At 64.3% G+C, this 91,575-nt stretch carries 78 protein-coding genes and 3 pseudogenes; 28 read left to right on the top strand and 53 right to left on the bottom strand.

Annotated elements, in window-relative coordinates:
• Positions 1-362: 362 nt before the first annotated feature.
• Genes ACTHNZ_RS23875 through ACTHNZ_RS23890 form a run of 4 tightly spaced genes read right to left on the bottom strand, consistent with a single transcriptional unit; the run spans position 363 to position 1,913 of the window.
• Entirely contained in the window at positions 363-1,022 is a 660-nt protein-coding gene (locus ACTHNZ_RS23875) for a restriction endonuclease (RefSeq protein WP_440545065.1), read from the bottom strand.
• Positions 997-1,254, bottom strand: a complete 258-nt coding sequence (locus tag ACTHNZ_RS23880; RefSeq protein WP_440545066.1) for a hypothetical protein — start codon at positions 1,252-1,254, stop codon at positions 997-999. Before ACTHNZ_RS23880 ends, ACTHNZ_RS23875 begins: the two co-directional genes overlap by 26 nt.
• A 59-nt stretch (positions 1,255-1,313) precedes the next feature.
• Positions 1,314-1,625 carry a HigA family addiction module antitoxin gene (locus ACTHNZ_RS23885; RefSeq protein ID WP_440545067.1) on the bottom strand — a complete coding sequence of 104 codons (312 nt, stop codon included), beginning with the start codon at positions 1,623-1,625 and terminating at the stop codon, positions 1,314-1,316.
• 9 nt (positions 1,626-1,634) lie between these two features.
• Positions 1,635-1,913, bottom strand: a complete 279-nt coding sequence (locus tag ACTHNZ_RS23890; protein ID WP_440545068.1) for a type II toxin-antitoxin system RelE/ParE family toxin — start codon at positions 1,911-1,913, stop codon at positions 1,635-1,637.
• Between the two features lie 214 nt (positions 1,914-2,127).
• Between ACTHNZ_RS23890 and ACTHNZ_RS23895 the strand changes: the two are divergent.
• Positions 2,128-2,214, top strand: a pseudogene (locus tag ACTHNZ_RS23895) (Tn3 family transposase); the annotation flags it as partial.
• A 2-nt stretch (positions 2,215-2,216) separates the two neighbouring features.
• Here ACTHNZ_RS23895 and ACTHNZ_RS23900 read toward each other — a convergent pair.
• Positions 2,217-2,426: a hypothetical protein gene (locus ACTHNZ_RS23900; protein WP_440545069.1), complete on the bottom strand. Its 210-nt coding sequence runs from the start codon at positions 2,424-2,426 to the stop codon at positions 2,217-2,219.
• Positions 2,427-2,928: 502 nt separating this feature from the next.
• Here ACTHNZ_RS23900 and ACTHNZ_RS23905 point away from each other — a divergent pair.
• Entirely contained in the window at positions 2,929-3,531 is a 603-nt protein-coding gene (locus tag ACTHNZ_RS23905) for a TetR/AcrR family transcriptional regulator (RefSeq protein WP_440545070.1), read from the top strand.
• Here ACTHNZ_RS23905 and ACTHNZ_RS23910 read toward each other — a convergent pair.
• A complete protein-coding gene (locus ACTHNZ_RS23910; protein WP_440545071.1) occupies positions 3,488-4,468 on the bottom strand; it encodes an iron-containing redox enzyme family protein in 981 nt (326 codons plus the stop codon). The two genes, ACTHNZ_RS23905 and ACTHNZ_RS23910, sit on opposite strands and share 44 nt — an antisense overlap.
• 596 nt (positions 4,469-5,064) lie before the next feature.
• On the opposite strand from ACTHNZ_RS23910, the gene ACTHNZ_RS23915 reads away from it, so the two are divergent.
• Together ACTHNZ_RS23915 and ACTHNZ_RS23920 are read left to right on the top strand one after the other, a co-directional pair.
• The gene (locus tag ACTHNZ_RS23915; RefSeq protein ID WP_440545072.1) at positions 5,065-5,745 is read left to right on the top strand and encodes a 2OG-Fe(II) oxygenase; all 681 of its coding nucleotides are present in this window, start codon (positions 5,065-5,067) and stop codon (positions 5,743-5,745) included.
• A 113-nt stretch (positions 5,746-5,858) separates the two neighbouring features.
• Positions 5,859-6,521 carry a phosphoribosyltransferase gene (locus ACTHNZ_RS23920; protein WP_440545073.1) on the top strand — a complete coding sequence of 221 codons (663 nt, stop codon included), beginning with the start codon at positions 5,859-5,861 and terminating at the stop codon, positions 6,519-6,521.
• Positions 6,522-6,558: 37 nt separating this feature from the next.
• Here the strand turns inward: ACTHNZ_RS23920 and ACTHNZ_RS23925 are convergent, their stop codons facing one another.
• The 6 genes from ACTHNZ_RS23925 to ACTHNZ_RS23950 all read right to left on the bottom strand — a co-directional run bounded on the left by ACTHNZ_RS23925 (position 6,559) and on the right by ACTHNZ_RS23950 (position 15,537).
• Complete coding sequence (locus tag ACTHNZ_RS23925; protein WP_440545074.1) at positions 6,559-8,259, bottom strand: SpoVR family protein; 1,701 nt, start codon at positions 8,257-8,259, stop codon at positions 6,559-6,561.
• The gene (locus ACTHNZ_RS23930; protein ID WP_440545075.1) at positions 8,256-9,524 is read right to left on the bottom strand and encodes a YeaH/YhbH family protein; all 1,269 of its coding nucleotides are present in this window, start codon (positions 9,522-9,524) and stop codon (positions 8,256-8,258) included. The genes ACTHNZ_RS23925 and ACTHNZ_RS23930 overlap by 4 nt, the downstream gene beginning before the upstream one ends.
• Before the next feature lie 162 nt (positions 9,525-9,686).
• A complete protein-coding gene (locus tag ACTHNZ_RS23935; protein ID WP_440545076.1) occupies positions 9,687-11,609 on the bottom strand; it encodes a PrkA family serine protein kinase in 1,923 nt (640 codons plus the stop codon).
• A 932-nt stretch (positions 11,610-12,541) separates the two neighbouring features.
• Complete coding sequence (locus tag ACTHNZ_RS23940; RefSeq protein WP_440545077.1) at positions 12,542-13,570, bottom strand: LacI family DNA-binding transcriptional regulator; 1,029 nt, start codon at positions 13,568-13,570, stop codon at positions 12,542-12,544.
• A 466-nt stretch (positions 13,571-14,036) separates the two neighbouring features.
• A complete protein-coding gene (locus ACTHNZ_RS23945; protein WP_440545078.1) occupies positions 14,037-15,008 on the bottom strand; it encodes a sugar ABC transporter substrate-binding protein in 972 nt (323 codons plus the stop codon).
• Positions 15,009-15,255: 247 nt separating this feature from the next.
• On the bottom strand, positions 15,256-15,537 hold the full coding sequence (locus tag ACTHNZ_RS23950) for a hypothetical protein (RefSeq protein ID WP_440545079.1): 282 nt from the start codon (positions 15,535-15,537) through the stop codon (positions 15,256-15,258).
• 383 nt (positions 15,538-15,920) lie between these two features.
• On the opposite strand from ACTHNZ_RS23950, the gene ACTHNZ_RS23955 reads away from it, so the two are divergent.
• Both ACTHNZ_RS23955 and ACTHNZ_RS23960 read left to right on the top strand, forming a co-directional pair.
• Positions 15,921-16,364, top strand: coding sequence for a hypothetical protein (locus ACTHNZ_RS23955; protein ID WP_440545080.1), 444 nt, complete (start codon positions 15,921-15,923; stop codon positions 16,362-16,364).
• Between the two features lie 127 nt (positions 16,365-16,491).
• Entirely contained in the window at positions 16,492-17,091 is a 600-nt protein-coding gene (locus ACTHNZ_RS23960) for a BPSL1445 family SYLF domain-containing lipoprotein (protein WP_440545081.1), read from the top strand.
• Between the two features lie 118 nt (positions 17,092-17,209).
• Here the strand turns inward: ACTHNZ_RS23960 and ACTHNZ_RS23965 are convergent, their stop codons facing one another.
• The 9 genes from ACTHNZ_RS23965 to mltG all read right to left on the bottom strand — a co-directional run bounded on the left by ACTHNZ_RS23965 (position 17,210) and on the right by mltG (position 25,501).
• Positions 17,210-18,295, bottom strand: coding sequence for a glycosyltransferase family 4 protein (locus ACTHNZ_RS23965; RefSeq protein WP_440545082.1), 1,086 nt, complete (start codon positions 18,293-18,295; stop codon positions 17,210-17,212).
• 229 nt (positions 18,296-18,524) lie between these two features.
• Positions 18,525-19,901, bottom strand: coding sequence for an alpha,alpha-trehalose-phosphate synthase (UDP-forming) (otsA, locus tag ACTHNZ_RS23970; protein ID WP_440545083.1), 1,377 nt, complete (start codon positions 19,899-19,901; stop codon positions 18,525-18,527).
• Positions 19,902-19,985: 84 nt separating this feature from the next.
• Entirely contained in the window at positions 19,986-20,363 is a 378-nt protein-coding gene (locus tag ACTHNZ_RS23975; protein WP_440545084.1) for a Rap1a/Tai family immunity protein, read from the bottom strand.
• An 80-nt stretch (positions 20,364-20,443) separates the two neighbouring features.
• Positions 20,444-21,202, bottom strand: coding sequence for an ankyrin repeat domain-containing protein (locus tag ACTHNZ_RS23980; RefSeq protein ID WP_440545085.1), 759 nt, complete (start codon positions 21,200-21,202; stop codon positions 20,444-20,446).
• 50 nt (positions 21,203-21,252) lie between these two features.
• Positions 21,253-22,044: a TatD family hydrolase gene (locus ACTHNZ_RS23985; protein ID WP_440545086.1), complete on the bottom strand. Its 792-nt coding sequence runs from the start codon at positions 22,042-22,044 to the stop codon at positions 21,253-21,255.
• 108 nt (positions 22,045-22,152) lie between these two features.
• Complete coding sequence (locus ACTHNZ_RS23990; protein WP_440545087.1) at positions 22,153-22,680, bottom strand: N-acetyltransferase family protein; 528 nt, start codon at positions 22,678-22,680, stop codon at positions 22,153-22,155.
• An 84-nt stretch (positions 22,681-22,764) separates the two neighbouring features.
• Positions 22,765-23,796 carry a DNA polymerase III subunit delta' gene (locus tag ACTHNZ_RS23995; protein WP_440545088.1) on the bottom strand — a complete coding sequence of 344 codons (1,032 nt, stop codon included), beginning with the start codon at positions 23,794-23,796 and terminating at the stop codon, positions 22,765-22,767.
• A gap of 67 nt (positions 23,797-23,863) precedes the next feature.
• Positions 23,864-24,484, bottom strand: coding sequence for a dTMP kinase (gene tmk, locus ACTHNZ_RS24000; protein ID WP_440545089.1), 621 nt, complete (start codon positions 24,482-24,484; stop codon positions 23,864-23,866).
• Entirely contained in the window at positions 24,485-25,501 is a 1,017-nt protein-coding gene (gene mltG / locus ACTHNZ_RS24005; protein WP_440545090.1) for an endolytic transglycosylase MltG, read from the bottom strand. It lies immediately after the preceding gene.
• 78 nt (positions 25,502-25,579) lie between these two features.
• On the opposite strand from mltG, the gene ygfZ reads away from it, so the two are divergent.
• On the top strand, positions 25,580-26,644 hold the full coding sequence (gene ygfZ, locus ACTHNZ_RS24010) for a CAF17-like 4Fe-4S cluster assembly/insertion protein YgfZ (protein ID WP_440545091.1): 1,065 nt from the start codon (positions 25,580-25,582) through the stop codon (positions 26,642-26,644).
• An 89-nt stretch (positions 26,645-26,733) separates the two neighbouring features.
• On the opposite strand, the gene ACTHNZ_RS24015 is transcribed toward ygfZ, so the two are convergent.
• Positions 26,734-27,000, bottom strand: a complete 267-nt coding sequence (locus ACTHNZ_RS24015; protein ID WP_440545092.1) for a hypothetical protein — start codon at positions 26,998-27,000, stop codon at positions 26,734-26,736.
• A complete protein-coding gene (locus ACTHNZ_RS24020) occupies positions 26,997-27,479 on the bottom strand; it encodes a DUF2778 domain-containing protein (protein WP_440545093.1) in 483 nt (160 codons plus the stop codon). Before ACTHNZ_RS24020 ends, ACTHNZ_RS24015 begins: the two co-directional genes overlap by 4 nt.
• A 165-nt stretch (positions 27,480-27,644) precedes the next feature.
• On the opposite strand from ACTHNZ_RS24020, the gene ACTHNZ_RS24025 reads away from it, so the two are divergent.
• The gene (locus tag ACTHNZ_RS24025; RefSeq protein WP_440545094.1) at positions 27,645-28,460 is read left to right on the top strand and encodes an NRDE family protein; all 816 of its coding nucleotides are present in this window, start codon (positions 27,645-27,647) and stop codon (positions 28,458-28,460) included.
• Positions 28,461-28,513: 53 nt separating this feature from the next.
• Here the strand turns inward: ACTHNZ_RS24025 and ACTHNZ_RS24030 are convergent, their stop codons facing one another.
• From ACTHNZ_RS24030 to ACTHNZ_RS24075, 10 genes and pseudogenes are all read right to left on the bottom strand, one after another.
• On the bottom strand, positions 28,514-28,951 hold the full coding sequence (locus ACTHNZ_RS24030; RefSeq protein ID WP_440545095.1) for a GNAT family N-acetyltransferase: 438 nt from the start codon (positions 28,949-28,951) through the stop codon (positions 28,514-28,516).
• Positions 28,952-29,024: 73 nt separating this feature from the next.
• Positions 29,025-29,882: an SDR family oxidoreductase gene (locus ACTHNZ_RS24035; protein WP_440545096.1), complete on the bottom strand. Its 858-nt coding sequence runs from the start codon at positions 29,880-29,882 to the stop codon at positions 29,025-29,027.
• A 97-nt stretch (positions 29,883-29,979) separates the two neighbouring features.
• Positions 29,980-30,978, bottom strand: a complete 999-nt coding sequence (locus ACTHNZ_RS24040) for an NADP-dependent oxidoreductase (protein WP_440545097.1) — start codon at positions 30,976-30,978, stop codon at positions 29,980-29,982.
• Positions 30,979-31,080: 102 nt separating this feature from the next.
• A complete protein-coding gene (locus ACTHNZ_RS24045) occupies positions 31,081-31,593 on the bottom strand; it encodes a PaaI family thioesterase (protein ID WP_440545098.1) in 513 nt (170 codons plus the stop codon).
• A 32-nt stretch (positions 31,594-31,625) separates the two neighbouring features.
• Positions 31,626-31,928 (bottom strand): Dabb family protein, encoded by a 303-nt coding sequence (locus ACTHNZ_RS24050; RefSeq protein ID WP_440545099.1) that lies wholly within the window; start codon positions 31,926-31,928, stop codon positions 31,626-31,628.
• A 131-nt stretch (positions 31,929-32,059) separates the two neighbouring features.
• Positions 32,060-33,505, bottom strand: coding sequence for a TolC family protein (locus ACTHNZ_RS24055; RefSeq protein ID WP_440545100.1), 1,446 nt, complete (start codon positions 33,503-33,505; stop codon positions 32,060-32,062).
• A 13-nt stretch (positions 33,506-33,518) separates the two neighbouring features.
• Positions 33,519-35,495, bottom strand: a complete 1,977-nt coding sequence (locus tag ACTHNZ_RS24060; protein WP_440545101.1) for a MacB family efflux pump subunit — start codon at positions 35,493-35,495, stop codon at positions 33,519-33,521.
• Between the two features lie 3 nt (positions 35,496-35,498).
• Positions 35,499-36,713, bottom strand: a complete 1,215-nt coding sequence (locus ACTHNZ_RS24065; protein WP_440545102.1) for an efflux RND transporter periplasmic adaptor subunit — start codon at positions 36,711-36,713, stop codon at positions 35,499-35,501.
• Between the two features lie 223 nt (positions 36,714-36,936).
• A pseudogene (locus ACTHNZ_RS24070) lies at positions 36,937-38,238 on the bottom strand (3-hydroxyacyl-CoA dehydrogenase NAD-binding domain-containing protein); the annotation flags it as partial.
• 68 nt (positions 38,239-38,306) lie between these two features.
• A complete protein-coding gene (locus tag ACTHNZ_RS24075; protein ID WP_440545103.1) occupies positions 38,307-39,971 on the bottom strand; it encodes a 3-(methylthio)propionyl-CoA ligase in 1,665 nt (554 codons plus the stop codon).
• Positions 39,972-40,109: 138 nt separating this feature from the next.
• Here ACTHNZ_RS24075 and ACTHNZ_RS24080 point away from each other — a divergent pair, with 138 nt between their 5' ends.
• From ACTHNZ_RS24080 to ACTHNZ_RS24100, 5 genes are all read left to right on the top strand, one after another.
• The gene (locus ACTHNZ_RS24080) at positions 40,110-41,666 is read left to right on the top strand and encodes a protein adenylyltransferase SelO (RefSeq protein ID WP_440545104.1); all 1,557 of its coding nucleotides are present in this window, start codon (positions 40,110-40,112) and stop codon (positions 41,664-41,666) included.
• A gap of 243 nt (positions 41,667-41,909) precedes the next feature.
• Positions 41,910-42,353 carry a peptide-methionine (R)-S-oxide reductase MsrB gene (msrB, locus tag ACTHNZ_RS24085; protein ID WP_440545105.1) on the top strand — a complete coding sequence of 148 codons (444 nt, stop codon included), beginning with the start codon at positions 41,910-41,912 and terminating at the stop codon, positions 42,351-42,353.
• A 104-nt stretch (positions 42,354-42,457) separates the two neighbouring features.
• The gene (locus tag ACTHNZ_RS24090; protein WP_440545106.1) at positions 42,458-42,988 is read left to right on the top strand and encodes a septation protein A; all 531 of its coding nucleotides are present in this window, start codon (positions 42,458-42,460) and stop codon (positions 42,986-42,988) included.
• Positions 42,989-42,991: 3 nt separating this feature from the next.
• The gene (locus ACTHNZ_RS24095; protein ID WP_440545107.1) at positions 42,992-43,309 is read left to right on the top strand and encodes a BolA family protein; all 318 of its coding nucleotides are present in this window, start codon (positions 42,992-42,994) and stop codon (positions 43,307-43,309) included.
• A 141-nt stretch (positions 43,310-43,450) separates the two neighbouring features.
• Positions 43,451-44,230 (top strand): peptidylprolyl isomerase, encoded by a 780-nt coding sequence (locus tag ACTHNZ_RS24100; protein ID WP_440545108.1) that lies wholly within the window; start codon positions 43,451-43,453, stop codon positions 44,228-44,230.
• A 96-nt stretch (positions 44,231-44,326) separates the two neighbouring features.
• Here ACTHNZ_RS24100 and purL read toward each other — a convergent pair whose 3' ends face one another.
• On the bottom strand, positions 44,327-48,406 hold the full coding sequence (purL, locus tag ACTHNZ_RS24105; RefSeq protein ID WP_440545109.1) for a phosphoribosylformylglycinamidine synthase: 4,080 nt from the start codon (positions 48,404-48,406) through the stop codon (positions 44,327-44,329).
• A gap of 433 nt (positions 48,407-48,839) precedes the next feature.
• Here purL and ACTHNZ_RS24110 point away from each other — a divergent pair, with 433 nt between their 5' ends.
• Both ACTHNZ_RS24110 and ACTHNZ_RS24115 read left to right on the top strand, forming a co-directional pair.
• Positions 48,840-50,129: an FAD-dependent oxidoreductase gene (locus tag ACTHNZ_RS24110; RefSeq protein WP_440545110.1), complete on the top strand. Its 1,290-nt coding sequence runs from the start codon at positions 48,840-48,842 to the stop codon at positions 50,127-50,129.
• A 164-nt stretch (positions 50,130-50,293) separates the two neighbouring features.
• A complete protein-coding gene (locus ACTHNZ_RS24115; RefSeq protein WP_440545111.1) occupies positions 50,294-51,928 on the top strand; it encodes an NAD(P)H-hydrate dehydratase in 1,635 nt (544 codons plus the stop codon).
• Between the two features lie 30 nt (positions 51,929-51,958).
• On the opposite strand, the gene ACTHNZ_RS24120 is transcribed toward ACTHNZ_RS24115, so the two are convergent.
• Positions 51,959-52,579, bottom strand: a complete 621-nt coding sequence (locus ACTHNZ_RS24120; RefSeq protein ID WP_440545112.1) for a hypothetical protein — start codon at positions 52,577-52,579, stop codon at positions 51,959-51,961.
• 82 nt (positions 52,580-52,661) lie between these two features.
• Positions 52,662-53,459: a hypothetical protein gene (locus ACTHNZ_RS24125; protein ID WP_440545113.1), complete on the bottom strand. Its 798-nt coding sequence runs from the start codon at positions 53,457-53,459 to the stop codon at positions 52,662-52,664.
• Between the two features lie 269 nt (positions 53,460-53,728).
• On the opposite strand from ACTHNZ_RS24125, the gene pgi reads away from it, so the two are divergent.
• Positions 53,729-55,357 carry a glucose-6-phosphate isomerase gene (gene pgi / locus ACTHNZ_RS24130; RefSeq protein WP_440545114.1) on the top strand — a complete coding sequence of 543 codons (1,629 nt, stop codon included), beginning with the start codon at positions 53,729-53,731 and terminating at the stop codon, positions 55,355-55,357.
• On the opposite strand, the gene ACTHNZ_RS24135 is transcribed toward pgi, so the two are convergent.
• Positions 55,354-56,061, bottom strand: coding sequence for an ABC transporter ATP-binding protein (locus ACTHNZ_RS24135; RefSeq protein WP_440545115.1), 708 nt, complete (start codon positions 56,059-56,061; stop codon positions 55,354-55,356). The two genes, pgi and ACTHNZ_RS24135, sit on opposite strands and share 4 nt — an antisense overlap.
• On the opposite strand from ACTHNZ_RS24135, the gene ACTHNZ_RS24140 reads away from it, so the two are divergent.
• Entirely contained in the window at positions 56,060-56,728 is a 669-nt protein-coding gene (locus ACTHNZ_RS24140) for an arylesterase (protein ID WP_440545116.1), read from the top strand. The genes ACTHNZ_RS24135 and ACTHNZ_RS24140 overlap by 2 nt on opposite strands.
• A gap of 148 nt (positions 56,729-56,876) precedes the next feature.
• Here ACTHNZ_RS24140 and ACTHNZ_RS24145 read toward each other — a convergent pair whose 3' ends face one another.
• Complete coding sequence (locus ACTHNZ_RS24145; RefSeq protein WP_440545117.1) at positions 56,877-58,811, bottom strand: SurA N-terminal domain-containing protein; 1,935 nt, start codon at positions 58,809-58,811, stop codon at positions 56,877-56,879.
• A 283-nt stretch (positions 58,812-59,094) separates the two neighbouring features.
• On the opposite strand from ACTHNZ_RS24145, the gene phaZ reads away from it, so the two are divergent.
• Together phaZ and fnr are read left to right on the top strand one after the other, a co-directional pair.
• On the top strand, positions 59,095-60,471 hold the full coding sequence (gene phaZ, locus ACTHNZ_RS24150; RefSeq protein ID WP_440545118.1) for a polyhydroxyalkanoate depolymerase: 1,377 nt from the start codon (positions 59,095-59,097) through the stop codon (positions 60,469-60,471).
• Between the two features lie 294 nt (positions 60,472-60,765).
• Positions 60,766-61,539 carry a fumarate/nitrate reduction transcriptional regulator Fnr gene (gene fnr, locus ACTHNZ_RS24155; protein WP_440545119.1) on the top strand — a complete coding sequence of 258 codons (774 nt, stop codon included), beginning with the start codon at positions 60,766-60,768 and terminating at the stop codon, positions 61,537-61,539.
• 94 nt (positions 61,540-61,633) lie between these two features.
• Here the strand turns inward: fnr and ACTHNZ_RS24160 are convergent, their stop codons facing one another.
• From ACTHNZ_RS24160 to ACTHNZ_RS24200, 9 genes are all read right to left on the bottom strand, one after another.
• Positions 61,634-62,482 carry an ureidoglycolate lyase gene (locus ACTHNZ_RS24160; RefSeq protein ID WP_440545120.1) on the bottom strand — a complete coding sequence of 283 codons (849 nt, stop codon included), beginning with the start codon at positions 62,480-62,482 and terminating at the stop codon, positions 61,634-61,636.
• A gap of 124 nt (positions 62,483-62,606) precedes the next feature.
• On the bottom strand, positions 62,607-63,350 hold the full coding sequence (locus ACTHNZ_RS24165) for an SDR family oxidoreductase (RefSeq protein WP_440545141.1): 744 nt from the start codon (positions 63,348-63,350) through the stop codon (positions 62,607-62,609).
• 63 nt (positions 63,351-63,413) lie between these two features.
• Entirely contained in the window at positions 63,414-64,247 is an 834-nt protein-coding gene (locus ACTHNZ_RS24170; RefSeq protein WP_440545121.1) for an amidohydrolase family protein, read from the bottom strand.
• Between the two features lie 42 nt (positions 64,248-64,289).
• The gene (locus ACTHNZ_RS24175; RefSeq protein WP_440545122.1) at positions 64,290-65,363 is read right to left on the bottom strand and encodes an aldo/keto reductase; all 1,074 of its coding nucleotides are present in this window, start codon (positions 65,361-65,363) and stop codon (positions 64,290-64,292) included.
• Complete coding sequence (locus ACTHNZ_RS24180) at positions 65,360-66,655, bottom strand: UxaA family hydrolase (protein WP_440545123.1); 1,296 nt, start codon at positions 66,653-66,655, stop codon at positions 65,360-65,362. Before ACTHNZ_RS24180 ends, ACTHNZ_RS24175 begins: the two co-directional genes overlap by 4 nt.
• A gap of 19 nt (positions 66,656-66,674) precedes the next feature.
• Positions 66,675-66,995, bottom strand: a complete 321-nt coding sequence (locus tag ACTHNZ_RS24185; protein WP_440545124.1) for a UxaA family hydrolase — start codon at positions 66,993-66,995, stop codon at positions 66,675-66,677.
• 7 nt (positions 66,996-67,002) lie between these two features.
• The gene (locus ACTHNZ_RS24190) at positions 67,003-68,043 is read right to left on the bottom strand and encodes an ABC transporter permease (protein ID WP_440545125.1); all 1,041 of its coding nucleotides are present in this window, start codon (positions 68,041-68,043) and stop codon (positions 67,003-67,005) included.
• The gene (locus tag ACTHNZ_RS24195) at positions 68,033-69,610 is read right to left on the bottom strand and encodes a sugar ABC transporter ATP-binding protein (RefSeq protein WP_440545126.1); all 1,578 of its coding nucleotides are present in this window, start codon (positions 69,608-69,610) and stop codon (positions 68,033-68,035) included. The genes ACTHNZ_RS24190 and ACTHNZ_RS24195 overlap by 11 nt, the downstream gene beginning before the upstream one ends.
• A gap of 98 nt (positions 69,611-69,708) precedes the next feature.
• A complete protein-coding gene (locus ACTHNZ_RS24200; protein WP_440545142.1) occupies positions 69,709-70,671 on the bottom strand; it encodes a sugar ABC transporter substrate-binding protein in 963 nt (320 codons plus the stop codon).
• A gap of 328 nt (positions 70,672-70,999) precedes the next feature.
• Here ACTHNZ_RS24200 and ACTHNZ_RS24205 point away from each other — a divergent pair, with 328 nt between their 5' ends.
• From ACTHNZ_RS24205 to ACTHNZ_RS24215, 3 genes are all read left to right on the top strand, one after another.
• Complete coding sequence (locus ACTHNZ_RS24205; RefSeq protein WP_440545127.1) at positions 71,000-71,956, top strand: IclR family transcriptional regulator; 957 nt, start codon at positions 71,000-71,002, stop codon at positions 71,954-71,956.
• A 60-nt stretch (positions 71,957-72,016) separates the two neighbouring features.
• Entirely contained in the window at positions 72,017-72,583 is a 567-nt protein-coding gene (locus tag ACTHNZ_RS24210) for a TetR/AcrR family transcriptional regulator (RefSeq protein WP_440545128.1), read from the top strand.
• Positions 72,584-72,825: 242 nt separating this feature from the next.
• Positions 72,826-73,251, top strand: coding sequence for an organic hydroperoxide resistance protein (locus ACTHNZ_RS24215; RefSeq protein ID WP_440545129.1), 426 nt, complete (start codon positions 72,826-72,828; stop codon positions 73,249-73,251).
• A 190-nt stretch (positions 73,252-73,441) separates the two neighbouring features.
• Here ACTHNZ_RS24215 and ACTHNZ_RS24220 read toward each other — a convergent pair whose 3' ends face one another.
• Entirely contained in the window at positions 73,442-73,771 is a 330-nt protein-coding gene (locus ACTHNZ_RS24220) for a DUF4148 domain-containing protein (RefSeq protein WP_440545130.1), read from the bottom strand.
• Between the two features lie 307 nt (positions 73,772-74,078).
• Between ACTHNZ_RS24220 and ACTHNZ_RS24225 the strand changes: the two genes are divergently transcribed.
• From ACTHNZ_RS24225 to ACTHNZ_RS24240, 4 genes are all read left to right on the top strand, one after another.
• The gene (locus ACTHNZ_RS24225; protein ID WP_440545131.1) at positions 74,079-75,026 is read left to right on the top strand and encodes a LysR family transcriptional regulator; all 948 of its coding nucleotides are present in this window, start codon (positions 74,079-74,081) and stop codon (positions 75,024-75,026) included.
• Positions 75,027-75,118: 92 nt separating this feature from the next.
• Positions 75,119-78,571, top strand: coding sequence for an adenylate/guanylate cyclase domain-containing protein (locus ACTHNZ_RS24230; protein ID WP_440545132.1), 3,453 nt, complete (start codon positions 75,119-75,121; stop codon positions 78,569-78,571).
• Positions 78,572-78,604: 33 nt separating this feature from the next.
• Entirely contained in the window at positions 78,605-79,654 is a 1,050-nt protein-coding gene (locus ACTHNZ_RS24235; RefSeq protein WP_440545133.1) for a patatin-like phospholipase family protein, read from the top strand.
• A 2-nt stretch (positions 79,655-79,656) separates the two neighbouring features.
• Positions 79,657-80,271, top strand: a complete 615-nt coding sequence (locus ACTHNZ_RS24240) for an HD domain-containing protein (RefSeq protein WP_440545134.1) — start codon at positions 79,657-79,659, stop codon at positions 80,269-80,271.
• Positions 80,272-80,297: 26 nt separating this feature from the next.
• Here ACTHNZ_RS24240 and ACTHNZ_RS24245 read toward each other — a convergent pair whose 3' ends face one another.
• The 3 genes and pseudogenes from ACTHNZ_RS24245 to ACTHNZ_RS24255 all read right to left on the bottom strand — a co-directional run.
• The gene (locus ACTHNZ_RS24245) at positions 80,298-83,801 is read right to left on the bottom strand and encodes a pyruvate carboxylase (protein WP_440545135.1); all 3,504 of its coding nucleotides are present in this window, start codon (positions 83,799-83,801) and stop codon (positions 80,298-80,300) included.
• 7 nt (positions 83,802-83,808) lie between these two features.
• The gene (choW, locus tag ACTHNZ_RS24250) at positions 83,809-84,699 is read right to left on the bottom strand and encodes a choline ABC transporter permease subunit (RefSeq protein WP_440545136.1); all 891 of its coding nucleotides are present in this window, start codon (positions 84,697-84,699) and stop codon (positions 83,809-83,811) included.
• Positions 84,692-85,864, bottom strand: a pseudogene (locus ACTHNZ_RS24255) (quaternary amine ABC transporter ATP-binding protein); the annotation flags it as partial. The pseudogene ACTHNZ_RS24255 and the gene choW, both read right to left, overlap by 8 nt.
• Positions 85,865-86,312: 448 nt before the next feature.
• Between ACTHNZ_RS24255 and proP the strand changes: the two are divergent.
• Together proP and ACTHNZ_RS24265 are read left to right on the top strand one after the other, a co-directional pair.
• On the top strand, positions 86,313-87,791 hold the full coding sequence (gene proP / locus ACTHNZ_RS24260) for a glycine betaine/L-proline transporter ProP (protein WP_440545137.1): 1,479 nt from the start codon (positions 86,313-86,315) through the stop codon (positions 87,789-87,791).
• Between the two features lie 104 nt (positions 87,792-87,895).
• Positions 87,896-88,825, top strand: a complete 930-nt coding sequence (locus ACTHNZ_RS24265; RefSeq protein ID WP_440545138.1) for a LysR family transcriptional regulator — start codon at positions 87,896-87,898, stop codon at positions 88,823-88,825.
• A gap of 52 nt (positions 88,826-88,877) precedes the next feature.
• On the opposite strand, the gene ACTHNZ_RS24270 is transcribed toward ACTHNZ_RS24265, so the two are convergent.
• Positions 88,878-89,657, bottom strand: coding sequence for a substrate-binding domain-containing protein (locus ACTHNZ_RS24270; RefSeq protein WP_440545139.1), 780 nt, complete (start codon positions 89,655-89,657; stop codon positions 88,878-88,880).
• A gap of 44 nt (positions 89,658-89,701) precedes the next feature.
• Complete coding sequence (locus ACTHNZ_RS24275; RefSeq protein ID WP_440545140.1) at positions 89,702-91,000, bottom strand: MFS transporter; 1,299 nt, start codon at positions 90,998-91,000, stop codon at positions 89,702-89,704.
• Positions 91,001-91,575: the final 575 nt, after the last annotated feature.

A 91,575-nucleotide genomic window follows, 5' to 3' on the forward strand; every position in this document is an offset into this window, starting at 1 on the left:
ACTCGCGCATCGTCATCGTGATCCGTTCTGTCGCAGCCATCGCAACCTCCGGCGCCGAGATCGGCTGCCGGCCAGCGTACGCCACGCAAAAGAGGACATTTGAACTTAGCTAAAAACGGACATTACAACTTAGCCGCTACAACGATTTACCGGTGATAATTCATGTTATGTCAAATCGTGATCGCATGCTGCGCTGAGCGATGCGAGCAGCCAAGGCAGCATTTCCTCTTGGCATTTCTTGAGGATCGGCCGGGATTCGCTAAATTTTCGCCAAAATGGCCTCAAGCCGCTGATTTCAAATAGAAATCCATTGTCGGATCGAGCGGCTGCAACTTCCGCTGATGAGCTCGGGGTCTTTCCTTTCACGCTTGCGGGTTCCAGGGGGCACTCATGGCACGTTTGGTTTCCTCGACCAACGACCAGAGCGCTTCGCCGTTAACCAACTCGATCGGCTTACCCTTCGCGAACTCCACGGCCTGACGCGTAAATTTCCCGCTACAAACGATCTTTCCCGCGACCGCCCGCTGATCGAAGATGATGCCCATCATCTCGCGTACGATCGGCGCCCCCACCGTCGTGCTCTTCCAATGTTTGCACTGAACCAGCGTCAGGGCACCATCGAGCTCGAGCACGATGTCGATTCCACCGTCGGCGCCGCCTCGGGCTCGCGGAGTCACGTTGAAGCCGCGCTGTCGATACAGTTCCCCAACCAGCTCTTCGAATTCCGGCCACGACAGTTGGGCGATCGACGCAAGCCCATGTTGCCGGGCGATCAACTCACGCTTCGCGCGGGCTTTTGCCTCGCGTTCGAACCACCATACTCCCGCAATGCCTGCCGCAATGAAAAGGCCGATGACCACGAGGATAGCCAGCGTGCTCTCGTCGGCATGCGACGCGAACCAGACAAGGAAGCCGGTTCCTGCGATGCCGATTAACGCCTTGTCGCCACCTCGCCGAAGAAGCGAACGAGACGTCGGCAGTGTGATTAAAGACGGATTAGACTGCCTGCGGCGACGTGGCATGGAGTTCTGTATTCAGCTCGTCCTTGAATCCTTGTCGTTCTTCATCCGACAAGGCGCTGTTCTGTTCATACACTTCGAGATCACGGAAAAAGTACAGCTTCTTGAGGTTCATCTCATTCGTATTGCATTGAATTTCAAGCCGGCGATTTGCGGCCTCCAGCTTTTTGATGCGGTCGTACACCACCCAAAGGACGACCAGCAAGCCGGCCACATCGATCCAGTTGATATGCATTCGATTCCCCCGATCCCTTTCCTTGGTTGGACGCGAGCAGGCATCGCATTGCTTGCACGTCAATGACTGCGTTCCGCCGGGGCGTGCTTGACGTCCAACTTGCCGCTTTGCTGACGTGCCTGCCAGAGGTCATAGGAGGCCTGCCCGGCCAGCCAGACGTCGGCGCGGCCGCCGCGCTCGACGCCGAGCCACGCCTCGATGCGCAGCGCCATCTCGGGCGAGATCGCGGCGTGCTCGTTGAGCACGCGCGAGAGCGCGGAACGCGTGACCCCAAGCTGTTGCGCGGCTTGCGTGACCGTCAGGCCGAGCGCGGGCAGGACATCCTCGCGCAGCGTGGCGCCGGGATGCGGCGGATTGAACATACGACTCATGTACAGCTCCTAGTGATAATCCTGGTAATCGACCAACACGGCGTCGGCACCTTCGAAGCGAAACGTCATCCGCCAGTTGCCGCTGACCCACGCCGAAAAATGTCCCTCCAGGTCGCCGTGCAGCGGGTGCAGCTTCCAGCCCGGCACGTTCATGTCGTCGGGGCCGGCCGCATCGTGGAGTTGGCGTAGCTGGCGGGCGAGTCGCGCGGCGTGGTGCGGTTGGATGCCCGCTTTGCTGCCTTTCTCGAAGAAGTCGCGCAGGCCTTTGTGGATGAACGATTTGATCATGGCCTATTGTAGGCTGTAGCGTCACGCTACACAAGTGCCGTCGCGAGCCTCCCAACGGGAGGTCGACGTCACGCCGCGGATCGGCGGTCTGCGCGCGCCCGCACGTCGGCGGGCGTTGCGATCGGCAGGGCCATGAATTCGTGCTCCGGTATTTCGCCGAACGACCGCTGGAACGGCAGGTAAAGCCTCACGAGCCATTGCTCGCCGTCCTTGGTACATCGCGCTGTTCGGCCACTTCATCCCGTGCGGCGTGCACGAGGCCGTCTATATCTTCGACGGGCTGATCAAGAACACATCCAACAGCTAGTCGCCCGACAACCTCCTCTTGGAATCGATACCGTGCTCTTTGAAAAGGGTCCTAAGCCGCCGATTATCGCGATACAGCAACAGGACGCCTATCACCGTAGCGACCGGAAAAAACCACTGACCGGAATAATGGAGAATGGCCCATGCGCCGGCGGCGCACACGATACCTGTTGCGAGTAACGCGATTTTGTCAACAATCCAATTCATTTCGCGGCTCCGGCCTGTAAAGCACGCATTGCACTTGAAACGCTTTCGAAAACGAAACACAGTCCATGCAATAGCCCTCTCAGTAAATTATTATATGCCGTCAAGCGGCGCGCACGAATTTTAGCAGAGCCAGGACATGCGAAATTTCCCGTTACGCATAACGGAATCAGAACCAGCATCAAATCTTTTGCACTTGCAGCACGAGCAAAACGTCGGTGCGCCCTTCGATGCACCGTGCCCCGTCCAAAAACGAGGCAGCCAGCCCACGCTATTGGCCGTTACCGAATCGGTACCCTGCATCGGTACCCTGCACAAGCCCGCCGATCTCAACCAGAGCTTGTCCAGCCCAAGTGCGACAGCCACCGACACAACCTCACTCGACGCAGCGCACCCGATGAACCGCTGCGTCCGCGCGCCACGTGCCGGCACGGCGACTAAGTATTGACGGGATGATTAACGCGGACATAATGAAGCGTGCTCGTCATTCGTTGTGCATCCTTGCATGTCAGAAAAACGTAATAAAATCGTCAGCACGGCAACGCGCCTATTCGGCCGCTACGGATATCACAGCGTAGGCGTCGATTGGATCATCGCCGAGGCAGGCGTCACGAAAACGACGATGTACCGTCACTTTGCTCTGAAGACGGATCTGATCGTCGAAGTGCTTCAGGAGCGTGCGCGCGCCTGCGCGGCTTCGCTCGAAGAGGCGCTCGCGCAAGCCGGCTCGCCCCTCGCCCGCCTACAAAAGGTGTTCGAGTGGCATCAGGAATGGTTCGATGCCGACGATTTCAGCGGCTGCATGTTCGCGCATGCCGCATCGGAGTTTCCTTCGAAGGGCTACCCTGTTCACACCGCGGCCGCCGAGCAAAAAGTGGCGCTGACTCGGCGCATCGAGGCAATACTGAGCGAGATGATGAGCCGGGATGAAGCTTCGGCGTTGGCGCCAGTCCTCGTCATGCTGCTCGACGGCGCCACGCTATCGGCTCAAATCACAGGTCGTACGAAAGCGGCAACCGAGGCGTGGCCGGTTGCCCGCGAGATGATCCTCGCCCGTGCGCATGTCACGCCGGTGCCACCGATTCCGACTCCCGTTCCAGCAAACTGAGCAGATAGTCGTAGTACTGCGCGCACGAGGCGAGCCGCAATTGCGCGCCGAACACCACGTCGGCCGCCGCAGCCGGCGTGCGCTCGATCAACGGCACGATGACGTTGTTGAGCCAGCCGTCGCCATGCACGACGTCGATCTCGACGTGTTCCGAGTAATAGCGATACGCCTCGCGTGCCAACCCGAGCCGGCGGCAGCCGTGAACCACCTTCTCGTAAGACGCCGGGTCGATCAATTCCGTCACCGCCATGACGCCGAGCAGCTTCCAATAGTGCGCGCGGCTCAACGCCGTCATCATGAATAAATTGTGCCCTGCCCGTCCTTGCCATGAAAGCGCCCCGACATGATCGGCGCGTGCCTGTGTGAGCCCGCATACATCGAGCAGATCTCGGAATGTACGGACATGCGCTTCTTTCCGATTGCCGCGGCCCGATTCGTCCCAAAGGTTTTGCACGATCTCGGGGCGCGTGAACTCCTCGGAGCCGACCATGGCCAGCGCAAGCAGATCGAAGAAACGAATGTTGAGCGCACTGTCGCTGGCAAAGAAACGTTGCATGGCGATGCGATCGGCTTCCACGGCGAGGAAATCGAAAAGCCGATGCGAGCCCGCGCGATGCGCTTTGCACAACTGCTCGATCGTCTCCACCGTTTGCGCCGCGCTTCCCGTCTCGGGAGCGGCGAGCATACGGTGCTCGGCCGCCAGCCAGGTCCATTCCAGGCCATTGCGAATACGGTAAAGCAGCGGATCGTGCTGGTTGCTCGCGCCCTCGGCATCCGGCCGGCAAAGCTGCAATTCATAAAGAGCAAACAGCGCCCCATGCGCTTCCGCCTTTGCACTGTCGTCGTTTTCGGCGAAGGCTCGCGTCGCAACGCCGACCGCTTTCGAGAGGTAACGTGCCGCAAATCCCTCACATCCCTCGATCCGCTCTTGAAGCATCGGAGCACGAATCAATCGGTCGACACTCGCATCCAGTGGAAGGGATAGCAGGTGTTCGGCCCAAGCCGCAGTGGCATGAGCATCGAGAACTGCATCGAAAGGTCCGAGGTCGTGAGCACGTTGCATCATCGTATTTGCCGTCATTGGAATATAAGGGGCCAAGCCGTGCCTCGTCATTGAGGCCGAGTCATGGTTCGAAATACCAACATGTCGAGCTGGGGAATTTCTGACATTGCCCATTTCGCATAAGAAAGAATTGTAATGTTGTTATCGACGATATCCTCGCCGCACGCGCATTGGCTGCTATTGTCCAAACCATAAAATCCGCCGATCCTCAGTATCTGGGAAGTCGAGACAGATCACGGAGATCGTGATTCCCTCGCTCAGATACCGGGGCTGAGATGCGGCGAATGAAACAGCAAGATCCGGCGCTCGCGTCGCCGCGAACCGGCGCATCATCGGTACAACCACGACGACAACGCGAACCGTTTATTCGAGCCATGCCAGTCCATCCCCAACGCCTTCCGGCCGCCGACACCGTCGATGATCAAACCGCCCTCGATCCCGTCGGGACCCCTCTCGACACAGTGCGCGCGATGGATTGGTCAACCGTCGAGGCGGCGCTCGATGCGCATGGATATGCCGTCGTTCCCGCGCTTCTATCGACGGCGCAATGCGCCACGCTTGCGGCACGCTACGATTCGGAATCGCTCTATCGCAGCCGTGTCGTCATGAGTCGACACGGCTTCGGCCGAGGCGAGTACAAGTACTTCGCCTATCCTCTTCCCCAACTCGTCGCCTCGCTGCGCGCGGCTTTGTATCCGCATCTCGTCCCGATCGCGAATCGTTGGAATGCGGCGATGGGGATCGACGTCCGCTATCCGAAGACGCATGCGGCTTTCATCGAACGCTGCCATGCCGCTGGCCAGGAGCGCCCTACGCCGCTGATCCTTCAATACGGGCAAGATGACTACAACTGCCTGCACCAGGATCTCTACGGCGAGCATGTCTTCCCGATTCAGACGGCGATCTTGCTCTCACAGCCGGGCCGCGATTTCACGGGCGGCGAATTCGTCCTGACCGAGCAGCGGCCACGCATGCAATCGCGTGCGGAAGTCGTGTCGCTCGAGCAAGGCGATGCCGTCGTTTTCGCGGTCAGTCATCGTCCCGTGGAGGGCACCCGAGGCCCTTATCGCGTCAACCTTCGCCACGGCGTAAGCCGCGTGCGGTCGGGCCGACGCCATACCGTTGGCATCATCTTTCATGATGCGCTTTGACCATGGACGTTCTGATGCGCAACCTACAATGAAAGCGTTCGCGGCATTCGATGGCCGCCGCTGCGTCGGCCCTTCGATGGCCGCCGTGTTGCGCGTGTTCGTATGGGGTTCTCATGTACGCCCTCTTCAAAGACCGCGAAGAGGCGGGCCGTCTGCTCGCCGAGCGCTTGCGCAGCGAAGCGAGCGCGACCACGATCGTTCTCGCGCTGCCGCGCGGCGGCGTGCCCGTGGCGTTCGAAGTTGCGTCGATATTGGGGGCCGAACTCGACATATTGCCGGTGCGCAAGATCGGGGTACCCGGCCAGGAAGAATTGGCCATGGGCGCCGTTGCCTCGGGCGGCGCCCTGTACGTCGATCACGGCACGATCAGGGCCGCTCGCGTTTCGCTCCCGCGCTTCGAGCAAGTGCTCGCGCAAGAACGCTTGGAACTCGCTAGGCGCGAACGGGCGTATCGAGGCGAGCGCCCGCCGGCAAAGGTTGAGGGCCGTACCGTGTTGCTCGTCGATGATGGCGTCGCAACCGGCTCCACGATGCGCTCTGCCGTTTCCGCCGTGCGTGCGCGCGGCGCGGCCCGAATCGTCGCCGCCCTTCCTGTTGCCCCGCACGGAGCGGAGGTGGATTTCGCCGATATCGTCGATGCTTTCGTCTGCGTGGAGCAGCCGATTCCCTTCTTCAGCGTCGGCCAACACTATGACGATTTCGGGGAAACGACTGACGACGACGTGCGCGCGCTGCTGCAACGCGCGTGGAGCGGCGGGAAGCGACGGGAAACGTGAAGTGCGGTCAAACGCCGCGCTTCACGGGGCAACCGCGTCAGAGCCGGAGCTCCGGTGCGGTATACCGGCACTCGTAGCGCTTCCTGACGGTCCCGTTTTCGTCGACGCTTTCGAGGTAGACGTCGAACTGCCAGAGCCGCACCATGTGCTTCAGCACTTCTTCGCTGTCGGCAGCCAAGTGCCGGTTGTCGCTCATGAAGTGCCGCAGCGTGAGGCTGCGATCGCCGCGCGTATTGACCGACCACACTTGGATATTCGGCTCGCGATGGTGCATGTCGTATTGGCGCGACAACGATTGCCGCACGTGCTGATATCCGCTGTCGTCGTGAATGGCCGATACTTCCAGCGCATCGCGCGTATCGTCGTCGAGCACCGAGAACAAGCGCATGTCGCGGATCAACTGCGGCGAAAGATACTGTGCGATGAAGCTCTCGTCCTTGAAGTTGCGCATCGCATAGTGCAGCGTTTGCAGCCAGGGCGAGCCAGCAATATCGGGGAACCAGCGACGATCTTCCTCGGTGGGTGCTTCGCAAATGCGGCGGATGTCGCTCATCATCGAAAAGCCGAGCGCGTAAGGATTCATGCCGCTGTAATACGGCTTCGTAACGGGCGGCTGATAGATGACGTTGCTGTGCGAATGCAAGAACTCCATCATGAAGCCGTCTTCGAGCAAGCCTTGGTTATATAGCGTATTGAGCAGCGTGTAGTGCCAGAACGTGGCCCAGCCCTCGTTCATGACCTGGGTTTGGCGCTGCGGATAGAAGTACTGTCCGATCTTGCGCACGATGCGGATGACTTCCCGCTCCCATGGCTCGAGCAGCGGCGCGTTCTTTTCCGCGAAGTACAGCAAGTTCTCCTGCGGCTCCGGCGGGTAGCGCTCTTCTTCCTCTTCGGCAAGCGGTGTCTGGTGCGACGGCAGCGTGCGCCACAATTCGTTCACTTGAGATTGCAGGTAGGCTTCGCGCTCCCGGCGCAGGGCCGATTCCTTCGCTAGCGAAAGCTTTTGCGGCCGCTTGTAGCGATCGACTCCGTAGTTCATCAGCGCGTGGCAGGAATCGAGCAGCTCTTCCACTCTATCCATGCCGTAGCGCTCTTCGCATTCGGCGATGTAATTCTTGCCGTAGACGAGGTAGTCGATGATCGCGTGGGCGTCGGTCCAGAGGCGGAACAGGTAGTTGCCCTTGAAGAACGAGTTGTGCCCATACGCGGCATGCGCGATCACGAGCGCCTGCATCGTCATCGTGTTCTCTTCCATCAGATACGCGATGCAGGGGTTCGAGTTGATGACGATTTCGTAGGCGAGCCCCATTTGGCCGCGGCGGTAGCTCTTTTCCGTCGAAAGAAAGTGCTTGCCGAAGGACCAATGGCGATAGTTCACGGGCATGCCGACCGATGCATAGGCATCCATCATCTGCTCGGCGCTGATGAGCTCGAGCTGGATCGGGTAGACGTCGAGCTCGTATTGCTCGGCGACTTGGGCGATATGCGTGTCGTACTCTTCGATCAGCTCGAAGGTCCAATCGGACGGCCACGGCAACGGTCTGCGGTCGGCGATGTTCATACGGATTTCCCTTTGCGCCGCTACGGGGGCAGCGTCTTCGGTACGGCCTCGCGTTTCGGTGTCGGCTTGCTCGGGCTTCGCATGCTGCTTATGGCGCGAACCCGCCTGGTGCGTCGCCTTCCGTTGACGCTCCGGCTCGTAGCCGCGCGATTCGTTATGCAAATGTTTAGTGGTCATGAGGCCGCCACTTGCTTCTCGAACAGCTCGCGGAAAACGGGGTAGATATCGGCCGCGGCGTCGACCTTCTTCATCGCCAGATGAGGCTGCGTCATGGCGAGCTGGGCATACTCCAGCCACAAATTTTGCTCTTCGGGCGCGACTTGAATATAGGCGAAGTATCGTACCTTTGTCAGGATGTCGTCCTGGAGAATGCGCCGGCACTTCGGCGAGTCGTCCGTCCAGTTGTCCCCGTCCGACGCCTGGGCTCCGTAAATGTTCCATTCAGTGGGCGAATAGCGCTCGTTCTGGATCTTTCGCATGAGTTCCAGCGCACTCGAGACGACCGTGCCGCCGCTTTCCGTCGAATGAAAGAAGGTGTCTTCGTCTACTTCCTCCGCGCGCGTGTGGTGACGGATGAAGACGACTTCGATCTTTTCGTAGTTACGTTTCAGGAATAAATAGAGCAGGATGAAGAAGCGCTTGGCCAAATCCTTGCGCTGCTCATCCATCGAGCCCGAAACGTCCATCAGACAAAACATCACGGCTTGGCTCGACGGCTGCGGCTGTTTTACGCGGTTGACGTAGCGCAAGTCGAACGGGTCGATGAACGGAATCCGCCAAATGCGCCCGCGCAAATGGTGCAATTCTTCTTCCAGCTGCTTCAGCTCTTCGCCGTGGTCGCCGGGTTCGTTCGCGAGCAGTTCGTACTGCCGCTCGAGTTCGCGCAATTGATTGACGAGCGGCGCGCCGAGTGCGATGCGCCGGCCCAGCGCGCTGCGCAGGGACCGCACGACGTCGATGTTGTTCGGCGTTCCTTCCGCGGCCCAGCCCGCACGGATGTTTTTCCATGTCGGCACGGCCAGCAGATGGGTCTTCACGAGACGCGGCAGTTCGAGGTCGTCGAAGAAGTACTGCATGAATTCTTCGCGGCTCAACTCGAAGACGAAATCGTCCTGCCCCTCGCCTTCGTTGCTGGCCTGGCTCCCTCCCCCGCCGCTGCCGCCGTTCGGGCGCGGGATCTTGTCGCCGCGCACGTAATCCTCGTTGCCCGGATGCACGAGTTCGCGGCGCCCGCCGGGGCCGTGATGAAACTGCGGCTCGGCGATATCCTTGCGCGGAATCGTGATGCTGTGCGTATTTTGGATGTCCTTGATGCTGCGGTCACGCACCGCTTCGGAAACGGCACGCCGAATGTAGTTCTTTACGCGGCGCAAAAATCGCTCGCGATTCGCAATGCTCTTGTTCTTACCAGCCAGCCTGCGGTCGATGATTTGATGAAGCACATCCAGTCTCCCGCTCTTGATTGCCGAAAGCGACACGACGATCGAGCGCCGCAGGCGCCATGCCCGCGCAGCGCGTCCCGCGTGCGCCTGCCGCGCTGCTTCTGCGCTCGCGGGCGAACCCGCGAGCGCGTCATGCGCGACGACTTATCCCACTGCCGAACTTCATGATGACTTGCGCACGCGCAGATACCAGTCGCAAAGCAAGCGCACCTGCTTCGGCGTATACCCCTTGGCGACCATGCGATTGACGAAGTCTTCGTGCTTGCGCTGCTCCTCAGCCGAACCCTTGGCGTTGAACGAGATGACGGGCAGCAATTCCTCCGTGTTCGAGAACATCTTCTTTTCGATGACGACGCGCAGCTTTTCGTAGCTGATCCACGCCGGGTTCTTGCCGCCGTTCGCGGCTCGGGCGCGCAGCACGAAGTTCACGATTTCGTTGCGGAAATCCTTCGGGTTGCTGATGCCCGCCGGCTTCTCGATCTTTTCCAGCTCTGCGTTCAGCGCAGCGCGATCGAAGCTTTCGCCCGTATCGTGATCGCGGAACTCCTGGTCCTGGATCCAGAAATCGGCATACGTGACATAGCGATCGAAAATATTCTGGCCGTACTCCGAATACGATTCGAGGTACGCGGTTTGGATCTCCTTGCCGATGAACTCGGCGTACCGCGACGCGAGCAGGTCTTTCACGAACGAGAGGTATTTCTGCTCCGTTTCCGGCGGGAACTGCTCGCGTTCGATCTGCTGCTCGAGCACGTACATGAGGTGCACGGGGTTGGCCGCGACTTCGCTCGTATCGAAGTTGAACACGCGCGACAAGATCTTGAACGCGAACCGTGTCGACACCCCGGTCATGCCCTCGTCGACGCCTGCGTAGTCGCGATACTCCTGATACGACTTCGCTTTCGGATCGGTGTCCTTCAGGTTCTCACCGTCGTACACCTGCATCTTCGAGAATAGATTCGAGTTCTCGGGCTCCTGTAGGCGCGTGAGCACGGAGAACTGCGCCATCATCTTCAACGTGCCGGGCGCGCACACGGCCTGTGCGAGCGACGAGTTGCGAATGAGCTTGTCGTAGATCTTGATTTCCTCGGACACGCGCAGGCAGTACGGCACCTTGACGACGAAAATGCGGTCGAGCAGCGCTTCGTTGTTGCGGTTGTTGCGGAAGGCCTTCCATTCCGACTCGTTCGAGTGAGCGAGGATGATGCCGTCGAACGGAATCGCGCCGAACCCTTCCGTGCCCTTGAAGTTGCCTTCCTGCGTGGCGGTGAGCAGCGGGTGAAGCACCTTGATCGGGGCCTTGAACATCTCGACGAACTCGAGCAAGCCCTGATTCGCGAGGCACAAGCCGCCCGAATAGCTGTAGGCGTCCGCGTCGTCCTGCGCATACTGCTCGAGCTTGCGAATGTCGACCTTGCCGACGAGCGAGGAGATGTCCTGGTTGTTCTCGTCGCCCGGCTCGGTTTTGGCAATCCCGATCTGCCTGAGGATCGACGGGTAGCGGCGCACCACGCGAAACTTTCGGATGTCGCCGTTGTATTCGTGCAAGCGCTTGACCGCCCACGGACTCAAGATGCTCTTGAGGTAGCGGCGGGGAATGCCGTACTGCTCTTCGAGAATCGGACCGTCTTCGTCGTAATCGAAGAGGCCGAGCGGCGATTCGTTGACCGGCGAGCCCTTGATCGAATAGAACGGCACGCGTTCCATCAATTGCTTGAGCCGTTCGGCGATCGACGACTTGCCGCCGCCGACAGGACCGAGCAAATAGAGAATTTGCTTTTTCTCTTCGAGCCCTTGCGCGGCGTGACGGAAGTACGCGACGACCTGCTCGATCACGTCCTCCATCCCGTAGAACTCTCGGAATGCTGGGTAAACCTTGATGACCTTGTTCGCGAAGATCCGCGACAAGCGGGGGTCATGGCGCGTGTCGACCTGCTCTGGCTCCCCGATGGCCGTCAACATGCGTTCGCTGGCCGTCGCGTACGCGGCGGAGTCGTTTTTGCAGAGCGCGAGATACTCTTCGAGCGAGAACTCCTCCTCTCGGGTTTTCTCGAAGCGGTTCGCGAAGCTGCTGTAAATATCCATGCTACCTCCTCGCCGAAGTCTGCGGACGATGTCGCTTTCGGAAGCCTATACCGGAACGACCTCGCTCGATTTCATCCTAAACCCTTTTAAATTATTTTTCACGACCTACGTGGGCCTCCCTTGTACGCGTGTGCCCTAGCTTGGATATGCGGACACACTGGCCTACAATCTTCACCCTGCTCATGCTCGGCATCTCGCTTGCCCTCTTGCGCAATCGCTGCTCGATGCCACGTCCGAGCGACCTCTACGTACGCTGCTCACCTCCTGCTTCAACCGCGGGCCATGCGCGTGCATGCCCCTCATCTTGCTGGTCTTGCTGCTGTCGCTCGCGCCACGGTCACGATACGCACGTACTTGTGCGTACTCCTCAGATAACGGCATCCGTGCTCACGAAGTTCAGTGATGCCGATCTCGCGCACGTTTGCGCTCAGCCGCCGCGTGGCTGATGACGAAGGACGAAGCGCAAGCAGCAAAGCGCAAAGCACGAAAACTCGCTGGGCGAGACTGCAACGCGTGCACGACCCATCGCCCCATCGCACGTGCGATGCCCGCTCGGACAGCGCGCGTGCGATGGGGCGATCACCGCGTCGCGCTTAACGCACTGCTCTTGTTTCCGCTTATGTCCGTATACGCACGAGCCGGCGTTTCGACGACACGTGTACGCATCGGTTACAACTTTCTTGTTTTGAAGGATGGGGATGGCGTCTCGTCCGGCCGTGCCTTCGTCGGCCTCTCTCGGAAGAGCCATGCACCTGCATTCGAGGTGCGATTGATCTAATGAATTAAAGTCGATGACAGGATAGGTCTTATCAATGGAGAATGCGCGATAGGCGGTGGTCAATGGGGGAGACGGTTGCGCGCGCATCCATTGACTTGCTCATGCCCGCGAGCACGCATGCGCTGCATGCGCTCAATCGCTCAGGGTACTCAGGTCAGGCGCACAAGGCGGCGCCGACGGGCCCCGCGAAGACCGCCGTAGATTCGCGCAGCACGAGCCGCGGCGTGATCACGCGGCGCCGCGTCGGCCCGCTCATCTCGCCGCTGATGCGCTCGATCAACATCTGCGCGGCGGCCTCGCCGAGCGCTCGCACGGACTGGCCCACCGTCGACAGCGCCGGGTAGGTGTAGCTGCTGAGCTCGATGTCGTCGAAGCCGATGATGGAGCAGTGCTGCGGCACGCGGATGCCGCGTTCAGCGGCCACGCGCAGCGCACCGATGCCCATCATGTCGTTGCAGGCGAAAATGGCCGTGGGCCGCACCGTATCGAACAAGCGGCCAGCCGCTTCCTGGCCGCCCCCGCCCGTGAAATCGCTTTCGACGATCGCAGTCGGCTCGATATCGATGCCGCGCTCGGTCATGGCACGAATGAATCCGTGCACGCGCATGGCGCTTACTGCCGTCGCCACGGGCCCCGTGATGCACCCGATCCGGACGTGGCCGAGTTCGAGCAGGTGGCGCGTCGCCAAATAGGCGCCGCGCTCGTGATCGATCTGGACCAGATCTGCAGCCAAGCCCTCGATATTGCGGTCGACGATGACGAGCGGTTCGCGCGTGTCCGCCAAACTGCTCGCGAGAACGGCATCGTCGCCGGCCGACGCGATGATGAGGCCATCGATGCGCTTTTCCTGCAAGATTCGCAAATAGCTGCGTTGTTTCGCCGGGTCGTCGTCCGAGTTGCAAAAGAACATGCAATATCCCTCGCGCGCGCACCCGTCTTCGATTCCGCGCGCCAACTCGGCAAAATACGGGTTCGTGCTGTTGGGCACGACGAGTCCGATCGTCGCCGTCGAACGTGCCTTCAGCGATCGTGCGACCGCCGAAGGCACGTAGTTGAGCTGGGCGATCGCGCGCTCGACTTTCGCGCGCACGTCGGCCGAGACCGGGCGTGTGTTGTTGACCACGTGCGATACGGTGGTAAACGACACCCCGGCCATGGCCGCCACATCCTTGATCGTCGCCATTACCGATTCTCTCTCGCTTGTTTTTGTCTGCGGACCTTACCGGCCCCGCACTACGCCATCCATCCACTTTCACACGCTGGTTCGCCGCGTTTTCCCCGCGCGGCGAGCCGGCCCACCTGCTTCCTACTGCTTCAATTCCGTCCGCGCCGGCCTCCATGGATATCGCGCGCGACCGTGGCGACGATCATCGGGTTCCGTCCGCGTCAGCCCTAGCCGGCCAGCGGCAATCATGACGCCCCCGCCGGCGAAATGCCGATCGCGATCGGGTGGGAGAGAATGTCGGGCGGCCGGATCGGCGGCTGTCGCGCGCCGGCACGCCGCCATGACGCTCATGTCGGAGGATAACGGCAACGGCGGATGCTTTCTTGAGCACGCTCGTTCGGATGGCGCGCGACGCCAGGCGCAGCGCGGCTGCGACGTGCCGCGCTGCGCTGCGCTGCGCCTATCGCACGTATCGACGGTTACGCTACTTCTGGGCTTTCGTCACGAGATCGACGGGCGTCTCGACCACCTGCGACAGATCGGATTGCTTTTTGTGTTCCTGGATCGCCTTGAGCGCCGTATCGATACCGAACACGGCCTGTTTCGCGGCGTATTGGTTGGCCGTCGCGAGCACGCGGCCGTCCTTCAGCATCGGCTTGATGGCGTCGATGTCGTCGTAGCCGACCACGTAGACCTTGCCTTGCTTGCCGGCCGCGCGCACGGCCGACACGGCGCCGATCGCCATATTGTCGTTGCCGCACAACAGCGCTTTGATATTCGGGTATTGATTGAGCATGGCCGAAGCGATGGCGTTGCCCTTGTCGATCTCCCACTCGCCCGATTGAACGGAGTCGATTTTCGCGCCGACCTTCTGCATGGCGGCCTTGAATCCGGCCGTGCGCTGCTGCGCGTTCGTCGTCGTCGACACGCCTTCGATGATGCCGACCTCATCCCCCTTCTTCAGCTTCTTGGCGAGGTAATCGCCCACCTTCTCGGCGCCCTTTGCGTTGTCGGGACCCACGAACGGGACGTTCAAGTCCTTCGATTTGAGGACGTCCGGATCGAGCCGGTTATCGATATTCACGACGATGATGCCGGCGTCGACGGCCTTCTTCACGACGGGAACGAGCGCTTTCGAATCGGCGGGTGCGAGCACGATCGCATCGACGTGGCTGTTGATCATCTGCTCGACGATGTTGATCTGCGCCGCCGTGTCCGTCTCGTTCTTGATGCCGTTCGTGATGAGGTCGAACTTGCTGCTGTTGTGCTTTTGATAGTCCTTCGCACCGGTTTCCATCGTCAGGAAGAATTCGTTCGCCAGCGATTTCATGACGAGTGCTACCTTGGGTTTCTTGGTGCCTTGGGCGAGCGCGTCGGTCGCGGTGAGCGGTGCGAGGCTCACGCACGCCAATGCGGCGGCGGCAACGAGGATACGGCGGCGGGTGCGGTGCAGCATAAGGTTCTCCTTTCTTATTCGGCTCGTGAACAGCCGTGATTTTTGATTCGAACGCTTGGGCGAATGCCCGGCGCGTCGCCGCTCGATGCGACGAGAGGCGCACGCCTCGGCGCGGGCCGGGATCGCCTATGCTGGACCCTTCTGCGCTAGCACGCAAGGACAGCGCGCGCGAGTTCGGGTTTGTGCTGAACCGCTCCGGTGCGAAACCGGAGAAACGCCGCGTCGGCCAGGGCTCGAGCCGAGTGCGTCAGAGATGCTCGATCGAACTGCCGTCGACCTTGCCGTCGATGATGTCGCGCGCGTATTGGACGCCGATTCGGTGTGCTTCGAGTTGGTCTTCGAGCGGCGCGTGCTCGGGGACGCCGAACATTTCCGACTTGCCCCGATCGCCGCTCGCACGGCGCGAAATCGTCACGACGATGTCGAACCGGTGCGGTGCGTCGTCCGCCTGGTCAGGCTCTTTCGCGCGCCTGAGCGCCTGCACCCCGATCGCAAAACCCTTGTATTGCTCGGAAAACGGTACGGCCATGACTGACGCTCCGTCGAAATGAGTGGCTGCTCGTTCCCGCGCCCGACACGGCGGGGAGTCGCCCGGCACGAGCTGACCGCGATGGGCCGTGCCAAGGAACGCAAAACCCGTTCCGAGCGGCCCGGTTCGCCCGTCGGCCGGATCGCAAGGCCTGTGACGGCCGCCGCCCGCCGCGAAGCGCTGAAATGCCGAGACGTTTGAAGAAATTACCGGTCGCTGGCCGTTGTGCAGACGAAACTCGCGTCGCTGCCCGTTCGGAGCAGCGACGATTCGTCGCATTTCTTCTATGATGGCTGCCAGGACGGCCCACCAGAACCTCACGATTCGAAGCCATCGGGCCGCCGTCTCATCGTGGATGCGTGGGTGCATTGCGGAGGCATCAAATGGCATGGAGACACAACCGCTGGGTAAGACGCTGGCTCATCGTCATCGTCTTCTGGGCAGTCCCGGTGGCGATCGTTGCGGTGCGCGAGATCCAAGACGAAATGTCGTACAACATCGTCGACCTCGACCGCGCGCTGACGACATGGCAACTCACCGACGCGCAGCGTGCCGCGGGCGATGCCCTGCGCTGCCGCGGCAAACCCGACCAAGCGCGCGCGGCCGGCTGTCCCGCCGATGTATTGGCCGCCAACGCGCCGCGCCAGCGCGATGCCATTGCCGAATATGCGTTGCGGCGCCGCACGCTGTTTCTGTACCTCTGGCATGCGTTCGTCGGCTATTGGGTCGTGCCGGCCGCATTCATCTTCGCCGTGGGCCTCGTCATCGCCGGCATTCGGCGCGCGCTGAGGCGCCCGCCCGTCGTCAAGCGCACCGTGCAGCATTGATCCGCGCTAAATCGGGCCGGGCCCCTGGCATGCCCCATGCTCGACTCTCGTTGCGTTGTGTGAGATCACGCTTCGTCCGAACCCGCCGTCGAGCGGTTTGACCGACGGAACATAACGGAGAGAGTCCATGCAAGAACGAAACTTCATGCGCAAAGCTGCCACTGCCGTGGTGGTCGGGGCATTCGCGCTCGCCGGTTGCACCGCAACCACGAACAACGGCAACCCCGTCGGCTCGTCGCCCGGCAGCAACATGTCGAAACGGCAGGAGATCAATGCGGGCGTCGACGCGACGCTCTCGCGCCTATATGCCCAGGTGCCCGGTTCGCGTGAGCTGGTCCAGAAGGCGCATGGCGTATTGGTGTTCCCGAAGGTGCTGCAAGCCGGCTTCGTCGTGGGCGGCCAGTACGGCGACGGCGCGTTGCGCGTAGGCGGCCAGACTGTCGGCTACTACAACACCGTCTCGGGTTCGTTCGGGCTGCAGGCCGGTGCGCAATCGAAGGCCGTCGTGTTTCTGTTCATGACCGACGATGCGTTGAACTCGTTCCGCTCGCGCGACGGCTGGTCGGTCGGCGGGGACGCCTCAGTCGCCGTGCTGAAGATGGGCGCCAACGGCGCCATCGATACGACGACGGCTACCAAGCCAGTCGAAGTCATCGTCATGACGAACGCGGGCCTCATGGGCGACCTCTCGCTCGAAGGCACCAAGATCACCCGGCTGAAGATCTAGCTGCGGTCGCGGCGGCGGCGCGGTGCCCTTCCGCACCGCCCCGCCCGCTTCCCACTGGCATTTCGCTTCCCGCTGCGCTGCGCCGCGCCGCATCGCGCGAGCGCGGCCGAGCGTCCGCTCAGGCGTTCGACGCCCCTTCTCCCGACAGCGAATCGATGATCTTGAAGCGCGACCGCTTTTGGGCGCGGATGACGGACTGATACGCGGCCAGATATTGGCGTGCCATGTGGTGCGAGGTGAAACGCTCCTCGAACCGTTGCCGCACGCGCGTGCGCGGCAGCGTATGCAGCCGGTTGACGGCGGCCACGGCGCTGATTTCGTCTTCGACGATGAAACCCGACAGGCCCTCGTCGACGACCTCCGGCACGGACCCTCGATTGAACGCGATGACGGGCGTGCCGCACGCCATCGCTTCGATCATGACGAGTCCGAACGGCTCGGGCCAATCGACCGGAAACAGCAGCGCGTGGGCACCGGACAAGAATTCGGCCTTTTGATCGTCCGCGATCTCGCCGATGAATTGCACGTGCGGCAGGTCGAAGAGCGGTTTGATCTCGCGTTCGAAATACTCGCGATCGGCCGCATCGATTTTGGCCGCGACGCGAATGGGCAGCCCGCAATGCCCGGCGATGCGGATGGCCGTATCGACACGCTTTTCGGGAGAAATGCGGCCCAGAAAAGCGAGATACTTCTGTTCGACCGGCTGCGGCGTATAAAGTGCTTCGGGCAGCCCGTGATAGACGGTCGTGAGCCATTTCGCCTGCGGTATCGGGTGGCGCTGCGCGTTCGAGATCGAAATGACGGGCGCCGTGTTGAACGTGTCGAAGACGGGCTGCTGCTCGGGCAGATCGAGCCGGCCGTGCAGGGTCGTGACGAACGGCGTGTCCTGTCGTTTGAACAGCGAGAACGAGTAGTAGTCCATATGGAAATGCAGCACGTCGAACTCTTCGGCGCGGCGCCGCACGAGTTCCATGAGCAGCATGTGCGGGGCAATCCGGTCGCGAATGGCCGGGTCGAGCCGCAGCGCGAGCGGCCAGACGGGCTCGAGCTTCGCGCGGGTTTTCGAGTCGCCGCTCGCGAACAACGTCACGTCGTGCCCCAAATCGACGAGGGCTTCGGTGATGTACGAGACGACGCGCTCGGTCCCACCGTAGAGCTTGGGCGGCACCGACTCCGTCAGCGGCGCGATTTGCGCAATTTTCATTCGATCGACTCCATGCAAGTGGATTTCGGGTGCATTGCCCCTCGATCCCCGGTTCGCCGGTTACTGAGTGCCGGTTTCGCTCATGCGAAGCTCGCGAAAAACGGCGCCATGGTTTCAATTATTCGGTATGGCGGCCCCCGAATGCTGCACCGCTTTCAATTGCTTTCGCGCTGTTACAGTCGCGAAACAGGCTCCTTCGACGTCGTCTCCCGTCGTTCGTGTATCGCGCTCATGCGCCGCGCAGGTCTTCGAGAAACGTATCACGCCACACGCCGAGGTCGTTGCGCCTGAGCACGGCCATGTTCACTTCATGGCGCTGCTTGCGCTCTGCCAGCGGCATGGACAGCGCACGCTCGAGCGCTTCGGACATGCCGACGATGTCGTGCGGATTGACGATCAGCGCGGCGCACAGCTCCGCCGCGGCCCCCGCGAATTCGGACAGCACGAGCACGCCGGGGTCTTCGGGGTTTTGCGCGGCGATGTACTCCTTCGCGACGAGGTTCATGCCGTCGCGCAGCGGCGTGACGAACCCCACCTGCGATTCGCGGCACATCGACATCAATTGCGAACGCGCGAAGCGCTGATTGAGATAGCGAATCGGCGTGTAGTCGAGGCCCGAATAGCGGCCGTTGATGCGCCCAGCCTCGTATTCGAGATTGTGCCGGATCCGCTGATAGCTTTCGACGTCGGTTCTCGTGGGCGGCGCCACCTGGACGAACGTGACGTTCCCGCGCCACTGCGGCGCGTGCTCGAGCAACTGCTCGAACGCGCGGAACCGCTCGATGAGCCCCTTCGAGTAATCGAGCCGGTCGACGCTCATGACGAGCTTGCGCCCCTCGAGGCTGTGCTTGAGCTCGAGCACTTGCTTGCGGCTCTCGTTGCGTGCGGCCTCGGCGGCGATCTCGTCGGGAAACACGCCGATACGGTAGACGCCCGAATGCAGCCGGCGCCCATACGCCTGAACGTTGCCTTCATCGGTGACGGTTCCGCCCGCATGCCTCACGACGTAGTCGTGAAACGCGAGGCGATCGCTATCGGTCTGGAAACCGACGACGTCGTAGCAGCAGAGCGACTTGATCAACTCCTGGTGCGGCGGGACGTTTTGCAGCACCTGCGGCGACGGAAACGGCGTGTGCAGGAAGAAGCCGATGCGATTGGCGACGCCCTCGCGCCGCAATGCTTCGGCAAACGGGATCAAGTGGTAGTCATGGACCCAGACGACGTCGCCGGGCTCGATCAGCTTGACGAGCTTGTGGGCGAGCCACGCATTCACTCGGCGATAGCCGGCGTACTCCTCACGATCGTAGGCGGCGAGGTCGTTGCGGTAATGAAAGACCGGCCAAAGCGTCGCGTTCGAAAAGCCCCGGTAGTATTGGTCATAGTCGCGCCGCGTCAAGCCGATCGTCGCAAACGTCACCGCCCCTTCGTGCGTGAGCGTCGGCCCGGCGTTCGCGACCGCTTCGCTGACGACGTCGCCGCTCCAGCCGAACCAAACTCCGCCCATGTCCTTCAATGCGCTGTAGATGCCGACGGCAAGTCCCCCCGCCGAACCCTTGGTTTCGGTCGGCGTCGCAACGCGGTTCGATACGGCAATGAGTCGGCCCATGGATGGTGGCGTTCGGTTCGGACATCGGGTTGATCGATGACGCGTGATACGCTGCGCCGCTCGTTCGTCTAGCCGCTCGGTCGCTCACTCGCCCTTGCACGGGAACGACTTCTCCAAGCCGAGCGACACCGCGGTGCTCGCGTTGTAGTCGGCCGAATCCGGGTTCTCGGCGACATAGCGGCGCACCGCGTCGACCAGCCGCTGCGGATCGATGCGATCGGGCAGGCAAAAATATTGGCCCACACGCGGGCCCGTCGTGCCGCCGATGGCGTCGATGGTGTTGAATACCCCGTCGGCGGCGCCCTTGACATAGGCCTTGCAGGCAGCGCGCGAAATCGCGTCGGTCTGAGTGCACAGCTTGTGCAGATCCCCGGCCGTGAACTTGCCGCCCCCCGGCGCAACGGCCGCCGTGGCGGCGAACGGTATGGTCAACGCGGCGACGCATATCAAAGCCCGCAACATAATCTTCCTTTTTCTCCGAGCGGTGAACGGATACTCTCGCAAATTGCCCCAGCCTTCACGCGCCCGGGCGAAAAAAATGATTATTTTGCACCGTTTTGGGCGGGAGTAGACGTGCGGGCAGCCCCCGATGCGGCGACACCCGACGCGGCCGTCGCTTCACGGGCGTACATGTCCTGCAGAGCTTCCGTGACGTCCTTGGCGTGATAGCGCTTCGCGAAATCGAGCGCGGTCAAGCCGATCTGGTTTTTCACGCGCGAATCCGCGCCCGCATCGAGCAGCACCTTGACCGTCGACAAATGATTGCCGCGCGCGGCCATCATCAGCGGCGTCGTGCCGTTCGGCGAGCCCGCGTCGATATAGGCCGAATTGTCGAGCAGCAGCTTGACGATGTCGTCATGGCCGTTCGCCGCCGCGTAGTGCAGTGGCGCCCACCCCTTCTTGTTGACTTCGGCTCCCTTGTCGATCAGCGCTTTGACGAGGCTCGTGTCGCCGTTCAGCGCGGCGAGCATCATCGCATTCTCACCGGCGGCGTCGAGCTTCTCGACGTCGGTTTTCGGATCGGCGATCAGCGCGTTCGCCACCTTGTCCGATTTTTCGCGCGCGGCCAGGACGATCAGCGGCATGCCTTCCGAATCCGTCGCATTCGGATCGGCGCCCTGCGACAACGCTTTTTGAACCGCTTTCACGTCGTCGAACTTCACTGCCTTGACGAGCGAGTCGAGGCTGGCAGCATGCGCCGCCACGGCCAGCGACGCCAAGGCGCCGGCCCCGGCGAGCGCCAGGCGCTGAAGGAGACGCCGGGAAGCGAACGAGAGCGGTGCGGTGGTATGTGTATTCAACTGGTCTTCCTTTGCTTTGAATGAGTTGTTTCGGCGATCGTCGATTCGCGTCAACCGGGATGCGGCGCCGGAATGCCGAAAAGACGAAAGAAATTGCGCGTCGTCGCGGCCCCGAGCTCGGCGTCCGACATGCCCCGCGCTTGCGCAATGAAACGTCCGACATAACTGACGTATGCAGGTTCATTCGGTTTGCCGCGATAAGGCACGGGCGCCAGATACGGGGAATCGGTTTCGATCAACAGCCGCTCGAGCGGGACGCGGCGCGCGACCTCCTGAACGTCCGTGGCGCTCTTGAACGTGACGATGCCAGAAAGGGAAATGTAAAAATTCTGCGCCAGTGCGCGCTCGGCGATAGGCCACGGCTCCGTGAAGCAGTGCATGACGCCGCCCGGTACGTGCGCGTGCTCTTGGTCCATGATCCGCAGCGTGTCGTCGCTCGATGCGCGTGTGTGAACGATGAGCGGCTTCATCACGGCCTTCGCGGCACGGATGTGCGTGCGAAAGCGTTCGCGCTGCCATTCCATGTCCGCAATCGAGCGCCCTTCCAGACGGTAATAGTCGAGCCCCGTTTCGCCGATCGCGACGACCTTCGGATGAGCCGCCAACTCGATCAGCTCGTCGACGGTCGGCTCGCGTGCGTCCTCGTGATCGGGGTGGACACCGACCGATGCATAGACGTTGTCGTAGGCCTGCGCGACCTCGAGCACGCTCGGCAGCGTTTCGAAGTCGACGCTGACGCACAGGGCATGGGTCACGTCATGCGAGCGCATGTTCTCGAGCACCTGCGGCAGGCGCTCGACGAGACCTTCGAAATTGATGTGGCAATGCGAATCGACGAACATCGTATCTCTCGTAACTCTACGGCTTCATTCAGTTCAGTTCAGTTCAGTTCAGTTCGGCTCGGTACCGTGCTGCCCGGCCGGTGCGACACCGCGACGGGCAACGCGCCCCTAGCCGGCGGACTCGCTCACCCGGCGCCCTAGGATGACGAGGTCGCGCTCTACCCCGTCGAGCACCGCCACGCGCGGCAAGGTGCCCCAGTCTTCGAATCCGCAGCGGCGAAACAGTGCGAGGCTCGCGGCGTTGTGCCCAAAAATGAATCCCAGCAGCGTGTCGATGCGGAGCGTCGGGGCTGCGTCCAGCGCGGCCGCCATCAGCTTCGTACCGAGTCCTCGTCCGCGCGCGCGCTCATCGAGATAGATGCTGAGCTCTGCCGTGCGCGCGTACGCGGGGCGGCCATAGAAATCCGAGAAGCTGAGCCAAGCATCGATGGGCCCGCGGCTCCCCGCCTCCGCCTCGTGCTCGACGACCCACAGCGGCCGCCTGCCGGGCCCGTGTGCGTGAAACCACGGCAAGCGGCTTTCGACCGTCACGGGCGCGAGGTCGGCCGTCACCTGGCGCGAAGCGACGGTCGAGTTGTAGATGGCAACGATCTCGGGCAAGTCGTCGAGCGTCGCGTTGCGGTAGCTCACATGCATGGCATGGGTTCCTCGCTTTGAGTCGTTGGTGTCGTTCGTATCGTTCGTGGTTTTCATCGGATGGATGAGGCCGCCGGTGCTCGCTCAGGCGAACAAGTCGCGATAGCCGAGAAACAGCGCTTCGAACACGAGGCGCGCATTGAGCGGATGGTTTTCGACCGCGCGCTCGCGTGTCACCGTCTTCATGAAGCGCGCGAACGCATTCGCATCGACGCGCGCCGCGCAGCGCGCCAGATCGCGCTGCGCGGCGGGGAAATATCGGGGCCGCTGCGCCGCATGCTCCGCCAAGAGGTCGTAGAGCCACCGCTGAAGCCAGCCGAGCACCATCGGCACGGGCAGCTTTTGCAAGGCTTCGGCGCAAGCGAACGCGTCGCATTCGGGGCCCGCCGCCAGCTGCTTCAGCGTGAAATCGCGCAGCGGCCGGTTCTCGTCGCCGGCCAGCGCCAATGCCGCGAGCGGGGCCCCGCCGGCTTCGGCCAACAGCGCTCCGGCGTCAGGCACACCTTGTTCGGAGAGCCACGCGCGCGCGACCTCAGGCGACGGCGTCGACATCGGCCATTGCCGGCAGCGGCTGATGATCGTTGGCAGCAAGCGGTCGATGCGAGCGGACACGAGCAGAAAAACGACGCCGGCCGGTGGCTCTTCGAGCGTCTTGAGCAGTGCATTGGCCGATGCAGCGTTGAGTTGGTCGGCCGGATAGACGAGCACGACGCGCGCTCCCCCGCGGTGGGCGCCGACCCCGCAGAAGTCGAGCAACGCCCGCACCTGCTCGATCTTGATTTCCTTGCTCAGCGTCCTCGTCTTCTTACCTTCCTCGGCTTCGGGCTTCTCATCGGCTGTGGATGTCGATGCGCCCGCCGCTTCCCCGGCGAGCGCTTCGGGCAGCACGGCGCGGTAGTCCGGGTGATTGCCTTGGACGAACCAATTGCAGGCCGCGCACTGGCCGCACGGCTCACCATTCTCGGCCGGCATTTCGCAGAGCATCCCCTGCGCCAGATGTCGAGCGAATCGCAACTTGCCGATGCCTGCCTGCCCATGGAGAAGCAAGGCATGCGGCCATTGCGTGCGCAGGCGCTGCAGGCGGTTCCAGTCGTCGTGCTGCCACGGGTAGATCATCGTTGAGCCTTGGGTAGCAAAGGGATGTGCTCGCTTCGCAATGGGTGTCCGGATGCGTGTCGGCCGATCAAAGCGCCTCGATGACGTCGCCGAGGAGCGCGCGAATCCGTTCGATGCTTCGGGATGCGTCGACGATCGCGAAACGATGCGGCGCTTCCTCGGCCCGGCGCAGGTATTCCGCGCGCGTGCGCGCAAAGAAGGCGTCGGTCTCGCTTTCGAACTTGTCGGGCGAGCGCGCCGCGCCGCGGCGCTCGCTCGCCGTTTCGGGCGGCAAATCGAACAGGACCGTCAGATCGGGCTGAAAGCCGCCCTGGACCCAGCGCTCGAGCGTCTCGAGCTTGTCGCGCGGCAGCCCGCGACCGCCGCCCTGATAGGCGAAGGTGGCGTCGGTGAAGCGATCGGACAGCACCCAGTCGCCACGTGCGAGCGCCGGCTCGATGACTCGCGCCAGATGTTCGCGGCGCGCCGCGAACATCAGCAGCGCTTCCGTCTCGAGATCCATCTTCTCGTGCAGCAGCAACTCGCGCAGCGATTCGCCGAGCGCCGTGCCGCCCGGCTCGCGCGTCGTGACGACGGCGCGGCCGGCTCCGGCCACCTTCTCTTCGAGTCGCTCGCGAAACCAGGACAGGTGCGTCGTCTTGCCCGCTCCGTCGATGCCTTCGAACGTGATGAATTTGCCACGGGCCATTTATTGCTGTCCTCGGATGTATTTGTCGACGGCACGGTTGTGATCGCCGAGCGTATCCGAAAACACGCTGCTGCCGTCGCCACGCGATACGAAATAAAGCGCGTTCGTCGACGCTGGGTTCAGCGCCGCTTGCAATGATGCGATGCCGGGCAATGCGATCGGAGTGGGCGGCAAGCCCCGCCGAGTATAGGTGTTGTAAGGCGTATCCTGCTGCAAATCGCTCTTGCGCAGGCGGCCGCCATAGCGTTGGCCGAGACCGTAGATCACGGCCGGGTCGGTTTGCAGCGGCATGCCGATGCGCAGCCGGTTGGCGAACACGGCCGATACGAGCGGACGATCGTTGGCCTTGCCGGTCTCTTTTTCGATCAGCGAGGCGACCGTCAGCGCTTCATAAGGCGTACGATACGGCAACCCGGGGGCGCGAGCGGCCCAGGCCGCCGTCAAGCGCTGCTGCATCAGCTTGTAAGCGCGCCGGTAAACGTTCAGATCGCTCGTTCCCTTGTCGAACAAGTAGGTATCCGGGAAGAACAGGCCTTCGGCGCTGGCGGCGGCCGCATCGCTCGCACCGATGGCCGCGAGCAGTTCGGCATCGCTCATGCCGGCTGTATCGTGGCGCAGCGCCGGGTTCGCGTCGAGTTCCGCGCGCATTCGCTGAAAGGTCCACCCTTCGACGACGGTGACGACCGATTCGTTGACGTCCCCCAGCGCCAGTTTTTGCAGCACCTCATAGGGCGTGACCCCGGTGCGGAATTCGTAGTTGCCCGACTTGAGCCGGCTCTCCAGGCCGAGCAGACGCGTCATGGCGATGAACGCGTGCGGCTCCACCGGCACGCCCCCCCGGTCGAGCTGACCCGCGACGGCGCGCACCGTGCTGTGGGCCTTGATGGTGACGTCGACGGTAGCGGTAGGTAGCGCGAGCGGCCGCGTAGCCCAGTAATAGCTGCCCACGGCGGCAAGCGTGGCAAGCAAAACGGCAACGACTACCCCGAAAGCGAGGCATTTCTTCAGCAGGGACATGCGTAACGAGGCTCGGATGGACCCCATATAATACTTGTTCGTCTCAGCCGAAGTCAGGATTGACTAGTCACTTATTCCATGAACGAACCGAACGCCTCCGTTTCCTCCGCCGCCGCGCCGCTTCGAGTGCCGGTGCAGCCTGCCGCCGCCGAGTTCGACGCGGTTCTCTTGCGTGGCGCGTTCATGCCGCTCGACCAGTTCGGCGTCATCGATGCCGTCGGCGACGATGCGGCGAGCTTTTTGCACGGCCAGCTCACGAACGACGTTCAGCACTTGGATGCCGCGAGTGCACGGCTCGCAGGCTACTGCTCCCCCAAAGGCCGGCTGCTCGCCTCGATGTTGACGTGGCGTGTCGCGGATACTGTTCGCCTGCTCGTCTCGAAGGAACTGACCGCGGCCGTGCAGAAGCGGCTGTCGATGTTCGTGCTGCGCGCGAAGGCGAAACTCGCCGACGCCACGGATTCCGTCGCGATCGTCGGATTCGCCGGAGACGTGCGTGCGCCGCTTTCCCGGGTGTTCGATGCGCTGCCCGATGGGGTCCACGTGCACGTCGCCGGGCCGGCCGGGTCCCTCATTCGCGTGCCGGACGCCGCTTCGCGCCCGCGCTATTTGTGGGTCGGCCCGAAAGCGCTCGTGCAGGAACGATTGGCCGGCCTCGAAGCGGAGATCGCCCGCGTCTCGCCGGCGGTCTGGGATTGGCTCGACATTCATGCCGGCGAGCCGCGCATTACCAACGGCGTGCTCGAGCAGTTCGTGCCGCAGATGATCAATTTCGACGTAATCGGCGGCATCAACTTCCGCAAGGGCTGCTACCCCGGGCAGGAGGTCGTGGCGCGCAGCCAGTATCGTGGAACGATCAAGCGGCGCATGGCGCTGGCGCATGTCGTGCCGGGCGAGGACCCCGCAAGCGGCGATGCGACGGCCAATTCGGTGCACCCGGGGGCGGAGTTGTTCCACTCCGACGATCCGAGCCAACCGTGCGGCATGGTCGTCAACGCCGCCGCCGCACCGACGGGCGGCTTCGACCTGCTGGCGGAGATCAAGCTGGCGGCGATGGAAAGCGGCACCATGCACCTCGGCGCCGCTGGCGGCCCCGTGCTCGCGTTCCAGCCGCTTCCCTATGCGCTGCCTAGCGAGGGTTGAGGGGGCGGCGGGCCTACCGTGCTCGACGGGCGGCTCGAACGCGGTTGAGCCGACTGCATGCCGGCCCATGCGAGCATGCCGGTTGCCGATCACGTCAAGACCGATCGCACCGCTCGGCGCGTGAGCGCGACCGCTATGACCGAAAGCACGAAGCTGATGACGAACATCGTACCGATGACAATTGCGGCGTTGCGGGTGATGCCGATCGCGTGACCTAGGACGAAGAGCGGGTGAAACGTCGCCCAACCTCGCCCGTAAAGGAACCAGTCGTTGATGATCGGCGTATTCGCTAGTCCGATGTAGACGGGAAGCGTGAGAAGCGCCGCGAGGGCACCATCAATCAGGATGCGCTTCATACGACGGTGACCGTGCCGTAATAGTCCATGTTCGTTCCTGGGATCTTGGACGTAGATTGGCGCATGAGCCAACTACTCAAAGCATAGAAATTGTGGATGTTCGGCAGAGTGATGCATCCCTCGCTCACTCCCCAGTAGCCGACGGGATGAATTCTAAAATTGCTGCGTCGCACGCCGTGTATCATGAGAAAGTCGCTGCCCGGCGGTGTCGTGGTGTACAGGGCGAACCAGTCCCTCCGTCGAGTGCCATTGAACGTGTCGTTCGCCGTATCGACGATCGCACCATGACGACCGCCCGATTGCCGATGGACAATATAGTAGCGGCCGTGAGGCAAAGGTCCATTCTTCGGTATCGCAGTCGCATTGGGGTCGTTGACGTATATATCGTTTCCAGAAAAGGCCAACACGCTTCCGAAATCCAGGCACTCAAGTGTAGACATCCGCTTACCGTTCAAACGGAAAAAGCAGGTTGCAGGCATTGACTGCCTCCCGAGGTCAAAGCCTCGAGTTTTTCCGAGCTAGCGGCATGCTGTGCACTATGGCTTGATTTTCAGACCAACGTACGCGTCATGACGAATGCTTGGACTGCTTCTGCTTCTGCTTCCGCCTTCGCTGCTCCTTGCCATGCCCGCCCGATCCATCTCATGTGCCTGATCGTATTCGACTGGCGGCCAGACGCCGCAACTGGAGCGCTGCTCACGCTTGCCGCTAACCGCGACGAATTTTTCGAGCGCGCAACGTTTCCCCTCGACTGGTGGAGCGACGCTCCGACCGTTCTTGCCGGGCGCGACCTCGTGGGCGGGGGGACCTGGCTAGGCCTTTCGCGCGACGGCCGCTTCGCCGCACTGACCAACTACCGCGATCCGGCCACGTTTCGCCGCGATGTGCCCACGCGCGGGACGCTCGTCGCGGACTATCTGACGGGGCCCCTGCTCGCTCCGCTCGATTATCTGAACGGCGTCGCGCGGCGAGGTGCGGCATACAACGGCTTCAACCTCATCGTCGGCGACCTTTCGCGGCGGCAACTGGGCTGGTACTGCAATCGTGCGAACACGGCGCCTTGTCTGTTGCCGGCTGGCGTGCACGGCATTTCCAACGCCGTTCTCGACTCACCGTGGCCGAAGCTCGTGCGCAAGCGCGCCGAACTCGGAGCGCTCATCGACCGTGACGGGGCCCCGACGCTCGACGCGCTGATCGAACTGATGCGCGACCCGCGCATGGCAGCCGATGAAGCCCTGCCCTCGACGGGGATCAGTCTCGAACGAGAGCGGGCGTTATCGGCCGCATTCATCGAAACAGCCGACTACGGCACGCGCGGCACGACGGCGCTGCGTGTCGATACGCGCCACGCCACACTTGGCATCGAGATCGCGGAGCGCAGCGACGATGACGGCTCGCACGACATCATGCGCCCCGGCAGCTTCGAACGACGGTTCGCATTCGACGTCGCCTTGCGCTAGCGGCGTGACGGCGCCGCTCTCCGCGCCGCATCGAACCCACCCGGCGCAATCCGTTACCGCGGTTCGCCATCCAACGGACGCGCCATTTCGATGTGCACGACGCCCGCCTCGTAGAACGGCTCGCCCACCGCCGAGAATCGATGCCGCAGATAAAACGGAACGGCGTCTCGCTGCGCGTACAGCCGGACGCAGGCGTCGCCCCTCCGCTGCGCATGCGCAATCAGCGCGTCGAGGATCATCGAGCCGATTCCCGCACGCCGAGCGCAAGGCAGCACCGCGAGCCGGCCGATCGCGCCATCCGGCAGCAAGCGAGCCGCCGCGACGGCTGCACCCCGCCGATAAGCCACCACGTGTACGGCGTGCAAATCGGCGTCATCCGAAACGAGCGGCGCGTCGATGCCCAACTCGCGTATGAAGACGGCCTCGCGCACGAGCGCCGCGTCCGCCCCGAGCCCGCCCCAATCTCCGGCTTCTACGATCACTTCCAGCATCGGACTCTCCGGCTCTGGTTTTGCCCGTGCCTCGTTTGGACGCAAGGCCCGCGCCCGGTGCCCGCCGGGGCGGTCAGGCGCTGCCCGGCGGCAGCGACGGGTCGGACGGCGAGCGCATTTGCTCGATGTCTTCGTGCCGGACGCGCACGCTCGGCAGGATGGCGGGATGCGTAATGACATAGAAGCGGTTGGCGTGCACGGCATCGAAAGCGGCGGAGGCGATGTCCGCGGCGCTGAGCCGCCCCGAGCGGACCGCCTTGCGCAGTTCTCGCCCGGCCAGCACTTGCGAGGCCGACGGCGGTGCCTCGTTGCGCCAGCGCGCAGGCCTGGCTCGCTCGGCCTCGGCAATGCCCGTCGGCGCGAATGCCGGACACAGCAGCGAGCATCCGATCGGCGCCCCCGTCCGGCGAAGGTCGTGATAAAGCGTTTCGGTCAATGCCACGACGGCATGCTTCGATGCGTTATAGACGCCCATCGCCGGCGGCGAAATCAGGCCGGCGACCGACGCCGTGTTCACGATATGGGCCGGCTCGTTTTGCCGCAGCATGATCGGTGTGAAGACGCGCACCCCGTGAGCGACGCCCATGACGTTCACGCCGAGCACCCAGGACCAGTCGTTCGCACTCATTTCCCAAATGAAACCGCTCGAACCGACGCCCGCGTTGTTGAACAGCAGATGCACCTTGCCGTAAGCCTGCAGCGTGCGATGCGCGAGCGCTTCGACGGACGCGCCGTCGGATACGTCGGTGGGCACGGCGATCGCGTCGGCGCCGGCGGACCTCAGCGACTCGACGACGTCGCCCAACGCTTCTGCATCGATATCGGCCAGCACGAGCTTCATGCCCAATTCGGCGCCCTTTTGCGCGAATGCGCGACCGAACCCGCTCGCGGCACCGGTGATGACGGCGACCCGGCCGTCGAATCGTTCCATGCGTTCCTCCCTGTGCTCAATCGGCTTCGCCATGGTCATGGTCGTCGTTATGCCCAGCGCTGCTCGTCGTTCGAACTCGCGCGCAAGCGGCGGCGCATCAGGCGATCTTGACCAGTTGCTTACCGAAGTTCTTGCCTTGCAGCAGACCGATGAGCGCCTCCGGAGCATGCTCGAGCCCGTCGACGACGCTGTCGCGATAGCGCAGCTTTTTTTCCAACACCAATGCGGCAAGCGTGCCGAGCGCTTCGGGCCATAGGTCGAGGTGCTCGGTGACGATGAAGCCTTGCACGAGCAGACGCATCGTGAGAATGATCGACGGCTGCTTGATCGGCACCGGCTGCCCATCGTAGCCCGCGATCATGCCGCAGACGGCGATGCGGCCGAACGGGTTCATGCGGGAGAGCGTGGCATCGAGCGCCTCGCCGCCGACATTCTCGAAGCAGCCATCGACGCCGTCGGGCGTTGCGTTCTTGAGGTCTTGGTGGAGATTGCCTGCCTTGTAGTCGACGCAGGCATCGAAGCCGAGTTCGTCGACGACGTACCGGCACTTCTGCTCCCCGCCCGCGATGCCGACGGCGCGGCAGCCCGCGAGCTTGGCCAACTGGCCGACGACGCTGCCTACCGCGCCGCTCGCCGCGCTGACGACGACGGTTTGGCCGGGGCGCGGCGCAATGATCTTGTTCAGCCCGTACCAAGCCGTCGCGCCCGGCATGCCGGCCACACCGAGGTAGGCCGTCATCGGCACGCGCGTGTCGTCGATTTTACGCACGCCGGCGCCGTCGGACGTGCCGTAGTCCTGCCATCCGAACATGCCCGTGACCTTATCGCCGACGGCGAAATCCCGATGTTTCGATTCGACGACGTCCCCGGCCGTTTCGCCGATCATGACTTCGCCGAGCGCGAGCGGCGCTGCGTACGACTTCGCGTCGTTCATCCGGCCGCGCATGTACGGATCGATCGACAGATACAGGTTGCGGACGCGAAACTGCCCCTCGGCCAACGCATCGAGCGGCGCTTGCTCCAGCTTGAAGCTAGCGGGCGTGACGGCGCCTTCCGGACGGGAAGCCAACAAGATGCGGCGATTGATTCGGGTCATGGCGATTTTCCTCCGACTCACGAAAGTCACGAAAGTCACGAAAGGACGGGAAAACGGCGGCGCACGATCGCGGGGCGAATGCGCCGAGCGGGGCACCGGCGCTCAGCCGTCGCTGGGGCCGGGCTTGGTGCCGGGCGGCGGGCGCCGTTTCTGCTCGACGACCTCGCGCCCCACCGCGAGCCGCCGCATGTACTTGAACGTGCCGAGCGCCTTCGCGACGAAATGGCCGCTGTCGTCGCGCACTTCGCCCTCGCAGTAGGCCATCGTGGTCGAACGGTGCAGCACGCGGCCGAATGCGCGCAACTCGCCGCGCCCCGGCTGCATGAAGTTGACCTTCATTTCGACCGTGACGACCCCGACTCCGTCTTCCGCCAAGCTGCGCGCCGCCGTGGCGAGCGCCACGTCGGCCAGCGTCATGGTCACGCCGCCGTGAGCGACGTGCCACGTGTTCATCTGCGTATCGGCCAGCGTCAGGGCAACCTCGCTTTCGCCGTTGGCTGCCGCGATCAAGCGAACGCCGAGATGATCGACGAACGGGCTCTCGATCGTGCGTTCGCGTTCGGCAGCGTGCAACGGATCCGACTCGGGCCGCGGTGAGTGATGTCCGGACGTCATGGACGCTTGCTCTTCAAGATGCCGCACCGGCTTCAAAGTTCGTAATCGACGCACTCGCGCGACTCGCGCACGGCCGCGACGAACTGCTTGAGCGCCTGATGTGTCGGATGAACCTGGTAGGCATCGAGCGCCGCCTTGTCGGCGAAGTCGGAAACGAGCACGACGTCGTAGGTCGATTCGAGCCCGGGCGCGGCGAGCCCCGCTTCGAGATGCACGATGCCCGGCACGATGCCGCGGCATGCTTCCAGCCGCTCTTTCAGCTTCACGGCGTTTTCCGCGCGGCTGGCGCCGAGCGCAGCCTCTTTCAACTTCCACATGACGATGTGACGAATCACTTTGTTCGCTCCTGACACCACGATTGCGGTTACTCCAACGTAGCGACGGATGATACTCGCTTCGCCCGGACCCGGCAGACGGCCGAACGGCCAATGCCTCCTCCTGCTTTTGCTCGTGCGAATTCCTGAGCCTAAGCGCCCCCGAGCGCAAGGAATAGGTCGATTCGATTCTCCAATCGCGCCAATTGGTTCCTGGTTCGATCCTGACCCGCCGCACGCTGCGTGGCCTGAGCCTCGAGCCACGGTGCCGCGTCTGTCGCCCCGAGCTCGAACCGCGTGCGCGCGTAGGCGGCGCCGAATGCGGCGTCCTCGAGCGAGCGTGCGCGCTGCACGGCCTCGGCATCGAGCTGAACCTTCGCTGCCAACGCGTTTTCGACGTCGGCGAGCGCCAGATAAACCTGCCGGCGAAACCCTATCGAGGCCTCCTCGAGTTCGTTTTCGGAGATCGCTGCGGTCAAACGCACTGCCTTCCATTGGACGAACGGCAACGCGAGCGCCGCGCCGATCGAGGCGACGGGGTTTTGCAGCGTGCGCACGAGCATGTCGCTGCTCGTGCCGAATTCGCTCGTCAGCGCAATGCTGGGATACATCGCCGCTCGCGTGACGTCCACGTTGGCCATCGTTGCACGCAGCCGCGATTCGGCCGCGCGCAGGTCTGGCCGCCGCGCGAGCACGAAGGCCGGCAACCGCGCGGGAACAGCTGGCAGCAACGCGCCAACGATGTTTTCAGGCTCGCGGCCGCGCGCTTCGGGCGGCTCATCCAGCAGCAATGCCAACGCGTTTCGCTTCGATTCTCGTTCGATCCGCCATTGCGCCTGCTCCGCTCTCAAGCGCGCCACCTGCTGGCTTGCCTGAGCGACGTCGAGCGGCGAGGCGGCACCCGACGCCCGCCTCGCTTCCATCATGGACAGCGTGCGCAGCGCATCCGCGATCGCAGCCTCGCCGGATGCGATCGATTCGTTCAAATAGCCGATCCGCCAGTAAAGTTTCGCGGTGGTGCCGATCAGCGAGAGCGCGGCCGCCGCGCGATCGGCTTCGCTCGCCTTTGCATGCCAAGCCGCTTCGTCGCGCCGTGCCGCGAGCTTTCCCCACGGATCGAGTTCGAACGATATCGTCGCGTTCGCGCTCGTCGACAAGCGAGCGCGATCGGCACCGAACGCGCGTATCGCGTCGACGCCCGCCGTGACGCTGGCCTGCGGGCCCGTTTTCGCATCGACGAGCCCCGCCTCGAGCTGTGCCCGACGGACTCGGATCTCGGCCATCGCGAGATCGGCATTCTTCTCCAGCGCCTGAGCGACGAGCGCATCCAAGGTGGGATCGCCGAACGCCCGCCACCATTGCGCCGGTTCCGTCGACCTCGCGTCGGCGGCATTGCGCCGCGCCGCATCTGACGCACCGCGAAGCGGCGAATTCGATGAGCCATCGTCCGCTTCCGGCGCGGTCGCCCACGTTGCAGGCAATTCGGGCGACGCCAAAGGGCCATGGCGGACCGGGGGCGTGCAGGCCGCAAGCAACGCCACCGACATCGCGATCGTTACCGGTCGAGCGACGCGCGATGTACGCAAAAATATCTTCATCGCCGCCTCCGACTCAATCGCGCGCGAGCGCTTCGACCGGATCGAGGCGCGCCGCATTGCGCGCCGGGATGAACCCGAACGCGACGCCGATCGCCGTCGAGCAGGCAACGGCTGAAACGAGCGAACTCATGGAAAAGACCATGCTCCATTGTTTGACGAATACCGAAAAGATGAAACTGGCGCCGAACGACAAGGCGATGCCGATCGCCCCGCCCATCAGGCTGACGAGGATGGCTTCGACGAGAAACTGCAGCATGACGTCGCCGCGCCGTGCGCCGATGGCCATGCGGATGCCGATTTCGCGCGTGCGCTCCGTCACCGAGACGAGCATGATGTTCATCACGCCGATGCCGCCGACGACCAGCGAGACGACGGCGATCATCGAAAGCAGCAGCGTCAGCGCGCGGCCCGTCGATTGGACCGTCTTGACGATGCTGTCCATGTTGTACGTGAAGAAATCTTTTCGGCCGTGACGGCGCGTGAGCAATTCGACGATGCCGCGCTCGGCCGCCTCGCCCGGGGTGCCGGCCTTGATGCGCACCGTGATGCCGTCGAGCCGCCGGGCGCCGAACAGCCTCGTGCCGGCCGTCGTGTAGGGCACCCAGATGGTCAGGTCGCTCATGCCGCCCCCCCACAGCGCTTGCTTTTCGGCGGTCACGCCGATGACGGTGCACGGGACGTTGTCGACGAGAATGGTTTTGCCGATCGGGTCGGTCTGTGCGTCGAACAGCTTGCGGCGCGCGTTCGCATCGAGCACGGCAACTTGTGCATAGCGCCTCACGGCTTGCGTGTCGAACGTCATGCCCGCGGCCAGCGCGAGCCCACGCACTTGAAAGAAGCGCTCGCCCACCCCGCTGACCATCGCTCGCACGTCGACATTGCCGTGGCGAACCGTTGCGGTGCGGTAGATGCCCGGCGTCACGCTGTCGACGTAGGGCTCGTTGCCGAGCGCGTGCGCATCCGCCGCGACGAGCGTCTTGATCTGGTCCGCATCGCTGTCGCCCCAGTCTCGCCCCGGATAGACGTCGATCGTGTTCGTGCCCATCGCGCCGATTTCGTCGAGCATGTAACGCTTCGCGCCTTCGCCCACGGCGGTGATCGACACGACGGACATGATGCCGATGACGATGCCGAGCATCGTCAGCAGCGTCCTCAGCCGATGCGCCAACAGCGCCGCCCAAGCCGTCGCGAACGCTTGCCCGAGGCGTGGCCATGATCGCCTCATGCGGCCGCGCGTTGCTCCGGACGCAGCGACGGCGGCCGGCGCGGCCTTTTCGTCAGCGCCGCGCCTAGCAGCCGCTGCGGCGCGCCGTCTGTCGCTGACGATTGCTCCATCGCGCATTTCGACGATGCGGTGCGCATGCGCCGCTACGTTCTCGTCGTGCGTGACGAGCACTACCGTGCGCCCTGCCGCATGGAGCTCGCCGAGGATGCGCATCACTTCGCGCCCGCTCGCGCTATCTAGCGCACCGGTCGGCTCGTCCGCGAGAATCACGTCCGCGTCGTTCATCAACGCGCGCGCAATGCTCACGCGCTGCTGCTGCCCGCCGGACAGCTGATTCGGGCGATGCCCGGCGCGTTCAGCCAAGCCGAGTTGCGCGAGCAGCGCGTGGGCACGCGAAGCGCGGACCTTTTTCGCGACGCCGGCATAGACCGACGGCACCTGCACGTTGCCCGCGGCGCTCAGATGCGGCAACAAGTGGTAGCGCTGGAAGATGAAGCCGAAATGCTCGCGGCGCAGACGCGCGAGCGCATCGGGTGGCAACGCGCCGACGTCGACGCCCGCCACGCGATAACGCCCTTCGCTCGGCCGATCGAGGCAGCCGAGCACGTTCATCAGCGTCGATTTGCCCGAGCCCGAGGCGCCCATGATCGCCACGAATTCGCCCGCCTCGATCGTCAAATCGATGTCGCGCAGGACGGCGATCTCCTTGTCGCCCGTCCGATAGCGGCGCGAGACGCCAGCCAGCGCCAGCAGCGGTTCGCTCATCGGTCAGGCTCCCTCGGCGGCCTTGCCCGCATCGCTGCCCGGGGCGGCTTCGCCGACGATGACGCGCTCGCCCTCGTGCAATCCCGATAGCACTTGCGCTTTGACGTGGTTGTTCATGCCGACTTGCACCTGCCGCGTTTGTACTTCTCCGCCTTCGGCCAGCACGCGCACGGCGACTTTGCCGTCGGCCGACCTTGCGCCGAGCGCGGACGACGGTACGACGAGCGTGTCCTTCGCCGTGCCTTGCACGATCGACACTTCCGCCGTCATCGAAATGCGCAGGCGATGGCCCGGATTGGGCACCTCGAACAGCGCGTTGTAGAACACGGCCGCTCCGCCGCGGGACGGACTGCCGTTCGAGGTACCGCCGCCCGCACCTGCGCCGGCGCCGGACGGATCGGCGAAATCCTGCGGGGCCGGCTCGATCGCGCGAATCTTGCCCTCGTAGCGCGTGTCGGGCTCGCCGAGGACGGTGAAATGGACGCGCTGCCCCGGTTGAACGCGCAGCACGTCCGCTTCCGATACCTGCGCCTTCACGGTCATCGTGTCGAGCGCGGCAAGCTTCAAGATGACCGGGGCTTGTTGTTCCGCGATGACCGTTTGCCCTTGGCGCGTCACGATGGCGACGACCTCCCCCGCCATCGGGGCGACGATCTGCGTGTAAGCGGCGTTCGCTCGCGCCTTGTCGACCTCGATTCGCGCCCGCTTCCAACGCGCATCGACGTCATCGAGATTGGCACGCTCGACTTGCCGCTCCGCTTGCGCTCGCTCGAACGTCTCGCGCGACGTGGCTTCGCGGTCCCACAGCGCTTGCGCCCGCGTCGCGGCGAGCGAAGCCAGCCGCAGACGCGCTTCGGTCGCGCGGCGCTGAGCCGCGAGCGAGCGCTCTTCCGCTTCGGCTTGCTTGAGCGCGTGCTCGAGCAGCGTCGGATCGATCTCCGCCAAGCGCTGCCCCGGTTCGACCTGATCGCCGAGTTCCACGTTCAGGACCTTGAGCTGCCCCGACACCTGAGCGCCGACGTCGACTTGCCGATGCGCGTAGAGCGTACCGGCCGCCAGGACGGCGTCTTCGAGATCGGCGCGCGCAACGCGTGCCGTGAGGTAAGGCGGGGCATCGTTCGACGTGAAATGGCGGTAGGCGGCTAACGCCGTGCCGAGCGCGACGAGCACGCCGGCGCCGACGCCGACCACGAGCCGGCGATATCGTTGTTTGATCATGCGTTGATAGCGAGGCGCGCCGCGTCAACGCGGCAAGCAGCACGGCCGGCAGGCGATGCGACGGCCGACGCGGATTTAAGTGCGCGGCCTGAGCACGGAATAGTGGGCCGCGAAACGAGGAAGGAACTGTAATCGTCTCGAAATTTGCGCGAGACGAAACGTTTGTTACAGAATGTTAATGAGATGAAGGGGCGCCGGAACCCGCTCGCCTTCGTTGCCTGGGTTAGGCGGTAAAGCGCCGTCCTGCTCGCGCCAATTCGACGAGCAGCGGCGCGATTTCCCACGCATCGCCGTTCACCTGCGATGCATATCGGCGGATCGCTTGCTCGACGCGATCGAGCCCCACCGTATCGGCGTAGTACATCGGCCCGCCGCGCGAGGCGGGAAAGCCATACCCGTTCAGATAAACGACGTCGATGTCCGAGGCCTTCGACGCAATACGTTCCGCCAAAATTTTCGCCCCTTCATTGACGAGCGCGTAGACGAGTCGCTCCACGATCTCTTCATCGACGAATGGTCGCCGTGCGCAGCCGATGCTCGCGCAATGCCCGACGATCATCTCGGTGACGACGCTCGATACGCGCGGCTCGCGCTTGCCGCTCTCGTAGTCGTACCAGCCCGCGCCCGTCTTTTGGCCGAAGCGGCCGGCTTCGCATATGCGGTCGGCCACGCGCGGGTAATGCAGCGACGGCCTTTCGCGATAACGTCGCTTGCGGATCGCCCAACTGATGTCGTTGCCGGCCAAGTCGCTCATTCTGAACGGCCCCATCGCAAAGCCGAAACGCTCGATCGCCGCATCGATCTGCTCGGGCAGCGCGCCCTCCTCGAGCATGAACAGCGATTGCCGGAAATACTGCTCGATCATTCGATTGCCGATGAAACCGTCGCATACCTCGGAGACAACGGCGGTCTTGCCTATCGTCTTCGCCACGCGCATGACGGTGGCGAGCACGTCTTTCGACGTCGCTTCCCCGCGCACGAGCTCGAGCAGCTTCATGACGTTCGCGGGGCTGAAGAAGTGCATGCCGATGACGTCGGCCGGACGCTTCGTCGTGCGGGCGATGCGGTTCAGGTCGAGCGTGGACGTATTCGAGGCAAGTATCGCGCTGGGCCTCGCGATCGCATCGATTCGGCGAAACACCGCTTCCTTGACGCTCATCTCTTCGAACACGGCCTCGATGACGAGATCGGCGTCGGCGATCGACTCATGGGAAAGCGTGGGCGAGAGGCGGGCAAGCCGTGCATCGCGTTCGGCCTCCGTCAGCTTGCCCTTAGAGACGGAGACGTCGTAGTTGCGCCGAATCGCGGCCAGGCCGCGCTCGAGTGCCTCCGCCTGCGTTTCGACTAGCGTAACGGGCATCCCGGCATTGACGAAGCTCATCGAGATGCCGCCGCCCATCGTGCCGGCACCGATCACAGCCACGCGCGCAATCGTGCGCAACGGCGTATCGGCCGGCACGTCCGGAATTTCGCCGGCCGCGTGCTCCGCGGCGACGGCGTAGCGCAGCGCGTGGCCTTCGGGGGTGTCCGGGGCCACGCCGTCAAGGGTGGTATCGTCCGCTGCCATCGGTGCCTCCATTCGCGGCGCGGGCGTCACGGCGCCGTGGTTTCCCCGCCGCACGCCAGTACGTGATCGCGGAACATTTCGCGCAGCTTAAGCTTCATGAGCTTTCCCGTGGCCGTATGAGGGAGTTCGTCGACGAAGACGACGTCGTCCGGTATCCACCATTTGGCCACCTTGCCTTCGTAGAACGCGAGCATTGCCTCGCGGCTGACCGTCGCACCGGGCCGCTTCACGACGACGAGCAGCGGCCGCTCGTCCCATTTCGGATGGCGGCAGGCGATGCAGGCAGCCTCGGCGACGTCCGGATGCGCCACGGCGATGTTCTCGAGCTCGCTCGAACTGATCCATTCGCCGCCCGATTTGATGACGTCCTTGCTGCGGTCGGTGATTTGGAGAAAACCGTCGGGGTCGATCGTCGCCACGTCGCCCGTCGGGAACCAGCCATCGACGAGCGGTGAGGCTTCGCCGCTCGCCTCGTCGCCCGAAAAGTAGCGATCGATGACCCAGGGGCCCCGGACATGCAGATCGCCGAACGCCACGCCGTCGCGCGGCAGTTCACGGCCGTCCTGACCGACGATTTTCATGTCGACGCCGCAAATGACCGTGCCTTGCTTGCGCAGCAAGCGCCGGCGTTCTTCGAGCGGCCGCTGCGACTGCTCCCAATTGAGCCGCGCGAGCGTGCCGAGCGGCGACATTTCGGTCATGCCCCAGGCATGAATGACACGGACGCCGTACTCGTCCTCGAAGGTTTCGAGCATCGACGGCGGGCAGCACGAGCCCCCGATCACGGTTCGCTCGAGCGACGAAAAGCGCGCGCCGATCGATTTCACATAGGCGAGCAGACTCATCCAGACCGTCGGCACGCCGGCCGAAAACGTGACGCGCTCGGCTTCCATCAATTCGAACAGCGACTTGCCGTCGAGATCCTTGCCGGGCAAAACGAGTTTGGAGCCCGCCAGCGGCGCGCCGTGCGGGATGCCCCATGCATTGACGTGGAACATCGGCACGACGGGCAGCACGGAGTCGTGGGCGGAAAATCCCATCGCATCGGGCAGCGCCGCGCCCATTGCGTGCAGGTAGACGGAGCGATGGGAATACAGCGCGCCTTTCGGGAGACCGGTCGTGCCCGAGGTGTAGCACAGGTACGACGCGAGCCGCTCGTCGAGCACGGGCCATGCGTAATCGCCGTCTTGCGCGCCGACGAGCGCCTCGTAGCCGAGCAGCGGCGCGTCGAGCGCTGGGACATCGGCATCGTCGGCCAGCGTGATCCACCCTTTCACGTTTGGGCAGCGCGGCGCGAGCGTGGCGACGAGCGGAGCGAACGTCGTATCGAACAAAATGTAGCGATCGTCGGCATGATTGACGATATAGGCGATCTGCTCGGGAAACAGCCGCGGATTGATCGTGTGGCAGACGGCGCCGAAACCGGTCGTGCCGTAGTAAGCCTCGAGATGTCGATAGCCGTTCCACGCGAGCGTGCCGATGCGCTCGCCCTGCCGCACGCCGAGCCGCATCAACGCCTGCGCGAGCTGCTTCGCCCGGCGCTCGCAATCGCGATAGGTGTACCGGTGAATGTCGCCTTCGATGCGGCGCGAGACGATCTCGGTATCCGCCGCATAGCGCGCCGCGTGCGTCAGCAGCGTCGATACGTTCAAAGGCACGTCCATCATCTGGCCCAGCAACGGCATTGGCATGGCGAAGCGCTCCTCGCGAGGTGAGGCGGTTGGAGCCTACCGGGCTCGATCGGTCATGCGCTCGTGCGGGTCTCGGGCCGCGCACAGCGCGCCGCGAGGCGGCGACTTACAATATCGGGTAACCGAGAGGCCCTCAATATGTCGTTTTCCCCAAGCATGACCGAGCCGTCCGCAGGCATTTCGTCATTGGCCGAAGCCCTGGCCACCCCCCGCTCCGGCGCATTCGCCGGCCTCGGAACCGCCTTCCATACGCGGCTGCCGGCCGCCCCGCTGCCGGCGCCGTATGTCGTCGGATTCAGCGAGCAAGCCGCCCGCATGCTCGGGCTCGATCCGTCGATCGTGGCCGAGCCGGGCTTTGCCGAGCTGTTCGCAGGCAACCCCACGCGCGAGTGGCCGAGCGAGGCGCTACCGTACGCGTCCGTCTACTCGGGGCATCAATTCGGCGTATGGGCCGGGCAGCTCGGCGATGGCCGCGCGCTGACGCTCGGCGAGCTCGAGCATGGCGGCGAGCGCTTCGAGCTGCAGCTCAAGGGCAGCGGGCGCACGCCCTATTCGCGCATGGGCGACGGACGCGCCGTCTTGCGTTCGTCGATCCGCGAGTTTCTCTGTTCCGAAGCCATGCACCATCTGGGCATTCCGACGACGCGGGCCCTATCCGTCGTCGGCTCCGACCAGCCCGTGCGCCGTGAGGAAATCGAAACAGCCGCGGTGGTCACGCGCGTCGCGCCGAGCTTCGTGCGCTTCGGTCACTTCGAGCACTTCTACGCCGCCGATCGGCCGGATGCGCTGCGTGCTCTGGCCGATCACGTCATCGACCGCTTCTATCCCGGCTGCCGCGGGGCCGACGATCCCTATCTCGCGCTGCTCGACACCGTCGTCGAGCGCACGGCGCTTTTGGTTGCGCAGTGGCAAGCCGTGGGCTTCTGCCACGGCGTGATGAACACCGACAACATGTCGATTCTCGGGCTGACCATCGACTACGGCCCGTTCGGCTTCGTCGACGGATTCGACGCGGGCCATATCTGCAACCACTCCGATACGCAAGGCCGCTACGCCTATCGGATGCAGCCGCAAATCGCCTATTGGAACTGCTTCTGCGTGGCTCAGGCGCTGCTGCCGCTTTTCGGCGAGCGCTACGACGAAGCGGCACGCACCGAGCGCGCGGTCGCTGACGCGCAAGCGGTGCTCGAGCGGTTCAAAGACCACTTCGGGCCGGCGCTCGAACGCCGCTTCCAAGCAAAGCTCGGCCTTGCCCTGCAGCGCGACGGCGATGCCGCGCTGGCCGACCGCCTGCTGGCACTCATGCATGCGAGCCGCGCGGATTTCACCTTGACGTTCCGTGGCCTCGCGCGAGTTTCGAAGCACGACGCGCACGGCGACGGTCCCGTGCGCGATCTGTTCCTCGATTTACCGGCGATCGACGGCTGGCTCGCCGATTATCGTGCGCGGCTCGCGGCCGATCCGACCGACGACGCCACGCGGCGCGCGGCGATGAACCAGGTGAACCCGAAATTCGTCCTGCGCAACCATCTCGCCGAAACCGCGATACGGCGGGCGAAGGAAAAGGATTTTTCCGAGCTCGAGCGGCTCGCCGCGGTATTGCGCAGGCCGTTCGACGAGCAGCCCGATCACGAGGCGTACGCGGCGCTCCCGCCCGACTGGGCCGGTACGCTCGAAGTCAGCTGCTCGTCGTGAACCGAGCGCGTCGCCCGCTGTCTCGTACTCATATGCGTACCCGCCTGCTCGTGCCGGTTCGCGTCGTGCATGCATCCAAGCGCTGCGCCGCGACGTATCAGGCAATGCGGATCGTCGGCCCACGCGGGACCGGATCGCGTGGGCGCTGCGATCGATCTGCCGCAGCGCACGCCCGCGCCACCGGTCGCGGCCGGCGCCACTTACCCGGCGCGTGCCAAGCCGCGCCGCTCAACGGAGACATCCATGAACGAACGCCCCACCCCTTTGCCCGATTCCTCCGATGCCCCGCGCGACACCTATGACGTCAAGAAAAGCGACGAGGATTGGCGTGAGAAACTGTCCGACATCGAGTACGAGGTAACGCGCCACGCCGCGACCGAGCGCCCGTTTACGGGGCGTTACTGGGATCATTGGGAGGGCGGCGTCTACGATTGCGTCTGCTGCGGCACCCCGCTGTTCGAGTCGTCGACGAAATTCGACGCCGGCTGCGGCTGGCCCAGCTACTTCAAGCCGATCAATGGCGAAGTCATCGAAGAGAAGACCGACCGCTCGCACGGCATGCTGCGCATCGAGGTGCGCTGCAAGCACTGCGGCGCGCACTTGGGGCACGTCTTCGAGGACGGCCCGGCGCCCACGGGACTGCGCTACTGCATCAATTCGGCTGCGCTACAATTCGAGCCCAAGTAGCTTGCGGTCGCGGCGCGCGGCATGGCGCGGTCATACGCCAGCCCACCCGCCTTGCTGCGTGCGACGCCCCCGTCCCTCGACGCCTTTGGACTCCTCGGCCTTTCATGAAATTTTTATTCGACCTGTTTCCGATCATCCTGTTCTTCGTAGCGTTCAAGCTGTGGGGCATCTTCACGGCCACGGCCGTCGCTATCGCGGCGACGCTCGTGCAGGTCGCCTGGGTGGCCTTTCGTCATCGGAAGGTCGATCCGATGCTGTGGGTCAGCTTGGGCGTCATCGTCGTGTTCGGGGGCGCAACGCTGGTCTTGCACAATCAGAAATTCATCCAATGGAAGCCGACCGCGCTTTATTGGCTGTTCGCGGTGGGCCTGGCCGTCGCCCGCTATGGCTTTCGCAAGAACCTGATCGAAAAAATGATGGGCAAGCAGTTGACGTTGCCGGTGGACGTCTGGGATAAGCTCAACATCGCCTGGGCGCTGTTCTTCGTCGCGCTCGGTATCGCGAATCTCTACGTCGTCGGCAACTTCACCGAAGCGCAGTGGGTCAACTTCAAGCTGTTCGGAACGACGGGCGCGATGGTCGTGTTCATCGTGGCCCAAAGCCTTTGGCTGGCGAAGTACATGAAGGAGGAGTGAGCAATGAGCGAATCCTCCGATTTTCTCGGCGCGTCCCCCGAGGCGCGCATCGCCTTCATCGAATCGAGGCTCGAGCAAGCGCTCGCGCCGCAATCGGTGAACGTGCGCGACGACAGCGCGCAGCACGCGGGCCATGCCGGCGCGGCCGCGGGCGGGCATTACGCCGTGACGATCGTGGCCGGTGCGTTCGCGGGCAAGCCACGCGTGGCGCGGCACAGGCTAGTGTATGATGCGCTGGCCGACGTCATGCAACGTGGAATCCACGCGCTCGCCATCACGGCCTACACGCCCGAGGAATTTACTCGGCTGCCCGGCGCGTGAACTCATCTCGTCGCCGACGTCTCGAAGAGTTGAACCTCGAGCGCCCCTTCCCGCCTTTTCCGGGCATGCCCAGGTAAAGCGGCAAGCCGCGGCGCGCCGTCTGAACCGATTCATTTCGACAGGAACGCTAGGAACTTCCGTATGACGCATAAAAAAACCCGTCTTTGGGTAATGCTGGCCGCATTCGCGGCTGCCCCGGCCTTCGCGCAGAACATCGCCGTCGTCAATGGCACGGCCATTCCGAAATCGCGTGCCGACGCGCTCGTCGCGCAACTCGTGAAGCAAGGCCAGCAAGACACGCCGCAATTGCACGATGCGGTGAAGCAGGAACTCATCAACCGCGAAATCCTCATGCAAGAAGCGGTGCGTGAAGGGATTCCGAACCGTGCCGACGTGAAGGCGCAAATGGCGGTGGCTCAGCAGAGCGTCGTGCTGCACGCGTTGATCGAAGATTATGCGGCGAAGAGCAAGCCGACCGACGCCGAGGTGAAGGCGCGTTACGACGAACTCGTCAAGCAAGCGGGCGGCAAGGAATATCACCTGCATCACATCCTCGTCGACAACGAGCAGCAGGCAAAGGACTTGATCGCGAAGATCAAGGCGGGTGCGAAGTTCGAGGATCTCGCCAAGCAATTCTCGAAGGATCCGGGATCGGGCAAGAATGGCGGCGATCTCGACTGGGCGAACCCGCACACCTACGTGCCTGAATTTGCCGCGGCAGCCGAGAAGCTGAAGAAAGGCCAGATGACCGACACGCCGGTGCATACGCAGTTCGGCTGGCACATCATCCGCGTGGACGACATCCGTGACATCACGCCGCCGCCGCTGGATCAAGTGAAGGCTCAGATCGTTCAGCAGATCGAGCAGGAGAAGGTGCAAGCGTTCGAGCAGAACTTGCGCACGAAGGCTAAGATCCAGTAAAACGAGGTCAGCGCTGCATGCCGCAGCCGCAAAATCTCGAAGACGAAGCAACGATGCCGCCCTCGGGCGGCATCGTCGTTTTGAGGCAGGGTTTCCTTATCCCAGCCAGCGTCGCGCGTTTTGGAACACGCGCATCCATGGGCTTGCCTCGCCCCAACCTTCCGGATGCCAGCTCATCGTGACCGTGCGATGCACGCGCTCCATGTGCGGCATCAGCACCGTGAAGCGGCCGTCGGCCGTCGTGACCGACGTGATCCCCGCCGGTGAGCCGTTCGGGTTGAAGGGATAGCGCTCCGTGGCTTCGCCCTGATGATCGGCAAAGCGCATCGCCACGCGTGCCTGCGATGCATCGCCCTGCTGCGAGAAGTCGGCGAAGCCTTCGCCGTGTGCGATCGCCACCGGAATCCGCGATCCTTCCATCCCCGCAAAGAAAATCGACGGCGACGACTCGACGCGCACGAACGAGAAGCGTGCTTCGAATTTCTCGGACTTGTTGCGCGTGAACTTCGGCCACGCCTCGGCGCCGGGAATCATCGACGCCAAGCTGCTCATCATCTGGCAGCCGTTGCAGATGCCCAATGCGAACGTATCGGGCCGCCCGAAGAACGCCGCGAACATATCGGCCAACTGGGGGTTGAAGCGAATCGTCTTTGCCCAGCCCTCGCCCGCCCCCAGCACGTCGCCATAGGAGAATCCGCCGCACGCGACGGCACCCTTGAAATCCGCGAGCGTCGCGCGGCCTGCGAGCAGATCGCTCATATGAACGTCGTAGGCATCGAAGCCTGCCCGGTCGAACGCGTAGGCCGTTTCCAAGTGCGAGTTCACGCCCTGTTCACGCAAGATCGCGACGCGCGGGCGGGCACCGACGTTCAAGAACGGTGCGGCTACATCCTCGCTCGGGTCGAACGTCAGATGCGGCGTGATGCCCGGGTCTTGCGCGTCGAGCAGCGCATCGTATTCGGCATCGGCGCAAGCCGGGTTGTCGCGCAGCCGTGCTATCCGCCAACTGACTTCGCTCCATGCGCGCTGCAATTGCGCGCGGGGCGCGTCGTAAATCTTCTTTGCGTCGCGATAGATTTCGATGACGTCGCGCTCGTTGAGCTTACCGATGACGTGCGAGCAGGCACCGAGGCCGTGCTCGCGCAGCGCGGCCAGGACGGTGTCGCGCTCCGCCGCGCGCACTTGCACGACGGCGCCGAGCTCTTCGGAGAACAGCGCGCGCAGCGTCTGCTCATCGCGGCGGCCGCTCGTCTGCTTGGCCCAATCCTTCGCATCGCCGTAGTCGAACTCGTGCGCAGCGTCGAGCGTGAGCATATCGACGTTCAGCGAGACGCCCACGTGGCCCGCGAATGCCATTTCGCAGACGGTCGCCCACAGGCCGCCATCCGAGCGGTCGTGGTAGGCGAGTAATCGGCCGGCTGCATTGAGCGTTTGGATCGCCGTAAAGAAGCGTTTCAAGTCCTCGGCATCGTCGACATCGGGCACGCTGTTGCCGACTTGCTGCGTGACTTGCGCGAGAATGCTGCCGCCGAGGCGGTGCTTGCCACGCCCGAGGTCGATCGCGATCAGCACCGAATCGCCGGCCTCGGCCTGGCTGCGCAGTTGCGGCGTCAGGTGGCGGCGCACGTCGTCAACGGGCGCGAACGCGGAAATGATCAACGAGACGGGCGCGACGACTTCCTTCGCCACGCCTTGCTCGTCCCACTTCGTTTTCATCGACAGCGAATCCTTGCCGACCGGGATGCTGATGCCCAGCGCCGGGCACAGTTCCATCCCGATCGCCTTCACCGTGTCGAACAGCGCGGCATCCTCGCCGGCCGTGCCGCACGCGGCCATCCAGTTCGCCGACAGCTTGAGCTTGTCGAGCGAGGCGATCGGCGCGCTGGCGATGTTCGTCACGGCCTCGCCGACGGCCATGCGGCCTGACGCCGGCGCATCGATCACCGCGAGCGGCGTGCGCTCGGCCATCGTCATCGCTTCGCCGCGGAAACCCGCGTAATCGGCCGCCGTGATCGCGCAATCGGCGACAGGCACTTGCCACGGACCGACGAGCTGATCGCGCACGCTCGTGCCGCCGACGGAGCGATCGCCGATCGTGATCAAGAACGACTTGCTGGCGACCGTCGGGTGCTTCAGTACCGCCACGGCGAGCTCCGAGAGCGACAGACCGGTGACGTCGACCGGCGCGCGCTCGGCCGCGACGCGCTCGACGGTGCGATGCATCCGCGGCGGTTTGCCGAGCAGGACTTCCATCGGCATGTCGACCGGATAGGCCGCCTCGCCTTCGGCGTGCGCGTCGATCAATTGCAGTTGACGCTCCTCGGTGGCGACGCCGACGACGGCCAGCGGGCAGCGCTCGCGCGAGCAGATCGCTTCGAACATCGGCAAATCGGCCGGCGCGATGGCCAACACATAGCGCTCCTGCGCTTCGTTCGACCAGATTTCGCGTGGCGAGAGACCGCTTTCCTCGAGCGGGACTTGGCGCAGCTCGAACCGCGCGCCCTTGCCGGCGCCGTCGACGAGCTCGGGGAAGGCATTCGAGATGCCGCCCGCGCCGACGTCGTGGATGCTCAGAATCGGGTTCTTGCCGCCCAACTGCCAGCAGGCGTTGATGACTTCCTGGGCGCGCCGCTCGATCTCCGGATTGCCGCGCTGCACGGAGTCGAAATCGAGCTCGGCCGTGTTCGCCCCCGTGGCCATCGAGCTCGCCGCTCCGCCGCCCATGCCGATGCGCATCCCGGGACCGCCGATCTGCACGAGCAGCGTGCCGGCCGGCAGATCGTGCTTGTGCGTGTGCGCATCGGAAATGTTGCCGATGCCGCCCGCGATCATGATCGGCTTGTGATAGCCGCGCACCTGGCCGCCGACGTTTTGTTCGTAGACGCGGAAATACCCGCCCAGATTGGGCCGGCCGAACTCGTTGTTGAACGCGGCACCGCCGAGCGGGCCGTCGATCATGATTTGCAGCGGCGACGCGATCCGGTCGGGCCGCCCGTACGGCGCGTGCGGCTCGTTCGGATTGCGCAGCGTCAACGGTCGAGCCGCGTCGCGAGCGTTTTCCCAAGCCTGCACGGCGCCCGGCAACTCGAGGTTCGAGACCGTGAAGCCCGTCAGGCCCGCTTTGGGCCGGGCTCCTCGCCCTGTCGCGCCTTCGTCGCGGATTTCGCCGCCCGCGCCCGTCGCCGCGCCGGCGAACGGGGAGATCGCCGTCGGATGGTTGTGCGTCTCCACCTTCATCAGCGTATGCGTCAGCTCGACATGGCGGCCATAGCGCTCGCCCTGTGCGTCGCTCTCGCCCGCCTGCGCCGGACGCGGGAACCAGCGCTCCGCCGGGCCGCCTTCCATGATCGACGAATTGTCCGAATACGCGACGATCGTGCCTTGCGGGTTGAGCTTTTCCGTGTTCTTGATCATCTGGAACAGCGAGATGTCCTGCGGCTGCCCGTCGATCGTCCATTGCGCATTGAAGATCTTGTGGCGGCAGTGCTCGCTGTTCGCCTGCGCGAACATCATGAGTTCGACGTCGGTCGGATTGCGGCCTAGCTTCGAGAAGGCGTCGACGAGGTAGTCGATTTCGTCTTCGGCCAGCGCGAGGCCGAGCTCGCCGTTCGCGCGCTCGAGCGCCGCGCGGCCATGCGCCCGGACGTCGACCGTCGCGAGGGGCTTGGCGGGCAGCTCGTCGAACAGATGCAGTGCGTGCTCGCGCGACGCGACGACGCTTTCGGTCATCCGGTCGTGCAGCGCGGCCGCCACGGCAGCGCGCGCTTCATCGGCGAGCGCTTTCTTGCCACCGAGCAAACCGGTCAGGCCCGACTTCAACGTGACCGTGAATTCGATGCCGCGCTCGATGCGGCGCACGTGCTCGAGCCCGCAGTGGTGCGCGATGTCGGTGGCCTTGCTCGCCCACGGTGAAACGGTGCCGATGCGCGGGACGACCAGGAACGTTTCCTCAGCGCCACGCCCTTCCCCTTGCTGGAACGGCTCGCCGTAGTGCAAGAGCGCTTCGATGCGCTCGTTGTCCTGCGCCGACAGCGGCGTCAGCGCGTTGACGAAATGCAGGTACTGGCCGCGCACGCCGACGATGTTGGCGTCGATGCGCTCCAGCGTTTCGAGCAGGCGGGTTTGACGGAAATCGGAAAGCGCCGAAGCACCGGGGAAGCACGAGAAGTGGGCCATGGAAGGACGTAGGCGTCGATGAGCCGGGCATCGCGCGGTTCGCGCGCGCATACCACGACGTGAAGCGAAAGGAAGACCGAGATTATACCTGGAACTCGGTCCCCGATAGGCGGATCGCGCGGCCCGCGCGCGCATTGCACGGACCTGGCCGCGGCCGTGCGGACGGGGCCGCGGGCCGGTCCAGGTCGCGCGGCCGCCTCGATTTTGCGTTTCTTACCAAGCCATCCGAATCCGTTTGGCGCTATCATGCGCGGTTTGCCTCACCGGTGCGGCATCGCGCCGGGACGCAAGCAACGAGCAATAAGTAAGCAGCAAGCGGGCAGCAAGCGAGCGCGGCGATTGCCGGCGCGCTCGCTAGGCATTCGGCACGGCGCTTGCCGCGTTTCGCGCCGCGGCCGTTCGCCGTGCATCGTCTGGCCTCTTTACGCAAATCATGGATGTCATCGTCATCGGCGGCGGAATCGTCGGCGTCGCCACCGCCTACCAGCTTCGTGCTGCCGGCCACCGCGTGTGCGTCGTCGAGCGCCATGCGACAGTCGCCCAAGGCGCCACCTACGGACATGGCGGCATCGTGCTGCCGACGCCGCTCGACGCATGGTTCGGCCCCACGTTCCTCGGCAGCCGGCGCGGCGTCGTCTATCGGCCGGGCCTGAATTCGAGCGCACGCCGCTTCGCCCGCCAACTCGCATCGCTGCAGCCGGCCGATGCGTTTCGCGCGCAATGGCAGCGGCTGCGCCCGCTCGTCGAACTCTCTCGCGAAGCGATCGCATCGATCGAAGCAGGCTTTCATCTCGAATTCGAACAGCACGAAGGCGTGTTGCACGTGACGCGCGATCCGCGCGAATGGGGCCAGGCACAAGCGGCGCTGGACTTGCTCGGCGAGTTCGAGATGCATCACAACGTGCTGTCGGCGGCCGAATGCGCCGAGGCCGAACGCTCGATCCCCACCGAGCCTGCTTTTGCGGGCGGGGTCATGTTCCCGCAGGAACGGACGGCCAACTGTCCGCTGTTCACGAAGCTCGTCAAGCAGGTGCTCGACGAGCAAGGCGGCGTCCAATTCCTGTTCGGGCGCGCGGTCGAGGCGATCCGGCTCGAGAACGAGCGCGCGGCTGTCGAGCTTGCACCCGCCGAAGGCGAGCGCAAAAGCGCGCGCGAAGTCGACGTCGTGTCCTGCGATGCGATCGTCGTGGCTGCCGGCGCCGGCAGCAAGCCGCTGCTGGAACGGCTCGGCCTATCGCTGCCGTTCCATCCGATCCGCATGTTGTCGCTTACGGCCCCCATTGCCTACGAAGAATGCGCGCCACATCTCACGGTCGTCGATTCGGTGCGGCGCATCTCGATGACGCGGATGAATCAGCGCATTCGCGCAGCCGGCGCCGCCGTGCTCCAGCCCGAGCGCGAACTCGATAAGCCCCTGTCCGAGTCGCTCGTCGAAGCGGGTACTGCTCTGCTTGCGCAATCCACGCACGATTGGATACCCGGCGCGGCGAAAATTTCGGCCGCTCACGCCTGGGAAGGACTGCGCTTGCTCTCGCCCGACGGCTTGCCCGTGGTCGGCAATGCCGTGCATCCGCGCCTGTTCGTCAATTGCGGGCATGGCCCCGCCGGTTGGGGGCTTGCCTGCGGCTCTGCTAAAGTGATCGCAGATCTGATCTCGGAAACGGCACCGAGCGTGCCGCCCGATACGCTGTCCGCGCTGCGGCCCGAGCGCTTCGCGAGCTGATCGGGCCGCAGCCCGTTTGGCGATCAGGTGAAGGCGATCCGATCGCGCCCCGGATGCGCGGGCGCGCCCACGCCGACGGTAGGTGGCCGCGCCGCTCGGCATGATCGGTGCGACCGCAGGCCCGCGCGCCCGAACGTTCGAGACTGCCCTTGAAAGCGCTCGCCATGACCGACACTGCCTCCTCGCCCGCTCATCCGCCGCTGCTCGTTTCTCCGGCCGACCGGCCGCTACCGCTATTCACCGTCGCGCAGTTGCGCGCGCTCGAAGTCGAGGGCGCGGCGCTCTTGCCCGAGCACACGCTGATGGCGCGTGCGGGGGCCGCCTCGGCGCAGTATCTCGTCGAGCATGCGGCTCATGACGGTTCGCTCGGCGCGGAGCACGCCGTCTGGATCGCCGCGGGGCCCGGCAACAACGGGGGTGACGCGCTCGTGGCCGCCACTCGGCTCAGGCAGGCTGGGATCGCGGCCGAAGTTTGCATGCCGATCGAAGCGACGGCCGACGACGCGCGCTGGGCGCTTGTCGAAGCGCGCGCCGCGGGCGTGCCCATTTCGCACGTGCCGCCCCCGTCGCTCGACGGTTATGGATGGGTGATCGATGGGCTGTTCGGCATCGGGCTTCGCCGAGCGCTCGAAGGGGTTTTTGCCGATTTGGCGCTGCGCATGAGCGCTCGGGCGGGCACGCGTGGACGAGTGTTGGCACTCGATGTACCGAGCGGGCTCGATAGCGATACGGGCAACGTCGTCGGGGGCGGCACGGCGGTGCGCGCCACCGACACGGTGACCTTCCTCGGCGCGAAGCCGGGGCTCTATATGACGCATGGGCGCGACTTGGCCGGCAGCCTCACGGTCGCGCCGCTCGGGGTCGATTTGCCGGTCGCGCACGACGTCGTCCGGCTCAATGCGCCGTCGCTGTTCGCCGGGCACTTCCCTGACCGCTCGTTTGCCTCGCATAAGGGAACGTTCGGCAGCTTGGCCGTCGTGGGCGGCGATACGGGCATGTGCGGGGCGCCGATCCTCGCTGCGCGGGCCGCGTTGCATGCGGGCGCGGGCAAGGTCCATGTCGCGTTCATCGGCGAAGGCGCACCACCGTACGATCCGCCCTTTCCGGAGCTGATGCTGCATCCGCCGGGCACGCTCGGATTTGGATTGGAGGCCATGGATGCCGTGGCGATCGGATGCGGCATGGGGCATGGGCCGCGGGCCGTCTCGTCGCTGCGGCAGGCCATCGCGTGCGACCTTCCGCTTTTGCTCGATGCGGATGCGCTCAATTTGATTGCACGCGAGGCATCCCTGGCCGCGGCGCTCGTCGCACGCGGCGCATCGAGCGCCGGCGGCAACGTGGCCCCCCAACTCGAGACCGGCGGTGCAGCGGGTACGTGCGTCTTGACACCGCATCCCCTCGAAGCGGCTCGGCTGATGGGCTGCGACGCCGCCCAGGTACAGCGCGACCGCATCGGCGCGGCGCGCGCGCTGGCTGCGCGTTACGGCGCCGTCGTCGTGCTCAAAGGCGCGGGGACCGTCATCGCCTCGCCCGATGGCCGCGCAGCCGTCAATCCGACGGGCAATGCGGCGCTGGCAACGGGCGGCACGGGAGACGTTCTGGGAGGCGTCATCGGCGCCCTGTTGGCCGAGCGCCTGCCGAGCTACGAGGCAGCGTTGGCCGGCGTTTATTTGCACGGCTGGGCCGCCGAGACGCTGACGGCGAGCGGTCGCGGCCCCGCGGGGGTGACCGCAGGTGAATTGGCGCCTGTCGTCCGCGACTTGCTCAATCGGCTGATTTACCCTGCTCGCGATCGTTAGGCCGACCGAAGGAGGTCCCGTTGGGCAATGTCATTGTACGAAACGGGTATCCAATGCGGGCAGTGTCGGGATGATTTCGAAGTACAATTCCGCGGGTGACCTGATGAGTAGTGCAAACGAATCCGCATGATAATGCCCAAAGGTCATGTAGACAAAACCGAAACGGTAATCGACGACGAACCGGCAATTCACGTGCATATTGTCTTGGCACGTATATTCCATGAACTGCCCTCTCGTCTTCGCTTTGGCCGATGCCTGATTGTGCGGTAAAGCACCGACTGTCTTCGCGGCATTCAGAATGACTGGGGCGTTGACTTCATAGCGGGTCGGGGAAGGGTCGTCCTTGTACGGTAAATAGCCATGCTCGTTCTGATGGATGGACCGCGCTTCCACCTCGAACCGGCCAACGACGTTCGGCCCGCTCCGCATAGCCTTGCGAATCCGCCGGAGAAGTGTGTATGTCTCCGGCTTGTTCTCCAGGCAATCGTCATGAAAAATTGGAACGACCCTGTCCCGATGACGGGCGTCCGAGAATTTGAGCGACCCGTTGTAATGCGCGGAGCCACACTGATTGAAAAATTTCCTCATGTCGGGCGGGAAATTGCCGCCCGATCCATCATCGAGCGCTGTAGAAACGGCTTGAAACGGCATTGCGTTCTCCTCTTTTTTTAATATGGACGACTACCTACGCCCCGTTCTAGCCGTCAATCAACCTTCACGTGATGCGCCCGCCCTATTTCGCCGCGCTCGCCGCCGGCGGCCGCTCCAAAATCTGCCCATTCATATACGCGAAATGGCGCTCTTTCGGCACGGTCGGCGGCACGGCCATCGGCTCGTCGGCCTTGCGGTCGAGGTAGCTGACGACGAGATCGTCGCCATTGATCGAAATCCCGACCGGCTGGATTCGGTCGCCGATCTGAAAGGTCGTGGCGCGCCCGTCGTTGAACACCAAGGCCACGTAGTAGAACGTACCGCTGCCCGCGCCCTCTTGGGAAACGAACACGCCCACGGTCGAGCGCCCGCCTAGCTTGCCCATCGCATGCTCAGGAGGCTCCACGACGCGCGTGACGTCTTGTTCCGACGATCCCTCGGCGGCCGGCTGCGCGTGCTGGCCCTCGAGCAGCGTCACGTCCTTGCCGTCGATGCGATAGATGGCGTTCTTGTAGTCGATCGAGGGCCCCGACGGCTGGCTCTTGGCCGGAGCGGCCGTCACGGTCAGCCCGAGATGTTCGAGCGCCGTCTCGCGCAACGCATCGACCCGATTGCGATAGGCCTCCGCGAGGCACGAAAGTTGCGCCCCGCATGCGTCGCGCTTGTCGTGTTGCCATGCGAGCCGATCCGCCTGCAAACCGTCCCGGAAATCGTGGTAGACCTTCGTGTCCGCTGCAGGCTTCGCTTCGAGCAGCATCGCGTAGTAGGCGCTCGCCCGAGCATCGAGTGCACGCAGCGCGGCATTGTCGCAGATCGCGCGTTCGGTGCTCTGATGCGGTTTAGCGCAGTCGAGGTCGGTCGTTTGCGCGAGCGCGCTCATCGATACGCATGCGAAAAGCGCTGCGACGGCAGCGCGGAGGCCCATTTTTGTCATTGTGCTGGTTATTGCCGGTGTGAAAAACGTCTGATGATAGCGCGCCTCGCGCACGAACGGACAGGCGCGTCCCACGATGTCGGCCTTCCGTCGGACGGTTGTCGGCCGACCGTTGGGTTGGTCTTTCGCCGGCCAACGCCGCTATACTGACCGACCGTAGCCGCGCAAGCGCTCCGCCCGCGCGTTCACTCCTTCGCTTCGTTAGACCCACGCCTATGACGCACAAGACGCTGAACTCGCTTTCCTCTTGGTCCGCGCTCACCGCGCATTACGAACAGATCCGCGACGAACGGCTGCGCGACTGGTTCGCTGCCGATACGGGCAAGCCCTCGCGCGCCGAGCGGTTCACGGTAGAAGGCGGCGGCCTCACGGCCGACTTCTCGAAGAACCGCATCACCGACGAAACGCTGCGCCTGCTCGTGGCACTGGCCGACGAAGCCGGCGTGGCCAAGCGGCGCGACGCGATGTTCGCCGGCGAGGTCGTCAATCCGACCGAAGGCCGCGCAGCCCTACACACTGCTTTGCGCGCAACGCAGGCCGACGCGCCGTTTCATGCTCAGGTGGCGGCGGAACGCGCCAAGATGGCCGATTTCGCCGAACGCGTCCGCAGCGGCGCCTGGATCGGCTACACCGGCAAACGCATTCGCCATGTCGTGAACATCGGCATCGGCGGTTCGGACCTCGGGCCGAAGATGGTCGTGCATGCGTTGGCGCATCTCGCGCATCCCGATATCTCGAGCTACTTCGTCTCGAACGTCGACGGCGCGGACTTGGCGCGCGTGCTTGCCCGCATCGATCCCGAGGAAACGCTGGCGATCATCGTCTCCAAGACGTTCACGACGCTCGAAACGATGACGAACGCGCGCTCGCTGCGCGATTGGTTCCTGAGTGCAGGCTGCCCCGAAAGCGCGCTCGCCCAGCACTTCGTCGGCGTTTCGGCCAATCCGGCCGAGGTCGTGAAGTTCGGGATCGCCGAAGAGAACGTCTTCGAGATGTGGGACTGGGTGGGCGGGCGCTACTCGCTGTGGTCGGCCGTCGGGTTGTCGATCATGATCGCGGTGGGTGCGGCGCACTTCGACGCCCTGCTCGCGGGCGCGAACGACATGGATCGCCATTTCCGCGACGCGCCGCTCGCGCGCAATCTGCCGGTCCTGCTCGGCCTCATCGGCATTTGGTATCGCAACTTCTTCGGGCTGCAGAGCTACCTCGTGGCGCCGTACTCGGAGGCGCTGCACTATTTGCCGTCGTACCTGCAGCAACTCGAAATGGAGAGCAACGGCAAACAGGCGCGGCTAGACGGCGCCTACGTCGACTACGCCACCTCGGCGGTGACCTGGGGCGAGCCCGGCACGAACGGGCAGCATGCGTTCTTCCAAATGCTGCACCAGGGCCCGACGATCGTGCCGATCGATTTCATTGCCGTGCTGCGACCCGAGCACGCGCTCGTCAGCCACCATCCGAAGCTGCTCGCCAACTGCTTCGCGCAAAGCGAAGCGTTGATGCTCGGGCGGACCGAAGAGGAAGCGCGCAAGGTGGCGGGTAGCGACAAGCCCGAACTCGTGCCGCACCTCGTGTTCCCAGGCAATCGGCCGTCGACGACCTTGCTGCTCGATGCGCTCGAGCCACGCTCGCTCGGTGCCCTGATCGCGCTATACGAGCACAAGGTGCTCGTGCAAGCGGCCGTTTGGAACATCAACCCGTTCGACCAATGGGGCGTCGAGCTCGGCAAGATCCTTGGCAAAGTCGTCGAGGCCGATCTCACGAGCGCTACGTTCGATGCACACAAGCACGACTCGTCGACCTCGGCCTTGATCGAGCGCGCACGCCAGGCGGCGCGCGGTTAAGCGTGCGGCGGGCCGTGCCGCACGAGGCGGCCCGCCTCGATCGTCACCGTGCGCGCGCAGCGGCGCGCCAATTCGGTATCGTGAGTCACGAGAATCAGCGTGGCCCCGTGTGCCGAGTTCAGGTCGAACATGAGGTCGATGACGGCATGACCCGTGGCGGCATCGAGGCTACCCGTCGGCTCGTCGGCGAACAGAATCGCCGGGCGCGTGACGAACGCGCGCGCCAGGGCAACGCGCTGCTGCTCGCCGCCCGACAACAGCTTCGGATAGTGCCGCATCCGGGCCCCCAGCCCGACACGCTCGAGCAGTGCCCGCGCGCGCACCGTGGCTTCGCCCGCGTCGATCCCGCCTTGAAGCTCGAGCGGCAAGCGAACGTTTTCGAGCGCGGTCATGTGCGGCATCAATTGAAAGGATTGGAAGACGAACCCGATCGAGCCGTTGCGCAGGCGCGCACGCTCGTCTTCCGACAGCCGGGAAAGATCGTGCCCGAGCAAGCGAACCGAACCGGACGTTGCATTGTCCAAGCCCGCGAGCAAGCCGAGCAGCGTCGACTTGCCCGAGCCCGACGCGCCGACGATCGCCACGCTCGTGCCGGCGGCGACGTCGAACTCGATGTCGTCGAGTATCGTCAGATCGCCCGTCGCATCCTTGACCCGCTTGCATAAACCGCGCACTTCGATAATGGCATTGGTGTTTTCTGGCATGAACAAGCGTCGCTGGATTTTCGGTACGGCGGCTGTGGCCGCCCTGACGGCCTCCGGCCTCTTTGCTTTTTCGTCGTTCACCGCTACGCCCGCACGCAGCGCGGAGGCGCCCCGCCCTGTCATCGTCGTGCTCGGCGACAGCCTCTCCGCCGAGTACGGCTTGGCTCAGGACACCGGGTGGGTTGCGCTGTTGCGCAAGCGGCTTGCCGAACAGCGAATCGATTATAGCGTCGCGAACGCGAGCATCAGCGGCGATACGACGAGCGGCGGCCGTGCGCGCATGCCTGAGCTGATGGCGCGGCTCAAGCCGTCGATCGTCGTCGTCGAGCTAGGCGCGAACGACGCGCTGCGCGGCGTGCCGCTGGCCACGACGCAAGACAACCTGCGCACGATCATCGAGCAAGCCCAGCAGGGCCATGCGAAGGTCGTGCTCGTCGGCATGTACGTGCCGTCCAACTACGGACAAGCGTACACGCAACGCTTTCACGCGATGTACACCACGCTCGCGCACGAGTTGAACGCGCGCCTCGTGCCGTTCCTGCTGGCCGGCATCGAAAACAAGCCCGACATGTTCCAGTCCGACCAGATGCACCCGACCCAGCAGGCCCAGCCCGCGTTGCTCGACAACGTCTGGCCGGTGCTGGCTCCACTGCTGCGGCGCAAGTGAGAACGGCCCACAAGACGCCCGATTGGGCGACGCCCTGTTCCATAAAGGATGTTTCTCCGGCAATCGCTTTCGCTTCGCTTACGTAAAAAAACCGCGCCGATGATGCGGGCGCGGTTCGTTTTGCGTTTCCGGTGATGCGGGCTTCGCGTTACTGCGAATCGGACTGCGGCGAGCTGCCGGACGTGTCGTAGATCTTCACCTTCGAGCGCTGGCGCAGCGATGCCACATAGGCTTCAAGTTGCGCTTGCGCATCGACTTGCGCGAGCTGGCGCTGCGCGGCCGCCAAGCGCGGCGCATCGATCGGCGCCGGCGGCACCACGGCGTTGACCCGATAGATCGCATAACCGTCGTTGCCGAGATCCACGCCGACATAGGCGGGCAGCTTGCTGTCGTCGGCCTTGAAGATCGCGCTGAGCGCGAGCGGCGAGACACCCTGCGCATCGGTGCGCGAGACCTTCTGCTCGGCGCCGAAGCCGGCGGTGGATTTCGATTTTTGCAGGTCGGCCAGCTTGGCCTCGCCGTCCTTGCGCGCCAGTTCGGCCGCTTGCTCCGCCACGTACTTCGCGCGCACCGCATCTTTGATCGACGCGAGCGGCGGCGTGGCGGCCGGCTTGTAGTCGGTCACGTGCGCGGCAATGAGCGTGCTGTTGCCGACGTCGATCGCCTGCGTGTTGTTGTGATTCTTGATCGAATCGTCAGCGAACACCGCCGCGAGGAACTTCGGATTGTTGAGCGGGCTGTTCGGTGGCAGCTTCGGATTCGCCTTCGGCGTAACGGTAGCCGTCTGGACCGTCAGCTTGTACTTGTCGGCGGCCGGCTTCAGGCTCTTGGCCTGCTCGTAGACCGTCGACGTGAAGCCGTCGCTGTCGTCGCTGAACGCCTTCGTCGCGAGTTGCGTCTTCAAATCGTTGAGAATCGACGCTTTCACGTCGTCGAACGGCTTCGTCGCAGCCGGCTTGACGTCGACAGCCTTGATGATGTGGTAGCCGAACGACGAATGAACGACATCGCTCACCTCGCCTTTGTTCAGCGCCATTGCCGCCGCATCGAACGTCTTTTCACCCGTCAGCACGCCGCTCGTCGACCAGCCCAAATCGCCGCCCTTGGCAGCCGAGCCGGGATCTTGCGATTCCTTCTGCGCAATCTGCGCGAATTGGTCGGGATGCGCCTTGACCTCTGCCAGCACCGCTTCGGCCTTGGCTTTCGCCTTGGCGTCGTCGGCCGGGCTGGCCGTTTTCGGCGACGCGATCAGAATCTGGCTCACGCGCACTTCGCGCGGGGTCGTGTAATGGGATACGTTCTGGTCGTAATACTGCTTCGCCTCGGCATCGGTCGGGGTGGCTGCCGTCGCAAGCGTGGCGGGCGACAACACGAGGTAGTCGATCGTGGCCGTGGCAGGCGTCGCGAAGTCGGCGTTGTGAGCCGCGTAATAGCTCGCGAGCTGCGCATCGGTGGGCTGCACCTTCGACGCGTAGTCGCTCGCATGGAGCACGAGCCCCTGCACCGAACGCTGCGCTTCGGCGAGCTGAGCGATGCGCAGCGCCAACGACTTCGGCGTGAACGCGCTCGATTCGATGCTTTGCGGAATCTGCTCCAACGCCAAACCGTAGCGCACGCGCTCGTCGTATTGCTCAGGCGTCATGCCCTGCATCGCGAGCAGCTGCTTGTAACGATCGATGTCGATCGAGCCGTCCGGCTTGCGCAGCGACGCGACGACCGGGTCCGAGAGCAACGCGCGGCGCACGGCGTCGTCCGATGCCGTCAGATGCTCGCGCTGTGCTTCGTCGGCCAGCACACGCTGTTGAATCAGGTTGTCGAGCAGATCGCGGCGGCGCGCGGGCGTGTCGAGCGCCTTGGCGTCGAACTGCGCACCGAGGAACTGGCGCGCTTGATCCAGCTGCTGACGCATCGCGTCGTCGAATTCCACCCGGGTGATCTTGTGTCCGTTGACGCTCGCGACGTTCGCACTTTCGTCAAAAAAACCGCGGAAGCCTTGTATACCTAGGACGCCCAGCCCCGGCACGATGACGAGGACGAGCATGAGCATCATCAGGCGCTGATGGTTGCGGAAGAAATCGAGCATGCGTGATCGGTTCGTTGGACAAAAACGTCCAATAGTACAACAGGTGCGACCCGACTCGGCAATTTGGACCGGTCGAGCAAGCCCCTGGTGCAGTTCGAGCACACGGTATGGCCGCCCGGATCGATTGCGCAGGGTTGCAAGTTGCAGTCGCCGGTCCGCACAATAGCCAAATCGGGAAAACGGCCGTTCGCGCCGTGACGCGAGGCCCCGAGGCTCGCCTGCGCCCGCGGCCGCACGACGGGCCGACCCACGGTGCCGCGCCTCACCCGAGCCGGAGGCCACCATGCTCTATCAATGGCTAGAAGCGCAGCGTGCACTGATGCGCTCGCTCGACGCCTGGACGGCGCTAGCCGGCGCACCGTGGGGCGCTGTGCCGGACGCTCCGGCCAATTGGCGCGCCGGCGCGCCGGACCTGCGCGATGCACGCTGGGCAAGCGTCGCGCTGCCGGGCTGCGACTGGCTTTACCGGCTGCTGCAAGCGACGCCCGAGCCGCCGCCATTCGCGATCGAATCGGTGCGGATTGCCGGCAACGCCGTGCCGGTGAGCGAGGCCGTGGTCGATCGAACGCCGTTTTGCGCGCTGCGCCGGTTCAGGCGCGAATTCGGTGCCGGAGCGGCCGAACACCGCGGCGCGGCACACCGATCCACCGCTCCCGCCTCGCGCTCGCGCGGTCGAACGGCTGCAGCCGCGGCTTCCGACGACGAGACCGACGCGCAACGATCGCCCTGCGTGCTGCTCGTCACGCCGCTGGCCGGACATCATGCAGTGATGCTGCGCGAGACGGTGGAGACACTGCTCGAAGACGCCGACGTCTACGTCACCGATTGGGCCAACGCGCGCGACGTCGCGCTGAGCGAAGGCCGCTTCGGCCTCACCGACTATGTGCTCGTGGTCGAGCGCTGCTTGCGCGCGCTCGCCGAGCACGGTGTGCACATGCTCGCCGTTTGCCAAGCGGCCCCGCCGGCGCTGGCTGCGTCCGCCTTGGCGGCAGCCTCCGACGCCAAGCTCGCGCCGCTGAGCGTGACGCTGATGGGGGGACCGATCGACACGCGCTTGCATCCGACGATGATCGACCGCGTTGCGGCGACGCACGGCCTCGAGTGGTTCCGCCGCACCGTCATCGATGTCGTGCCGCCCGGTTATGCCGGTGCTGGGCGGCGCATCTATCCGGGGTACGTGCAGCACGCGGCGATCGTAGCAGCGCATCCGCATCGTCAGATGGCGCTGGAGTCGCGCTACTGGACGAGCCGCGTCTCGGGCGATGCCGGCGCCCTCGCGGCCAGCCTGCGCGCGCTCGAGGAATATTCGGCCGTGCTCGACATGGACGAAGAGTACTTCCTGGATACGTTGCGCATCGTTTTTCAAGAGCAGCGGTTCCCGCGCGGAACGTGGTCTGTCGGCGCGCGCCGCGTGATGCCGGAAGCGCTGACGGCGACGGCGCTTTGCACGGTGGAAGGCGATCGCGACGACATTACCGGCGCCGAGCAAACGCACGCGGCGCATGGCATTTGCTCGGGCGTGCCCGAGCAGATGAAGATGCGGATCACCGTCGAGGATTGCGATCACTATGATTTGTTCACCGGGCCGCGGTGGCGCGAAGTCGTGCATCCGGCTCTGAAGGCGTTTCGCAGAAAAAATGCTCGCCGGGCTTGCCGATAGACACCGTGCCTGCACGAGGGCTACGGGCGCCCGTCATCGAGGTGAGCGATGCCTAGCCGGCCGAGGGCGGATCGAACGAGACATCAACGTGCGTCATCGTTTCCGTCGCCCCGCCAGCCCCGGCAAGCAAGAAACTCAGCCACGATTCGATGTAGGAAAATCCTTACAAAGCTTCCAAAACGCTTACCTCACTTTCATACGCCGCCGATTTTCTTCTAGCGCCGGACCTTCGATACTGCGACACAACAAATGGCACTTTGCGGCGCCCTGCCGCGCAGTTGCCTAGGAGGTCGTATGTTCAACGAAGCAACCTTCGCGAACGATATCGCGGCGGCATCGGTAGGAGCCTCCGCCCGTACGAGCGGCGACGCAGCAGGCAGCCGCACGGCGCAGCACTGCGCCACCTGCTCGATGCGCTCGGCCTGCATGCCCCAAACGCTGAACGCTCAAGAACTCTCGCGCTTCGATTCGATCGTCAGCGCGACGCGTCTCGTCAAGCGCGGGGATGCCATCTACCGCGCCAACGATCCGTTCCAGAGCATTTATGCGATCCGCTCCGGCTCGTTCAAAACCGTCGTCCTGCATCGCGACGGCCGCGAGCAGGTCACGGGTTTTCATCTGGCGGGGGAAGTGCTCGGGCTCGACGGCGTCTGCACCGAACGCCATAGCAGCAACGCGATCGCCATCGAAGACAGCAGCGTCTGCATCATTCCCTATGCGTTGCTCGAAGCGATGTGCGCGGAATCGAAAAAGCTGCAGCAGCAAGTGCTGCGCATGATGAGCGGCGAGATCGTCCGCGAATCGTCGCTGATGATGCTGCTCGGAACGATGAGCGCCGAGCAGCGCGTCGCCTCCTTCTTGCTCAATCTGTCGAGCCGCATGCAAGCGCGCGGCTACTCGGCCGCCGAGTTCAATCTGCGGATGACGCGCGAGGAGATGGGTAACTTTCTCGGCATGAAGCTCGAAACCGTGAGCCGCATGTTCTCGAAGTTCCAGAGGGACGGGCTGCTGCAAACGCACGGCAAGCGCATTCGCATCGTCAACCTGGACGCGCTCGGGCGCGTCTGACGCCCGAGGAGCAGCCAGCCCGAAGAGAAGGTTCCGCGCCCACGCGGCTCGGCAGCGGTAGCGGCCGCCAGCCGTGCACGGGCGCGCGTAGCGATTACTCGGCTTGCACCGTCCGTTGCCGCTGTTCGCCCAGGCCCGCGATTCCGAGGCGCATCGTCTGCCCCGCTTTCAAATAGACCGGCGTTGGTTTGATGCCGAGCCCCACGCCGGGCGGCGTGCCCGTCGAAATGACGTCGCCGGGCTGCAAGCTCATGCAGCGGCTCAGATAAGAGACGACCTCGGCGACGCTGAAGATCATCGTCCGCGTGTTGCCGTTCTGATAGCGGTGGCCGTCCACTTCGAGCCACAAGTCGAGCTGCTGCGGATCGGGCACCTCGTCGCGCGTCACGAGCCACGGCCCGATCGGGCCGAACGTGTCGAAGCCCTTGCCCTTGTCCCACTGGCCCCCGCGCTCGATTTGCCATTCGCGCTCGGAAACGTCGTTGACGACGCAGTAGCCGGCCACGTAACCGAGCGCATCGGCCGCCTCGACGTTCTTGCAGGTCTTGCCGATCACCACGCCAAGCTCCACTTCCCAATCCGTCTTCGTCGAGCCGCGCGGAATTTCGACGTCGTCGTTCGGACCGACGATCGCGCTCGTCCATTTGTTGAAGACGACGGGCTCCGCCGGCACCGGCAGGTTCGATTCGGCCGCATGATCGGCATAGTTGAGCCCGATGCAGACCATCTTGCCCACGCGTCCGACGCACGCGCCGATGCGCACGCCGTCGGGCACGCGCGGCAGCGTCGACGGATCGACGCCGCGCAGGCGCGCGAGCGACGCATCGCCGAGCACGTCACCGGCGATGTCGTCGACGACCGACGACAGATCGCGCATCACGCCGTCGGCATCGACGAGCCCCGGCTTTTCCTGGCCCTTCGGGCCGTATCGAAGAAGTTTCATCCTAGTGTTCCAATCCCGAAGATAGCTAACGCATCAATCACCAAGCCACTCACCAAGCACCGCGGCGCTCGCGACGCACTGCTTGCTCCACTGTGCTTCGTGCCTCTTTACGCCTCTTTATGCCTCAATTCGACCACCCGCCGTCGATCAAGTGAATCTGCCCGGTCGTGAAGCCGGCCTCGTCGGACGCGAGGTAAGCGGCCAGCGCCGCGATTTCCTCGGGCCGGCCGATGCGCCCCATCGGCTGACGCGCCACGAATGCCGCCTCCACTTCGGCCACCGGTTTGCCTTGCGCCTGCGCTTGCTCGGCAATGCGCGCACTGAGCGAGGGCGACGCCACGGTCCCGGGGCAAATCGCATTGCAGCGGATCCCCCGCGTGACGAAATCGGCTGCCACTGACTTCGTGAGACCGATCACGGCCGCCTTCGTCGTGCCGTAGACGAACCGGTTCGGCACGCCCTTGACGCTCGAGGCCGCCGACGCCAAGTTGACGATCGAGCCGCCGCCGCGCTCGAGCATGCCGGGCAGAAACGTCCGTATTGTGCGATACATCGACTTGACGTTGAGATCGAACGCGAATTCCCAGTCTGCGTCGTCGCACTCGAGCACCGAACCGGCGTGCACGAAGCCCGCACAATTGACGAGCACGTCGATGGAGCCGACCGACTCGGCCAGCGCGGCGATCGCCGCACCGTCGCGCACGTCGAGCAGCCGCGTGTCGAACGGTGCGTCGGCAAGCAAGTCGAGGCGGATGTCGGTGGCGATCACGCGCGCGCCCTCTTGCGCGAAACGCTCGGCGCACGCGCGGCCGATGCCCTGGGCCGCGGCCGTGATCAGTGCCGTCTTGCCGGCCAGGCGCGTGGAAATGGGCTCGGGGAAGTTTTTGGCGGTGGCGGTCATTCTTTGCGAGGCTCCGTCGATAAAAGACATTCAAAGACCATAGCAGGCTCGTGCCGTACCGCCGAACAGCGCGGCACGCTCATGAGGCTTCAGATGCTCGGCAAAGCGCATCGCGCACGCGTGCCAGGCAAGATAGCCGCCGTTCATGTCGACGACGGGCCAATCGCTGCCCCACATCGCACGCGCCGGGCCGAAATGTTCGACCAGGTGCGCGAGGTACGGTTCGAGCATCGAATCGGTGCACGGCGTTGCCGCTTCGGTCACCAATCCCGATATCTTGCAGAAAACGTTGGGCAGCGCCGCGAGTTCCGCAACGTGCGCGGCCCAGGGCTGCCAGCCCACCGCGCCGTCGGCGATCGGCGGCTTGGCGCCATGATCGAGGACGATCCGCAAGCCCCGATGGCGTCGCGCGAACGGCAGCAGATACCGTAGATGGCGCGTGAGCACGAGCGCATCGAACACCAGGCCGCGGCGGCTCAGCGCCTCGATCGCGGGATCGAGTTCCGGGCGCGCGATCCAGCCGTCGTCAGGCAGGTCTTGGAGCATCGGCCGCACACCCCTGAATTTGGGCTCCCGTGCGAGCTCGCCGATGAGCGCGGGGGCGTCGGGATCGTCGAGCGGCACCCATCCCACGACGCCCGCGATCGCCGCATCGTCGCGCGCCAAGTCGAGCAGGTAGCGCGTTTCTTCGAGCGTGGGCGCGGCTTGGACGACGATGCTGCACCGCACCCCTGCGGCCTGCGTGAGCGGCCGCAGATCTTGCGGCAAAAAATCGCGGTAGAGCGGCGCGAGCGCCGGCGTGAGCCAGCCGTAGTCCCCGCGAGCCGGTTGCCAGAAGTGCTGATGTGCGTCGATCGTATCCATCGTGGGCGGTTTCGGTCGATTACGCGTGCAATGCGCCGTCGGTCAAGCGTCGGGAATCGGCGCACGCGGGTCCAACAACCCCTCCGCGCGCAAGGCCTGCCACAGCGCGGGCGGAATCCGTGCAGTGAACGCCGCGACGTTCTGCAACAGCTCCCCGGGATTGCTGGCTCCCGTCAATACGCTCGCGACCGCCGGGTGCGCATAGGGAAAGCGCAATGCGGCGCTCGGCAGCGGCACGCCGTGCGCATCGCAGACGGCCTCGATCCGAGCCACGCGGTCTATGACGTCGGCCGGCGCTTCGCCGTAGTTGAACTTGAGCGCGCTGGAGCCCTCGTTCGGTGTCTCGCGCAAGTGTCGCACGCCGCGCGCAAGGATGCCGGAATTGAATGCCCCGCCGACGAGAATCGACACGCCGCGCCGTTCGCACTCGGGCAGCAGCGCGTCGAGCGTGCGCTGTTCGAGCAGCGTATAGCGGCCCGCGAGCAGCGCGCAGTCGATATCGAACTCGCGCATGGCGTCGAGCACGGCGGCTTCCTCGTTGACGCCGAGCCCCACCGCGCCCACGGCACCCGATGCGCGCAACGCATCGAGTGCCTTGAACCCACCCTCGCTCAACTGGCGCCAGTAATGCGCGTTGCGCTCGCCGTGCGTGAACGTCCCGATGTCGTGCACGAGCAAGATATCGATGCGCGCGACGCCGAGCCGCTGCAGGCTGTCGTCGAACGAGCGCAAGATGCCGTCGTAGGTGTAGTCGTAGACGGGCGTGAACGGCAGCGGATGCGCCCAGCCGTCGCGCGGCGCGCGGGCTCGATCGCCGCGGTCGGGCTGCATGAGCCGGCCGGCTTTCGTCGACAGTACATACGCGCCGCGTTCGCGCTCGCGCAGTGCCGCGCCGACGTAATGCTCGCTTTTCGTATAGCCGTAGTAAGGCGCCGTGTCGAACAACCTGACCCCGGCGTCCCAGGCGCAATCGATCGTGGCGCGCGCATCGTGCTCGCCGACGTCGCGATACAAGCCTCCGAGCCCCGCGCAGCCCAAGCCGAGCGAAGTGACTTCGATCGCGGTGCGGCCAATGCGCCGCGGCAAGCCGACGTCGGCAACCGTGCCGGCGCTCATGCGTTCACCCGTACGGCCGTTGCCGGCACGATCGGCAGGCAGCCCGGGCCGATCGGCTCGAACGCCTTGTAGGTCAAGATGAATTCCTGGTGGCCGAGCATTTCCGACTTCGACCGAACGCCGCGTCCGACGGCCATCGTCAGATCGAAGATTTCTCGCCCGACTTCGTCGAGCGAGGCGCGGCCCTCCAAGATCCGGCCCGCGTCCACGTCCATGTCGCCCGACAGATTGCGGTACGTGGCCGGGTTCGCGCACACTTTGATCACGGGCGAAACCGCCGAGCCGACGACGGAGCCGCGCCCCGTCGTGAACAAAATGACGTGGCAGCCGCAAGCGATGAGCTCGCCGATCTCGGCGTTGTCGCTGATGTTCGGAAAGCCGAAGCGCGGTTCGCCGTCGGGCACGACGTCGAGCAGGTAAAGACCGCTCGTCGGCGGGATGTCGCCGGGCTTGACGATCCCGACGATCGGGGATGCCCCGCTTTTCGCATAGGCGCCGAGCGATTTCTCCTCTTGCGTCGTGAGGCCGCCGTCCGCGTTGCCGACGGCGAAGCTGCCGTGGCCCATGATCGTGTAGTAGCGCGCGGCCTTCTCCACGCAAGCGACGATCGCATCGCCGAGTTCGGGCCGGGCGGCGCGCGACTTCATGTGATATTCGCAGCCGACGAGCTCGCCCGTTTCCTCGAATACGCACGCCGCGCCCTGCTCGATCATCGCATCGAAGGCGCGGCCGACGGCCGGGTTCGCCGTGATGCCGCTCGTGCTGTCGGAGCCGCCGCATACGGTGCCGACGATGAGCTCGTCGAGCCGCATCGGCACGGGCCGCATCGCGGCGAGCGCGGCCCGCGCCTGCCCGACCCATTCGACGCCGCGCGCGATCGTGCTGCGCGTGCCGCCCGTTTCCTGAATCGTCAACACTTCGACGGGCCGCCCGCTTTCGCGCACGATGTCGGCCAGATGATGCTTGTTCATGCTCTCGCAGCCGAGCGAAACGAACAACACCGCTCCGACGTTCGGATGTGTCGCGATGCGCGCGAGCATCTTCTGCGCGTACGCGTTCGGGTAGCAGCCGGGAAAGCCGATCAAATGCACGTCGGGCTGCGCGTCATGCGCATCGGCCACGTCGAAGTCGTCGTCGCCGAGCCGCGGAGCGAAGTGCGAGACGATCGCACTCGCGACATGATGCGCGCACTCGACGAGATAAGCGACGGCGACGACGTTGCGGATTCCCTTGCGCCCGTCGCTGCGCGCATAGCCGAGAAGCGGCGCGGAATCGGTGTGGATCTCGTTCATGAACGTTTCGCCGAAAAAGTCAGGAGGCATCGTCCTCGACGTAGGCGTGGCCGGCGTCGAGCGTGTACGTGGGCAGATAATCGCTGACGAGGTTATGCGTGTGCAGGTGCTCGCCGCGGGCCACGTCGCTCGTGACGTGGCCGATCGGCGCGCCGTAGCGCAGAACCTTGTCGCCGGCCGGCAACCGATGCCGGGCCAGCTTGTGCCCGAGGGGGATCGTCGTGCGCAGCGTCACCGTCTCGCCTTCGATCGCGAGCGCGGTGCCGGACTCGAGCGTCGTGGCCGCGATGAGGCAGTTGTCGTCGGGAGAAAGCAGCAGCAGCCTGGGATCGAGTGTCATGCTCGCGTTACTCCTGGCTGCCGGCCACGCGCGCGATCATCAGCGAGCCGAGAATGATGGCGCCGTAGATCGCCTGAATCCAAAACGACGGGACCTGCGCCAGCGTCAGCAAGTTCTGCACGACGCCGAGCAACAGCACGCCCGTGAGCGCGCCGAACATCGTTCCCTTGCCGCCGTCGAGCGAGATGCCGCCGATCACGGCCGCCGCGAACACGGTGAAGATCATCCCGTTGCCTTGATTGGCGTTGATTGCGCCGACGTAACCGGTCACGATCAAGCCGCCGATCGACGCCAGCGCGCTGCCGAGCACGAACACGCCCCATACGACGCGCTCGACGCGTATCCCGGCGGCACGGGCCGCTTGCGCATTGCCGCCGATCGCATACAGCGCGCGGCCGATGCGGTGATAGCGCAGCATGAACGCGGCGCAGGCAAAGGCGGCCGCGGCGAGCCACACCGACAACGGCAGGCCCAGCACGGTGACGGTCGCCAACGCGAAGAACGACGGCGGCATGTCGAACAACGTCCCGCCCTTGGTCGCGCCGACGAGCATCCCGCGCAAGACGATCAGCATGGCCAGCGTGACGATGAACGCGTTCAAGCGGAGCCGCACGACGAGCAGGCCGTTGACCCAGCCGATCAGCGCGCCGATGACGACGATGACGAGCAGCCCGGCAAGTGGCGGCCATTGCCAGCCGAAGCCGCTCGACGCGGCCGGCATGACGAGCATGGCGCCGAGCGCCGGGGCGAAGCCCACGGTCGATTCGAGCGACAAGTCGAACTTGCCGACGATGATGATCAGCGATTCGGCCAGCACGACGAGCGCGAGCGCGGCCGATGCGCCGAGGACGCTGACGAGATTGGCCCGCGTGAGAAAGCTGGGGCTGACCCACGCGCCGATGACGATGAGCAAAGCGAGCGCCGGTAGCAGCGCCAAGTCGCGCCAGCGCGCCAACTCGATACGTGCGCCGCGCGCATGAACGCCCCCTGCGACGGCGAATCCTGCCGTGCGGGCCTGCGGCCCCGGGCTCGACAAACTAGGCTTCATTGAGATCGACTCCTTCGATCGATGCGATCAATTCATGGTCTTGCCATCCGGCCGCGAATTCGTCGACGATGCGGCCGCGAAACATGACGAGCACGCGGTCGCAGCCGCGCAGATCGTCGAGCTCGCCGCTGGCGACGATGACCGCGCGCCCCTCATCGCGCGCACGCTCGGCCATCGCGAGCAACGCTTCCTTCGATTTCACGTCGACGCCGGCCGTCGGGTCGATCAGCACGAGCACGCGAGGATCGGTCGCGAGCGCCCGCGCCATGACGACTTTTTGCTGATTGCCACCCGATAGCCCCGACACGAGCGCGAGCGGCCCCGGCGCCACGATGCCGAGCGAATCGATCGCCTCGCGTGCGAGCTTCACCTTGATCGAGGGCCGCACCAACCCGAAGCGGGCGATGTGGCGCACGAGCGTCATGGTCGCGTTTTCGGCGATCGACTGCGTGAGCACGAGCCCTTCCCGATGCCGGTCCTTCGGCACGCAGCCGACCCCGGCATCGAGCGCGGCGGGCACGTCGCCGTAAGGCAGCGCGGTGCGTGCACCGCCCTCGCCCGACGACACGCGCACGGCACCCGAATGCGGCCGGCGCAGCCCCGCGATCGCCTCCGCAACACTCGTGCGTCCGCTGCTCGTCGCGCCCGTCAGCCCGACGACTTCGCCGCGGCGCACGTTGAACGAGACATCCTCGAAGTCGTCGCCACTCAGCGCGGCCACTTCGAGCGTGAGCGGCGCATCGGCAAGCGGCGCTCGCCGCGAGGCATCGGCGCACGCGACGCCGCCCGCCTCGCCCGTCATCGCTTCGATCAGCGCCTCCCTCGGCAAGCGGTCGACGCGCGACGTCAAGATACGGCGGGCATCGCGCAAGACCGTGACGGCTTGGCAAATCTCATAGACCTCTTGCAGGTGATGCGAAATGAAGAGGAACGTGACGCCTTCGCGCTGCAGTTCTTCGATGCGGCGAAAGAGCCGCTTGATCTCGTCGCCGTCGAGTTGTGCGGTGGGTTCGTCCAGGATGATGAAGCGTGCGCCGTGCGAAAGCGCCCGCGCGATTTCGACGAGTTGCCGAGCCTCGACGCCGAGATCGCCGCAACGAGCGTCCTCGCGGACGTCGATATGCCAATGATCGAGCAATGTCCGCGCTTCGCGCCGCATGGCCCGCCAGTCGATGATGCCGCGCCGCGCCGGCTGCCGGTTCACGAAAAGATTCTCGGCCACGCTGAGCTCGGGGATGACCGTCGAGTGCTGATACACGCACGCGACGCGCTCGCGCCACGCATCGCGATCGGCGATCGGCGGCGCAAGCTCGCCGCCGAAGCGGATTTCACCCTGGTCGGGCTTGCGCAGCCCCGTGAGCAACGAAACGAGCGTCGATTTGCCGGCGCCGTTGCGGCCCACGAGCGCATGCGACTCGCCGGGCATGACGCGCAGGCTGACGTCGGCGAGCGCCGTCGTCGAGCCGAAGCGCTTCGTTGCACCGAGCGCCTCGACGACGGGAACCGCCGCGCGCCCGGCAGCTTCGCCCGATACACCGGCTTCGCTAATGAGAGGAACGACTGCCATGTCGGCTCGCTTCAATCCAGAAGGGTTCGATGGCCGGTATGCGTGGGCCGATGCCCGCGGCAACGCAGTTGCGCACGCATGCCGGACGGCTCGATCGATCACTTGAGCGTGTTGCCCCAAAGGTTCTTGTCGTCGACGTTCGCCTTCGTCACGAGCGGTGCCGGCAACTGATCTTCGAGAATCCCGGGCGCGAGCTGGATGATCGTGCTGTCGTGATCCGTCGGACCGGGCTTGAAGGTCTTGCCCGCGAGCGTTTCCTTCATGTACCACAGGCCGTATTTCGCGTAGCTGTCGGCGGGCTGCGAGACGGTGGCATCGATCTCACCCTTGCGGATCGCGTCGAACTCCTGCGGAATGCCGTCGTTGCTGACGATGACGATATGCTTCGGATCGCCGGCCGGGAACAGCATGTTCTTGCGGCGCAGCGTCTGGAGCGTGGGCGACAGATAGACGCCGCCCGCTTGCATGTAGATGCCCTTCACGTCCGGGTTCGCCGTCAAGAGGCTATCGAGCGCCGATGCAGCCACGTCGCCCTTCCATGCGGCCGGAATCTCGAGCACCTTCAGCTTCGGATAGTGCGTCTTGATGCAAGAGCGGAACGCCTCGGAGCGGTCGCGGCCGTTGACCGATGCGAGGTCGCCCATGATCTGCACGACCTTGCCGGCGCTCACGTGATCGCCGATGTACTTGCACGCCTTTTCCCCGTAGGCGCGGTTATCGGCGCGCACCACCATGGCGACCTTGCCCTGCGTCGGCGCGACGTCGACGGCCACGACCGGGACGTGCTTGGCCGAAGCTGCGTCGAGCGCACGGCTGATGGCAGCGGAATCGAGCGGGCCGGTCACGATGCCTTTGACGCCCTGATTGAGCAGGTTGTTGATGTCGGTGATCTGCTGCGCCGGGTCGCCGTTCGAATTCACGGGCGCGAGCATGTCGAGGCCCAACTGCTTGGCGTATTGCGGCAGATAGTTGTTGTACGCCTGCCAGAACGGCGACGTCAGCAGCGGCAAGTTGGCGCCGATCTCTGCCCCTGCCGCATGGGCGGCCGGCGCGCCGATCATGCCGAGCGCAGCCGCCAATGCGACGGCCCCGCGCCGTACGCGCGGCGAAACACCACGGACTGCACGAACTGCACACTGCCCGGCGTCAACCGGTTCGATGCTCGATGTCATAGTCGTCTCCTGGCCCAATCCGGCGTTCAGCGCTGCTTGGGCTCCATGCTTCTCGGTGATGCGTCGGTCAGACGCAACGCAAGGGGACGGATGATCCGTCCTGATCTTATGGTCCTGCGATGGCTTCGATATGCTGCGGGTTTCGAGCAACCGGATGCGACCGGGAGTGCATCGCCCCGCGTGCGTTGCTCGCCTCCATCAATCGGTGCATTGATTCATGGATGAACTTATTATTCATATACGGACGATCCGCCGTCAAGTGCGGCGCTCGCCGGTGTTTTCCCTTACTGACTTTGCAACGCATGAGACGACCCCGCCCGTGAAAGCCTCCAAGACACCGAATTCAAGCGACGCAGCCCCCGAGGCCGCGCTCGACGAAGCCGAGCGCTACCGTGCCCCCGCGCTCGACAAAGGGCTCGATATCCTCGAGCTTTTGTCCGAGCAAAAGGACGGGCTGACGCGCGCCGAAATCATGAAAGCGCTCGGACGCAACGCCAGCGAGATCTACCGGATGCTCGAGCGCCTCGTCGCCCGGCAGTACGTCGTGCGTTCCGCGGGCGGCGATCGGTACTCGCTGAGCCTGAAGCTGTTTGCGCTCGCGCACCGTCATCCCCCGATGAATCGCTTCATCACCGCGGCGCTGCCCGTCATGCAGGCGTTCGCCGACGAAGCCGAGCAGTCGGTCCATCTGACCGTCTACGACCGCGGCAACTTGCTCGTAATCGCCCAAGTCGACGGTCCGGGCACGTGGGGGTTGTCGATCCGGCTCGGTTCGCGGGTGGGGTTGATCGATACCGCTTCGGGGCAGATGATGCTGGCGTTCCAAAGCGACGCCGAGCGCTCGCGGATGCTGGCCGAGCATACGAAGGTCAAGGGCGAAATCGCGCTCGATCATGCCGCGCTCGCTGCGACGTTCTCGGCAGTCCGCGCACACGGACACTTGCGCAAGGACAGCGCGCAGACGTTCGGCGTGACCGACGTGACGTTCCCCATCCTCGGCCCTTCGGGACACGCAGTCGCTGCGCTGACGACACCGTATATGCGACGCATCGATGAGTACGTGGCCCCTTCGCTCGACGACGTGACGGCGATGCTCGCGGCAGCCGCCGTCAAGTTGTCCATGCACGAAGATCCTCGGCCTCATCCCGCGCCGGAGGCGAGCGCCGCAGACTGACGGCATGCGTGTCGCACAAAGGCCTTGACTATCTACCTATCAGTAGATAAAGTGCGCATCATGGAAACGACGAAGACGGTGCGCGAGCAGATCCTCGATCATGCGATCACGCTCATGATGCTGCGCGGCTACAACGGGTTCAGCTATCGGGACTTGTCGGAGCTCGTCGGCGTGAAGACTTCGAGCATCCACTACTACTTTCCGTCGAAAGACGATCTGGTGCTCGAAGCCGTTCATGCCTACACGCAGGAAGTGCAGAGCGCGGTCCAAACGATCGACGCCGCCTTGCCGGCCGAAGGCAAGCTCGCGAAGTTCGCGAAAATGTTCGGCCGCACGCTCGGCGATGGCGATCACATCTGCTTGTGCGGCATGCTCGCGGCCGATATCGAAACGTTGCCCGAGCCCGTTCGCCTCGCCGTGCAAGCGTTTTTCAAGGCGAACGAGACTTGGCTCGCCAAGGTCTTCGCCGAAGGCGCGCGCGACGGTACGCTGTCGACGAGCGCAAAGCCCGAGCAGGCGGCGCGCGCGTTTTTCGCCGCCTTGCAAGGCGCCGGACTGGCCAGCCGCTTGTTTCGCGCGCGGAGCCGGCTCGACGAGGTCGAAGCATCGTTCAAGTTGTCGAAGTGATGCCGTAAAAGCAGGGCCGGGGCGCATGCGCGCCCTTTTAATCGGTTCGGCCGTCTACCTTCTGATAGATAGATTTATTGATGGAATGGATGGATCGCCGACCGCGCAGTACGAAGCACGCAATCGTTGAGCAGCAGCGAGTTTTTCCGAAGCAACCGGCAGTTTTACGTGAATGGCCTATCTTCTACCGGGTAGGCCGCCCCAACCAACGTCGCTACACCTTCCCTGATAGGAGCCACACCATGTCGATCGAAAAAGTTCTCTACCGTGCCCATGCTCGTGCAACCGGCGGCCGCGACGGCCGAGCCGTCGTGCCCGACAGCGGCCTCGACCTGCGTTTGACGACGCCGCGCGAACTCGGCGGCGCGGGCGGCGACGGTGCGAACCCCGAACAACTGTTCGCGGCGGGCTACAGCGCGTGCTTCATCGGCGCGATGAAGTTCGTGGCGGCACGCGACAAGATCGCCCTCCCGCAAGACGTCTCGATCGACGGCAGCGTCGGCATCGGCGCGATTCCGAACGGGTTCGGCATCGAGGTCGAACTGAAGATTGCGCTGCCGGGCATGGATCGCGCCGCCGCGCAAGCGCTCATCGAAAAAGCGCATCAAGTCTGCCCGTATTCGAACGCGACGCGGGGCAACATCGACGTGACGCTGACGCTCGCTTAATGCCGACGTGATGCGCTGACGTGATGCCCGTTTGGCGTACACAGGAAAAAAGCCCAGGCCGCGATGACCTGGGCAAACACCACCGGGAACCCCAGCGGCTCGGAGACGATTCGACGGCGGGTTGGCCGCGACGAATGGGCGATGCACGTAAGGTGCCTCGCCCATTGCGTTATCGCTTCAGTACCGGTGCTTAATTGTGTTGATAGACGGGCGGCGAATAGCTGCTCGCCGCGCCGTTCGTCACGCTGCGGCCCGATTGCGTCGTACCTTCGACGCTGGGCCCATAGCCGCTCGTATCCGCTTGGGCAATGCCCTGTTGTGCGGCGACACGCTGCTCGGCGGCTTGAATGTTGTCCGGATAATGCATCCAGTCGCGCGGGTTGTAACCGGCGCGCTCGACACGCGCCAAATCGGCGCGCACTTGTTCGCGCGTGAGCGGTTGATTGGATTGAGCGAACGAAGAAGCGAGGGGCGCGATAAGCGCAACGGCGACGGCGATTTGCTTGATGAGCGAGTTCATGATGACGACCTCCGACTACTGTTTTAAGGAGCTGCGAACACGGTCGTGTGCAGCAGGTGAATGCAGTGTAGGCTTAGGGTCTTCCCGGATAAATACGTAAATCCGGAATTCATTGGTGCCGCTGGGATAACAATCGGCAGCTGCCGGCTGGCACGTTTGCGGCCCGAGGGTCGGCCTGGCCGATCACTGCGCATGGCAATCGAACGTCGCGCAGTCAAGCAGTCGAGCAGTCGAGCAAGCAGGCCATCGCATCGGACATCGGACGATCGCGTTGCCATAGAAAAACGATACGTAAGGGAGGTGGGTCATGGACCGCTTCTTTGCAATGAAGGTGTTCACGCGCGTCGTGGAGTCGCGCAGCTTCGTCAAGGCGGCCGAATCGCTGCAACTCGCCGCGCCGCAGGTGTCGCGCACGGTGCAAGCGCTCGAAGCGCATTTGGGCGCGCGTCTGCTCAATCGAACGACGCGCAGCATCAGCGTCACGGATGACGGCGAGGCCTATTACCAGCGCAGCATCCGCGTGCTGGCCGAAGTCGACGAAATGGAGGCCGAGCTCACGCATGCGAAGCTGAGCCCGAAGGGGCGGCTGAAGGTCAATCTGCCGGCGCTCGTCGCGAAGCTCGTCGTCATCCCCGCGCTTCCTGATTTCTTCGAACGCTATCCCGACATCGAGATCGAGATGGGCCTGAGCGACCGTCAAGTGGACATCGTCGAGGAAGGCGTCGATTGCGTGATTCGGACCGGCGAGCTCGAAGATTCCGGCCTCGTCGCGCGCCGCATCGGCAACATGCGGCGCATCACCTGCGCTTCGCCCGCCTATCTCGAGAAATACGGCGAGCCCAAGACGATCGCCGATCTGCGCGATCACATCGGCGTCAACTACGTCTCGAGCAACACGGGGCGCGTGCGCAGCTGGGATTATGTCGTCAACGGCGTCGTCGAGACCGTCGATATGCGCGGCCTCATTGCCGTGAACGACGTCGACGCCTATATTTCATGCGGCCTGCACGGGCTGGGCCTGCTCAAGAGCGCGACTTTCCCGCTCGCCCAATACCTCGAAACGGGCGAGCTCAAAGAAGTGCTGACGGATTACTGCTCGCCGACGCGGCCCATTTCGATCATGTACGCGCGCAACCGGCACATGCCGCGCAAAGTGCGCGTGTTCGCCGATTGGATCGCGGAAGTCTTCGCGCGCGTGCCGTACATGCAAGAGACGAACAGCGCGAAGACGAACGTGGGGGCGCAGGCGGCTTGAAGCTGGAAGCCTGACGCCTGAAGCTTGCAGCCGGTCGGTCTACGGCCTAATGTTTCTATTGCAAGGAGAAAGCATTAGGCGGGGAAGATCGTATGCGCTGCGCACATTGCGGATTCGAGAATCTCGCTGGCGCGAGGTTCTGCGAAACGTGCCGCGCGATACTGTCGCGCGTCTGTCCGCGCTGTGGCCATGAAGCCGGATCCTCTGCCAAATTCTGCAGCGAGTGCGGCGCGCCCCTGACCGACGCCCCCGCATCGCCCACTTCGGTCCGCTTCGCTTACGCGCCGCCCGCGGCACCCGTGCACTACACGCCGCACCATTTGGCCGAGCGCATCCGGGCCGAGCAAGCCGCCATGGAAGCCCGCGGCGAAATCGCGGGCGAACGCAAGACCGTCACCGCGCTGTTCGCGGACATGGCGGGATCGACGGCGCTGGTTCACGATCTCGATCCCGAGGAAGCCCATCGTCTGATCGAACCTGTCGTCGCGTTGATGATGGAGGCCGTCCACTACTACGAAGGCTACATCGCCAAATCGCTCGGCGACGGCATCCTCGCATTGTTCGGCGCCCCGATCGCCCACGAGGATCATCCGCAGCGGGCGCTGTATGCGGCGCTGCGCATGCAAGAAGCGATGCGCCGTCACGGCGATCGCATCCGGCTCGAAAAAGGCATTCCACTGCAGATTCGCGTCGGCGTGCATACCGGGGAAGTCGTCGTGCATTCGATCCGCACCGACGACTTGCACACCGATTACGATCCCGTCGGCCACACGATTCACATCGCTTCGCGGATGGAAGGCATCGCCACGCCCTCCTCCATCCTCGTCAGCGAGGCCACGCATAAGCTCGCCGAGGGCTATTTCGAATTCAAGGCGTTGGGCGCCACGCAGCTCAAGGGGATTCCCACTCCGCTGTCGGTGTACGAAGTGCTCGGCCCGGGTGCGTTGCGCACGCGCCTGCAACGCTCGGCGCATCGCGGGCTCGCGCAGTTCGTGGGGCGTGCCGCCGAGCTCGCGCGTCTGCACGAGGCGCTCGAGCAAGCCAAGGCGGGGCACGGACGAATCGTCGCGGCGGTCGGGGAAGCCGGAGTCGGCAAGTCGCGGCTGTTCCACGAGTTCAAGGAACGCTCGCGGCGCGGCTGCCTGGTGTTGGAGACATTCTCGGTTTCGCACGGTAAAGCGTTCGCCAACTTGCCGCTGATGGAACTCTTGAGAAACTACTTTCAGATCACGACGCAGGACGACGAGCGGCGATGCCGCGAGAAAGTCCTGGGCAAGATGCTGACGCTCGAGCGGCAGTTCGAGACTGCGGTGCCCTACGTCCTATGCCTGCTAGGCATCGGCGAAACGGATGCGGCGTTGGCCGACATGGATTCGGGCATTCGGCGAGACCGCGCCTTCGATGCGATCACTCGACTGTTGACGCGCGAAAGCCGCGACCAGCCGGTCCAACTCCTCTTCGAGGATCTTCAATGGTTGGACCGCGAGACCGATGCATTCCTCGCTCGCTTCATCGAGCATGTGCCGAATAGCCGGATCCTGCTCCTCGTCAACTACCGCCCGGAATACCGACCTAGCTGGCAATACGCAGACGAATGCACGCGGCTGCGGCTCGAATCGCTCAGCGCGACCGAAGCGCAGGGACTGCTCACGGCGCTGCTCGGCGACGATGCGGGTCTGGCTCCGCTCAAGCAGCTCGTCTTGGAGAAGACCGAAGGCAATCCGTTCTTCATGGAGGAAGTGGTTCAGACGCTGGTCGAAGAAAAATCGCTCGCCGGCGAGCCGGGGCGCTACCGGATCGAGCAAACGCCCACCACGCTGCACATTCCGACGACCGTGCAAGGCGTGCTCGCCGCGCGGATCGATCGGCTCCGCGTCGCGGAAAAGGAACTGCTGCAAACGTTGGCCGTGCTCGGCAAGGAATTCCCGTTCAGCCTGGTTCAACGCATTTGCGGAGGCCGCGGCGGCCTCGACGATGAAACGCTGCGCCGCCTGCTCGCCAATCTCGAAGCGGCCGAATTCATCTACGAGCGGCCGGCATTCCCGGAGGTCGAGTACTCGTTCAAGCACGCATTGACGCAGGAGGTCGCCGGCCATTCGCTGCTGACCGAGCGGCGCAGCGCCTTGCACGAGCTTGCGGCACAGGCGCTCGAGGCACTGTTTCCCACGCGCATCGCCGACTATTGCAGCGAGCTGGCACACCACTACAGCTTGAGCGGCAACATCCCGAAGGCCGTGGAGTATCTGCATCGCGCCGCGCAGCAGGCCATTCGCCATGCCGCCCATCAGGATGCGATGCACCACCTCGGCGCCGCATTGCAGTTGCTCGAACGTTTGCCAGACACGCCCTCGCGCAAACAGCAGGAATTGGCGCTGCTGCTTGCGCTCGGGCCGACCTTGATGGACGTGCGCGGCTATGGCGCGGGGGAGGTCGCGGCCACCTACGAGCGTGCCCTCGCATTGTGCGACGAGATCGGCGAAACGGAGCAAAGGTTCGCGGTGCACCTGGGATTGAGGATTCACTACATGTCGCGCGCGCAGCACGCGAGTGCGCGCGAATTCAGCGAGCGAATGCTGCGCACGGCGCTCGATGCAAACGATCCCGATCTGCTCGTGGAAGCGCATGGCGCCATCGGCGTGTGCGGATTCCTGCAGGGCGAATTCGCCGACGCTCGCGCTCACGAGGAACAGGCGCTGGCCCTCTACGATCCCGAGCGCCACCAGGCCCACGTGTTCGTGCACGGCGTGGACCCCGGTATCCGCGCCTTGAACTTCCTCGTCTTGACGTTGTGGGTTCAGGGGTATCCCGATCAAGCGCTTGCTCGAAGCCTGGAAGCGGTCGCGCTCGCCCGTAAGCTCGCGTATGGTCCGACCTTGGCCTTCAGCCTCGCTTACGCCGCCGAGCTGCGCCAGTTGCGGCGCGAGCCGTCGATCGCACGCGAATATGCCGAGGCCGTGATCGCCATTTCGGCCGAGCAGGGTTTTCCGTTCTGGGCTACCTGGGGGACCCTCTTTCAAGGGTGGGTACGCACCCAGTGCGGCAGCCTCCAAGAGGGAATCTCGCAGATGCGCCGAGGCTTGGCCGCCGAGGAAGCCGTCGGCAGCGCGGACCAACGTTCGTACTTTCTAGCGCTGCTTGCCGATGGCCTGAGGCGCGCGGGCGACATCGAGGCCGGCCGGCGCATGCTCGAGCAAGCGATCGCGGTCATGGAAGCGAGCGACGAGCGTTGCTACGAAGCTGAACTGCATCGGCTCGAGGGTGCACTGCTGCTCGATGCGTCGAGCGCGGACGCGCGTACCTCCGCGCACCGCGACGAAGCCGAGGCCTGCTTGCGCCGGGCGATCTCCGTCGCGCGCCGTCAAGGCGCCAAATCGCTCGAATTGCGCGCCATGTCGAATCTCGCTCGCCTATGGCAGCGCGAGGGCAAGATCGTGCAGGCTCGGCAAGCGCTGTCCGAGATCTACGGCTGGTTCACCGAGGGCTTCGACACGGCCGACCTGCGCGACGCAAAAGCGCTGCTCGAGGAACTCGAGGAACTGGCATGAGGTGCCGTGCACGACGATCGAGGAGACGGAACGATGCCGACGAAGACAACGAGCCCGCATGGCAACGGAGCGCGCAAGCGAATCGCGTTGGCCTTGCAAGGCGGCGGCATGCACGGCGCATTCACCTGGGGGGTGCTCGATCGGCTGCTCGAAGACGGCCGGCTCGAGATCGAAGGCGTCAGCGCGACGAGTGCCGGGGCGATGAATGCCGCGGTGCTCGCCGATGGACTGCTCAAAGGCGGCGAGGATGGCGCGCGCCGAGCGCTGCATGATTTCTGGCATGCAGTGTCGCTTTCGGCCGAACGCTACAACCCGTTGCGCTGGGCCCCGTGGCTCAAGGGGACGCATATCTTCGGCCTCGATCACTCGCCGCTCTATGCGTTCGCCGACATGGTGCTCCGCATTTTCTCGCCCTACCAATTCAATCCGCAGAACGTGAACCCGTTGCGCGAAGTCTTGGAAAGCCAGGTCGATTTCGCCTTACTGCGCAAGCAGTGCCCTATTCATCTCTATCTATGCGCAACCAACGTCGAGACGGGGAAAATCCGGCTCTTCACCGGCGACGACATCACCGCCGATGCGGTGCTGGCCTCCGCCTGCGTCCCGACGCTGTTTCAGGCCGTCCCAATCGACGGTGAGCACTACTGGGACGGCGGCTATATGGGCAATCCGGCCATCTACCCGCTGATCTACCACTGCGAAACGCGCGACGTGGTCATCGTTCATATCAACCCGGTCGTGCGGCGAGGCGTGCCGATCACGACCGCGGATATCCTCAACCGCATCAACGAGATCAGCTTCAACTCGTCGCTGATGCGGGAGATGCGCGCGATCGCCTTCGTCACCGATCTCATTCAGCAAGGCAAGATCGAGCGCGGGGAGATGAAGGAAATGCTGATTCATTCGATCCGCGCCGACGAAGCGATGTGCGCGCTCAGCGTGGCCAGCAAGTACAACGCGGATTGGGCGTTCCTGCGTCAACTGTTCGAACGCGGACGGCACGAGGCCGATGTCTGGCTCACGCAGCACTACCGTGATGTCGGCCAGCGCTCGAGCATCGACATCCGCCGGGAATTTCTTTGACCATGAGCCAGACGCGAGAACGCTTCACCGCATTGTGGTCGCGCTGCGGCGGGCGATGCGCCGAGGACGTCTATGCCGATTTGGCGCGCAACTACGGCGAGCCGATGCGGCGCTACCACACGCTGCGGCACATCCGCCGCTGCCTGCGCGATCTCGATCACGTGCGCAGCGCGGTGCCCCATCCCGACGACGTCGAATTGGCGCTGTGGTGCCACGACGTGATCTACGTGCCCGGCGCGGCCGACAACGAGCAGCGCAGCGCCGACTGGTTTCGGCAATGGGCGAACGAGGCCATCGCGGCGAGCGAGCGCGTGTGCGGCTCGATCCTGGCGACGAAGCATGCGCAGGTGCCGGACGACACGGACGAACGCTTCGCCGCCGACATCGATCTCGCTATGTTGGGTGCCCCGCGCGGCCGCTTTTGCGAAGACGGCGCGCGGCTGCGAGCCGAGCGGCCCGATCTCGACGACCGCGCATACGATCGGCACGAACGAACGATGCTGGAAAAACTGCTCGCCCGTCCGCGCATTTACCATACCGAGGTCTTTCATACGCGCTGCGAAGCGCGCGCCCGCGACAATCTGGCGTGGCGCCTGGCATTGCCGATCGCCGGCTAACCGGCTAACCAGACGCGCCGCCGTCTTTACTTCAACTCGATGAGCAGATCCTTCGCCGCGACGCGGTCGCCCGGCTGAACGTGCACGGCCGAGATTTCGCAGTCGCGCTCGGCCGCGATGTGCGTCTCCATCTTCATGGCCTCCAGCGCGATCAGCGTGCTGCCGGCCGCCACCCGCTGCCCTGGCTGTACCGCCACGGTGACGACCGAGCCCGGCATCGGCGATGCGATGTGCAGCGGGTTGGCCGGATCGGCCTGCGAGCGGCCTCGGCGTGCGTGGCCTGCCTGAGCCGCGGTGGTGCGGCGCTCGACGAGCGCGCTGCGCGACTGGCCGTTCAACTCGAACAGCACCTTGATCATGCCGTTTTCGGTATCCGGGTGCTGTCCCTGCAGCGCGATCAGCAGCGTCTTGCCCGGCGATATCTCGACCGCCACTTCCTCCTGCGGCTGCGGACCATAGAGGAAAGCCGGTGTCGGCAGCACCGACGTATCGCTGTAGGTCCGCACGTGCGCGTAGTACTCGCCGGTCTGCTTCGGATACATCAAGTACGAAGCGAGTTGCCGATCGTCGAGCGGTTGCCGGCATAGTGCCTCGCCTTGCGCACGCGCCGCATCCAGATCGACCGCGGCGATCTGGTCGCCGGGCCGATACGGTGCCGGCGGCTCGCCCCGGAGCACTTTGCGCGACAACTCGGCCGGGAAACCATCGGGCGGAAAGCCCAGTTCGCCCTTGAACAGCGATACGACCGATTCCGGAAACGCGATTTCCTTGGCGGGATTGCGAACGTCATCGACGCTGAGGTCGTTCGCCACCATCATCAGCGCCATGTCGCCGACGACCTTCGACGTAGGGGTCACCTTGACGATGTCGCCGAAGAGCTGATTGACCTGAGCATAAGCCCGCGAAACCTCGGTCCAACGATGATCGATGCCGAGCGAACGGGCCTGCTCGCGCAAGTTCGTATATTGGCCGCCGGGCATCTCGTGACGATAGACGTCGGCCGTCCCGGCCCTGATGTCGGATTCGAACGGCGCGTAGTATCGGCGCACACCTTCCCAGTAGGTCGATGCCTCGTGCAAGTCGTCCTGATCGACGCCGGGATCGCGTTCGCCGCCTGCCAGCGCGGCCGCGATACTGGACAGATTCGGCTGCGACGTGAGACCGCTCATCGCATCGAGCGCACCGTCGATCGCATCGCAGCCGGCGGCAACGGCGGCCAGCGACGACGCAGCGGAAATCCCGCTCGTATCGTGCGTATGAAAATGCACGGGCAGGCCCGTCTCGTCCTTCAGTACCTTGACGAGCGTAGCCGCCGCCTGCGGACGGCAAATGCCGGCCATGTCCTTGATGCCGAGAATGTTCACGCCCGCGCGCTGCAACTCGGTTGCGATGCCGACGTAGTATTTGAGGTCGTATTTCGAGCGCGACGGATCGAGCAAATCGCCGGTGTAGCAAATCGCGCCCTCGCAAAGCATGCCGTTTTCGCGCACGGCGTCGATCGCCACCCGCATGTTGCGCACCCAGTTCAGCGAATCGAAGACGCGAAACAGATCGACGCCGGTGCTCGCCGCCTGCTTGACGAAGAAACGCACGACGTTGTCCGCATAGTTCGTGTAGCCGACCGCGTTCGAACCGCGCAGCAGCATTTGGAACAAGATGTTCGGGATCCGTTCGCGCAGCAGCGCGAGCCGTTCCCACGGATCTTCCTTCAGAAAGCGCAGCGCGACATCGAAGGTCGCCCCGCCCCAACACTCGAGTGAAAACAGCTGCGAAAGCCGGCGTGCATAAAACGGCGCGATCGGCAGCATATCGGCCGTGCGCATGCGCGTGGCGAACAGCGACTGGTGCGCATCGCGCATCGTGGTGTCGGTCAGCAGCACTTGCTTCTGGTCGAGCATCCACTGCGCGAAGCGCTCGGGGCCCAGTTCACGCAGCCGGTCTCTCGTACCAGGAGGGATCGCGCAAGACGTATCGATCTTCGGCAGCACTGGCTTGGCCAGCGGGAACTTCGGCATCGCACGGCCGTTCATCTCGACGTTGCCGTTCACGGTCAGCTCGCCGAGATAGCGGAGCAGCTTCGTCGCGCGATCCCGCCGCTTCGTGAATTCGAGCAGCGACGGCGTGAGATCGATGAATCGCGTCGTCACATCGCCGGCAATGAAGCCGGGATGATTGATCACGTTCTCGAGAAACTGAAGGTTGCACGCGACGCCGCGGATACGGAATTCGCGAAGCGCCCGGTCCATTCGTTGAATCGACTCGGCGGCCGTCGGCGCCCACGCGGTGACCTTGACCAGCAGCGAATCGTAGTACGGCGTGATGACGGCGCCACCGTAGGCCGTCCCGCCGTCCAAGCGAATGCCGAAGCCAGCCGGGCTGCGATACGCCGTCAACTGCCCATAGTCGGGCAAGAAATCGTTCTCGGGGTCCTCGGTCGTGATCCGGCATTGCAGCGCGTGCCCATTCAGCCGAATGTCTTCTTGGCACGGAACGCCGGCGGCGAGCACCGCCGCTCCGGCGTCGGCATCGCCCGTTTTTTCCGTTACCCCGATTCGCCCGCCCTCGGTAATGCGGATCTGTGCCTTCACGATGTCGATCCCCGTGACCATCTCCGTCACGGTGTGCTCGACCTGGATGCGTGGATTCACCTCGATGAAATAGAAGCGGTCCGTTTCCGCATCCATGAGAAATTCGACCGTGCCCGCATGCGTATAGCCGACGGCACGCATCAACTGCAATGCGGACTCGCACAGCGCCGCTCTCTTCGCTTCGTCCAGGTACGGCGCAGGCGCGCGCTCGACGACTTTTTGATTGCGCCGCTGCACGGTGCAATCGCGTTCGTATAGGTGCACGACCGAACCATGCGTGTCGCCGAGCACTTGCACCTCGACGTGGCGAGCCCGGCGCACGAGCTTCTCGACATAGACTTCGTCGTTCCCGAACGCAGCCAGCGCTTCGCGGCGTGCGGCAGCCAACGACGCCTCGAGATCGCGCTCGCTTTCGAGCACGCGCATCCCGCGCCCGCCGCCGCCCCAACTCGCCTTGAGCATGAGCGGGTAGCCGATGCCCTCGGCGAGACGCTTGCATGCCTCTAGATCATGCGGCAACGGATCGGTCGCCGGCATGACCGGCACGCCGGCGGCAATGGCTGCGTTGCGTGCCGCGACCTTGTTGCCGAGCGTGCGCATCACCTCGGGAGACGGCCCGATCCAACGAATGCCGGCATCGATGACGGCCTGCGCGAAATCGGGATTCTCGGAAAGGAATCCGTAACCGGGATGAATCGCATCGACCTTCGCCTGCCGAGCGACCCGCAGGATGTCCTCGATGTCGAGGTAGGCCGCGAGCGGCTTCTTGCCTTCGCCGACCAAGTAGCTCTCGTCGGCCTTGAAGCGGTGCAGCGCGAGGCGGTCTTCTTTCGAATAGATGGCAACGGTGCGGATGTCCATTTCGGCCGCCGCACGCATCACGCGAATGGCGATCTCGGAGCGGTTCGCAATCAGCAGGGATTTGATCGGGGTGGAATCCATGTTTTTTTCAAGCGCGAGCCACGGCCGCCTTGGAGCGGGTCCTGAACACGGCGAACAGCGGCGCCTTCGCGCTGCCGGGTGCCCGGCCGAAGCTTTCCGTCACGCGGTCGAGGATGATGGCGAGCAGCACCACCGCCAAGCCGCTTTCGAAGCCGAGGCCGATGTCGAGCCGCTGAATGCTGGCAAGCACATCGTTGCCCAAGCCGCCCGCGCCGACCATCGACGCGATGATCACCATCGAGAGCGCCATCATGATCGTCTGGTTCACGCCTTGCATGATCGACGGCAGCGCGTTCGGAAACTGAACCTTATAGAGCAGTTGCCACGGCGTGCAGCCGAACGCCTGCCCTGCTTCGACGATCTCCATGTTCACCTGCCGGATGCCGAGGCTCGTGAGGCGCACGGCCGGCGGCATGGCGAAGATCACCGTGGACAGGATCCCGGGCACGCGGCCGAGGCCGAACAGCATCGCGGCCGGAATCAGGTAGACGAATGCAGGCATCGTCTGCATCAAATCGAGGGCCGGACGCACGATCGACGTCACGAGCTTGCTCTTTGCCGCCCAAATGCCGAGCGGGATGCCGAACAGGAGGCTGATGATCGTCGACGACAGCGTGAGGCCCAGCGTGACGACCGTTTGATCCCAGAAGCCTGTTGCGAAGATGAGCAGCAGCGAAGCCGTCGTGAAAAGCGCGAAGCGCCAGCCGACGCGCCAAAGGCCGATGCCGATGAAGATCGCCATCAAGAGCCACATGGGGATCGCTTGCAGGCCGTGTTCGACGAGGCCGGCAAGGCCGTCGATCGCGCGGCCGACCGCATCGAACGCGTTGGAGTCGTGATCAAGCAGATAGTGAACGGATTGATCGACCCAACTACCGAGTGGGATGAGTTCAGACATGGGAACCTCGCGAACGCGTAATGGCTTTCAGGAGCGCGGCGCGATCGACCGAGCCGCAGTAGCAACCGTCGCTATCGACGACGGGTAGCGCGTGAGCGCTGGCGGACACGCGTTCGACGACATGGTCGAGCGTCGCATCGCACGAAATGCTTTCGACGGGACGCACGCTCGGCGCCGCAGTGCCTGCCCCGTCGCGCGCGACATAGCCGCGAATCTTGCGCTCGGCATCGAGCACGAACGCGTATTGGGCGTTGCCGTCGAACTTTGCGGCGACACTCGCGGCATCGAGCTTCGACACCGTCGGCACGGCGTCCGTCTGCGCGAGATCGCGCGCCGTCAGATACCGGCTCGTGTCGACGCCTTGGAAGAATGCGCGGACGTATTCATCGGCCGGATTCGCGATGATCTGGTGGGGCGTGCCCACCTGCACGAGGCGACCGCCTTCCATGATCGCGATCCGATTGCCGATCCGCAGCGCCTCCTCGAGATCGTGCGAAACGAACATGATCGTCCGACGATGCTCGCGCTGCAGTTGCAGTAGCACGTCCTGCATCTCCTTGCGTTTGAGTGGGTCGAGCGCGGAAAACGCCTCGTCCATGATCATCAGCGAGGGATTGACGGCCAGCGCGCGAGCGAGACCGACGCGCTGCTGCATGCCGCCGGACAGTTCCCGCGGCAGCTTCTGGGCGAACGGTGCGAGCCCCACCTGATCGAGCACGTCGAGCGCACGCCGCTCGCGCTCCTTGCGGCTCACGCCCGCCACCTCCAAGCCAAATGCCGCGTTCGACAGCACGGTGCGCTGGGGCATCAGCGCAAACGACTGGAACACCATGCTCATGTCCTTGCGGCGCAGCGCAATGAGCTCGGAGCGGCGTGCCACCGCCACGTCGCGCCCGTCGATCAGCACGTTGCCGGCCGACGGCTCGACGAGGCGGTTGACGAGCCGGATCAGCGTGGACTTGCCCGAGCCGGACAAGCCCATCAGCACGAAAATCTCGCCCTCCTGGACCTCGAGCGACACGTCGTGGACACCCACGACCTGGCCGGTGCGCTTGAGCACTTCATCTTTCGTCGATCCGGCGGCCAGCATGGCAAGCGCTTGCTGCGGATTGCTTCCAAAGACCTTGGTGAGACCTTTGACGACGACTTTGGGGGTTTGCATCGAGTCCGTCTCCTCATGTAACCAGCATTTCAGGCATTCGCTATTTCCAACATATTTGCCCAGATAAACAATAGCTTATCGATCAATTGCGACCAGCGCTTGCGCTATTGCGACACGGCAGCTGCTTAAATGCGATGATGCGTGCCTCGCGCCGACATGCGGGCGGCGGTCCGTGCGGGTGTTGCATCCGCGTGTCGTTTTAGGGCGATTTCCGGACGCATGAGTGATGACCCGACCGCATAGGGCTCCCTAAAATCGATCCAACCATTTCTTCTTCTCGTGTCGCGCGGCGGGCCGCTTTGCCCCATGCATCGCCCGCATCGCTCGGCACTCCGGCGCGCCCGCAAGCCTTCACGCGCCGCCATGCCCGATCACCTGTGCCCACGAGCGCTTTTTTCGCGCTCGCGGGCTTGGCAACGCCATTTCAACGCCATCTTCAGGAGTGTGTCCATTGAGCCGTCCGCAAAAACGCACCACGCGCCCCCGATCCTCGAACTCGCGACTGACGCTGGCCGATATCACGGTCGTCGACAACGCTCTGCTCAAGCGCGCCGTCGGCGCGATGGCGCTCGGCAATGCGATGGAATGGTTCGACTTCGGTGTCTATAGCTATATCGCCGTCACGCTCGGCAAGGTGTTCTTCCCGTCGAGCAGCCCGTCCGCGCAACTGATCGCGACGTTCGGCACGTTCGCGGCGGCGTTTCTCGTGCGCCCGATCGGCGGCATGGTGTTCGGCCCGCTCGGCGACAAAATAGGGCGCCAGCGCGTGCTGGCCATGACGATGATCCTGATGGCCGTCGGCACGTTCGCGATCGGCCTGATTCCGAGCTACGCCTCGATCGGAACGCTCGCCCCTGCTCTTTTGCTCGTGGCGCGCCTCATTCAAGGCTTTTCGACGGGCGGCGAATACGGTGGTGCGGCCACGTTCATCGCCGAGTTCTCGACGGATCGCCGCCGCGGTTTCGCCGGCAGCTTTCTCGAACTCGGCACGCTGGTCGGTTATATCCTCGGCGCGGGCACGGTGGCTTGGCTCACCGCCACGCTTTCCGAACATGCGCTGCTCTCGTGGGGATGGCGCGTGCCTTTCTTCATCGCGGGCCCGCTCGGGCTGCTCGGCTTGTACATCCGCCTGAAGCTCGAAGAAACGCCGGCCTTCAAGAAGGAAGCGCAATCGCGCGAGGAAAACGAACGCTCGCGTCCGAAGCAGACGTTCCTCCAATTGCTGAAACAGCAGGGCAAGCCCCTGATGCAATGCGTGGGGCTCGTACTGATTTTCAACGTGACCGACTACATGGCGTTGTCGTATTTGCCGAGCTATCTGTCGGCGACGCTGCGCTTCGATGAATCGAGGAGCCTCGTCATCGTGCTGGCCGTGATGGTGCTGATGATGCCGATGACGCTCTTTGCGGGGCATCTGTCGGACAAGATCGGACGCCGGCCGGTCATGCTGTTCGGCTGCTTGGGCTTGCTGCTGCTCTCGATCCCGGCACTGCTGCTGATCCGCATCGGCACGATGCCATCCGTGTTCGGCGGCATGCTGATCCTCGGTGTGCTGCTATCGACGTTCACGGGCGTGATGCCGTCGTCGCTGCCTGCGCTGTTCCCCACGCGGATCCGCTACGGCGCGCTCGCGATCGGCTTCAACGTTTCCGTCTCGCTGTTCGGCGGAACGACTCCGCTCGTCGCGGCATGGCTAGTCGACCGCACCGGCGATCTGATGATGCCCGCCTATTATCTGATGGGCGCATCCGTCATCGGCATCGCGTCGGTGCTCGCGTTGAAGGAGACGGCACGCCGGCCGCTGCTCGGCTCGGGCCCGTGCGTGGGAAGTCGTGAAGAAGCGCTTCGGCTCGTCCACGGACATGGAATGCCCGAGCACGGGCAGACCGTCGAAAAGAACGATTGGGCCGCGGTCAGGGAGCGCGCGTAAGAGGAACGAGCCTAAGAGGAACGAGCCTAAGCCCGCCTTCATCGCGCAAATTTTCGGGACCGTTGATGCACAATAGCCGCACGTCAGTTTTTAGCGAGCGGCTCATGGGTGTCAACTTCGATCTGAACGATTTGCAGGCGTTTCGAGCCGTCGTGGAATTGGGCAGCTTTCGCAAAGCAGCGGAGGCGGTCAACATTTCGCAGCCGGCGCTGAGCCGCCGCATCGAGAAGCTCGAGGCGGCGCTCGGCGTCCGGCTTTTCGAGCGCACCACGCGCAGTGTGGCGCTCACCACCGTCGGCCGTGTGTTCGCCCGCAGCGCGGAACAACTGCTCGACGATCTCGACGTCGCGCTGCTCGGCATCCGCGACGTATCCACGAGCCGCATGGGCCACGTGACCATCGCATGCGTGCCGTCGGTTGCCTACTATTTTCTGCCGAGCGTCATCGCTGCCTACCATAGCCGCTACCCGCGCATCCGGGTCAAGCTCTACGATGCGAGCGCCAACGAAGTGCTCGGTGCCGTCATCAGCGGTGAAGCCGATTTCGGCGTGAGCTTCATGGGCAGCCAAGAGGCCGAAGTCGAGTTCAAGGTCTTGCTGCAGGAACGCTTCGTCGCGGCGTGCCGTCGCGATCATCCGCTCGCCCGAAAAACCCGTGTGTCCTGGAACGAACTTTATGCGCACGAGTACGTTTCCGTCGATAAAACGTCCGGAAACCGCCTGCTGCTCGATCAAGCGTTGACCACGATCACGCCGGACATGGCGAGCGTTTGCGAGACCCGCCATGTCACGACGATGCTCGGTCTCGTCGAGGCGGGACTCGGTGTGGCGGCCGTGCCTTCGATGGCAATGCCCCTTCACGATCATCCGGTCCTTACGAGCATTCCGCTCGTCGAACCGGTCGTGACGCGGCGCGTCGGCATCATCCGGCGCCGCGGGCGCCCGCTGACGCCGGCCGCGCAGCAGTTCTATCAGATGATCCTGGAGACCAAGCGCGGCGGCAGGCGCGGCACGGCGAAGAAGACCGCGGGATGACGTACGGGGCTGCTTGGCGTTCAGCGCTCGCCCGCCCCGCCTAACCGATGCTTCAATGACCCTCGATCGAATCGAGGCCGGTCGACGTCACGACCGGCTGCACCGCAGGCGAGGCGAGATAGTCGAGCAGCGCTTTGGCTTCCTTGGGATGCTCGGCGCCGACCGGGATGCCGGCGGCGAAGCGCGTGATCGATTGCAGCGACTCCGGAATCTTGCCGACATACTCGGCTCCTTTTATCGGAAGCAACTCGCTTACCTGCTGGAATCCGACGTCATAGTCGCCGGAGGCCACCACGGACGCGACGGGAATCCGCGGGATCATCTTCGATTTGCTCTTCATTTGCGCTTCGATACCGAGACGCTTGAACAACTCGCGCTCGATATAGACGCCGCTCGCGCTATCCGAGTAGGCGACGGACCGCGCGTGGAGCAAGGTTTCTCTCAGTGCCGGGGCGGACTCGATGTCGGGCTTGGGCGCGCCGTCGCGCACGACCATCCCGATGCGCGAATCCGCAAGCTCGACGCGTGAATCGGGCCTCACCTTCCCTTGCTTGATCAAATCGTCGAGTGCGTAGCCGACCATGATGACCACGTCCGCATGCTCGCCGCGCTGCAACCGGTTCGGAATGGCTTCCGGCGATTTGCCCATCGATGGGCCTTGCACGGTATCGAGCGTATTGCCCGTCGACGCCTCGAACTTCGGGCCGAGCAGCTTGTAGGCGGCGTTGAATCCGCCGGAGGTCATCACGTGCAGATCGGCAGCCTGCACATTGGCAACCGCGGCGCCGACGAACAGCACGGCGGTACAGAGCTTCAGAAAAAGGGATTTCATGGTGGAAGGTCGTGTCAAAAGGTTCGAGAAATGCCGAGCGCGCTTCAGGAAGCCGCGGCCACCGTGACGCCACGGCGCCGATACAGCGCGAGCGTGGCGCCGAGCGCGCACGCCGCCGCAAAGCTCAGCCAGAAGCCCGGCGCGGCCTTGTCGCCCGTCGCGTGAATGAGTGCGGTCGAGATGACGGGCGTGAACCCGCCGAAGACCGCCGTAGCGAGGCTGTAGGCCAGCGAGAATCCGGCGACGCGCACCTCGACCGGCATGACCTCCGTGAGTGCGACGATCATGGCGCCGTTGTAGATGCCGTACATGAACGAGAGCCACAACAGCACGAGCAGCATGTTGACGAAGCTCGGCGCGTGGGCCAGCAGCGAAAGCGCGGGGTATGCGGTCGCGATCGCCATGGCCGTCATCGCGAGCAGCAGCGGACGGCGGCCGACGCGATCCGACAAGGCCCCGCCGATCGGCAGCCAAATGAAGTTCGAAACGCCCACGCACAGTGTGACGAGCAGGCTGTCGGCGGTGCTCAAATGCAAGACTTTCTTGCCGAAGGTCGGCGCATAGACCGTGATCAGATAGAAGCTCGCAGTGGTCATTGCGACGAGCAGCATGCCGCCGATCACGACACCCCAATTCTGCGCGAGCGTCGCGAATGCCTCCTTCATGTTCGGGCGATGCCGGCGCTGCTCGAACTCCTGCGTTTCCGCGAGCTTGCGGCGAAGCGCGAAGATGAAAGGCACGATCATGCAGCCGACGAAAAACGGCACGCGCCATCCCCACGCGGCGATCGCCGTGGGATCGAGCCATTGATTGACCGCGTAGCCGAGCGCGGCCGCCACGACGATCGCGACCTGCTGGCTGGCGGACTGCCAGCTCGTGAAGAAACCCTTGCGGCCCGGTGTCGCCATTTCGGCGAGATAGACCGACACGCCACCCAGTTCCGCGCCGGCCGAAAAACCCTGCAGCAGGCGGCCAACCAGAACCAAGGCGGGGGCAGCGAGCCCTATCGCGGCATAGCCGGGGACGAACGCGATGAGAATGGTCCCGCTCGCCATGATCGACAGCGTCACGATCAGGCCTTTGCGGCGGCCGACGTCATCGATATAGGCACCCAGGACGATCGCGCCGAGTGGCCGCATGAGAAAGCCTGCGCCGAACACGGTGAAGGTCATCATCAGCGACGCGAAATCGCTCGCTGCCGGGAAGAAAACGGCGGCGATCTGCGTGGCATAAAAACCGAACAAAAAGAAATCGAACTGCTCGAGGAAGTTGCCCGCCGTCACGCGGACGACGACAGATGTCTTGGACTGCCCGGGAAGCCGGGTGCTGGGGGAAGGATGCACTGAGTTGTCTCCTTGAAACGCCCGATCTTTGCCGCGTTCGGGCGGTGATCGTTTGGCGAATGATCGCCTGGACGATTGGAAACGATAAGTGCAATGTTCGGAACGATTGATGCGCGCAGGTTATCGGTGGCATTCACCGTCCGCGCACGAGGGCGACGCATAAGAGAGACGGCCGTGCGATCAAAACATATCGGCATGGATCGCGAAATACAACGAAAGATACAACGATAAAAGCGCGGCTCTAGGCGGCAGTCAGCGGGCTTTCGGCGGGGCTCGCGACGGACGACAAAAAACCCGCAGAGCCGATAGCCATGCGGGTTTTGGGGTACTACTTTCGGGTACTACCTTGGGTATCACGGCAGAACGCTGCGAACCTGCCAGGAAGCCAATTGCGAACGGAAATGGTGGTGCTGAGGGGATCGAAGACGACTCTCGACGCCTTACAGCGCAAGGCCCACACCAAATTCGAATCGCGAGATACAACGAGATATACAACGACGCGAAATATTGCCGCAAACGTAGCCGTCCGGCAACAGAAATCTGCCTTTCAACCAAGCTTCTTACAGCTGGGCACT

Origin of the sequence: Trinickia sp. (assembly GCF_051953955.1) — a bacterium.
Taxonomy (GTDB): Bacteria; Pseudomonadota; Gammaproteobacteria; order Burkholderiales; family Burkholderiaceae; genus Trinickia.

Coding starts and splice junctions, on each gene's coding strand:
- ACTHNZ_RS24195 (WP_440545126.1), bottom strand. CDS start 69,610: ATGGCAGTCGTTCCTCTCATTAGCGAAGCCGGTGTATCGGGCGAAGCT.
- ACTHNZ_RS24120 (WP_440545112.1), bottom strand. CDS start 52,579: ATGCCGTTTCAAGCCGTTTCTACAGCGCTCGATGATGGATCGGGCGGC.
- ygfZ (WP_440545091.1), top strand. CDS start 25,580: ATGAACGAACCGAACGCCTCCGTTTCCTCCGCCGCCGCGCCGCTTCGA.
- ACTHNZ_RS24115 (WP_440545111.1), top strand. CDS start 50,294: ATGACCGACACTGCCTCCTCGCCCGCTCATCCGCCGCTGCTCGTTTCT.
- ACTHNZ_RS23910 (WP_440545071.1), bottom strand. CDS start 4,468: ATGCTTCAAGAGCGGATCGAGGGATGTGAGGGATTTGCGGCACGTTAC.
- ACTHNZ_RS24170 (WP_440545121.1), bottom strand. CDS start 64,247: ATGGATACGATCGACGCACATCAGCACTTCTGGCAACCGGCTCGCGGG.
- ACTHNZ_RS24240 (WP_440545134.1), top strand. CDS start 79,657: ATGAGCCAGACGCGAGAACGCTTCACCGCATTGTGGTCGCGCTGCGGC.
- ACTHNZ_RS24075 (WP_440545103.1), bottom strand. CDS start 39,971: ATGCCAATGCCGTTGCTGGGCCAGATGATGGACGTGCCTTTGAACGTA.
- ACTHNZ_RS23880 (WP_440545066.1), bottom strand. CDS start 1,254: ATGCATATCAACTGGATCGATGTGGCCGGCTTGCTGGTCGTCCTTTGG.
- phaZ (WP_440545118.1), top strand. CDS start 59,095: ATGCTCTATCAATGGCTAGAAGCGCAGCGTGCACTGATGCGCTCGCTC.
- ACTHNZ_RS23905 (WP_440545070.1), top strand. CDS start 2,929: ATGTCAGAAAAACGTAATAAAATCGTCAGCACGGCAACGCGCCTATTC.
- ACTHNZ_RS23925 (WP_440545074.1), bottom strand. CDS start 8,259: ATGACCACTAAACATTTGCATAACGAATCGCGCGGCTACGAGCCGGAG.
- ACTHNZ_RS24095 (WP_440545107.1), top strand. CDS start 42,992: ATGAGCGAATCCTCCGATTTTCTCGGCGCGTCCCCCGAGGCGCGCATC.
- ACTHNZ_RS24135 (WP_440545115.1), bottom strand. CDS start 56,061: ATGCCAGAAAACACCAATGCCATTATCGAAGTGCGCGGTTTATGCAAG.
- ACTHNZ_RS24140 (WP_440545116.1), top strand. CDS start 56,060: ATGAACAAGCGTCGCTGGATTTTCGGTACGGCGGCTGTGGCCGCCCTG.
- ACTHNZ_RS24110 (WP_440545110.1), top strand. CDS start 48,840: ATGGATGTCATCGTCATCGGCGGCGGAATCGTCGGCGTCGCCACCGCC.
- ACTHNZ_RS23965 (WP_440545082.1), bottom strand. CDS start 18,295: ATGAAAATTGCGCAAATCGCGCCGCTGACGGAGTCGGTGCCGCCCAAG.
- msrB (WP_440545105.1), top strand. CDS start 41,910: ATGAACGAACGCCCCACCCCTTTGCCCGATTCCTCCGATGCCCCGCGC.
- ACTHNZ_RS23935 (WP_440545076.1), bottom strand. CDS start 11,609: ATGGATATTTACAGCAGCTTCGCGAACCGCTTCGAGAAAACCCGAGAG.
- ACTHNZ_RS24090 (WP_440545106.1), top strand. CDS start 42,458: ATGAAATTTTTATTCGACCTGTTTCCGATCATCCTGTTCTTCGTAGCG.
- ACTHNZ_RS24265 (WP_440545138.1), top strand. CDS start 87,896: ATGGGTGTCAACTTCGATCTGAACGATTTGCAGGCGTTTCGAGCCGTC.
- ACTHNZ_RS23995 (WP_440545088.1), bottom strand. CDS start 23,796: ATGATCTACCCGTGGCAGCACGACGACTGGAACCGCCTGCAGCGCCTG.
- ACTHNZ_RS24055 (WP_440545100.1), bottom strand. CDS start 33,505: ATGAAGATATTTTTGCGTACATCGCGCGTCGCTCGACCGGTAACGATC.
- ACTHNZ_RS23875 (WP_440545065.1), bottom strand. CDS start 1,022: ATGCCACGTCGCCGCAGGCAGTCTAATCCGTCTTTAATCACACTGCCG.
- ACTHNZ_RS23900 (WP_440545069.1), bottom strand. CDS start 2,426: ATGAATTGGATTGTTGACAAAATCGCGTTACTCGCAACAGGTATCGTG.
- ACTHNZ_RS24190 (WP_440545125.1), bottom strand. CDS start 68,043: ATGAAGCCTAGTTTGTCGAGCCCGGGGCCGCAGGCCCGCACGGCAGGA.
- ACTHNZ_RS24175 (WP_440545122.1), bottom strand. CDS start 65,363: ATGAGCGCCGGCACGGTTGCCGACGTCGGCTTGCCGCGGCGCATTGGC.
- ACTHNZ_RS24235 (WP_440545133.1), top strand. CDS start 78,605: ATGCCGACGAAGACAACGAGCCCGCATGGCAACGGAGCGCGCAAGCGA.
- ACTHNZ_RS24030 (WP_440545095.1), bottom strand. CDS start 28,951: ATGCTGGAAGTGATCGTAGAAGCCGGAGATTGGGGCGGGCTCGGGGCG.
- ACTHNZ_RS24040 (WP_440545097.1), bottom strand. CDS start 30,978: ATGACCCGAATCAATCGCCGCATCTTGTTGGCTTCCCGTCCGGAAGGC.
- ACTHNZ_RS23955 (WP_440545080.1), top strand. CDS start 15,921: ATGGCATGGAGACACAACCGCTGGGTAAGACGCTGGCTCATCGTCATC.
- ACTHNZ_RS23960 (WP_440545081.1), top strand. CDS start 16,492: ATGCAAGAACGAAACTTCATGCGCAAAGCTGCCACTGCCGTGGTGGTC.
- ACTHNZ_RS23915 (WP_440545072.1), top strand. CDS start 5,065: ATGGATTGGTCAACCGTCGAGGCGGCGCTCGATGCGCATGGATATGCC.
- ACTHNZ_RS23885 (WP_440545067.1), bottom strand. CDS start 1,625: ATGAGTCGTATGTTCAATCCGCCGCATCCCGGCGCCACGCTGCGCGAG.
- ACTHNZ_RS24015 (WP_440545092.1), bottom strand. CDS start 27,000: ATGAAGCGCATCCTGATTGATGGTGCCCTCGCGGCGCTTCTCACGCTT.
- ACTHNZ_RS23940 (WP_440545077.1), bottom strand. CDS start 13,570: ATGGCGACGATCAAGGATGTGGCGGCCATGGCCGGGGTGTCGTTTACC.
- ACTHNZ_RS24100 (WP_440545108.1), top strand. CDS start 43,451: ATGACGCATAAAAAAACCCGTCTTTGGGTAATGCTGGCCGCATTCGCG.
- ACTHNZ_RS24200 (WP_440545142.1), bottom strand. CDS start 70,671: ATGATCGGCGCGCCGGCCGCCCATGCGGCAGGGGCAGAGATCGGCGCC.
- mltG (WP_440545090.1), bottom strand. CDS start 25,501: ATGTCCCTGCTGAAGAAATGCCTCGCTTTCGGGGTAGTCGTTGCCGTT.
- ACTHNZ_RS24035 (WP_440545096.1), bottom strand. CDS start 29,882: ATGGAACGATTCGACGGCCGGGTCGCCGTCATCACCGGTGCCGCGAGC.
- ACTHNZ_RS24205 (WP_440545127.1), top strand. CDS start 71,000: ATGGATGAACTTATTATTCATATACGGACGATCCGCCGTCAAGTGCGG.
- ACTHNZ_RS24145 (WP_440545117.1), bottom strand. CDS start 58,811: ATGCTCGATTTCTTCCGCAACCATCAGCGCCTGATGATGCTCATGCTC.
- ACTHNZ_RS24080 (WP_440545104.1), top strand. CDS start 40,110: ATGTCGTTTTCCCCAAGCATGACCGAGCCGTCCGCAGGCATTTCGTCA.
- ACTHNZ_RS24215 (WP_440545129.1), top strand. CDS start 72,826: ATGTCGATCGAAAAAGTTCTCTACCGTGCCCATGCTCGTGCAACCGGC.
- ACTHNZ_RS24270 (WP_440545139.1), bottom strand. CDS start 89,657: ATGAAATCCCTTTTTCTGAAGCTCTGTACCGCCGTGCTGTTCGTCGGC.
- ACTHNZ_RS23975 (WP_440545084.1), bottom strand. CDS start 20,363: ATGTTGCGGGCTTTGATATGCGTCGCCGCGTTGACCATACCGTTCGCC.
- ACTHNZ_RS24225 (WP_440545131.1), top strand. CDS start 74,079: ATGGACCGCTTCTTTGCAATGAAGGTGTTCACGCGCGTCGTGGAGTCG.
- ACTHNZ_RS23890 (WP_440545068.1), bottom strand. CDS start 1,913: ATGATCAAATCGTTCATCCACAAAGGCCTGCGCGACTTCTTCGAGAAA.
- ACTHNZ_RS23945 (WP_440545078.1), bottom strand. CDS start 15,008: ATGCTGCACCGCACCCGCCGCCGTATCCTCGTTGCCGCCGCCGCATTG.
- ACTHNZ_RS23990 (WP_440545087.1), bottom strand. CDS start 22,680: ATGCATGTGAGCTACCGCAACGCGACGCTCGACGACTTGCCCGAGATC.
- ACTHNZ_RS24045 (WP_440545098.1), bottom strand. CDS start 31,593: ATGACGTCCGGACATCACTCACCGCGGCCCGAGTCGGATCCGTTGCAC.
- fnr (WP_440545119.1), top strand. CDS start 60,766: ATGTTCAACGAAGCAACCTTCGCGAACGATATCGCGGCGGCATCGGTA.
- ACTHNZ_RS24245 (WP_440545135.1), bottom strand. CDS start 83,801: ATGGATTCCACCCCGATCAAATCCCTGCTGATTGCGAACCGCTCCGAG.
- ACTHNZ_RS24020 (WP_440545093.1), bottom strand. CDS start 27,479: ATGCCTGCAACCTGCTTTTTCCGTTTGAACGGTAAGCGGATGTCTACA.
- otsA (WP_440545083.1), bottom strand. CDS start 19,901: ATGGGCCGACTCATTGCCGTATCGAACCGCGTTGCGACGCCGACCGAA.
- purL (WP_440545109.1), bottom strand. CDS start 48,406: ATGGCCCACTTCTCGTGCTTCCCCGGTGCTTCGGCGCTTTCCGATTTC.
- ACTHNZ_RS24025 (WP_440545094.1), top strand. CDS start 27,645: ATGTGCCTGATCGTATTCGACTGGCGGCCAGACGCCGCAACTGGAGCG.
- ACTHNZ_RS24220 (WP_440545130.1), bottom strand. CDS start 73,771: ATGAACTCGCTCATCAAGCAAATCGCCGTCGCCGTTGCGCTTATCGCG.
- ACTHNZ_RS23985 (WP_440545086.1), bottom strand. CDS start 22,044: ATGTTCGTCGATTCGCATTGCCACATCAATTTCGAAGGTCTCGTCGAG.
- ACTHNZ_RS24185 (WP_440545124.1), bottom strand. CDS start 66,995: ATGACACTCGATCCCAGGCTGCTGCTGCTTTCTCCCGACGACAACTGC.
- ACTHNZ_RS24180 (WP_440545123.1), bottom strand. CDS start 66,655: ATGAACGAGATCCACACCGATTCCGCGCCGCTTCTCGGCTATGCGCGC.
- ACTHNZ_RS24060 (WP_440545101.1), bottom strand. CDS start 35,495: ATGAGCGAACCGCTGCTGGCGCTGGCTGGCGTCTCGCGCCGCTATCGG.
- ACTHNZ_RS24125 (WP_440545113.1), bottom strand. CDS start 53,459: ATGAGCGCGCTCGCGCAAACGACCGACCTCGACTGCGCTAAACCGCAT.
- pgi (WP_440545114.1), top strand. CDS start 53,729: ATGACGCACAAGACGCTGAACTCGCTTTCCTCTTGGTCCGCGCTCACC.
- ACTHNZ_RS24065 (WP_440545102.1), bottom strand. CDS start 36,713: ATGATCAAACAACGATATCGCCGGCTCGTGGTCGGCGTCGGCGCCGGC.
- ACTHNZ_RS24230 (WP_440545132.1), top strand. CDS start 75,119: ATGCGCTGCGCACATTGCGGATTCGAGAATCTCGCTGGCGCGAGGTTC.
- ACTHNZ_RS24160 (WP_440545120.1), bottom strand. CDS start 62,482: ATGAAACTTCTTCGATACGGCCCGAAGGGCCAGGAAAAGCCGGGGCTC.
- ACTHNZ_RS23950 (WP_440545079.1), bottom strand. CDS start 15,537: ATGGCCGTACCGTTTTCCGAGCAATACAAGGGTTTTGCGATCGGGGTG.
- tmk (WP_440545089.1), bottom strand. CDS start 24,484: ATGGCCCGTGGCAAATTCATCACGTTCGAAGGCATCGACGGAGCGGGC.
- ACTHNZ_RS23920 (WP_440545073.1), top strand. CDS start 5,859: ATGTACGCCCTCTTCAAAGACCGCGAAGAGGCGGGCCGTCTGCTCGCC.
- ACTHNZ_RS24210 (WP_440545128.1), top strand. CDS start 72,017: ATGGAAACGACGAAGACGGTGCGCGAGCAGATCCTCGATCATGCGATC.
- choW (WP_440545136.1), bottom strand. CDS start 84,699: ATGTCTGAACTCATCCCACTCGGTAGTTGGGTCGATCAATCCGTTCAC.